The following is a 112143-nucleotide window of genomic DNA, read 5'->3' as shown; positions in this document are numbered from 1 at the left end:
AGCGGTCTGCCCCGTGGTGCTGACGCGCAGCGTCGAGCCCGGCGCCGACGTGAAGCGGCGTTCGAACGAGTCCGGATAGGTCAGGCTGTAGCCCAGTTCAACCCCACGGCCATATGTCCCGCCCGTGGTCTTTACATCCAGCACGCCTCCCGCATCGAGCGTTATGGCGGTGTTGTTGCTGGTCATGACGCCCTTGGGCCAGGGATTGCCGCCGGCCGGCGCGGCCTCGATCTTCAACGTTGCGCCGTTGCCGATCTGAAGCTGGCTCCTGGTGCCGAACGGCGTGTGGCCCAGGTTCACGCCCTGGAAGCCGCGTATCGTCACGCTGGAATCCGGCGCCAGCGAGAACGTCGCCTGCGAATTCGTGGTTGACTGCAGCCCCAGGCCAGTGGCCGTCACCGTCGTGATGGTGACGTTGCTGCCGGTCTGGAAATTGACGTTGGTCGCCGCGCCATTGGTCGCGAAAACGCCCAGGTCGACATTGCCGATGGCGATGTTGCCCGGGCCGAAGTTCAGCGTGGCGTTGCCGACCCGGATGGCTGTGCCTGTACCCGCGCCCGTCACGCTGTCGCCGCCGTTCAGCGTGAACGTGGTTCCTGCGGGAACGATGAAGGGCGCGTAATTGGCGCCCCAGGCCGTGGTAGCGGCCAGCGACATGGCCGCGCCCAGCGAACGGGAGAACAGGGGTATGGGGGAAATCGCGCGGTGTGCCATCTGACTCGTCTCCGTGAAGACGTCCTGGCGACAGGCCCGGACGCACTCAAACCAGACCCCGGGCAACCGGGGAACAACGACGATAGACTTCGATACCTACGCCAAACGCCCTAGTCCGGGCGTGTGCAATGCGTGTAAATATTCGCATCAAAATTACGAATAATCACTTTATTTTGCACAAGCCGAGGGTGATTGTTCCCTTTTGGCAACGAGATTGGGACCGGCTGTCAGCGGCGCCGCCTCACCACACCCGGAACACCCGCCCCGTCTGCACGCCTTCCACGCTGCGGCTATAGGCCGACGCGACCCGGCTGGCGGGCGCGGATTCAAAGCCTGGGAAGTACGGGCCGTAGCTGTCCAGCGATTCCGTCAGGACCGTGGGGCTGACCGAATTGATGCGGATGCCGCGCAGCTCCACGGCGGCGCCACGCACGAAGCCGTCGATCGCCATGTTCACCGCGGAGGCGTTGGCGCCGTAGCGGATGGGCTCATCGCTGACGATGCCACTGGTGAGCGTGATGGAACCGCCCTCGTTGACGTAATGCTGGCCGATCAGCGCCAGGTCCACCTGGCCCAGCAGCTTGTCGTGCAGGCCGATCTTGAACTGCTCCGCCGTCATTTCCGCCAGCGGGCCGAAGTGCAGGCTGCCCGTGGTGGAGACAATGGCGTCGACCTTGCCCACGCGCTCGAACAGGGCGCGGATGCTGTCGCTCCGGGTTACGTCGACTTGATGCTCGCCACGGGATTTGCCCACGGCGATGATGTCGTGGCGTTGGCCCAGCTCTTGGGCGACCGCGCGGCCGACGGTGCCGGTGGCGCCGATCAGGATGATTTTCATGGAGGACTCCGATACATGTTGTGGGGTGCGCCCGCGGTACCGCCAGCGCCTGCATGCATTCTGGCCAAGGGCGCGTCCCGGAAAAATCCTAGAATGGTGGGTTCACTTCACACTCAGGGTGCGTAATTCATGGACCGCTTGCTCAGCATGGAAGTCTTCGTGGCGGTGGTCGAACTGGGCAGCCTGACGGCGGCGGCGGCCCGCCACGAGATGTCGCCCGCCATGGCAGCCAAGCACATCAAGGGCCTGGAAGCGCGGCTGGGCCTGAGGCTGATGAACCGCACCACGCGCCGCCAGAGCCTGACCGAAGCCGGCCAGGCCTACTTCGCGCGCTGCAAGGTGATCCTGTCGGACATCCGCGACGCGGAACAAGGCGCCGAGGCCATGCGCTCGGCGCCACGCGGCCATCTGCGCATCACCTCCACCGTGACCTTCGGCTCGTTCGCGCTGGCGCCCGCCATCGCCGAGTACCTGTCCAACTATCCCGACGTCAGCGTGGACCTGGCGCTGAGCGATGCCGTCGAGGACGTGGTGGCCTCGCGCTACGACCTGGCGGTGCGCATCGGCGAACCCGCCGATTCCGGCCTGGTCGCGCGCAAGATCGGCCGCTATCAGATGATCATCTGCGCGGCGCCAGCCTATCTCGAACGCCATGGCACGCCCGAGACCGCCGGCGACCTGGCGCGCCATCAATGCCTGGATTTTTCCTACTGGAACCGGCGCACCGGCTGGCGCCTGAACGCGGACGAAGGCGGCGGCGCGGCCTACCCCGCCGGCCGCTTCGTGTCGAACAACGGCCAGGCGCTGCGGCAGGCGGCGCTGGCCGGATTCGGCATCGTGCTGCAGCCGGAACTGCTGCTGGCCGAAGACGTGCGCGCGGGCCGGCTGGTGCCGATCCTGCAGTCCGCGTGGCCCGCCGCCAGGCCGATCACGCTGCTGTATCCCAAGGACCGCAAGGCCCTGCCCAAGCTCACCACCTTCGTGGAGTTCATGGTGCGACGGTTCACCCGGTCAGCCAAGTAGGCGCGCAAATCAGCGCTCGGCAAGCTGCCGTCAGGCTTGCGGCGCAGTTTGGCGGCAGGCGCCGGCCTCCTGGAACAACCAGTCGCGGAATGCGGCAAGCCTCGGCAACTCGCGGTCCTGCGGCCGATAGATGACGTAATAGGCAAGCGCCGACGCGACCTTCATCCGCGGAAACAAGCGCACCAGACGGCCCGCGGCCAGATCGTCATGCGTCATCACGCTGCGGGCCAGCGCGACACCGTGACCATCGATCGCGGCTTGCAGCACCGCGGCGGAATTGTTGATCTTCATGCCGCGCGCGGTGGACACCCCTTCCACGCCAGCTTTTTCCAGCCACATGGCCCAGGTCGGAAATCCCAGCTGCCCGTCCATCGACAGATCGTGGATCAGGGTTTCGCCCGCCAGATCCGCCGGCTGCTTCAGCGATTTCCGGCGCCGCAGCAGTTCCGAGGAACATACCGGGTAGACCTCCTCGTCCATCAGCTTCTCGGCCGCCAGGCCGGGCCATGAACCGGCGCCGTAGCGCACGCCGATATCGATCTGCTGGGCCACGAAATCGACGGGCTTGAGGTTGGTGTCCAGGCGCACGTCGGTATCGGGCCAGGCCAGCTGGAAGCGTTCTATCCGGGGCAGCAACCACTTGGCGGCGAACGCCGGACTTACCGCCACGGTCAACATGCCGCTGAGGGAACCTTCCTTCAGGCGCTCCAGGCCCAGGGCCAGTTTGCCCAGCCCCGCCTGTATCTCCGGCAGAGCGCGTTCGGCCGCCGCCGTCGGGACCAGCCGCGCCTTTCCGCTGGCGCCGCGATGGAACAAGGGCGCGCCCAGCCATTGCTCGAGCGTGCGCACCAGCTGGCCCACCGCGGCGGGCGTGACGTGCAGCTCGGCCGCGGCGGCAGAGAAACTCTGGTGGCGTGCGCTGGCCTCGAAGGCGCGCAACGCGTTGAGGTGTGCGATCGACTTCATGCGATAAAGATTTTCTTTTAATAGGAAGTAGTTTATCTGGTTTGCCGGCAAATGCGGACTGACCAAGAATACGCCCTGACGACCACAGTTCTGCCATCGAAAAAAGGTGCTGGAGCAAGCAAGCTTGCACATCACTTCAGAAACAGCTTTTCTACCAGCATCATGCTTATCAATGCCGATTTCTCGCTCAACGTCATCGTGACGCCTGACCAGCAACCCTGGGTGCCATCGCCGCAAAGCGGCGTAGAACGCGTGCTGCTGGACCGCATCGGCGGCGAGCAGGCGCGCGCCACCAGCATCGTGCGCTATGCGCCGGGCAGCCATTTTCCGTGGCACGCGCATCCCGGCGGCGAAGAGATATTGGTGCTGTCGGGCGTCTTCTCCGATGCCGGCGGCGACTTTCCGGAAGGCTGGTATCTGCGCAACCCGCCCGGCTCCGGCCATGAGCCGTCCAGCAGGAACGGCGCCACCCTATTCGTCAAGTTGCGGCAAATGCCGCCGGACGAGCAGTCCGCCGTGCGCGTCGACACGCGCGATCCCGCCGCCTGGACGCGCGAAAACGGCGGCGCGGTTTGCCCGCTCTACTCCTCGTCCGTCGAGCAGGTCCGCCTGCTGCGCCTGCCCGCCAATGCGCCGCTGCTTGAGGCCGCGCCCGCCGGCGCGGAAGCGCTGGTGCTGGCCGGGTCGATTACCGATGCGCAACGCTCGTACCCGCAAGGCAGTTGGCTGCGCCTTGCCCGCGGCGCTCAGACCGTGCTTTCGGCTGGCGCTGCGGGCGCGACCGTCTATCTGAAGACCGGCCATCTGCCGGATCCAAATGGCCGGGGCCTGTCATGACAATACAAGCCGACACCGTCATCATCGGCGCAGGCCTGAGCGGTCTGTACGCCGCCTTTCTGTTGGAACGGCATGGCGCCGACTACCTGCTACTGGAGGGACGAGACATGCCCGGCGGCCGCATACTGGGCGCCGGGTCCTACGATCTGGGCCCCACCTGGTTCTGGCCCGCGATCCAACCCGAACTAGCCGCCATCGTCCGCGATCTCAGCCTGCCCATCATCCCGCAGTACGAGGCGGGCGCCATGACGGTCGAACGTTCGGCACTGCCCGCGCGTATGCCGGGCTACCCCAGCTACCCGGCTTCCATGCGGCTGGCAGCGGGCATGAGCAGTCTGGCCGAGGCCCTGCGCGCGCGCCTCGATCCGGCGCGCATCAAGCTGAGCCATACCGTGACCCGGCTGCATGCCACCGGCCACACCATCGACGTGCATGCGCATGATCGCGAGGGGCGGACCCATGTCATTCGCGCCTCGCGCGTGTTGCTGGCCGTCCCGCCGCGCCTGGCGCACGCCCGTATCGCCTTCGATCCGCCGCTGCCGGCCGCATGGGCGGCGCAATGGCGCGGCACGCCGACCTGGATGGCGCCGCACGCCAAGTACCTGGCCGTCTACGGCGCGGCATTCTGGCGCGAGCAGGGCCTGTCCGGCGCAGCGCGCAGCGCCCGGGGGCCGCTCGCCGAGGTCCACGATGCCAGCACGGATCAAGGACCGGCCCTGTTCGGATTCCTGGGCGTGCCCGCCGCGGCGCGGCGCTCGGCAGGCCAGGACGTGCTGATGGCCCATTGCCGCGCGCAGCTCGCGCGGTTGTTCGGCCCCGAAGCGCTGACGCCGGTCCAGGAGCATTTCAAGGACTGGGCGCAAGATCCTCTTACCGCCACGCCCGCCGATGGCATCGACAACAGCGCGCACGCGGCAGCGCCCGGCATGACGGTGGACGCCGGCCCATGGCAGGACCGTCTGGCCGGCATCGCCAGCGAATGGTCCGGCGCGTTCCCCGGCTATCTGGCTGGCGCGGTTGACGCTGCCGCCAACGGCGTCCGATGGTTGCTGCGCGGATCCGCAAGCGCATCCCCCTCCACTCTCCCCGGAGACTCCGCCTGATGAAAACTCCCGCTGCCACCTATCGCGCGATCCAGAGTCCCGCCCCCGGCCAGCTTGAACTGGTGCGACGACCCACGCCTCAACCTGGGCCCGGAGAAGTCCTGCTGCGCGTCGAAGCTTGCGGCGTCTGCGGCGCCGACGCCGCAGACATCGACAATCCCGCCTTGCAGCGGCCCCGCGTCCCAGGACATGAGGTCGTCGGCCGCATCACCGCCCTCGGTCCTGGCGCCGACATCAATTGGTCGATAGGCCAGCGCGTCGGCGTGGGCCGCCTGGGCGGCCATTGCAATGCCTGCCCATCATGCCGCAAGGGCCTGTTCAATCTGTGCTCGAGTCAACCGGTGATGGGCGCGACCCGGGACGGCGGCTATGCCGAGATGATGCTGGCCCTGGCGACCGGGCTGGTCTCCATCCCCGACGAACTGGACTCCGCGCACGCCGCCCCGATACTCTGCGCCGGCATCGCCACGTTCAACGCGCTGAGGAAATGCGGCGCGCAAGCCGGCGATCTCGTCGCCGTGCTGGGGATCGGCGGCCTGGGCCACATGGCGCTGCAATACGCGCGCCGCATGGGCTTGAAGGTCGTCGCCATCGGGCGAGGCGGCGACATAGCCGCTGACGCCTTGCGCCTGGGCGCGCACGTCTACATCGACACCCACGAAGAAGACGCCGCGCAGCGGCTCCAAGCCATGGGCGGCGCGCAGGCGCTGATCGCCACCGTCACCGACATGCAAGCCATCGCCGAGGCCATGCGCGGGCTGGCGCCGCAAGGCCGGACGATGCTGCTGGGCGTGGGCCGCACTCCGCTCGAGGTCGCGCCGGGCTTTCTGGTGGGCGGCGAACGCGTCATTGCCGGGTCCATGACCGGCACGCCCTGGGAAACTGAAAAGGCGCTGAATTTCAGCGTACTTGCAGAGGCGCTGCCCATGGTCGAGACTCTAGCCCTGGAACGCGCGCCCGATGCCTTGCAGCGCCTGAAGTCCGGCGATGCGAAGTTCCGGGTGGTCCTGACCATGGACGCCGCACAGCAAGTCACTACCGATACCAACTAAAACCGCAACTCTCGAGGAGCCCCACTTGTCCGCATCAACACCGGCGCCATCGGCCGCGCCCAGCGCTGAACTCACGCCAGAGGCGCAGCGCGGCAACATCGCCCGGCTGACCATCGCCCAGGCGCTGGCCGGCGCCAACGCCGTGGTGGTCTACGCCACCGGCGCGATCGTCGGCGACATGCTGGCGCCGGACAAGGCGCTGGCGACCCTGCCGATTTCCATCTTCGTGGTCGGCATGGCCGCCTGCATCCTCCCCATGGGCGCCATCGCCCGCCGCTACGGCCGGCGGGCGGCCTTTCTTACCGGCACGGCCTGCGGCGTGCTGGTGGGCCTGCTGGCCGCCGCGGCCATCGTGCTCAGTTCGTTCTGGCTGTTCTGCCTGGGCACCTTCTTCGGCGGCGCCTACGCCGCGGTGGTGCTGTCGTTCCGCTTCGCCGCGGCCGACGGCGTGACCCCGGCGCGGCGCGCCCGCGCTTTGTCCTTCGTGATGGGCGGCGGCGTGCTGGCCGGCGTGGTCGGCCCGCAACTGGTCACGTACACCATGTACCTGTGGCCCGTCCATATGTTCGCGGCGACCTATCTCATGCAGGCCGCGGTCGCGGCGATCTCGGCCCTGGTCCTGCTGGGCGTAAGCCTGCCCATGCCCAGCGCGGCCGAAGTCGCGGGCGGACGCCCCTTGGCGCTAATCGCGCGCCAGCCGCGCTTCATCACGGCGGTGATCTGCGGCGCGGTCACCTACATGCTGATGAACTTCCTGATGACGGCCGCGCCGCTGGCCATGCACATCTGCGGCCATACGCAGGAAAGCGCCAACCTGGGCCTGCAATGGCACGTCATCGCCATGTACGGCCCCAGCTTCTTCACCGGCCGGCTCATCACGCGCTTTGGCGCCGGACGCATCGTCACGGCCGGCCTGGTGCTTACCGGCCTGTCCGCGGCCATCGGCCTTACCGGGATCGACGTGGCCCATTTCTGGGTGACCTTGATCCTGCTGGGCCTGGGCTGGAATTTCGGTTTCGTGGGCGCGTCGGCGCTGGTGCTGGAATGCCATCGGCCCGAGGAGAAAACCAAGGTGCAATCCCTGAACGACTTCATCGTCTTCGGCACCATGGCGGTCGGCTCCTTCGCGTCGGGCGGCCTGCTGGCGGCCTACGATTGGGCGACCGTGCTGTGGGTGTCGTTCATCCCGCTGGCGATCGCCGCGATCGCGCTGCTGGCCGGCGCCGCGAAGGTTCGACAACAGGCTTGACCCTCACGTAACGTCATGTCCCAGAGTCCGTTACGCGCCATCAACAGGAGGAATGTCGTGCAACTGAAAGTAGGAGAACTGGCCAGGCGGAGCGGACTGACGGTCCGCACGCTGCACCACTATCACGCGATCGGCTTGCTCACGCCTTCGGCGCGCGCCGACAACGGCTATCGGCTGTATGGCCGCGACGACATCGCCCGGCTGCATCAAATCCAGGCGCTGCGCCGCTTCGGATTGCCGCTGGCCGAAATCGGCGCTTATCTGGACCAGCCCGACACTCCCTTGGACGAGATCATCGCCAAGCAGATCGCGATGCTCGATCGCCAGATCCAACAGGCCTCCCGGCTGCGCGAGCGTCTCGCCCAGCTGCAGGGCCAGTTGGCACAAGGCAGGGAACCGGAACTGGCCGATTGGCTAACCACTCTGGAACTCATGACCATGTACGACAAGTATTTCTCCCCCGACGAACTGGCCCGCCTGCCCATGTACCGCAGCAACCAGAATGCCGACCCCGCCTGGCTCGCGCTGATCCAGGAGGTGCAGGCGCAGATGGACGGCGGCGTCCCGCCCGAGCAAGCGCAGCCGCGAGCGCTGGCCTTGCGCTGGATGACCCAGCTGCTGCGCGACACCAATCGCGACCCGCGCCTGCTGGTCAAGCTGAACCGGATGCACGAACGGGAGCCAGCGATGCAGGCGCACATCGGCATCTCGCCGGCCATGCGCGACTACGTGCTGCGCGCCTTCTCGGAAAGCAAGCTGCGGATCTATGAAAAGTATCTTGCGCCGGACGAGGCCCGGTACATGCGGCAGCACTATGACGACCGCATCGGCGAATGGCCCGAACTGATGGCCGACGTGCGCGACGCGCTCGACGCGGGCGCGGCGCCCGACTCCGCTACAGCGCTGGCGCTGGCCCGGCGCTGGCTGGATCTGTTTCGCAGCTACGCCGGCGACGACCCCGCCACCCAGGCGAAGTTCCGCCATGCGCTGATGAGCGAACCCGAGCTCACCGCCGGCACCTGGACCGACGACGCCACCCTGTCGTTCATGCGGCAGGCCATGGGCGCGCTGGCGGCGCGGCGCTAGGCGGCACGGTCTTCCAGGCCATATGGGCAGGCCGTCGTTCCCCGGCGGGCCTGCCCTTTTGCTAGACTGACCGGCCCGAGCCAGGCCTCACCCCCTTTCCCCACCATGTCCCAGGAACCCCGCCCCGACCCCAGCGCCGACGATATCGCCAAGGAAATCTCGGCGGCCATCGTCGCGCACAAGCTGCCGCCGGGCACGCGGCTGCGCGAGGAGGCGCTGGCGGGGGTGTACCAGGTCAGCCGGACCAAGATCCGCGCCGCATTGCTGATGCTGTCCAAGGACAAGCTGATCCATATCGTGCCGGACAAGGGCGCGTTCGTGAGCAAGCCGGACGCGAACGAGGCGCGCGAAGTCTATGCGGTGCGGCGCATCCTGGAAGCGGCCCTGGCGCGCGAATTCGTGGCGCGGGCCACGGCGGCCGACTATCGCCGCATCGACGCGCACCTGGCCGCGGAACGCCAGGCGCTGGCAGGCGGCGACGTGCAGGAGCGCAACCGGCTGCTCGGGCACTTCCACATCCTGCTGGCCGAGACCGTGGGCAATTCCGTACTGACGGGGATGCTGCGCGAGCTGTCCGCGCGCAGCGCCGTCATCACCGTGCTGTACCAGAGTTCGCACGACGCCAGCTGCTCATCGCAAGAGCATCACGCCTTCATCGAGGCCGCCCGCGCCGGCGACGCGGAGCGCGCCTGCGCGCTGATGGACGCCCATCTGGAACACGTGCAGACGGCGCTGAACTTCAAGAACGGCGGCCGGACTGGCGGCGACCTGGTCAGCGCGCTGCTCAGCTGAAGCCAGGGAGACCTGCGCCTGGCGTCCTGTCATGCGGGCGCATCGACGAGACACAGCACTAGCCCTGCCCCTGCGCGCCCGCCCGCAGCAACTGGCCCATGCGTTGCTGCAGCCATAGTTCCGTTTCACTCAGGCTGCCGCCCCGCAGCCACAGCGTGCGCACCGACAGCATGGGCAGGAACAGGTCCGCGCAGCGCACGCTGACGAGCTCGTTGCTGAAACCCTGGTATTCGCCGATGTTCAGCGGCAGGATGGCCCAGCCCACGCCATTGGCCGCCATGGCGGCGATGTTGTAGCTGCTGTCGGCCCGCCAGACCGAAGGGCTCAGCACCACCTGATCGACGCCGTCCATCTGCATCAGCAACTGGCGGTGCCGCGCCAGGTCGTTGCGCCCGACCTCGGGCAGCGCGGCCAGCGGATGGCCCTGGGCCACGAAGATGCCTTGCGCCACATTGCCCAGATGGCGGTGCGCGAAGGCGCTGCCGGGATCGCCGCGGTCGAACTGGAAGGCCAGGCTGGCGCGGCCCTGTTCCACGTAGTCCGCCACCTCCGTCGCGGTGCCGTTGAGCTGGGTCAGCTCCAGCGCCGGATAACGTTCGGCCAGTTCCTTGAGCAACTGGTCGGCCACCAGATAAGGCAGGCCTTCGTCCAGCGCGATGGCCACGCGCGCTTCGCGCCCGCCGGCAAAGGACAAGGCGCGCTGCTCCAGCGCGCCGGCCTGCCGCAGCAGTTCCAGCGCTTCCTGCAGCATGACCTCGCCGGCGGCGGTCAGGGTGGCGTTGCGCCGCGACCGGTCGAACAGCTCCAGGCCCAGGTCAGCTTCCAGCAGGCCCACCGCCGTACTGACCGCCGACTGCGCCCGGCCCAGCCGCCGCGCGGCCGCCGAGAACGATCCGGATTCGGCTGCGGCGACGAAATGGCGGAGCTGGTCTAGTGTCCATTGCACGTTTCGATTCCCCCTTTATCCATCTATTTTATAGATGATTATTAACTTTTTTCCGCCAATTACAAGATGGATAATCCCGTTCTCTGAGACCCGGCCATCCCGGCCCCGCCCGCGCACGCGGCGCGGCAGGCGTTTCAGTTTCAGGAGTAGAACCATGCAGCGGACTGAACCGAACGCTGTCGCCACGGCCGCGCCCGGCCGCTGGCTGGTGCTGGCCATCGTGTCCAGCGCCTTGCTGTTGATCGTGGTCGACATGACCGTCCTCTATACCGCCCTGCCCCGGCTGACGCATGAATTGCACGTCAACGCGTCGGAAAAGCTGTGGATCGTGAACATCTATGCGCTGGTCGTGTCAGGCCTGCTGCTGGGCATGGGCACGCTGGGCGACCGCCTGGGCCACAAGCGTCTGTTCATGGCGGGGCTGGTCGTGTTCGGCATCGCCTCGCTGGCGGCGGCCTATTCGCCTGGCGCCGCCACGCTGATCGCGGCGCGCGCGCTGCTGGCCGTGGGCGCGGCCATGATGATGCCGGCCACTCTGTCCATCCTGCGCCTGACCTTCGCCGATGAACGCGAGCGCGCCATCGCCATCGGCGTGTGGGCCTCGGTGGCCTCCGGCGGCGCCGCGGTCGGCCCGGTCGTGGGCGGCGTGCTGCTGGAGCATTTCTGGTGGGGGTCCGTGTTCCTCATCAACGTGCCCATCGTGCTGCTGGCCCTGCCGCTGGCCTGGCGCTATATCCCCGCCAGCCGCCCGGACGCCTCGCGCCCCTGGGACCTGCTGGGCTCGCTGCAAGTGATGGCCGGCCTGATCCTTTGCGCCTACGCGCTGAAGGAACTGGGCAAGACCGATCCCTCCTGGCTGCACGCCGGCCTGGCGTGCGCGGCGGGCGCGGCCATGCTCGCCGTGTTCGTGCGGCGCCAGCGCGCGCGGCCCTATCCGCTGATCGACTTCGCCATCTTCCGCAACCTGAGCTTCGCTTCGGCGGTGGCGGCCGCGCTGTTCGCCGCCGCGGCGCTGCTGGGCATGGAACTGGTGTTCAGCCAGCGGCTGCAACTGGTCATGGGCATGTCGCCACTGGAAGCCGCGCTCTTCATCCTGCCGCTGTCGCTGGCCGCCTTCATCGCCGGTCCGCTCGCGGGTTGGCTGCTGGGCCGCGTCAACAGCTCCACCATGCTGTTCGTCTCGCTGCTGGTCTCGGGCCTGGGCATGACCGGCTATCTGTTGAGCTACGACGCGGCGCTGCTGCCGCAGATGGTCAGCCTGTGCGTGCTGGGCGCGGGCATAGGCGCCACCATGACGGCGGCATCCAGCACCATCATGCAAAGCGCCACGCCCGAGCGCGCTGGCATGGCGGCCTCGATCGAAGAGGTCTCGTATGAGCTGGGTGGCGCCCTGGGCGTCACCCTGATGGGATCCATCCTGTCCGGCGTGTACGCGCACACGCTCGCGGTGCCGGCAGGCCTGCCGCAGTCCGACCTGGCGCGCGACAGCCTGGATCAGGCGCTGATCGTGGCGGACGGGCTGTCGTCGGACCTGGGCATGGCACTGACCCGCCTGGCCAAGACCGCCTTCGACACCGGCTACGCTGCGGTCATCGCCACCGCGGCGGCGATGCTGCTGGTCACGGCCGGGTTCGTGCTCTTGAACCGCCGGCGCATGGCGGCTTGAGGGCAGGCCCGCGCCGCGGGCCTGCGGCACGCATCAGCAGTTGCGGAAGGCGTGGTCCATGTCGGCGATCAGGTCTTCCTCGTGTTCCAGCCCGATGGACACGCGGACCAGCCCTTCGGACACGCCGGCCGCATCGCGTTCGGCCGCCGGCACGCCGGAATGCGTGGTGGACGCCGGATGGCAGATCAGCGATTCGGTGCCGCCCAGGCTGACCGCCGACTTGAACAGGTGCAAGGCGTTGATAAAGCGGAACGCCTTGGCGCGCCCGCCGTCCAGCACAAAGGCGAAGGTCGAGCCCGGCCCGCTGCACTGGCGCTTGTAGACTTCCTGGTAGGCCCGGTCGGTGATCATCTCGGGATGGAAGATCCCCACCTTTTCATGCGGATTGCCCGACAGCCATTGGGCCACCTTGGTCGCCGTGCGCGCGGCCTGCTTCATGCGCAGCACCACCGTTTCCATCGAGCGCGTGATCATCCAGCAGGAATGCGGGTCCAGTTGCGAGCCGAAGGCGCTGCGGATGGCGCGCACCTTCTTGACCAGCGCCTTGCTGCCGGTGACGGCGCCCGCGACCAGATCGCTATGGCCGCCCACATACTTGGTCAGCGAATACACGCACATGTCCACGCCGTGCTCGGCTGGTTTCTGGAAGATCGGACCCAGCAGCGTGTTGTCGCACACCGACACGGGACGGTAGCCGTGCCGCGTTTCGAAGGCGTCCAGCTCGTTCTTCATGGCCTCGAAATCGACCAGCGCATTGGTCGGATTGGCCGGCGTTTCGACAAAGAAAAGACGCACCGGCCCCTGGGCCGCCGCGGCCTCCAGCGCCGCGCGCATGCCCTGGGCCGACAGGCCGTCCCCGATGGCGTGCGAGCCTATGCCCCACTCCGGAAAGATCTTGGAGATCAAGGTCTCGGTGCCGCCGTACAGCGGCACCGACTGCACCAGCTGGTCGCCGGGCCGCAGGAAAGCCAGGAACACCGCGCTGATCGCCGACATGCCGCTGGAGGTCACGGCCGCATCTTCCGAACCGTCCAGCAGCGCCAGGCGATCTTCGACGATTTCCAGGTTGGGATGGTTGAAGCGGCTGTACACCAGCCCCGCCGACTCGCCCTGCGGCAAGGGCTTGCGGCCCGAGACCAGGTCGAAGAACGCCGCGCCATCCTCGGCCGAGCGGAAGGCGAAGGTGGACGTCAGGAACACCGGCGGCTTGACCGCGCCTTCCGATAGAAAGGGGTCGAAACCGTAGGACATCATCTGGGTTTCCGCGTGCAGCGGGCGGCCGAAGATGTCCTTCTTGTGATAGCTGGAGTAACTCATGGTGTGCCTCTCTGTCTGGTTTCCGGGTGCCCGGACGGGCCGCCGGGCAGGCGCGTCACGCATGCGAAGACGATAGCGCCCCCCGCCTCGGGCTGCATGGAAGTATGGCGGCAGGCGCAGGCAATATTCTTTCCATTTGCATCGCCAGACAGGGATAATGGGAAACGATATTTCTTACTTCGCGGACTTCATGAAAGACACTGCCTTGTTACATCAACTTGACGCGATCGATTGGAAAATCATGAAAATCCTTCAAGAAGATGGCCGGCTCAGCAACGCCGAACTGGCCGAGCGCGTCTCGCTGTCGGCTTCGCCCTGCTGGAAACGCCTGAAGCGCCTGGAGTCATCCGGCGCCATCCGCAGTTACCAGGCCGTGCTGGACCGCCGCGCGCTGGGTATCGGGGTGGTGGCCTTCGTCAGCATCTCGCTGGAGAACCACACGGAGAAGACCTGCCAGGCCTTCGAGGCCAGCGTGCTTGCCATGCCCGAGGTCCTGGCCTGCCACAACACCACCGGCCAGCACGACTATCTGCTGCACATCGTGGCGCGCGACTTCGATGCCTATTCGGAGTTCGTGCGCAGCCGCCTGCGCACCCTGCCCGGGGTCAAGGAGCTGCTGAGCACGCTGTCGATGCACGAGGTGAAGTCCTCGACCAGGCTGCACCTGTAAGGCGGCTGCCGCTTGCCTGGCGAGGGAATGGGGGCCGCCGGCCCCTTCGCTACATCACGCCGGGAACCACGCGATTGCGGCCCTGGCGCTTGGCTTGATAAAGGCCGCGGTCGGCCACCTGGATCAGATCGGTGCAAGGCTGTTCGCCCTGGGGTACCGCCGTGGCCGTGCCGATGCTGACCGTCAGCCAGGGCCCGTCGCCGGTGTCCTTCTGCGGAATCTGCAAGGCTTCCACGGCGCGCCGCAGCTTCTCGGCGGCCAGGCGCGCGCTGCCCGCCGGCGTGCCGGGCAATACCAGCGCAAATTCCTCGCCGCCGAAACGCGCCGCCAGGTCGGTGGACCGGTCGCAGCTGGCGAAGATGGTGTTGGCCACCCGCTTGAGCGCCTCGTCGCCCGCGATGTGGCCGTAGGTGTCGTTGTAGGCCTTGAAGTGGTCCACGTCGATCATGAGCATGCTGATTTCGCGGCCGTCGCGGCGCGCGCGCTGCCATTCGGCGTTGAGGTATTCGTCGAAATAGCGGCGGTTGCCCAGGCCGGTCAGGCCGTCGGAGTTGGTCAGCCGGCGCAATTCCATATTGCTCTCCAGCAACTGCTGCTGGCTCTGGCGCAAGGCCTGGTAGGCCTCGTCGCGCTGCACCAGCGCCAGGTAGGAGCGTGAGTGGTAGCGGATGCGCGCCACCAGTTCGATGGAGTCGGGCAGCTTCACCAGATAATCGTTGGCGCCGGCGGCAAAGGCCGCGCTCTTGATCGCCGGGTCTTCCTTGGTGGACAGCACGATGATGGGGATGTCGCGCGTCACGGGATGGCCCCGATACTCCTGCACCAGGCTCAGTCCGTCCACGCCCGGCAGCACCAGGTCCTGCAGGATGACAGTGGGCCGGGTCTGGATCGCCACGGCCAGCGCCTTTTCGGGATCCGAGCAATAGTGGAAGTCGATATTGCCCTCCGTGGCCAATGCGCGCCTGATGGCCTCGCCGACCATCACCTGGTCGTCGACGAGCAACACCATGGCCGCATGCGAATTCAGGTTCGCCGAAGCCGAGCTGTCAATGGGAGGTTGCATAGTGAGTCCTTGAATTCTTTCGAGATCCGCCCGCTCAGGCAAAGGCCTGGATCAAGCGGGGAGCGATTTGGTCCAATGGGCTGATTTCCACGGCCGCCTGCATGGCGGCCGCGGCCTTGGGCATGCCGTAGACGGCGCTGCTGGCCTGGTCCTGCGCAATCGTCAGATAGCCGCGCTCGCGCAGCGCCTTCAGCCCGCGCGCGCCGTCCTGGCCCATGCCCGTCAGCAGCACGCCGACGGCCATGCCGCGCCAGTGCTGCGCCACGCTATGGAAAAAAACATCGATGGAAGGCCGGTACAGGCTTTCCTTGGGGGTTTCGGTGTAGCGCAGCGTGCCGTCCGCCAGCATGTGCAGATGGTCGCCGGTGCCGGCCAGCAGTATCTGGCCGGGTTCGGGCCACTCGCCCTCGCGCACCAGCCTTACCGGCAGCGGCGCCTGCTCGTTGAGCCAGTCCGCCATACCCGCGGCGAACGAGGCGTCCACGTGCTGCACCAGCACGATGCCGGCTGGGAACCCCGGCGGAATCCCCTTCAGCAACTGCGCCAGGGCGGGCGGCCCGCCGGCCGAGGCGCCGATGACCAGCAGGCGCTTGGCGTCCGCCTGCTGCATCGGCCGGGCCACCGGCGTAAGCGCAGGCCGCTTGCCGTAGCGGCCGATCAGCCAACCCACGTTGCGGATCTTGCGCAGCAGCGGCGCCGCCGCCGTGCGCATGTCGCCGCTGCCGATCACCGGCGTATCCGCCGCGTCCAGCGCGCCATGGCCCATGGCGTCGAACACGCGCGAGGTATGGCGCGCCACGTCGGCCGTGACCACCACGATCGCGCAGGGCGTTTCAGCCATGATGCGGCGCGTGGCTTCGACGCCGTCCATGATGGGCATGATGAGGTCCATCAGCACCACGTCCGGCCGGTCGCGGGCGCACTGGTCCACGGCCTCCTGGCCGTTGGTCGCGACCCAGGCGAGCTCCAGCCCCGGCTCCAGCGCGATCGCGCGCCGCAGCACTTCCACCGCCATCGGCATATCGTTGACGATTCCGACTCTCACGTGCGCGCCTTTCCGATCAGGTCTTCCACGGCGTCGAGCAGCGCATCGTCATGGAAGCTGCCCTTGGCCAGATAATAGTCCGCGCCGGCGTCCAGCCCGCGCCTCCTGTCCTCTTCCCTATCCTTGTACGACACCACCATCACCGGCAGGCCCTGCAGCTTGGGATCCGCCTTGATGCGCGACACCAGTTCGATGCCGTCCATGCGCGGCATGTCCACATCGGTCACCACCAGGTCGAACGCCTCGCTGCGCAACATGTTCCAGCCGTCCATGCCGTCCACCGCGACAGCCACGTCGAAGCCGCGGTTCAGGAGCAGCTTGCGCTCCAGCTCGCGCACGGTGAGGGAATCGTCCACCACCAGCACGCGCTTGCGCCGCCGCGTCTGTTCGGCCGCGCCCGCGCCGTCCACCCGGGTCAGTTGTCCGCCTGCCACCAGCTTCTGCACCGACACCAGCATGTCTTCCACGTCCAGGATCAACAGCGGCGTGCCGTCGTCCATCAGGGCGCCCGCCATTACATCCTGCACCTTGCCCAGGCGCGGATCCAGCGGCTGCACCACCAACGTGCGTTCGCCCACGTAGCGGTCCACGGCGATGCCATAGAGCCGGTCGTGGTCGCCCACCAGCACCACGCACACGGTTTCCCCGGCCGGCGCCGAACCGCTCTTGCGCAGGATCTGCCGTGCGGAGACCAGCCCGATCTGGCGATCCATGAAGCGGAAATGCTGATGTCCTTCGAGCTGTTCGATGTCCTCGGCGCGCACTTGCAGCGCGTGGTTGACGTAGGCCAGCGGGAAGGCGTAGGTCTCATCCTGCACCTCGACCAGCAGGCTGCGCACCACCGACAGCGACAAGGGCATCTCCAGCATGAAGCGGGTGCCCTGCCCGGTCAGCTGCTGGATGCGCACCGCGCCGCGCAACTGGCGCACCATGGTCTGCACCACGTCCAGCCCCACGCCGCGCCCGGATATCTCGGTGACCTCGCCGCGCGTGCTGAAGCCCGACAGGAACAGGAATTCCAGCAACTCGGCTTCGGTCAGCCGGGCCGCGGTTTCCGCGCTGGCCAGCTTGCGCTGCACCACTTCCACGCGCAGCCGGTCCAGCGATATGCCGGCGCCGTCGTCGCTCAACTCGATCAGCAGCATGCCGGCCGCGTGGCGCGCCGACAGCCGGATGCGGCCTTCGGCCGGCTTGCCTGCCGCCAGCCGGTCCTGCGGCATTTCGATGCCGTGGTCGACCGCGTTGCGCAGCAGATGCATCAACGGCGCGTCCAGCTTTTCCAGGATGTCGCGGTCCACCTGGGTGGACTCGCCCTCTAGTTCCAGGCGCACCTGCTTGCCCAGCGCGCGGCCCACGTCGCGCACCATGCGCGCCATGCCGCCCACCCCGTCGCCGAACGGCCGCATGCGGCAGGCCAGCGCAGTGTCGTACAGGCGCTGGGCCAGGTGGCCCATGCGCCAGCCGAATTCATCGACCTCGCTGGTGCGCTGCGACAGCTCCTGCTGGCATTGCTCGACGATACGCAGGGCATCGTCCAGCGCGGCTTGCGCCTGCGCCTCCAGCGCCTGTCCGGCCAGCACCGCGCGCACGCCGTCCAACGCCTGGACCGCGCCCGCCTGCATGCGCTTCAGGCGCAGCATGGACGCGCCGAAAGGCCCGATCCAGTGCGACTCCACCAGCGTCTCGCTGGACAGGCCCAGCAATTTGTTGAGCGTGTCGGCCGTCACGCGCAGCACGCGTTCGCCCTCGCCCAGCCCCATGTCGGAACTGCGCCGCACCGGCGCCGCGGCCGGCGGCTCTTCCACGGCCGGGATCGGTGGCAGAAAATCCGCAGGCTTGGGGGCCGGCGCCGCGGCCGACGCTGCAGGCGGCGCAAGGGGCGCATTGCTCAACCGCGCCACCAGTTCGTCGATCTCGCTGCCCAGCTCCGCTCCCGGCGTGGCCACGCGCTGCAACAGGTCCGCGCCCATCAGCAAGGCATCGATGTCCGCCGCCTGCAGGCGCAGCCGCCCTTCGCGCGCCTCGACCAGGCAATCCTCCATGGCGTGCGCGATGCGCACCGCCGGATGCAGGTCGACGATGCGGGCCGCGCCCTTGAGCGAATGCGCCGCGCGCATGCAGGCTTCCAGCTGCGGCGCCGAGGTCGGGTCGTGCTCCAGCGCCAGCAGGCCGTTATTCAGCACCTGCACCTGGGTGCGGGTCTCGAGCTGGAACAATTCCAGGAGCGAGGCGTCGCGCATCTGTTCCGGATTCACGCCAGGCTCCGTTCCAAAGCTTGCATCAGCAAGGTCTCGTCCAATACGCCGACCGCGCGGCCGCCGCAGCGGGCCATGCCGCCCGAGTATTTCAGGCTCGCGCCCTCCACGGTCGCCGGCAAGGATTCCAGCCGGTCCAGGTCCACCGCATGGATGCCCTCGACCTCGTCCACCGGCGCCACCACTGCCCGCCCCGCGCCGCCCAGCAACAGCATGCGCGCCGTGGCCAGCCGTTCGCGCGGATCCCCCGCCGGAGCCTCCAGGCCCAGCAGGCGCGCCAGCGACACGCATACCGTCAAAGAACCGCGCACGTTGGCCACGCCCAGCATCGCCGGATCGCGGCGGTGCGGCAGGCTCAGGATGCGGCGGATGCCCGCCACTTCATCCAACGCCCGCGTCGGCAGTCCGAGCCATTCGCCCTGCACGCGGAACACCAGCAGCGAGGACAAATGAGCGCTTTCCTCCGCCCTCGCGTCGCCCGCCGCGTCTGCCATCTGCGGCGGCAGGCGGTCGAGGATGCGCTTGGCCGCCGCCGCGTACACCGGACAGTTGCGACAGTGCACGTGGTCCGCCAACTGCCCGCAGCTCTTGTCGCCGCGGATGCCGATGCGATTCCAGCAATCGTCCACGTCGGACAGCGCGCCCAAAGTCTCATCCACGTCGCAGCTCCCCGCGCGCCGCGCGCGCCTGCAGGCGGCGGGCCGCTTCGTGATCGCCCTCCGACGCCACCAGCGCGGCCAGATGCAGCAAGGCTTCGCGATGGGTCGGATCCAGGTAGAGCGCCTTGCGGTAGGCGGCTTGCGCCTGCCGCGCATCGCCCGCCGCGTCCTGCAGCAGGCCTTGCAGATACAGCGCCTCGGCGCTGGCGCCGTGGCTGTCGATGTGCGCCCGGCACTGCGCCATGGCGTCCTGCACCCGGCCCTGATCGGCCAGGGCCGCGATATGGCGCAGGGATGCCTGCGCGCCGCCCTGACCTGCCGGCGGCGCCGCAGGGACTACCGGTATGGGGGCATGCGCCAGGGGCAGGCCGGGCTCAGGCGCCTGCGTCAAAGGCCGTCTGGGCGGCGCCCAGCTATGCACAATGGGGCGCGCCGCCGGCGCTACAGCGGGCGCGGCGGGCGGCGGCAGCGGCTTGGCCAGGAAAGCGAACGAGCGTGCCATCGGCACCGCGGGCAGCCTGCGCCCGGTCAACAGCGTGGTCTCGGCCGGGCCGACGAAGAGCACGCCGTCTTCGCGCGTGAACCCGCGCAACACCTGCACCGCGCGTTCCTGCGTGGCGGAGTCGAAGTAGATGAGCAGGTTGCGGCAGAACACGAAGTCATAGGGCGCCACGCCGGCCAGCAGAGCGGGATCGAACAGATTGCCCGGCTGGAACCGCACCTGCCCCATCACCTGGGCGGCCAGCTGATGGCCGTCGGCCGTCTCGGAAAAATGGCGGTCGCGATAACCCAGATCATCGCCGCGGAAGGAATTGCGGCCATACAGGGCGCGCTGCGCGAACTCAACCATGCGCACGCTGATGTCGAAGGCGTCGATCTGGAAACGTTCGGCGGGCACGCCGGCGTCCAGCAGCGCCATGGCGATGGAATAAGGCTCTTCGCCACTGGAACAGGGCACGCTCAGCACCCGCAGCACGCGGCTCTCCGCGCCCGTGGCATACAGCCGCGCCCGCGCCAGCGCGGCCATGGCCGTCTGCGATTCGGGATAACGGAAAAACCAAGTCTCCGGCACGATGACCGCTTCGATCAGCTGCTGCATCTCGGCGGGCGACGCCTGCACCTGCCACAGATAATCCTGTTCGTCGGCGACCCCGGCCAGGCCCATTCTGCGCCGCACCGCGCGCTCCACGGCGGCCTTGCCGATGGAGCCGCTGTCCAGGCCCATGCGCCGCTTGAGCAAGGCGCTGAAATCGTCGATCAGCATCATGGCCGCGCCTCGCCCGCGGCATCCGCGGGAAACAGCAGCGCCCGCACGGTCGCAGGCAGCAGATCGTCCACCTTGACGGCCTGCACCATGCCGCCGGCATCGCTATGCACCGCGCCCAGATAGCGCGCACCCGGATTGTCCAGGCCGCCGGACTGGAACGCGGCGGGATCGTAGTGCACGGTTTCGGTCGCCTGCTCCAGGATCAGCCCCAGCAGATGCTCCGGCGCGCCGGGGACCGCCCGGTAGCGGACCAGCGCCAGCCGCGTGCTGGTCACGGCGGCCGCCGCGCTCCCGCCCGCCAGCGCGCTCATGTCGATGACGGGTATGGCCGCGCCGCGGCGGTCCATGACGCCGGCCACCCAGGCCGGCGCGCCCGGCACCTGCTTGAACTCGCGCAGGCCCAGTACCTCGGCGATGTCTCTCGCGTCCAGCGCATAGCGGTCGCCGCCGATGCGAAACAGCAGGTACAGCCGGCGTCCGGCCGCAGCAGAGAGAGTGCACTCGGCCATGGCAGCCATCACACCTTGAAGCGCGACACGCCGCTGCGCAGGTCGTTGGCCACCAGCGTCAACTCTTCGATCGCCAGCGTGGACTGGCGCAGCGATTCCACGGTCTGCTGCGCGGCGTCGCTCAACTGCTGCAGGGCCTGGTTGATCTGCTCGGCGCCGGTGGCCTGCGCCTGCATGCCTTCGTTGACCATCTGCACGCGCGGCGCCAGCGTCTGCACCTGCTGGATGATTTGCGACAGCTGGTCGCCCACCTGCTGCATGTCGGCCATGCCGCGCCGCACTTCTTCGGAGAACTTGTCCATGCCCATGACGCCGGCCGACACCGACGACTGGATCTCGCGCACCATCTGCTCGATATCGTAGGTGGCGACGGCGGTCTGGTCCGCCAGCCGGCGGATCTCGGTGGCCACCACCACGAAACCGCGGCCGTACTCGCCCGCCTTCTCGGCCTCGATCGCCGCGTTCAGCGACAGCAGGTTGGTCTGGTCAGCCACTTTCGTGATCGTAGTGACTACTTGCGTGATATTACCGGCCTTCTCGTTCAGGATCGCCAGCTTGGCGTTGACCGAGCCCGCTGCGCCCACCACGTTGCGCATGGTGTCCTCCATGCGCGCCAAGCCCACCTGGCCGCTGCCCGCCAGGGCCGCGGTCTGCTCGGCCGCGCCCGAGACTTCGGCCATGGTGCGCACCAGCTCGCGCGAGGTGGCGGAGATTTCGCGCGAGGTGACGCCGATTTCCGTGGTGGTGGCGGCGACCTCGGAAGCCGTGGCCTGCTGCTGCTTGGAGGTGGCCGCGATCTCGGTCACCGAGGTGGCCACCTGCACTGCCGAGCGCTGCGTCTTGCCGACCAGTCCGGTCAGCTCGTCCACCATGCCGTTGAAGCCGGTTTCAATGGCGTTGAATTCGTCCTTGCGCGCCAGCGTCAGGCGCCGCGTCAGATCGCCCCCGCCCGTGGCTTCCAGGGTCTTGACGATGGCCCGCATCGGGTTGGCGATGGCGCGCATCAGCATGATGCCGCAGATGATGGCAGCGATGATCGCCAGGGCCAACGACACCAGCATGCGCACTTCGGCGCTGTCCACCGACTGCCTGATGGCGGCCGCCGCGTCATCGGCCTGCTTCTTGTTTTCCAGCACCATCCTGGCCAGGATGTCGCGGCCCTTGTAGAACGCGGGCCGCAGTTCCGCCTTGATCAGCGCCTGCGCTCGCGCCGGGTCCGCCAGCATGGCCGGTGCCAGCACATTGGCGCGGATGCGCTTGTATTCCTGCAGTTCCTTCTCGAACTCGCTGAACATTCCGCGATCATCTTCGCGCCCGATGGTGCGGCGGTACTGTTCCGTATGGTCCGCCAGCAATTTATCCGTCTCGGGCAGTCCGGCCAGGATGGTGTTGCGCTCCTGCTCCGTATCCATGTTCAACGCATCCTGCACCACCACGAAACCAGCGAACCAGGAGGCGCGGATCGAGGTGCTGTAGTAGATGCCTGGCACGGCGTCGTTGTTGATCAGTTCGACTTCCGACTCGATGACCAGCAGGCGCCGGTAATCCATCACCACCATCAACGCCATGATGGCCAGGATCGCCAGGAAGCTGGCCAGGATGCGCTGGCGTAGTGTCAGATTCTTCATGCCGGGAAACCTCTATGCAAAATCAACTCGTCGATTGGGCCGAAATATTCTGGAACAGAACGGGGGACACAAGGCTGTCCATTTATTACGGGATGTTGTGAGTTGGATGACAATTATTGCAAAGGCAAAGGCCCCCAGCCACGGAAAACGCTGAATTTGCGGCAAATATGGCGGTTTACGTCGGGAAAAAGCAAAGCCCTCTTACAAGGGCTTGTCTTTTCCCGCAACAATGCGTACCGGACCCGTTTTCAGGCGGTTTCGCCCCACAGGGTGGCGGGTGGCCTGGATTCCACCCAGTCGCGCGCCTGTCCGTAGGCGTGCGCCAGCTGCAGCACGGCCAGGTCGGCCTGGGGCGGTCCGATCAGTTGCATGCCCATGGGCAGGCCGGCAGCGTTGAACCCCACCGGCACGCTGATCACCGGGCAGCCCGCCAGGGTCCAGGGCGTGACGGTCTCCATCCAGCGGTGATACGTGTCCATGGGGCGCCCGGCGATCTCCTTGGGCCAGTCCAGCGCCGCATCGAAAGGAAACACCTGGGCCGACGGCACAGCCAGATAATCCACGTCCTCGAACATGCGCAGCACGGTCTGGTACCAGGCGCTGCGCTCTTCAGTGGCCTGGTAGACCTGCCGCGCCGTCATGCCCTCCAGCCCTTCGACCTCCCAAATCACGGCCGGCTTGACCAGCTTGCGCGTTTCGGGATTGTGGACCAGGGGGTGGAGCTGTCCGCCCACCATCAGATGGCGGTGGGCCAGCCAGATCCGCCACAGGCGTTCGCCGGCAAACGGCACCTGGTAGTCGACCGCCTCGCAGCCTGTCTGCGCCAGATCGGCCAGCGCCTGCTCGCACAGTTCCAGGATGCCTGCCTCCATCGGCAGGTAACCGTTCCAGTCGCCCAGCCAGCCCACGCGCTTGCCGCGCAGGTCGGCGTCCAGTGGCTGGGCGAACTGGGCCGGGTCGCCGGTCAGGGACAGCGGCACGCGCTTGTCCGGCCCCGCCATCACGGACAGCAGCATGGCTACGTCGCGCGGCGAACGGCCCATCGGCCCTTCGTAGGCCAGCTGCTTGAGGAATACCTCGGTCGACGGCCCATAGGGCACCCGGCCGGCCGAGGGCCGCATGCCGTAGACGTTGCAGAACGCCGCGGGATTGCGCAGCGAGCCGCCGAAATCACTGCCGTCCGCCACCGGCAGCATGCGCGCCGCCAGGGCCGCCGCCGCCCCGCCGCTACTGCCGCCCGCGGTCCTGGACGGATCGTAGGGATTGCCGGTGACGCCGTACACCGGGTTATAGGTATGCGAGCCCAGGCCGAACTCCGGCACGTTGCTGCGGCCGATGAAGATGGCGCCGGACGCACGCATGCGCTCGATGATGATGGAGTCGTGCGCCGTGACCTGATCCTTGTAGACCAGCGAGCCCATGGACGTGACCATGCCGCGCACCGCGGTCAGGTCCTTGGGCGCTTGCGGCATGCCATGCAGAAAGCCGAGCCATTGGCCCGCGGCCAGCTGAGCATCGCGCTCATCGGCCTCGCGCAGCAGTTCGTCGCTGTCGCGCCGGGCGACGATGGCGTTCAGCTTCGGGTTGACCCGGTCGATGTGAGCCAAATAGGCGGCCATAACCTCGCGGCAGGACACCTGGCGCTGCCGGATCGCCTCGGACAGCGCGTGGGCGGACATGGCCACGATGTCGTTCAATGGGGCGGCGGCGTGGGTCATGCAGGTCTCCTTGTGGCGCCGCGGCAACCGGGCGCCTTGTCATGGTGAATGGCGCGGGCCGGACGCCGGCCGCGCAGGCAGACAATACTACGCAAACCGCAGGCACTGCGCTCCGCCTGATCACTCCACGCGCCACCAACCTGGCAGCAGGCCGCGCACCTTGGCGCGGCGATAGCGGTCGTCGATCAGGTGCACCGTGCCCACGTCGTGTTCGGTGCGGATGACGCGGCCCGCCGCCTGCACCACTTTCTGCATGCCGGGATACAGGTAGGTGTAGTCGTAGCCGTTCTCCACGCCATAGCGCTGGTCCATGGCGCGCTTCATGTTTTCGTTCACGGCATTCACCTGCGGCAGTCCCAGCGTGGCAATGAAGGCGCCGATCAAACGCTTGCCGGGCAAGTCCACCCCTTCCGAGAAAGCGCCGCCCAGCACCGCGAAGCCCACGCCCTGCCCGGCTTCTGTAAAGCGCGCCAGGAACGCGGCGCGGCCGGCCTCGTCCATGCCTGGGGTCTGCAGCCAGATCGGCACGGCGGGGTGGCGCTCGCGCATCAGGTCCGACACCTGGCGCAGATAGTCGAAGCTGCTGAGAAAGCCCAGGTAGTTGCCTGGCCGCTCCGCGTATTGCCGCGCAATCAGCTCGACGATGGGTTCCAGCGAGCGTTCGCGGTCGCGATAGCGCGTGGACACGTTGCCCACCACGCGCACCGCCAATTGCTCGGCCTGGAATGGCGCGGCCACGTCGAGCCAGGGCGTGGCCGCGGGCAGGCCCAGCGTGTCACGGTAGAACTGCTGCGGGCTCAGCGTGCCGGAAAACAGCACCGTGGCGTGCGCCGCCGCGTAACGTGCCGCCAGATACGGCGCCGGAATCACGTTGCGCACGCACAGCACGGAAGGCGGTGTCTTGGCGCCGGCGGCGCTTGCCTCCGACCGGGTCACGTCGAACAGCGCATGCGAGCCGAACTGTTCCGCCAGCCGCATGAACTGCAAGGCCTCGAAGTAGAACGCCAGCACCGGATCGTCCTGCGGCAACGGCGATTCGGCCATGTATTCCATGATCGCGCCCACCGCCTTCTGCACCGCGGCCAGCACCCCGGCCGCCACCTCGTCATAAGCCTGATAGCGTTCCGCCTGCTTCTTGTTGAGCGCATTCCAGGAGCGTTGCAGTCCGTCCAGGGATTTCTTCAGCGCCTTGGGCGCGGCGTAGCGCGCGGCCGCCAGCGAGGCCTGGTCGAGCTCGCCCGTGTACATGCGGCGCGCCCGGTCGACCAGGTTGTGGGCCTCGTCCACCAGCACCGCCACCTTCCATTGGTAGACCTGCGTCATGGCGTACAGCATTGCCGTGGCGTCGTAGTAGTAGTTGTAGTCGCCCACCACCACGTCGCTCCAGCGGATCAGCTCCTGCGACAGGTAGTACGGGCAGACCTGGTGCTCGCGCGCGGCGGCCGCTACCGTAGCGGCATCCAGGCGCGCGTGCGCCAGCGCGGCCTCGCGCGCCTGCGGCAAGCGGTCGTAGAAGCCCTGGGCCAGCGGGCAGGATTCGCCGTGGCAGGCCAGGTCCGGATGCACGCAGGTCTTGTCGCGCGCCTGCAGGTCCAGCACCCGCAGGCCAGGCGCGGCGGGCTGCGCGTTGACGGTGTCCAGCGCTTCCAGCGCCAGGCCGCGCCCCGGGCTCTTGGCCGCCAGGAAGAAGATCTTGTCCAGGCCCGCACCCGGACTGGCCTTGAGCAGCGGGAAGATCGTGCCCAGTGTCTTGCCTATGCCGGTGGGCGCCTGGGCCATCAGACAGCCGCCGTCGCGTGCCGTGCGGTAGGCAGCCACGGCCAGCTCGCGCTGCCCGGCGCGGAATTCGCCGTGCGGAAACTTCAGCGCCTCCAGCGCCGCATCGCGTGATTGCCGGTGCGCCAGTTCGGTCGTCGCCCAGGCCAGGAAACGTCCGCATTGCTCGCGAAAAAACGCTTCCAGCGCGGCGGCCTCGTGCGTTTCCGCCAGCACCGTCTCTTCCTCGGTGACCACGTTGAAATACACCAGCGCCACGCGCAGGCTACCGAGTCCGCGCGCCTGGCACAGCAGATGTCCGTATACCTTGGCCTGCGCCCAATGCACGGCGCGGTGGTTGTCGCGCACGCTGTCCAGCTGGCCGCGGTAGGTCTTGATCTCTTCGAGCTGGTTGGCCACGGGGTCGTAGCCATCGGCGCGGCCGCGCACCAGCAGGGTTTCATGCTGCCCGGACAGGGCCACTTCGGTCTCGTACGCCGGCCCGCGGCGGCCCGTCACGGTCGCGTGGCCCGCCATGCCCTCCAGGCCCGTGGGCGCGGGCGTGAAGCGCAGGTCCAGGTCCCCTGTCCGCGCCGTGAATTCGCACAGCGCGCGCACCGCCACCGCGTAGCTCATGCCGCGTCCTCGCGCCAGCTGACGTGGCACACCCGCACCGGCATGCCGTGCGACACGCAGTACTGCAGCCAGCGGATCTGGTTGTCCTGCAGCTTGTCGCCCGGACCCTTGACCTCGATCAGCTCGTAGCGGCGCTCGGACGGCCAGAAGCGGATCAGGTCCGGCAGGCCGGAGCGGTTGGTCTTGACGTCGCGCAGCAGGCGTTCAAAGTACAGCTTCAGATGCGCGGCCGGCAGGCATTCCAGCGCCTGCATCAGCAAGTCCTCGGACAGCGAACCCCAGAACACGAAAGGCGATTGCAGGCCCGACTTGTCGGCGTAGCGTTGCAGGATCAAGTCCCGGTAGTCCGGCCTGTCCAGCTGCGCCAGGCATTGCGCGAACAGCGCCGCGCGGCGCTGGTGGAAATCCGGCGCGTCCAGGTCGGCAGGACCACGTTGGAACGGATGGAAGAAGGCGCCCGGCAAGGGCGCGAATACGGCCGGCCAGCACAGCAGCCCGAACAGCGAATTGATCAGCGCGTTTTCCACGTAGTGCACGGGCGCGTCGTCCCGGTGCAAATGGTCGCGCGTGACGAACTCCACCGGGGCGGGCTCGGTCGGCCGAGCCAGCGTCAGGTCGGTGCGCAGCAAGGCGGGAGCCGGCTCACGCGCCGGGACGCCCTGCCCCGCGCCCCGATACAGGCGCGGCCACATGCGCGCCAGGCGCTGGCTTTCCTCTTCGCTTTCGGGCGCGGCCTGCGCCTGCAGCGCCAGGGCCAGCGCATCATCGGGCCGCGCCATGCGCTCATACACGCGGATGCGGCGGTGGCGCGCGCCGGGATAGGCGCAGGCCTCGTATACGCGTTGCGCGGCGTCCCAGTCCCGCGCCCGTTCGCAAGCCTGCCCGATGCGCAGCAGCACCTTGGCGCGGCGCTTTTCCAGCCAGGGATTGCCGCTGGCACAGGCCTGCACGGCCTGCATCAACGCATCGGCGTCGGCCCCTTCGTCCAGCGCCACGCGGCAGGCGTGCAGCGCCAGATAACAATCCACATCTTCCCGCGTCTGGAAGGCGCGGGAAGATGCGTCGAACGGCACCGTCTCGTACTGGAACACGCCCAGGTCGGCCAGCACGAACTCCGACCAATCCTGATGCAGATTGCCGAAGAACATCAGGCGGAAGCGCTCGCAGATATCCGTCACGGTCACGCGCCAGACCGGCTCGTCCGCGCCCGGGTTCCATTCCGCGTAAGGCCGCGCCTCCGCGTTGGCCGCGCGCGCGGCCTCCAACAGATCGCCCTTGCGCGAGGCGGATCTGACCGGCACATCCGCAAACATGCGGTTCAGCTCCGGTTTGGTGTGCAGGCCGAACAACTCGTCCAGCGTCATCGGCGCCCGCGCGTCCAGCCAGCCCAGCGCCAACAACGGCTGGGCTGCCGCCTCGGCCGCGCCGATCTCTTCATAGACCAGCCGGCCGGCTCGGAACCACGGGCCGCGCCGCATCAGCATGCGCACCATCAGCGCCTGCGAGGCCTGCGGCAAGGCCGGGAAATCCGCCATGAAACGGCGCTCAGCGTCATCCAGCAGGTCGGCGTAGCGGTCGCCCACCCACGTCAGCGCGCGCTGGAAGTTGTGCAGATAGTAGTAGCGGTAGGCGGGAAACATCGGCCGGGCCGGATAACTGGATATTTATCCAGCAATCATAGCAGGCGCGGCCGGCTGGCGTGCGCCGCTTCAGTCCTGCCCGTGACGCAGCAGATGGAACCCTTCGCCTTCGTCCGGCTCGACGAAGTACGCAGTGATCGCGTCGTACTGTTCGTCCGTGGTGGTGTAGGGATGCGTGCCCGACGCGTTGCGGGCGCGCAGCCTGGCCTTGCAGACCTCGTCGGGCAGATCCAGGTAATGCAGCCGATGGGCGCAGCCGGCATCTTGCGCCATTTGGCGCAGCCATTCGCGGCTGCGCCGCGTGTTGGCCGGGAAGTCCAGCACCACCGACAAACCCGCCCGCACCAGCGCCGCCACATGGCTGCCCATCGCATTGCGCAGACGGCTGGCGCAGCGGGCGTAGTCGGCCAGGTCCACGATTTCTCCCGGATAGAGCGCCGCCAGCCAGCTGTCCTCGCTGAGCAGGATGGAGCCGGGCTGCGCCGCCAGTTGCTGCGCCAGCGTGGATTTGCCGGAGCCGATCTTGCCGCACAGGAAGTGCAGCATGGGCGTGGCCGAGGGGGAAGGATCAGTGGACATCATGAAGTGCTCTCCTGGGAAAAATGCGGGCAGGAGGCGGGCCAACAAAAAAACCCGCCTCTGGCGGGTTTGTGTAGCGATGTACCGACGCGCGCTAACCCACCATGGACCTGATGGTGGTAATAATCAGCGCGAGGGAAGTTGCGGGACTATGCATGTAGCGTAGCGTGCGCCCGGCATCGGGGCTTGTCAAATCTCCCATGAAAAACGCGGCCCCGGCCATGAGTCCTTCGCCAGCTGCTGACCCGACACGGTACGCCCGTTCATCCACCTTGGCGAAACGCCTGCACGTGCTCAATCAAGGCTCGAAGCTTGGGAGGAATATTTCGCCGGCTGGGATAATAGAGATAGAAACCGGGGAATGTCGGACAGAATTCGTCGAGCAAAGAAATCAGTTCTCCGCGTGCAATGGTTGGGCGAAAGCTCTCTTCCATGCCGAAGGTGATTCCGGCTCCGGCAACCGCAAGCTTGATCATCAGTGCCATGTCGTTGGTAGTGATTTCCGGCTCAACCTGGACGCTGAAATCTTTGCCATCCTCTGCAAACTCCCAGCGATAGGGAACCGCCTTCGGCGCCGGGCGCCACCCGATGCAGCGATATCTCGGGAGATCCCGGGGATGCATGGGCATGCCATACCGATCACGGAAGGCCGGAGCGCACACCACCATTTGCCGTTCGTCGCCAACGATGGGAATCGCAATCATGTCCTGCTCGATCACTTCGCCCAGGCGAACTCCGGCATCGTAGCCTTCGGCCACGATGTCGAACTCCTCGTCAGTCACCGTGACGTCGAGCTGGATTTCCGGATTCGCCTGCGAAAACGTGCTCAACATCGCTCCCGAAAGAAAGCGCTCGGCAATCGAAGATACCGTCAGGCGTAGCTGCCCTCGCGGAGGTCCCTGGAGGTTCACCGTGGCCTCGAAGGCTGTTCGCATATCGGCCAAGGCCGGGGCCACTTCGGCAAACAACCGCTCTCCCGCTTCCGTCAGACTGACGCTGCGCGTCGTGCGCCGAACCAACGCAACGCCCATCATGCTTTCCAAGCGCGCGATCGTTTGACTTACTGCGGAACGCGAGACGCCGATGCGATCCGCCGCTGCCCGGAAATTCTTCTCTTCAGCCACGAACACAAACGTTGCCAGCGCATTGAAATCAGCGTCCATTGGTTAGCAAACCTTCCCAAGCCATAAAGCAGCGGCCAGCTTATCACGCCAATCAAGAGTACCTACAGTGCTGCTCATGGAGCTCATCTCTCCATGGAGTACACAAAAAAACCTCTCGAAAAGGAGATCAGTCATGGCTCGTGGAATGCCAACCATTGCCGGGATGATCCTGGCGACTTCGGCGCTGGCAGGATCCGCTTTGGCAACCGGAACCCCCGCCGTCACCGACACTACCGAGCGCCGCATGCAGCGGGGCTCGGAGGTCCTGCGCAGTCTGAACAAAGGCGCTACGCAGCCAAATCTGGAGCGCATGCGCGCCGAGTTTCCATTCCTGGCTCAGGCGACCGAAGGCTATGCGTTGGGCGATGTCTGGTCCCGGGACGGCCTTGATCCCCGCATCCGCCAGATTGCGGCCGTCGCGGTGTTCGCGGCAATGGGTGAATTCGCTTTCATGAAGATCCATGCCCAATACGCCCTGAACATTGGAGTCGCCGAAGAAGAACTGAAGGAAGCCATATATCTGGTGACCGTGCCTGCCGGCTTTCCTCGCGCGATTACCGCGTCGCAAGCTCTGTCCGAAATCTTCGCCCAGCAGCGCGCGGCTACGGCCCAGGAATTCCGGGGGACGAAGCCATGATCCGCCCCTCCGTGCTTTACGCGGCCATTGCCATCGTCGCCGCAATTTCCGCCCCTCTCCAGAAAAGCGCCGCCCAGATGACTAACAACACCGCTCCCGCCACCCGACAAGTGGCAAACCATCCCTACGCCGGCATGTGGGTGACCAAGGATGGCCGGATACGCCACAACCTCCTGCCGAGCGGCCGCTATGACGAGGCGCGCGGAGAAATCGAAAGCGCCTATCAAGGCCGATACGAGGTAAGCGGCAACCACATTGAATACTGGGATGACACCGGCTTCACCGCCGATGGGGATTTCATCGATGGTGTCTTGCACCACGGCGGAATGATCTTGTATAGGCGCCAGCAAGAATAGGCGTCGCGCTTGGACTTTGGATTTGAAGCGGCGCCGGCAAACCGCGTGGCCTGCCGGCGCCGCCTTCCATCACGCTACGCGATGGAGCGGGGATATCAGCGTGCCGGCTGCGGCGCGGCCCCCACGTCCTTGCGCACCTTGGCCACGTCGGCCGCGGTGACGGCCGCCGCCTGGTTGCCCCAGCTGGACCGCACGAACGTCACCACCTCGGCGACCTCCTTGTCGCTCATGCGCCAGTCGAAGCCCGGCATCGCATAGGCGGTCGGCGCCGCCGTGGTGGCCGGCATCTGCGCGCCCTTGAGCACGATGTGGATCAGGGAGGCAGGATCCGCCGAGTTCACCGTGGAGCTGAGCGCCAGCTGCGGGAAGGTCTCCGTGTAGCCCTTGCCCGTGCTGCGGTGGCAGGCCGCACAGTTGTTGAGGAAGGCCATGGCGCCGTCGCCCTTGTCCTTGCCCGTGCGCAGCGCCTGCGATACGGTCTCGTTGTAGGCCAGCTGCTTGGTCGCATCCTTGTTCACCGGCGGCAGGCTCTTCAGGTAGGCCGCGATGGCGTTCAAGTCGGCGTCGGACAGATGCTGGGTACTGTCGCCTACGACCTGCGCCATGCCGCCGAAGGCGGCGGAATGGCCGTTGCGGCCGGACTTCAGGAATGCCACGATGTCGGCCTGGCTCCAGCCGCCCAGGCCGTCGGTGGTGTCGCCGCGCAGGTTCTTGGCCAGCCAGCCTTCGACCACGCCGCCCGACAGGAAGGCCGAACCGTCCGCCTCGGTCAGCGCCTTTTCCTGCAAGGCGATGCCGCGCGGCGTGTGGCAGGTGCTGCAATGGCCCAGGCCTTCGACCAGGTACTGGCCACGCAGCAGCGCCGCGCGGTCCGCGCCTTGCGTGTCGGCGGTCACGGGTGCCGTGGCCACGTCGGGCGCGAACATCCAGCGCCACACGCCCAGCGGCCAACGCATCGACAAGGGCCAGATGATGTCGGTGTCCTTGTTCTCCTGCTTGACCGGCTCCACGCCGTGCATGAAGTAGGCGTACAGGGCCTTCACATCCTCGGGCGTGACCTTGGCATAGGCGGTGTATGGCATCGCCGGATACAGCGAGTGCCCGTCCTTGGCCACGCCGTGGCGCACGGCCCGGTCGAAGTCCTCGTAGGTATAGCCGCCGATGCCGGTGTCCTTGTCAGGCGTGATGTTGGTGGAATAGATCATGCCCAGCGGCGAATCGATACCCAGGCCGCCCGCGAACGGTTTGCCGTCCTTGGCCGTGTGGCAGGCGATGCAGTCGCCGGCGCGCGACAGGTATTCGCCCTGCTTGATCATCTGCGCGTCGGCGGCGGCAGGCGTGCCGTCGGCGGCGAACGCCGCGCTTGCCGCCAGGGCGGAAAGAGCCGCAACAATGGTCTGCTTAATCATTGTGTCGTCTCCTTAAGCCTGGACCAGCGGGCCGGGGTTCTTCAGGTACTGGTCGCGGATGGCCTGCGCCGACCAGTAGGCCAGCGCTCCGACCAGGCCCGTGGGGTTGTAGCCCATGTTCTGCGGGAACGCGCAGGCGCCCATCACGAACAGGTTGGGCACGTCCCAGCTTTGCAGGTACTTGTTGACCACGCTTTCCTTGGGGTTGGTGCCCATGATGGCGCCGCCCGTATTGTGCGTGCTCTGGTACACCCTGGTGTCGTAGCGCGCGCCCTTCTTGCGCACCCCCACGGCGTACTTTTCGGGCTTCATGGCCTTGGCTACGTCTTCCATGCGCTTGCCCATGTAGCCCAGCATGTCGAACTCGTTGTCATGCCAATCGAAGGTCATGCGCAGCAGAGGCTGGCCAAAGCTGTCCTTGTAGGTCGGGTCCAGCGACAGATAGGCGTCGCGATACGACATCACCGAACCGGAAATGCCTATGGTCATGTGGCGCTGGTACGCGTCCTGCACGCCCGCCTTCCAGCCCGTGCCCCAGCTGGGCGTGCCCGGCATGGTGGGCGTCTGCTTGATCGGACGGCCGCCGTAGCGCACGTGGCGGATGCTGGCGCCGCCCAGAAAGCCCAGCGGGCCGTGGTCGAACTGATCGCCATTCAGGTCGTCCATGCCCACGCCGCCCGCGCCCGTGCCCACGAAGGGGTTGAGCTGAGTGCCCTTGGGCAGCAGCACGCTGACGCCGCCGTTCATCTGGTAGGCGTAGTTCTTGCCGACCACGCCTTCATTGGTCTTGGGATCGTAAGGCTTGCCGATGCCGGACAACAGCAGCAGGCGCACGTTGTGCATCTGGTAGGCCGACAGGATCACCAGGTCGGCCGGCTGCTCGATCTCGCGGCCTTGCGCGTCGATGTAGGTCACGCCCACGGCCTTCTTGCCGCTCGAGTCCAGATTGACCTTGATCACGTGGGATTGCGTGCGCAGCTCGAAATTGGGTTTCTTCAGCAGCACTGGCAGGATGGTGGTCTGCGGCGAGGCCTTCGAATACATGTAGCAGCCGTAGTTCTCGCAGAAACCGCAGAAATTACAGGGCCCCAGGCGCACGCCGTACGGATTGGTGTACGGCCCCGAGGCGTTGGCCGCGGGCGCCGGATACGGATGAAAGCCGACTTCGCGCGCCGCCTTGTCGAACAGCTGCGCGCCGTAGGTGGTGGTCAGGGGCGGCAGCGGAAATTCCTTGCTGCGCTTGCCCTCCAGCGGATTGCCGCCTTCGACGATCTGGCCGTTCAGGTTGCCGGCCTTGCCGGAGGTGCCGCACACGTACTCGAACTTGCTGAAGTACGGCTCCAGCTCATCGTAGGTCACGCCGAAATCCTGGATGGTCATGCCTTCCGGAATGAAGCTCTTGCCGTAGCGCGTTTCGTAGCGGGAGCGCAGCTCCAGTTCTTCGGGCAGCACACGGTAGTGCATGCCGTTCCAGTGGAAGCCCGCCCCGCCCACGCCCGTGCCCAACAGGAACGAACCATTCTGCCGATACGGCACGGCCACGTCGTCGACGCCGTGGCGGATGGTCACGGTTTCCTTCGACAGGTCCTGGAACAGCTTGCCGCGCACGGAGTACGCCAGCTCGTCGGCAACCTTGGGATACTCGGCGTCCTTGGGCGTGTCCTGCATCGCGCCGCGCTCCAGCGCCAGCACGTGCAGCCCTGCCTCGGTCAGCTCCTGGCCGAGGATCGCACCGGTCCAGCCGAATCCGACCAGCACCGCATCGACTTTGTCTTTTTTGATCGCCATGGCTTAACCCTTCTCCCCAGAGATCGACACGGGGCCGTAGGGATACTTCGCGTTGGGCTGGTCGGCCCAGTCCATGAAGTCCGCGCGCGCGCCCGGGAAACCCACCATCTTCCAACCCACCATGTTCTTGTTCCCGCCATACATGGGATCGGCGAAGAACCCTTCCTTGGTGTTGGAAAGCAGGAAACTGAAGAACGTCGTGGCAGGCACGCTTTCGAACTTGATCTTGCCGCCCTGTAGGTCCTTCAGGATCTGTTCCTGCAGCGGCTTGTCCAGTTCGGCGTAAGCCTTGCCGTGCGTCTTCACGCACCAGGCGTCACAGGCCTCGATGCCGTGGCGGTAGACCTCGCGGGGGTTCTGGCTGAGTTGATAGCCCAGTTCCGGCACCTGGTCGGTGTGGAACGGACCTTGCATGTACCAGAGCTTGCCGTGGCCGAACGGCGTTTCCATCTGTCGGTCGATGAACTCCGGCACGCCGGCCTCGATGGCGCCGGGACCGTACTCGTCAGCGGGAATCAGATGATCCACCGCGGCCACGACGAAGGCCCATTCGGCCTTGGTGAAATAGGTGGGTTCATAGGGCTTGGCGGCGCGCGCGGCGGCGCCATCCGGCTCGTTGGTACAGCCCGTGGTCATTGCGCCCACCGCCAACGTCGACGCCGGCACGATGGCCAACGCCTGCAGGAACCGCCTGCGCGGCTTTGCGTCTTCTGTCATAGACATCTCCGTGAATACTCCAAGTTGTCCTAGCTACCGAACATGAACCTGGGAACACGAACCGCCGAGCTAGTGACAACACGCTCTTCGCATACAGAAAATCGACCCGATCCCCACGACATGGAGCTTGGGAAAGGGTGCGCACATTATGCGCTCTTTAGGCCATCTGATACGCTCGATAGACCATATCAGATCGATTTTCTTGACATGAAAATAAGTTTTGCATTAAGGACAAAGTAAGAGGCTTTGCACTAGACCCGCATGACAACGGATTCACCCATGAACGAAAAAACCAAGACTTGGCGCAGCACCACGACGACGCGCAGCTGGAGCACCACGAAGGACCTGACGCCCGAACAGCGCGCCAACATCGAAGAGTTGCTGGACGGCGGAATGGATGGCGCTTCGGTGAGCCAAACCTGGAGCTATGCCGGCATCGAAAACGGTGAGTCCTTCAAGGTCGAGATCAAGGACGGCGCGGTCACGGTCAATGGCCGCAAGTACGACAGCCTGGACGAAGTCCCCCGTGCCGAACGCGAGCGCATCGAAGCGCTGCGCGCCGGCCAGGGAGACGGCGGCCTGTGGGACATGCTGCGCAACGCCGGCGTGGACGTGGAAAACCTGGCGCAGGGAATGAAGCAGCACGAGGCCAAACCGGAGTTCGTGATCGAAACCGATGATCCCGCGCCGGCGCAGGCACGCACATCGGCCGAAGCTGCTCCCTCCCATGTGAACGCGGGCCTCCCTCCGGGCGCCGTGCCGGCCAAGAGCGGCGGCCTGCGCAGGATGCTGCTGATCGGCATCGCGATCGGCCTGGGCTGGTGGGTGGCCCGGGCGCTGAACTTGTTCTGAAACATTCACGTCCGGACGTTGACCCATGAATTGTTTCAAAACTTGGCCTGAGCCCTCCGCAATGCGCTGCGCGACATGCATGGAAACATAAGGACAAAGCCCGGCATGAGCAGCGCGCCTACGATCTGGAATTCCCGATGCGCGCCGTCCGCGCGCCTGGAGTCCGGATGCGCGTACTGCACTCGCTCAGAGCCCGTGTCGCCGCCAGCCTGGCAGGCATAGGCTCTCTGCTTGCCGCCGCCAGCGTCGCGCTGTACGGCGCCTACGGCAAGCTCAACCGCGCGTCCGAACCCGTATATGGCGCCGATGCCTCGATCCAGACCGGCCAGTGGCAGGTGGTGCCGCGCCGCGCCTGGACCGCCTCCACCCCCAAGGTCTACGGCGTGCCGCTCAAGCCCGGCGCCACGGCGCTGGTGGTCGAGGCTGACCTCACCAACCGCACCGCCGAATCGAGCGCCGACTATCTCGGACTGCTGCGTTGGAATGCGCCGCTGGGAGCGGCTGCAGGCAAGCCCATGGCGGTCGGGCTGCGCGATTCGCAGCAAATGCCTTACCTGCAGCCCGGCCTGCCCGAGCGCATGGCCTTTGTCTGGATGCTGCCGCCCGCAGCTGCGGCTCCCGCGCGCACCGCGCTTGCCGTGCATAGCAAGATCTACAAGCCGGTAGACAATCTGTATGGCGCGCCAGGCTGGTTCAATCCCGCGAACGTCGGCAGGATCGAATTGCCGATAACCCGGGACGGCGTGCCGGAGTCGGCGCCATGAGCGCGCGGCTGGGCACGCTGCTGCTGGTGCTGGCCGCCGCGCTGGCCCTGTACGCCATGCAGCGCAGCACGCCCCGCTACATGGCGCTGACTGGCCCCATCACGGCAGGCGGCGCCATGGGACAGACCGTGAGCGCCAGGCAGTTCGACGTCACCGTGGAGCGCGTGCAGTTCGCTCGGCAGCTGAGCTACAAGAGCCTGAGCGCTACGCAGACGCGCACGACGAGCGGCGTCTGGGCCATCGTCTGGCTGCGCCTGGCCGCGCGCGACACGTCGGCCACCGTCGGCGAAGCCGCTTGGCTCGGACCCGACGGCCTGGCCTACCGCCACACGGACCGTCTCGTGCTCGCGCGCAACCAGCCGCCCCACGCCGTGGAACCAGGCCTGCCGCGCACCGTGCGGCTGGTGTTCGAGATCCGGCCCGATCAGGCGCGCGGCGCTACGCTGCTGCTGTCCGCGCGCTATGGCCCGCGCCTGGACTCGCAGGTGCGCATTGCGCTGGACGGCGTGCCGCTGGACGACTCTGGCCGGCCGATTGCCGCCGACCAATACGATCTCGACCAAGAGGCCGCGCCATGAACGACGCGGCCATGAGCGAACGCCGCTGGCGCCGCCGCAGTTTGTGGCTGCTGCCTCCCTTGCTACTGCTGACCCTGTACTGGAGCGGCCACGACAGCGTGGCTCGCTGGCTCGACGGCCGCGAACTGCAGCCGCGCGAGGTCGCGGCCGGCACCCAGGCGCTGCTGGGTGGCGCGCAGTGGCAATTGCAGCAATTCGCCGTGCTGGAACCGCCGGCCGGCCGCGGCTGGCAACCCGGTTCCCGCGCCGCGCTGGCAGCCTTCTCCGTGCAGGTGCAATCCACCGATCTGCCCACGCGCTGGCGCGGCTGCCGCATCGCGCTGCACGATGCGCAGGGGCGTACCTGGCTGCCCGCCATCGCGCCGGCGCTGCGCCTGCCCCGCGGTACGGCGCGCGGCTGCGTGGCCGCCGCCCACAGCGGCGCCGCGTCGGGCGCCAAGGTGGAAATCATGGAAGCCTTCATGGTGCCCGCCGACGCGGCCGCGCCCTGGTCTATCACCGTATCTATCGATGCCGAGAGGCCTGCTTACCTGCGCTTTGCGCCGCCGGACCCGCCCGGCTGAATCAGGCTGCCGGCGCAGGCGCCGGACTGCGCATCTTCCACGGCGCGTAGGCGCATTCCAGCACGGCGGCGAGAAAGCAGATGCGCAAAGGCTCGATCAACAGACCCGTGGACGAATCGCGAAACGGGCTGCCGAACAGCAGCGAAACGCCGTGCGCCAGCACCTGCCAGGTATCCAGGTCATGCGGGCCGATCAGGCGCGTCGCGCCGTACCACAGCCATGCGGCGCCCCAATCGATCAGCCGATAGCCCACGATGAGCGTCACCAGCAGCAGCGCGCTGCTGTGAAAGGCCAGGCGCACGCCGCTGGCCAAAGGCAGATAGCGCTTGCGGTAGCCGGCCACGAAATGCTCGACGAAATCGCGCAGAAAGCGCGGCACCGCGCGGTAGCGATCGCCCAGCCGTTGCAGCCGTTCATAGCGCCGCAGGTCGGCATCATCGCGCACGTCGTAGCCGTAGACCAGCGCGGCCATCACCAGCCATATCACCGGCAGCAAGGCATAGAAGAACAGGCTGACCAGCGCCACGCCCACGCCGCGCCCTTGCGCCTCGACCGGCGTCATGCCCGCCGCCCAGGCATTCGTAATGGGCGTCAGCATATTCATCAAGGACTGCAGCAGCGCCTCCAACCCGCGCCGGTCGGCCAGCCATTGCCAGGCCTGGTCCTTCCAGCGGCTGATGACGTACAGGCCGATCAGGATCCAATTGGTCTCGCACAGCACTACCAGCCATTGCCAGCGGCCCTTGCCCGTGCGGTCGCGCGCCATCACCGCCACCTTGCGCACCAGCCAGGAAATCGCCACCGAGACCAGCAGCCAGCGCGAATCCAGGGCGTCCAGCACATTGCCGTGCTCGCCCAGCGGATCCAGTCCATAGGCCAGGCGCGAGTACTGCCGCACGATGTCGCCCAGGAACCCCCAAGCGGCGTAATAGGCGAAGAACGGCAGCAGGGCCACGGTCAACGCCCGCCCCAGCCGCCCGTCCGTACTGGCGGACGCGGTGTCGCCAGCGCGCGCCGCCGCTTGCGCGTCGCGCAAGGCCGGGAGGCCGGGCAGCAGCACCAGAAACATCGCCACCGTGGTGACCAGCTGTGCCAAGGCAACCAGCGTAAGTACCGCCAGGCCGGCCAGATGATTGGCAAAGCCCGTCTGCGCCGCCACCCACAGCAGCACATCGCGGGCCAGCGTGCCTGCCAGCACCAGCGCCATCAATTGCGGCCAGAACCGCAGCCACAGCCGGCCAGTCAGCGCCCATGGCGCGAGTACGGACTCGAGCATGCCTACACCCTGCAGTGCGCGGATTGAAGCGGTCGATGTTAATGCCGCGCCGGCGCGAGGAATGTTACCGCTCGCCACGATTGCGCACAGGGTGTCAATATACGGGCATGAGCACACTGACCTTCCGCCCCGCCACCGCCGACGACGTCCCGGCCTGCGTGACGATCCGCGGCCAAACCAGAGAGAACGCGTTTTCCGTCGAAGAACTGCGCGCATTGGGCATCACCGTGGACAGCTGGGCCGCCGGCGTCCTTGCGGGAGACCTTCCCGGCTTTGTCGCATGCGCGGACGGCCGAGTGACAGGCTACTGCTACGGCGACCGCGACACCGGCGAAATCGTGGTCCTGGCCCTGCTGCCTGAAAGCGAGAACCAGGGCGCGGGCAAGACGCTGCTGCAGCTGATGGTCCGGCATCTGGCAAGCCTGGGGCACCAACGCCTGTTCCTGGCATGCGCCAGCGATCCCGCCGTGCGTTCCCACGGCTTCTACCGCCACCTGGGCTGGACGCCCACGGGAGAACGGGATGAAGCCGGGGACGACATACTGGAACTGTCGATCAGATAATCTCCAGGCGCCATCCGTCGCTGCCCGCAAGCAGGCGATGCGTCAGGCCCAGGCTGTCCATGAACGCGTCGTCATGAGACACCACGACCAAGGCGCCCCGGTACGCGCGCAGCATTGCCTCCAATGCCTGCATCGACGGCAGATCGAGGTGGTTGCTGGGCTCGTCCAACAACAGCAGTTGCGCGGGCGGGTCCGCATACAGCGCGCAGGCCAGTGCGGCCTTCAGCCGTTCTCCTCCGCTGAGCGCGGCACTGGGTACGGCAATCTTGCGCGCGTCCAGGCCAAGCTGGGCAAGGCGCGTGCGCAAGTCAGCTTCCGACGCGCCGCGATTGGCCGCCTGCAACTGCTCCAGCACCGGGCGCTGCGGCGCCAGCGTGGCCAGTCCCTGATCCAGATACACGGCCTCTACCGCGACCCGGCATATCCCGCCCGATGCCTGAAGCTGCCCAGCCAATACTTTGAGCAAGGTCGACTTGCCGCAACCGTTCGGACCGACCACTCCCACCCGCTGCTGTCCGCCCAGCATCAGGTCGATGCGGCGCGTGGCGGCCAGGACAAAGGGCAGTTCCACCCCATCCAGCTCAGCGATGCGCCTCTGCGCAGGCATGGCAGTTGGCGGCGCATGCAGCACGATGGCGTCCTGGTCCTCGACCTGTTCGGCCGCCTCGCGCACACGCAATGTGAGCTGCTCACTTGCCGCCGCATGCTGGCGGCGCAGCTTGCCCGCGGAGGTTTCGCTGCGCGCCTTCTGCCGGTCCAGCAGAATCTTGGCCTGATTGGCTTCGCGCCCCTGCCGGTTGCCGCGCGCCTGCCGCCGCTCCTGGCGCTCGCGCTGTGCACGCAGCGATTGTTCCTCGCACTGGCGTTCATGCTTGCGCTGCTCCAGCAGCGACAGCGCGTTGCGCCGCTCCTCTTCATTGCGCTCGGCATAGAAGCTGTAGCCGCCCCCGTACCCACGCAGCCCCAACGTCGACAATTCCACGATGCGCTGCATCGCTTCGAGCAGTTGCCGGTCATGGCTGATCACCAGCAAGCCGCGCGGCCAGCGTTGCAGCTGCTCGATCAACGCTAGCCGGTTGGGCCTGTCCAGATGGTTGGTGGGTTCATCCAGGATCAGGAAGTCGGCCTCCGACAGCAAGGCGCCGATCAGGGCGACGCGCATGGCTTCGCCGTCGCTGAGCGTGGCGGCCGGCGTCGCGGCGTCGAGATGGCCCAGGCCGCAACGCTCCAGTTCCTGCTGCAATGCCAGACGCACGTCCCAGCGATCGCCGAGAATGTCGAAGTCCTCGGCGGCGGCGCTGCCCGCTTCGATGCGTCCCAGCGCATCGAGCCTGGCCTGCACGCCCGCCAGCGCCGCGACGGTCCCGGCTACGCGCGGGGCGGCCTGCTGGGCCAGATAATGCACGCTGCCCGAACGCACGCAGCGGCCGGAGGCCGGCGGCAACTGGCCGGCAAGAATGCCGGCCAGCACGCTCTTGCCCACGCCATTGCGGCCCACCAGCCCGGTGGGCCGCAGGTCGAACTGTTCGTTGAGACCGGAGAAAAGCGTCCTGCCGTCCGGCAGAACATAGGACACGCCTTCCAGCGCGAGATAGGGATTCGTCATGTGCGGTTCCAAGGATGCCAAGAACTCCCCCTGCTCTTTGGGGGTGGGTGGAGACTGGCCGTCGTGCAGACGGCGGCATCAATGGCGCATGGCGAATGACTCCTGGTGGGGTGATTGATCCGACATTGTAGTGGCGATTACCGCCTGACCTGGGCGTCCTGCTCGATCGTGGCAAGCAGGACGCGCCTGAGCGCGCTGGTCAGGTGGCTGCGCGCCTCGTTCTCGAACAGTCCGACGGTCCGTTGCGCGGACGGGTCATCGAAATAGGTCACGCGCAGGCGCGGATCTTCCTCCCAGTGCGCCGCCCGCGTGAGCGGAACGATGGTCACGCCGACATCCTGGTGGACCAGTTCGACCATGGTCCGCAGTGAATTGATTTCCAGGAAATCGCCGAACTTGAGATGGTTCCTGCGGATGAAGGCATCGATCAGCGCCCCCGTATGCGTATCGCGCGAAGGCCGCAGGAACAGGCGCCGCGCCATCAGGCTGGCGACGTCCGCCTTGCCCGCCGCCTGGCGGTTGGCGATGAACACGAAGGGTTCCGTGTAGAGCGGGGTCCATTGTGTGCCGGAGGGCAGTTTGTGGGCATTCTTGACCGCCAGCGCCGCATCCAGCTCCCCTGCCCGCACCCGCAGCGACAGGTCACCGGAAAAACTGATCACGGGCTGCACGTTCAGCTTGGGATGCGAGTCCCGCAAGGTCAATACGGCGCGCGCCAGGAACGCCATGGACGTGCCCACCGAACCCACGTCGATGGAACCCACCAGCTCGTCGCCGCCGGGGCCGTCGCGCAGATCGTCGTACACCGCCAGTAGTTGCTCCGCGCGCGGCAGCAGGCGGTGTCCGCCTTCGCTCAGGGACACGATCTTGCCGCTACGGTCGAACAGGCTGACGCCCAGGTCGTCTTCCAGCGCGCGCATCTGCAGGCTGACCGCCGCGGGCGTCAGCGACACCCGTTCCGACGCGGCGGCGAACGAGCCGCTGCGGGCCACGGCAACAAAGGTGCGAAAGAAGCGGATCGAACTCATGTGACGGGCGCCCTATCGGTAAGAAGAACTTTATATATCACAAAGTAATTTTAGTTTTACTTCTTTATGACAGGACGTCAAAGTTACGCCATCCCGCAGCCGAGCCGGCATACGCGGTCCCGTCAACCGTATCGTCACCATCGCGCCGCGCCGCCGGCGCCGGGACGTGAGCTACGAGCCCCCTATGCTTCGCTTCGCACTCTCGCGCATCGGAATGGCCATACCGACACTGCTGATCGTGTCCGTCGCCGTTTTCGTGCTGATCCGCTTGATCCCCGGCGATCCGGCCCAGCTGCTGCTGGGCGACCTTGCCGACCCCGCCAGTCTGGAAGAACTGCGCCAGCGCATGGGCCTGGACCAATCCTGGCCCGCCCAGTTCGCCTTGTGGTTCGGCAATCTGCTGCATGGCGACCTGGGGAAATCCATTACCACCGGCCAGGCAGTGCTGGCCCTGGTGTGGGACCGCTTCCTGGTCAGCGCGCCCATCGTGCTGGCCGCCGTGGCCGCCGCCGCCCTGGTCGCGGTGCCGGCGGGCATCATCGCCGCCTGGCGCCAGAACCGCGCCGCCGACATCGCGCTGGTCGGCATGGCCACGCTGCTGGTGTCCATTCCCACCTTCTGGCTGGGCCTGCTGCTGTTGCTGCTGCTGGGGCTGAAGCTGGAATGGCTGCCGGTCGTGGGCTACGTGTCGGTGTCGGAGGACGCGGCCGCGGGCCTGCTGTACCTGGCCATGCCCATCCTGACCCTGTTCCTGCATGAGATCGGCGTGCTGATGCGCATGGCGCGCGCCAGCGCCCTGGAAGTCTTGCGCCTGGATTACGTGACCCATGCCCGCGCCAAGGGCCTGAGCGAACGCGCGGTGCTGACCCATCACGTATTCAAGAATTCCTTCGGCCCCACCTGGACCTTGATCGGCCTGGTGCTCGGCAATCTGCTGGGCGGCATCGCCGTCGTGGAAACCGTGTTCACGATACCCGGCCTGGGCCGTCTCCTGGTCGATTCCATCTTCGCCCGCGACTACCCGGTGATCCAGGGTTGCCTGCTGTTCGTCGCGGTCATCTACGTGCTGGTCAACCTCTTCGTCGACCTGCTCTATCCCGCCTTCGATCCCCGCGTTGGAGCCGAGTAAACCGCCATGCAACTGACCGCCATCAATCCCATCAAGCCCCGGCGCCGCCGCCTGCCCGCCAATGCGGCCATAGGCGGAGTCATTATCGCGATCGTCGTGGGCGCCGCCCTGCTCGGCGCCGTTTGGACCCCGCGCGACCCGCTGGGCATCAGCTTCGCGTCGCGGCTCAAGCCGCCTGGCGCCCAGTTCTGGCTGGGCACCGACGAATTCGGCCGCGACGTGCTCAGCCGCCTGATGGTGGGCGCCTCGACCAGCGTCTGGATCAGCCTGCTGACCGTCTCGTTCTCCGTCGTGCTCGGTACCGCCATCGGCGTGCTGACCGGTTTCGTGCGGGGCTGGACCGACCGCATCATCATGGCCTTCAACAACGCCCTGCTGGCCTTTCCCGGCCTGCTGCTGGCACTGGGCCTGCTGGCGGTGGTGGGCGCCAACAAGTATGGCATCATCCTGGCGCTGGGACTGGCCTACACGCCGTCCGTGACGCGGATCGTGCGCGGCACGGTGCTGTCGCTGCGCGAAAAGGAATTCATCGAATCCTCGCGCGTGCTGGGCAATTCCGAGCTCTACACCATGTTCCGCCACGTGCTGCCGAATTGCGTGGCGCCGCTGACGGTGCTGGCCACGTCCATGTTCGGCTGGGTGATCCTGGCGGAAAGCGCCCTGTCCTTCCTGGGCCTGGGCGTGCCGCCACCCGCGCCGACCTGGGGCAACATGCTGGCCTCGGCCCGTCCGTTCATGGCGCAGGCCACGTATCTGAGCATCTTCCCCGGCATCTGCATTTCGCTCACGCTGCTGGGCATCAACCTGCTGGGCGACGCCGTGCGCGACCGCCTGGATCCGCGCATGCGCACGGGTGAATGACATGACGAACAAGAACATGGACACCGGCGCAACGCTGGCAGAGGTCAACGGCCTGACGCTGACGGTGGGCGCGGGCGGCAGGGAAATCGTCAAGCGGGTCAGCTTCTCCATCAAGCCCGGGGAACTGGTCGGCATCGTGGGCGAGTCGGGCAGCGGCAAGACCCAGGCGGCGCGCGCCTTGCTGGGCCTGACGCCGCCGCCGCTGGTGCGCGCGGCGGGTTCGATCACGTTCGAAGGCAAGTCGCTGACGGATGCCAGCCCCGCCGCCTTGCGCAAGCTGCGCGGGGCGCGCATCGGCATGGTGTTCCAGGAGCCGATGACCTCGCTCAATCCCTCCATGAAGATCGGCCGCCAGCTCGACGAAGGGCTGGCGCTGCACCGCAAGGACCTGTCCGCCGCCGCGCGCAAACAGCTGATACTGGCCATGCTGGCGCGGGTCGGCCTGCGCGACCCGGCCGCCGCGCTGGACGCCTGGCCCCATGAATTCTCAGGCGGCATGCGCCAGCGCATGATGCTGGCCGCCGTGATGCTGCTGGAACCGGCCCTGCTGGTGGCGGACGAACCCACCACCGCGCTGGATGCCGTGGTGCAGCGCGACGTGCTGGAACTGATGCTGGAACTGACCCGCGCCCGCAACACGGCCGTGCTGATGATCAGCCACGACCTGCCCATGGTGGCCAAGTACACCGAGCGCATGATCGTGATGCGCCACGGCGAAATCGTGGAAACCGGCACCACGCAGCAGATCCTGGACCGCCCCGCGCATCCGTATACGCGGCAATTGCTGGCGGCCATGCCCATGCGCGGCCCTGCACGCCCCATTCCGCCCGAAGCGCCCATCGTCGACGTGCGCCAGCTGCTGGTGGACTACGCAGGCCGTCAGCGGCTGTTCGGCCGCACCCAGACCAAACGCGCCCTGCACGGCATAGACCTGCAGATCCGGCCGCGTGAAGTGGTGGCGGTGGTCGGCGGATCGGGTTCCGGCAAGACCACCCTGGGCCGGGCCATCGCCGGCTTGCTGGCCCCCACGGACGGCGGCATCTACTTCCGCGGCAAGCCCATTGCGCAAACGGGCGCCGCCTGGAACGACTACCGCCTGAACTGCCAGATGGTGTTCCAGGATCCCTACTCCTCCTTGAACCCCCGCATGACGGTCGGTGAACTCACGGCCGAAGGCCTGCGCCAGGTGGACGGCATGACGGCGGCGCAGAAGGCCGAGCGCGTCCAGTCCGTGCTGACCGAGGTCGGACTGGGGCCCGAGTACGCCCGGCGCTACCCGCACGAGCTGTCGGGCGGCCAGCGCCAGCGCGTCGCCATCGCCCGCGCCATCGTGCGCCGCCCCGCCTTCGTGATCGCCGACGAACCCGTCTCGGCCCTGGACGTCACGGTGCGCGCGCAGGTGCTCAAGCTGTTTGCCGAGTTGCAGCAGCGCCACGGCTTTTCCTGTCTGTTCATCAGCCACGACCTGGGCGTGGTCGAGCAGGTGGCGGACCGCGTGGTTGTGATGCAGGACGGCCAGATCGTCGAACAAGGCCTGCGCGACCAGATCTTCGACGCACCCCAGCATCCCTACACGCGTAAGCTGCTGTCGGCCATTCCCGCCCTGGAAGCCAACGACACCGGCGGCGTGCGCCTGAAGTGGCGCTTCGATCAATGATGTCCACGGCTCCGCACGCACAGGAACAGACATGACGGCAGCAGCGTTCTTCCCTCTGGTTGAAGTGTCCGGCGCGCCCTACGAGCGCGGACTCCAGCATGGACGCCTGGCAGGCGGGCGCGTGCGGCGCAGCGCCGACATCTACGCCCGTGCGTTGCAGCAGTTCCGGTACTCCCCCGCCGACCTGCAACGGCTCATCGCGCGCTTCTCGCGCGCCGTCGAGGACTTCGAACCCGACTACCTGGAAGAAATGCGCGGCATCGCCGAAGGCGCCGGCGTTTCGTTCGAAGACGTGCTGATGATCAACGCCCGCACCGAGATCGTCGCCCAGGCCCGCCGCGCGCATCTGGCCGCCGGCGCCGCGCCGCAAAGCGACGAATGCACGGGCGCCGCCATCCTGCCGGAACGCAGCGCCAACGGCAATTTCCTGCAGGGCCAGAACTGGGACAACCGCCAGGATTGCGCCGACACCATCATCATCCTGCGCGTGCTGCGCGACGATGGCCCCGACGTGCTGACGTTCGTCGAAGCCGGCGGCCTGGCGCGCTATGGCATGAACTCCGCTGGACTGACCCTGAACGGCAACGGCATGTCCTCCAGCCGCGACTACCTGCAGGACGGCGTGCCTCTGCCGCTGGTACGCCGCAAGGCGCTGGAACAGGAACATTACGCCCTGGCCCTGCAGGTCGTCACCGGCACACCCAAGGCCTGCTCATGCAACCTGATCCTGGGCACGCAACTGGGCCTGGCGCTGAGCCTGGAATGCGCGCCCGACGAGACCTTCCTGGTCTATCCCGAGGACGGCCTGCTGGTCCACGCCAACCACTGGACCAGTGCCGTCGCGCTCGGCAAGCTGCAGGAGACAGGCATCGCCAGTTCGCCGGAAAGCCTGTACCGCGATCAGCGCGTGCGCCAGAGCCTGTCCGCTGCGGGCCGCAAGCTCGGCGTGCAGGATCTCAAGGCCGCTTTCGCCGACACTCACGCCACCCCGTTTTCCGTCTGCCGGCCGGGGCGCGTCAGCGCCCAGGGCTATGCGTCCTGCACCACCGCCACGCTGATCATGGAACCCGCCGCCGGCGTGCTGGAAGTGGCGCGCCTGCCTTGGCAAGGCGCCGCCTACGCCCGCTACGGGGTGGCACGCGGATCGTCCCCTTCCTATTGAACGTCTTCCAGCTGCAAACCGCTCACAACAAGGATCCATCATGAAACGACCTCTGTATGCGTACACCGCCCTGGCCGCCCTCCTGACGGCCGCCGCGCCTGCCCTGGGCGCCACCGTGCTGCGCGCCCACCAGGACGCGGACATCCGCAGCAGCGATCCGGGCGTCAACCGCGACGCCAATACCGATGGGGTAATCCTGCATGTCGTCGAAGGCCTGGTCGGCTACGACGCCAAGGGTCAGCCCGCTCCCCTGCTGGCGGAGAAAATCGACGTCTCCGAAGACGGCAAGACCTACACGTTCCATCTGCGGCAGGGCGTGACCTTCCACAATGGCGCGCCCCTGACCGCCGACGACGTGGTCTGGAGCTGGAACCGCTACATGGATCCCAAGACCGGCTGGCGCTGCCTGACGGACTTCGATGGCCGCATCGGCCTGAAGGTGGAAGGCGCCGCCGCCACCGATCCCGCCACCGTCGTGTTCAAGCTGGACCGGGCCGCGCCGCTGTTCCTTGATTCGCTGGCGCGCAGCGACTGCGGCATGACCGCCATCACCCACCGCGACTCGGTCAAGCCCGACGGCACCTGGGACAAACCCATAGGCACCGGCCCCTTCCGCTTCGCGGAGTGGCGCCGCCGCGAATACGTCAGCCTGACGCGCTTCGAGAACTACGCCAACCGGCCGGGCAAGCCCGACGGCTACGTGGGCTCCAAGCGTCCCCTGGTCGACGAAGTGCGCTTTGTCGTGATCTCCGACCCGGCGACGGCAAAAACCGCCCTGGCCAGCGGCGCCATCGACGTAATGTCCAAGGTGCCATATTCCGAGGTCGCGGAACTAGCGGAAAACAAGGCCATCAGCACGAACGTGTCGCCCCAGCTGGCGCCTTCCACGCTGACGATCCAGACCCGCGACAAGCTGCTCTCCAATCCCTATCTACGCCAGGCCATCGCCGCGGCACTGAACTACAAGGAACTGGTCGCAGGCGTGACCTACGGCCTGGCCGAACCCAACAACTCGCTCGTGCCCGTGGCGTCGCCCTACTATGGGGAAGCCGAAAAGAAAGGCTATGTCTACGATCTGGCGCGCGCCAAGGCGCTGCTCGCCAAGGCCGGCTACAAGGGCGAGAAGATCGTCATTTCGACCAACAAGCGCAATCTGCCGAACTATGACGCGGCGGTGATCACCCAGGCCATGCTGCAGCAGGCCGGCATCAACGCCGACATTGAAGTGCTGGAATGGGGCGCCCAACAGGACAAGTGGCAGAAGGGCAACTACCAGATGATGTCGTTCTCGTACTCCAGCCGCATGGATCCCGCTCTGAGCTTTGAAGCCGTCACTGGCGACAAGGCCAGCCAGCCGCGCAAGCTGTGGGACGATCCCGGCGCCCGCGCGCTGCTGGAAAAAGCCACCAACGCCACGGCGCCGGCCGAGCGCCAAGCCCTGCTGGACCAGCTGCACCGCCTGATGCTGGAGCAGGTCCCGATCATCCCCTTGTTCAACACGCTGAGCACGGGCGCATACCGCAAGAACGTCCAGGGTTTCGAATCGTCGATCTTCGGCGCGCCGCTGCTCTGGGAAGTCTCGAAGACCGAATAGGAACGCCGCCATGAATCAAACCCTGTACCTGCTGGGCGACATCAACCTCAAGGGCGTACCAGACGCCAGCGGCCTGTTCGATCACGTCCGCCAGCCGCTGCGCGTAGCGGACCTGGTGTTCGCCAACCTGGAATGCTGCCTGTACGACCTGCCCGAACACGCCCAGGAGCGGCGCGGCTTCTATACCTCGCCCCGCCACGCGCAGGCCCTGCGCGAAGGCGGCCTGCAGGCGGTCGGCAATGCCAACAACGTCAACATCGGCCACGAGGCGGTGCTGTCCACGCTGGCCGCCTTGCGGGGCGCGTCGCTGCCCAGCGTCGGCGCGGGCGCCAATGCCGGCGAGGCCCGCGCCCCGCTGATCGAAGTCAGGGACGGCGTGCGCTACGGCTTCCTGCAGCGCACCGCCGTGTACTGGCCGGACAATCATGAGGCCAGTGCGCACCATGCCGGCGTCGCCATCATCCGCGCGCATACCGCCTACCGGCCGCGGTTGGAGATGCAGGCGGCGCGCACGCGCCCCGGCGTGCCGCCCGAAGTGCTGACCTGGGCCGACCCGGAGTCGCTTGCGCAGTTCCGCGCCGACGTGGCGGCGCTGCGGCAACAAGCGGACATCGTCATCGCCTCGCTGCACTGGGGCTACCGGCGCGACGTGCTGCAGTACCAGCGCGAGTACGCGCATGCGGCCGTCGAAGCCGGCGCCGACATCGTGCTGGGACACGGTCCGCACATGATCCTGCCGATCGAACTGCATCGCGGCAAGCCCATCCTCTATGGCTGCGGCAACTTTTCCTTCCAGGTTGCCCACCAGGCTGACGCGCATACCGAATGGACCGGCATGACGGTCCGCGTCGACATCCGCGACAAGCGCCCCGCCGCCATGCAGTTCCGTTTCGTGCAGCGCAACAGCGCCAACCAGACCGTGTTCGTGCCCGCGTCCGAAGTGGCGCAAGAACGCGACCTGCTGATGCGCGCGTCCGCCGCGCTGGGCGCCGACCTGCATATCAGCGCCGACGGCCTGCAACTGGACCTGGCCGGCCCCGCCGCCTCCTGAACCTCCGTTACTCCGAATTGATGCTCCCATGAAATACGCCCCGTTTCCTCTCGTCTCGATCTCCGGCAGCCCCTTTGAACGTGGCGTGCAATACGGCCGCGCCGTGCCCGAACGCATCGCCCACAGCGCCCGGCACTATCGCGGCGAACTCGACAAGATCGGCACTCCCCCCGCCACCCAGGCCGCCCTGATCAAGGAGTTCGCCGACCAGATCCAGAAGTTCGACCCCGCGCACACCGAAGAGATGCGCGGCATCGCGGAAGGCGCCGGCTGCGCCTTCGACGACGTGGCGCTGATCAACGCCCGCACCGAGGTCATCGCCAAGGCGCGCCTGCAGGCCAAGATGGGCAACCTGGATCCCGCCGAAGGCGAATGCACCGCCGCCCTGGTCATGCCCGGGCGCAGCGCCACGGGCAATCTGATCCATGCCCACAACTGGGATTGGGAGCCAGACGCCTGCGACAGCACCATCGTGCTGCGCGCCACCCTGGAAACCGGCATCACCTTCCTGACGCTGGTGGAGGCTGGCGGCCTGGCGCGGCACGGCTTCAACTCGGCCGGCATCGGCCTGACCGGCAACTATCTCAGCAGCGACCGCGACTACACCCAGTCCGGCGTGCCCTTGAGCAGCGTGCGGCGGGCGGTCCTTAGCCAGCAGCACGTCGCCATCGCCATGCAACTGATCGCCGCCACGCCCAAGGCCTGCTCCAGCAACATGATCGTCAGCCAGGCAGGCTGGGTGATCGACTTCGAATGCGCGCCCGACGAGAGCTTTACGCTGCTGCCGCAGGACGGCCTCTTGACCCATTCCAACCACTTCATGAGCGAAGTGGCGCTGGGCAAGCTGCGTGAAGCTGGCCTGAAGAATGCCGTGGACACCTACTACCGGGCCTGGCGCGTGCGCCAGTTGCTGGACGCCTGCGGCCCCCGGATCACGGTGGCTGACGTGCGGCGCGCCCTGGCCGACGATTGGGCCACGCCCTATTCCGTCTGCCGTCCGCCGCGCGGCACCTTGACGGGCGGGCGCTCGGCCACGGTGGCGACCCTGGTGATGGACACTGCCGGCCACACCATGGATATCGCCGCCATGCCCTCTTTCGGGCAGTTCTTCACCCGCTATGGCCTGACGGGCGAGGCCCGCTCCATCGACTGACCGGATTGACCCGCAGGCCCCCGCGTTACGGGGGCCTCGCGGGCGCCAGCCGCTCCCGATAGAAGCATGGTGCGCTCGTAGTCTTCCGCCAGCAGGCGCATGACATCGATCACGCCCTGCGCGCCCCCGCAAGCCAAGCCGTACAGCGCTGGCCGGCCGATGAATACGGCGCGCGCGCCCAAGCCCTGGGCGCGGACGATGTCGGCGCCGCTACGCACGCCGCTGTCCAGGAACACCGGTATGCGGTCCCGGACTGCGTCGACGATCCCGGGCAGGACACTGATCGACGAAGGCGCGGCGTCCAGTTGGCGGCCGCCGTGGTTGGACACGATGATGCCGTCCACTCCATGCCTTGCTGCCAGGACCGCATCGTCGACATGCAGCACGCCTTTCAGCAGCAAGGGGCCGTCCCAGAGGCTGCGCAGCCAGCGCAGGCTGTCCCAGGTCAATGAACGGTCCATGCTGCGGGCAAGCAGGGATGCCTGCACTTCCATCGGCAGGGACTCGGAGGCATGCTCGGCCAGGTTCACAAAGCGCGGAGTTCCGCCGCGCAGCATGCGCAGCGCCCATCCTGGCCGCCGCGCCACGTCCCAGGCGATCCGGGGCGTGATCCGGAACGGCATGGAAAAGCCATTGCGCACGTCGCGCCAACGCCTGCCACCCACCGGGACGTCGGCCGTCAGCACCAGCGCGCGGTAGCCCGCCGCCCGCGCCCGGCGCACCAACTGCTCGGCCAGCCGGCGGTCCTGCATCACGTACAGCTGCAGCCATTGCTCGCCGCCGCCGGCAATGGCGCGCACATCCTCGGCCCGCTGGTTCGAGGCGGTCGACAGGACGAACGGCACGCCCAGTTCCGCCGCCGCCCGCGCCAGCATGCCGTCACCGCCGGGGCGGATCACGCCATTCAGGCCGGTGGGCGCCAGCGCGAACGGCAGGCGCCAGGACGACCCGTACACCTCAATCGAGCTATCCATGTCGCTGGTATCCCTGAGTACCCGCGGCGTCAGCCGGATCCGCTCGAAGTCAGCCCGGTTGGCTTGCAGGCAGGTTTCATGCTCCGCGCCCCCGTCCACGAACTCGAACACGAAGCGCGGCAGAACCTTCCTGGCCCGGGTCCGGTAATCCTCCATCGTCAACAGCACGCGGCGCCTACTGCAAGGAAATGCCGCGTTCGCGGATGATCTTGCCCCAGCGGCTGTTTTCACCCGCCACGAAGCTTGCCATCTCTTCGGGCGAACTGAACCAGGGTTCGACCGCGATGTTGGCGTAGAACTCGATGACCGCCTGCGTCTTCAGCGCGGCCGCCAGCCCTTGGTTTAGTGCATCCACGGTTGCGCGCGGCGTGCCCGCGGGAACCAGCATGCCCTGCCAGGCAAAGGCCTCGAAATCCTTCAGGCCCTGTTCGTGCAGCGTGGGGATGTCGGGGAAATTCTTCATGCGCTTGGGACTGGCCACGCCCAGCACCTTGAGCCTGCCCGTCTTCATCTGCGGCACCACGGTGGAGGCGTCCATCAAGGCGAAAGACACCGAGCCCGCCATCAGGTCGGTCACCGCCGGCGCGCCGCCCCGGTAGGCGACGTGCGTCATTTTCAGGCCAGTACGCTCGCGGAACAGTTCCGCGGCCAGATGCTGCGGGGAACCCACGCCCGAACTGGCGAAATTGGCGCTGTCCGGATGATCGCGCGCCCATTGTAAAAACTCGTCCAGATTGCTGGCTGGCACCTTGCTGGAGACCACCAGCAATATCGGATACCGGGCATACAGGCCGGCCGGAACAAAATCCTTGGCGCTGTCATAAGGCAGATTGGCGAACAGATGCGGATTGGCGGCCAGGGTGGCGAAGTCGCCCGTGAAGACGATGTTGCCATTGGCCTTGGAATTGGCCACATAGGCAGCGGCGATGTTCGTGGCCCCGCCCGGCTTGTTGCTGACGAAGAAGCTGCGCCCCATTTGCGCGCCGACGCTTTCCGCCAGCTTGCGCGCGATGGCGTCCGAACCCCCGCCCACCGGGTAGGGATGAACCCACTCGATGGACCGGTCGCCGGCCTGGGCCCAACAGCCCGCCGCGCCCGAACCGGCCGCCAACGCAAACAGCGCTTTCAGGAACAGACGTTTTCGCATTTCGCTACCCTCCATGTGTGTATGGCCGCGCGCATCGCTGGACTTTGCAAGACAGCATGGCAAGCCGTGTCGGATGGCGAGAGTGTGAGGCCCCACCTCATTCCTGAAAATTGTTATTTAGCGACAAAGTCATTACAGTTCGGCATGACCTACAACCTCAACGAACTGCGCGCCTTTCTTGCCGTGCTCGACACAGGCTCGCTGGGCAAGGCGGCCGACAAGATGAGCCTGACGCAGCCCGCCCTGAGCCGCATCGTCAAGCGTCTTGAAGCCGCTGTCGGCGAACGGCTGTTTGAGCGCCACTCCGGCGGCATGCGGCTGACGGCCTACGGCAAGGCCCTGGCCCCGCATGCGCAGCTGTTGTGCCGCGAGGAAAAGGTTGCCCGCGATGAGATGAACCGCATGCGCGGCCTGGCGGCCGGCGTCCTGCGCCTGGGCGTCACGGCGGGCGCGTCTGCTCTCTTCATTCCCAAGGCGTTAGGGACATTCCTGGACAAGTGGCCTGGCATCGCCATCGATGTCGTCGAAGGCATCTGGGATGAACTGGCCACCGCCCTGGACAGCTATCAGGTCGACCTGGTGATCGCCCCGGAAGCGCCCGAAACCGCCAGCATCGTGTCCGCCCGGAACTGCACATGGCAAGAAAGCATGAACGTTGTCGTCGGCGCCTGCCACCCACAGCAAGGCGACGCGGCGGTGAGCATGGAGGCGTTGCTGGAAGAGCGCTGGTGTTTCGTACCGCAACGCACCGAACCGCACAACCGGCTAATGTCGCTGTTCAAGGCCCGGGGCCTGCCCGCGCCGGCCATCGCGGTTTCCAGTACGTCGATTCCCTTGATCAAGAGCCTGGTCGCGCATTCGGGCTTTGTCAGCTGGCTGACCCGGCCCATGTATGGCGCCGAACTCAAGGCTGGCCTGATCCGCGAACTGCGGGTGGACGGGCTGGACCATGACCGCAGGTTTTCGGCTTACCACCGGCGCGAAGGCATACTGCCGGGACCGGCCTTGCGGTTCCTGGACGAAATCAGGAAGCTGGCGCGGGCAAGCGCGCCGGAATAGGCGGGACGGTCATCCCACCAGGGCCTCCAGTTCCTTGGACGTGGAACGCGAGAGGCGCTGCCCTTCTTTCGCCGCGTTGACCTGCAAGGCCACGCGCGCCACGTCCATGACACTTTCTGCTTGCGGATAGTCGCCCTTGGCCTGTAGCCAGGCCAGCACATCCGCCAGGTGCCAGATCGAGGTGCTGCCCTCATGGACCGGCAGCGGAAAGCTGTCTGGATAAGCCAGCATGAGCTTGCGCATGTTCTGACGCGAGACGCCCACGATTTCGGCCACGTCGGTCAAACCCACCAGATCGGGCGCGGCCTCGATCAGCTTCGCGGATGGCTCCGCGCGCCTGACGTCCGCAAGCGCCGAGCGCACCGCGGCTTCCGCGCTTTTGGCTTCTCGGGTGAACTCGAGCGCCAGGCGTCCCGGCAGCCCGGTGCCGACCAGGGCATCATCGCAACCGGCCGCGCCCAGGCGTTCGACCAGCGCATCCATATCGTGATCGGCGTCGGCAAGCTGGTACTTCAAGGTAAAGGTGTATTCCATCGCGCTACTCCCAGATGCTGCCGCCTGCCTCGGGCAGGTCACGGCGTGCAGTACAGTTGTTCACGACGCGCCGCAAGGCGCGCGCATGATTGCCAGGATTCTTTGGCGTGCTCCAGACGCTGGTGATGCAGAATTCGCCGCAGCGGCATTCCGCAACATTGCTGGGGCAATAGATCCGGCCCCAGGCGTGGCTGCCGCCAACCTCCACGCGCCAACCATTTCCTTCGGCGTGGCGGAGTGCTGCCTCTACCTCTTTCTTGGGATGGGACGGACGAGCCATCATTGGTATCCAGTATGAAGACGTTCAATTCGGTTGTCAATAGACAACCATAAACAGCTTCAGGGATGCCAGTGGCGCGAATAGCGTCCTTTGCGGCCACGACCGCTGGCCCTGAAAGCCGACGTTGCAGCTTATCGAGGGCACTCGCGGTAACCAAGGCGGAATCCGTCTGAAAAACGGACGAAAGGACTGGAATGGCTTGCGGGTTCTACCGCTGCGGCCCCTCGCGAGGCCGCGCGTTCACCAGAGAATGATCTGCGAACAGCGGAATAGCGACAGCTTGCGGCCGCTTGCGTCGACCACGGTCGCGGACCAAATCTGGGTCGTGCGCCCCATGTGTTCCGCCACCGCTTCAACGGTCAGCACGCCTTCCTTGGCGGTGCCCAGGAAGTTCGATTTCAGCTCCAGCGTGGTGAAGCCCTTTGCGCCTTCCGGCAGGTGCGCCAAGGTGGCGTAGCCGGCGCAAGTGTCGGCCAGCATCACCTGGCTGGCGGCATGCAGGTATCCGTTGGGCGCCATCATCCACGGGGCCACGGTCATTTCCATGGACATGCGCCCCTCTTCGATCGACAAGGGCCGTACGCCGAAGGTGTCGGGCAGCGTGCCTTGCTGGCGTTGGAAGAGGCGATCTATGGTTTCACTGGAGCGCAGCATGGCATGTTCCTATGCAGAGGGTTGTCGCGAAGAAGGAAAATACTATCCCAGACGTCGGCGCGCCATCAGCGCCGCCAACGCCAGCATCGAGGCCACGGCCAGTACCAGGCCCAGGGTCGTCGCCGGACTGCCGCCCGCCAGGCTGGCCAGCGCCGTCATGCCGCCCGCGCAAGCCATCTGCAGGCCGCCCAGCAAGGAGGACGCCAGTCCTGCCTGGCGGCTGAACGGTCCCAGCGCCATGGCGGTACCCAATGGATTGACCAGCCCCATGCCGAACAGGTACAGCGCCACGGCGGCCGTAAACTGCGGCAGGCCGCTATCCTCGCCGCCCGCCAGCAAGGTCAGCGCGCCGGCCAGCGCCACCGCGCAGCCGGCCCGGGCCACACCGGCCGCGCCAAAGCGGTGGGCCAGGCGCGGCGCCAGCATGCCGGCGGCGAACACCACGAACACCGTGCAGGCGAAGAACAACCCCAGCTGCAGCGCGCTCAGGCCGATGCGCCCCATGAGCATGGCTGGCGTGGCCGCGAAAATGGCGTACAGGCCGCCAATGACCACGCTCACGGCCAACGCCGGGCGAATAAACCGCCGGTCCCGCGCCAGGTCCGCATAACCGCGCAGCACGGCAGCCGGCGTCGCCGCCGCCCGCCGGTCGGCCGGGTGCGTTTCCCCCACCGCCGCCACATAGGCCAGCGCCAGGGCCAGCCCCAGGGCCGCGACCAGCGCGAAGCTGGCGCGCCAGCCCGGCCCATACTCCATCGCGCTGCCCAAGAGCGGCGAGAAGCCCGGCGCGGCGGCCATGGCCACCATGGTCAGCGCCAAGGTGCGCGACAGCGCTTCGCCTTCGAACAGGTCCCGCGCAATCGCCCGCGACAGCACCGCGGCCGCGCATACACCCAGGGCTTGTATCACCCTGCCCGCCACCAGCAGCGGCAGAGTCGGCGCCCAGGCACAGACCAGGCAGCCGACAATGAACAAGGCCAATCCGCCCAGCACCGGCGCACGCCGCCCCCAGCGGTCCGATACCGGCCCGGCGAGCAACTGCCCGATGGCGAAGGCCAGGAAAAAGCTCGACAGCACCAGGCCCATGTCGCGCGTGTCCACGCCGAGTTCTGACGCCATGCGCGGAAAGGCCGGCAGGATGATGTTGGTGGACAGCGGCCCCAGAGCGGCCAGCCCGGCGAGCACGGCCAACAGGCGGCCGGTCAGCCTGACGGGAGCGGCAGCGTCTCGGCCCAGGGCAAGGGAGGTCGGGTTGTTCATGGTTCGATGAAGTCAGGTTGTCGATCGAGATTCAGGGCCGTTCCAGCACCGTGGCAATGCCCTGCCCGCCGCCTATGCATTGCGTGGCCAGCGCATAGCGCCCCTGGCTGCGAGCCAGCAGCGCCGCAGCCTTGCCGGTGATGCGCGCGCCCGTGGCGCCCAGGGGATGGCCGATGGCCAGCCCGCCGCCGTCGATGTTCACACTGGCCATGTCCAGGCCCAACTCACGGATGCAGGCCAGCGCTTGCGACGAGAAGGCTTCGTTGATCTCCACCACGTCCAGGTCGGCCACCGCAAGTCCCGCACGCGCCAGCGCCTTGCGCGTGGCAGGTATCGGGCCTATGCCCATGACAGCCGGGTCCACGCCCACGGTCGCGAAGCTGCGGATGCGCGCCAGCGCCTCCAGGCCATGGCGCGCCGCAAAGTTGTCGCTGACGACCAGCACCGCCGCCGCGCCGTCGGTCAGCGGCGACGAAGTGCCCGCCGTGACCGCGCCATCGGCGCGGAACGCCGGCTTGAGTCCCGCCAAAGCCTCCAGCGAAGTACCCGGGCGGATGCAACCGTCGGCATCGACCAGCTCGCCGTCCGGCAAGCGGATAGGCACGATCTCGGCGGCCAACAGTCCCTGCTCGCGCGCCGCGGCGGCCTTGCGGTGGGATTGCAGCGCCAGCAGTTCCTGGTCGGCGCGGCTGACGTTCCAACGCTGCGCCACGTTCTCCGCCGTCTCGCCCATGGAGAGATAGGCATCGGTCGTCGCCTGCAGCTCGGGATTGGGCGAAAAATTGAAGCCGCCCTGCGGCACCATCGTCATCGACTCCACGCCCACGCAGAGAAAAGCCTCGCCCATGCCCGCCTCGATCTGCGCCGCCGCGATGTGCACCGCCTGCATCGACGAACCGCAGAAGCGGTTCACGGTCATGCCGCCCACCTCCTGCGGCAGGCCGGCAAGCAGGCCGACGATGCGCGCCAGGTTGTTGCCTTGGGCGGCCTCCGGATAGGCGCAGCCGAGGATCACGTCCTCCAGCAGCGCGGGATCCAGATCCGTGCGCAGCAGCAGGCCCTGCACCACCTGCGCGGCCAATGTATCGGGCCGCACGTCGGCCAGCCGGCCCTTGCGGGCAAAGTGGAAAGGCGAGCGCGCATAGGCGGCAATCACTGCTTTCATGGTTTCAGCCCCAAGGAATGGTCAGACCGCGGCCGCGTAGCGCTGCGCAACGGTATTGCTGGACAGGTGTCCCGCCATGGTCAGGCGCGCGGCTTCGAAGGCGTCCCATTCCTCGCTAGCATGCAGCGAGGGGATAGTGACCTTCTCGCCGCGCGCGAAGCCCAGCAAGGCGGCATCGACCAGATCTTCGGCGCGCATCACGATGCGCTGGTCCAGCGTTTCCACCGGCAGGCCGCCGATGGCCCAGAAGTCCGTGGCCGTGGCGCCGGGCAGCACCGCCTGAACCTGCACGCCGGTCCCGGCCAGCTCGTGCTGCAGCGACTGGCTGAACGCCAGCACGAAAGCCTTGCTGCCGCCATAGACGCCGTTCAGGACCTCGGGCGCAAGGGCCACGATGGAAGCGATATTGATGATGGCGCCCCGGCCGCGCGCCACGAAGCCCGGGACGGCCGCGTAGGTCAGCCGCATCGGCGCGGTGACGTTCAGTTCCACCATGCGCGTCATCTGCTCCACATCGCTTTGCAGCAGCGGCGTATGCGTGCCGATGCCCGCGTTGTTCACCAGCAGGGTGATGCTGGCGTCCTGGCGCAGCTGTGCTTCCACCCGCGCCAGCGAAGCGCGGTCGCCCAGGTCCGCGGGCAGCACCTCCACGGCGCGGCCGGTGCGCGTGCTGATGTCGCTGGCCAGGGCGTTCAGGCGCTCCCGGTTGCGGGCGACCAGTATCAGGTCATAGCCCTGCTGCGCGAGTTTGTGCGCGTATAGCGCGCCGATGCCGCTGGAAGCGCCCGTGACGAGAGCGGTGCCGGGTTGGGTTTGTGTCATGGTGAGACTCCTGGGAAGGTCATTGCGATGGGATCCATGTTGGGGCTTGCCGGGAATGGCGTAAATGACGTATATAGTCATTAATAAGGACATTCGCAGGACATAAATCCGCAAGGACGCCCCATGCACCGCATCGGTTACATACTTCCCGAAGGCTTCCAGATCATTGGCCTGGGCACGCAGGCCGTGTTCGAGCTCGCCAATGTGATGGCGCGCGAACCCTTCTATGCCCTGGACAGCTATGCCCTGGACGGCGCGGTGCGCGCTTCGGCGGGCCTGACGGTGCAGGCCCGTCCGCTCACCGCCCGTAGCCAGGCCGACACCTGGCTGGTGACCGGCGTGCTGTCTCCCCTTTCCAGGCCCGTGGCGCCCGAACTCCCCCGGCTGCTCGAAAAACTCGCGCCCCGCTCGCGCCGCGTCGCCGGCCTGTGCACTGGCGCATTCCTGCTGGCCGACGCCGGCCTGCTGGACGGGCGGCGCGCCACCACGCACTGGCATTGGGCCGACGCCTTGCAGCAGCGCCACCCGCGCGTGCAGGTCGAGGCCGACCGCATCTATATCGCCGACGGGCCGGCTTGGACCTCCGCCGGCATGACGGCGGAAATGGACCTGGCGCTGGCGCTGGTGGAAAAGGACCTGGGCGCCGATGTCGCACGCTCGGTGGCGCACCGCCTGGTCATGCACCAGCGCCGTTCGGGCGGCCAATCGCAGCACTCGGAAATGCTCAGGCTTGCGCCCAAATCCGACCGCATCCAGCAAGCGCTGGAGCATGCCCGCCGCAACCTCGCCCAACCCCTGAGCGTGGAGGATCTGGCCCAGGCCGCCAGCCTGAGCCCGCGCCAGTTCAGCCGCGTGTTCACGGCCGAAACCGGCCAGTCGCCCGCCAAGGCCATCGAGGGACTGCGGCTGGAGGCCGCGCGCCTCATGATAGAAAGCAGCCGCCACCCGCTGGAAGTGGTGGCCAGGGAGACCGGTTTCCGCGACCGGCGCCACCTGCGCGAGGCTTTCCTGCGCGGCTTCGGCATGCCGCCCCAGGCCCTGCGGCGCGACGCGCGTACCAGCCCGCCCGCCTCCTGAGCCGGCGCCAAGCAGCCGGCCGCCGCCTGCCTGCGGTCCAGTACAATCCGCGTTTGGCGACGTTGTGCTCGCCCGTTTTGTCTGGATCCCTGCATGTTGCGACTGTCTGAAATCAAGCTGCCGTTGAATCACACGCCCGAGGAATTGCCTGCCGCGATTCTCAAGAAACTAGGCGTTCCGGCCAGCGACCTGCGCGCCCACACCGTGGCCTCCCGCAGCTACGACGCGCGCAAGAAGCACAACATCCTGCTGATCTACACGCTGGATATCGACGTTGCAAACGAGGCAGCGCTGCTCCAGCGTTTTCACGACGACCGCAACGTCAAGCCCACGCCCGATACCGAATACAAGTTCGTCGCCCAGGCGCCCGCCAGCCTGGACAAGCGCCCCATCGTCATCGGCACCGGACCCTGTGGCCTGTTCGCGGGACTGGTCCTGGCGCAGATGGGTTTCAAGCCCATCATCCTGGAACGCGGCAAGGCCGTGCGCGAACGCACCAAGGACACCTGGGGCCTGTGGCGCAAGCGGGTACTGAACCCGGAGTCGAACGTGCAGTTCGGCGAAGGCGGCGCCGGCACTTTCTCCGACGGCAAGCTGTACAGCCAGATCAAGGATCCCAAGCATTACGGCGAAAAAGTACTCAAGGAATTCGTGCTGGCCGGCGCGCCGGAAGAAATCCTCTACGTGAGCAAGCCGCACATCGGCACGTTCCGCCTGGTCGGCATGGTCGAAGTCATGCGCGACACCATCACCAAGCTGGGCGGCGAGGTCCGCTTCTCCAGCAAGGTCGAAACCGTGCAGCGGGAAAACGGCCGGATCACCGGCGTAACCCTGGCCGGCGGCGAACATATCGAGGCCGACCACGTCGTGCTGGCCATCGGCCACAGCGCGCGCGACACCTTCCAGATGCTGCATGATCAGGGCGTGTTCATGGAAGCCAAGCCGTTCTCCATCGGCTTCCGCATCGAGCATCCGCAATCGCTGATCGACCGCGCCCGCTTCGGGCCCAACGCCGGCCATCCGATCCTGGGCGCGGCGGATTACAAACTGGTGCATCACGCCAACAACGGACGCTCGGTGTACAGCTTCTGTATGTGCCCGGGCGGCACCGTGGTGGCCGCCACCTCCGAACCCAACCGCGTGGTCACCAACGGCATGAGCCAGTACTCGCGCAACGAACGCAACGCCAACGCGGGCATCGTGGTCGGCATCTCGCCCGAAGTCGATTATCCCGAGCATGTGCTGGCGGGCGTGGACTTCCAGCGCCAGTGGGAATCCCAGGCGTTCGAGCTGGGCGGCCGCGACTACAGCGCGCCGGGCCAATTGGTCGGCGATTTCATTGCCGGCAAGGCCTCGACCGAATTCGGTTCCGTGCAGCCGTCTTACACGCCGGGCGTGCATCTCACCGACCTGGCGACCGCCCTGCCCGAATACGCCATCACCGCCATCCGCGAGGCGCTGCCGGTGTTCGACAAGACCATCAAGGGTTTCGGCATGCACGACGCCGTGCTCACGGGCGTCGAAACCCGCACTTCATCGCCGATCCGCATCAAGCGCGACAACGAAACCCTGCAGAGCATCAACACCGAGGGCCTGTTCCCGGCAGGCGAAGGCGCGGGCTATGCCGGCGGCATCCTGTCGGCGGGCGTGGACGGCATCAAGATCGCCGAGGCGGTGGCCATGAGCATCATGAGCCGGCAAGGGTAATCAGACGCGCTTGCGGCGCCCGGGTTCCTGCATGGCAGAGCCTTGCAGCCCGGGCCGGCATTCCTAGCCCCTGCCTTGCGGTTTGACGCCCGGCGTCGGCGCCCTGCCCGCCCGCATCTCGGTGGTCGTCACTCCCCCGAAGCCCCAGTTGTCCGTATCGATTTCCTCGATCACGACATGCGTCCACTCCGGGGGCTTGTGCAGCACGCGTTCTAGCGTCTCGGTTACTTCGCGGATGACCTGCGCCTTTTGCTCGGCGGTAACGCCATCGCGGGTAATGCGGATACTGACGAACGGCATGACTTTCTCCTGGTTGAAGTGCATGTGCCCGTCGCCACGCCGGAGGTCGTTCTCAATCCAGCTTGGGATCAGGAAACGGCAGCTTATCCTGGGAAACGCTGGGCTGCGCTTTCCACTTGCCATCCTGTTTGTAGAAGTCCATCTGGTTCCCGCTGACCGCGGCCCCCAAGGTCACCGCGACCGTGCAGGCGACCTGGCCCGGATACGTGGCGTCCACCGCCGGAATACAGGTGCCTAGCTTGACCTTGGACGGCCGGGGCATGCCCGTGTCCGCCAGCATGTCGACGATCGCATCCGTCGCTTCGGGAATGGAAGGCAGGACCAGGTCCTGGGCCTGGACCATGCCGCCCACCCCCAGCAATGCAACCATCGACGCCACGGAAATCAAGGGCTTGAACATGCGCCAGCTCCATCAGAATTGAGACCGGCGCAGCTTAAAGGAAGCGGCCTCGCACCACCGTAACAGAGCGATACGCAACTATTCCTAAGGCAGCATCTGAGGGTTGTAGACCACTTCCCACAAATGTCCGTCCGGATCCATGAAGTAGCCCGCGTAGCCTCCGTAAATAGCCTGTGCGAAGCAATCCACGCCCGCCGGCCGCGGCGCGGGGCGGGAAGCAAAGCCTCAGTAGTCCCTCGCCTCGTCGAACCAGCGCTGCGTCTGCGCATCGCTTACGCCCAGCCGTTCGACCTGAGCAAGCTGGCTGAACTGCCACACCGCCTCGCCTATGTCTTCGCGCTCCGCGGTCTCGATCCCCTTCATGCCGTTGAAGTGGCGGGTAAAGGCGGAGATTGCGGCTTGCACCTCGGCGGCATTGCTTGCGCTTTCCAGCGCCGACCGGGCCGTGTCGTAGGCCGAATTCGCCGACTTCGCCATGCGGCTGTTCCAGCCCGAGAATGGCCGGCCGTACTCGCTTTGCCACCACTCCCGCTTGCGCAGTTGGGAGACGGAGTTGTAACCGCCCCATGCGCGGACCTTCTCCCGCGCCTTCATCTGCGCCTTCAAGCGCTTGCCCGCGGCTTCGTCGACGTTGTAGGCGATGAACCTATCCAGCGCGGGCCAACTGGCCAGTTCCGGCAAGCCGTCCAGATCGGGCGTGAACCGGATCTCCAGACTTGTCAGGCGCGGCAGGCGGGCAAGCGCCTCCCAGCCGCTGAAGCCGCCCCAGAGCGACAGACTCTCCAACGCCGGAAAGCGATCGATTCCCTGCAGCGAAATGGGCTGCCCCAGCGGCGCGCCGTGCAGCGCCAGCGCGCGCACTTCCTGCAGCGGGCCGAGGTCGGGCAAGGCGTAAGGCGTCGCGCCAGTCCGGCGCCCCAGCGCCGGCCGCAGCAACAACATGTCGGGCAGTTCGCCTGCCACGGCAATGCGCGTCAGGTCGCCAAACAGCTCCAGGTCACGGACTTGAGGCAACCTGGCTTCAAGATGCCCCGACACCTGGTTCAGCCGGATGCGCAGCGTCTCGATTCTTGCTGCGCCTGCGTCGATGGCGCGCCTGCCTGAGTATGCCGGCGCCCAGCTGAACTGCTCGATTTCACGATCCTGCGACCAGCCGAAGAAACCGCTGTCGTTGCCGTAATAATCGATATGCCGCGGCCACGGCGAGCCGGCAGGCGTGGAGAACGGTTCAAATGCAGCCCAGTTGATGGCCTCGTCGCCAGCCACGTGCAGATCAGCCTTCTTGCCCATGCCGGCCGGGCCGATGATCAGATTGCCGCGCCCTGCTTCGCGTGCGAAGACATGGCTGCCCGCCGCGGTCAGGCTCACCAGATAATGCCCTGCCTCGCTCACCGAGCCTGCGGGCTCGCCGGACACGTCTATGGGTACGGACACACTACTCTCCTTTTGCTTGGCGGAATCCACTGATGACAATCCCGCCGATTCATTGACGCCTACGCAGGCTCGCCGTCCACGCGGAAGAACAGTGCGGTCTGCCCCTTCAGGCCGCCATCCAGGAATTCGAACTCGACGCACCTGCCCGGTTCGACCACGTCGCCCAGGTATTCGACCCGATACATCACGCCGCCGATACGGTAGTTGTGGACCAACGAGACGATCGAGGAGTTGGGGCTGCGCAACCGATAGACCACGGCCTCTTCGACCACTCCCCGCACACCATGTTTGTATAGCCCCCGCTGCAGTTTGCGACTGCGCATGCCGAACAGCATCCCCAGCATCGCAAAGATCGCCGCGACGAACAGCAGTGGGGGCAAAAACAGCCCTCCCACCAGCGGCACAAGGGCAAAGATCAGCATGAACTTGCGCGCGTCCAACTCTTCCCTGCGCACGGCCGCACGGTCGGCATCGCTGATTTCCTCGACAGCGACCAGGGACTCCGCGCTCATGGGGTATTCCGCCCGCAACAGCACGGCAGGCGCGTCTGGCTGCAGGGTCAGCAGGTGCAGGCGCACGGGCAGATCCGTCAAGCCCACGGCCGTCACCGGCCCGTGCCCGCTACGGGTGTCGCTGGCGATCTCGTTCCAGAACGGCAAGGCTGCCTCCACGCGCTGCACGCCGAATCCGTAGCACACGCCCGGCGTCGAGCCGCCCGGACCGAATGAGGTCAGCCGGCCTGAAACGATCTGCTTGGCCAGCCGTCCCTTGAGCGCCCGGTCGAGGCTGCGCCAGCCTCGCGGCATGCGCAGCAGCTTGCGCCCGAAAAACACCGCCAGCGCTCCCATCACGGTGATGGCCGCCAGCAATATCGCGCCCACGCCGAAGTCCAGCGTGCGCCACTCGGACAGGCCAAGCGCGATAAAGGTCAACACGGCAAGCGCCAGCAGCAGCACCACGAAGACGCCGAACCCGGCCATCAGCAGTCTCCCGCGGCTGCATTTGCGCAGCAGCAGGATGTCGTCGTCAGTAAGCGGGGCGTCCTCGACTTGCAGGGTCAGGTTCATGCGCTGATCGCTGCCTCCCTTGCTCAATAGGTTCCGATGGGAACCTCGATCTTCAGCGGCGCGCCGCCATGGGTTGGGCGCAGGCTATACGTATAAACGCCGCCATCATCGTCGGCGAGCGCCGTATCCTTGCGCTCCACGGCATAGCGCTGGCCATCGATCTCCAGCGTACGTGCTGCGGCCGCATCGGCATGGTCGGGCACCAGCAGCCCGCCGACCCCGTCGCCGACATCGGCGAACTCGTAGTCGCGCAACTCCCCGTCGACCCGCAGCAACTGCACGCGCGGCCGGTAAGGCGCCGCGTCCAGGTTCCAGCCATTGGTCAGATCGGTGATCCAGGGGCCCGGAATGTCGTAGACGCTACCCAACTGCTCTTCGGAAACTTCGGGCCCTGCCACGACCAGGCAGCACACCACCTTCCCCGCGCGGGAGTCGTAGACCGCCCAGTTGCTGCCGATGGCCGCCACGCTGGGCAGCATCGAGAAATGGAATTGGCGGTTGAACTGGCTATCCGACACTTGGCGCCAGCCGCCGATATTGGCGGGTTGCGCCGGCGATTGCGCCTGGCTGGCCATCGTCATCAGGACGCCTGCGGCCAGGGCGCCTGCTCGGAACAGTAAACGGATCATCTCGGTGCCTGTCTTGGGCTCATGGGGATCATGGGACTCGGGCCTAGCGCCGGCATAGTACCAGCGTCAGCTTCGCAGCCGTGGCCTGCGGGAACGAACAGTTCGCCGCTACAGCCATCGGTCTGCCGGCTGCGCGAAATCTTGGCTACTATCGACGCATGGCCCTACTGATCCCTCCTCCCATCGTCCCCCAGATCGCGCAAGCCAAAAGCCTCATCGAACGGCATCTCGGCACTGGCCTTGCCGCCATCCACCTGTTCGGCTCCGCCGTGGACGGCGGGCTGCAACCCCACAGCGATATCGACCTGCTCGTCAGCGTCGCCCAGCCGCCCGGCGAGGCCGCGCTCCGTGCGCTGGCCATGGCTTTGCTGGCTGCATCCGCTCCACCGGGTTCATCGCCCAGCTTGCGCGCACTGGAAGTCACAGTGCTGGCGCGTGCACACATCGTGCCCTGGCGCCACCCGGCCAGGCGCGAGCTCCAGTTCGGAGAGTGGCTGCGCGCCGAACTGGAGGCGGGCGTCGTGGAGCCGCCCATGCTGGACCACGACCTGGCCATCCTGCTCACCAAGGCCCGTGGCCACAGCATCCCCATCATGGGCCCGCAGGCCGACCAGATTTTCGAGGCCGTGCCCCGCGACGATCTGAGGCGGGCGCTGCTCGACACCGTTGCGCAGTGGAACGCGCCCGAAGACTGGGCCGGCGATGAAAAACACATCATCCTCGCGCTGGCCCGCATCTGGTACACGGCCGTATCCGGCGGCATCGCCTCGAAGGAACTGGCGGCGACGTGGCTGCTGGAAAGGTTGGAACCGCCCTATCGCGCCGTCCTCGGCAAGGCACGAGCGATCTATCTGGGGCAAGAGGAAGACGATCTGGCGCAGCGGCATCAGGCCGAAACAGCGGCGTTCATCGTCCACGCGCGCGGCGCCATTGAAGGACTGGCCGACGTCCGATAATCCCGGGACGCGTGCACGACAGGCTTGCCCACGCAAACGCGACGGGCAGCCTTTCCGCCATCAGGGCTTCAGATCGATTTCCATGCGCACGAAATCGCCGCGATAGGTCACCTCACCCAGGTAGATGACGCGTCGCTCCGGCCCGGTGAACACGCGCCGGACTTCCGCCACGGGCGCATTCACATTGATGCCCAAATGCTGCGCCACCTCGACATCGGCTGTCGATATAGTCAGCACCTGGCGGGCGGAGACGATATCCACCGAGGACATGCCCATCAGAATAGGAATGACGGTTTCCTTGCGAAAGCGCGTGGGGTGCTTTGCAAAGATGGCGGCGTCCAGGTAGATATTGATGACGCAATACGGCTGCCCGTTGCGCGTATGGATACGCCGCATGAAGACGTACTTCTCCGCGGCAACGCCGTCGGACTCGTTCAGCAATGGCGTGCGCGTCGACTCGTCGATATTGAGTATGGTCGGGTGCGTATCCCGATAGACGCTGGACAGGTTCTCGAGCGTGGTCTCGACCCGGAACCAACGGTTGTCCTGGGGCTCCCCCGTCACGAAGGTACCGCGCCCCCGTTGCGGTGAAAGCAGCCCGTCGCGGGTGAGCCTTTCGATCGCCTGGCGCACCGTGACCTTGGCCACGTGGAACTCTTCGGCCAGCGCGTCGAGCGAGGGCAATTTGTCACCGTTCTTCCACACGCCCTTCAGGATCCGCTGTCGGAACAGATCCGAAAGTTGAACGTAAAGAGGGGCTTGGGCGGTGTCGAGAATCATGGCGTCAAAGTGTCCGCGACTATATCACGCGTGGGTGGCCGGACTCCGCCGCGCGCGTCCTCCAGGATCAGCGCGGCGCCCTTCTCGCCGATCATGATCGCGGCGGCGTTCGTGTTCGTCGACACCATGCGGGGCATGACCGAAGCGTCGATGACCCGCAAGCGCTCGATCCCGCGGACGCGCAAGCGCGCATCGACCACCGATCCGGCATCGCCGCCCATGCGGCAGGTGCCGGCGGGATGGAATACCGTTCCGCCCTTGTTGCGGGCGAATTGCTCCAATGCAGCGGCAGTCGTCACGTCGTTCCCCGGCAGGTACTCTACGCCGGTCACCAAGTCGCGGAACGACGGCTGGGCATAGATATCGCGCAACATGCGCAACCCCGCGACCAGGACCTTCGCATCGCGCGGCTCGGTCAGGTAGTTCGAAACGATACGCGGCGATGCAAAGGGATCCGTGCCCACGATCTCCACATTTCCGCGCGAATCGGGCCGGCATTGCGTGGCCGACGCGGAGAATCCGGAAAACCGATGCAGCGGGTCGCCGGGTTTGTCGACCGACAACGGCATGACATTGAAGAGTATGTCTGCCCGGCCGCCCACCGCGTGCTCGGTCGCCGCCAGTCCGCCGACCTGGCCCGCGCCCACCGTAAGCGGTCCCCTGCCCTGGAACAGCCACTGCGCCCCCATCCCAGCGAGGCTGAACGGATTGCGCACCGCGTCGTTGAGCGACATGCGCTGCTTCAATTTGACGATCACGCGCGCCTGGTAATGGTCCTGCAGGTTGCGGCCGACTTCCGGCGAATGCGCCGCGACGGCGATGCCATGCCTGGCAAGCAGCGCCGCGTCGCCCACACCGGAGAGCTGCAGCACCTGGGGCGATTGCAGCGCGCCGGCGGCAAGCACCACCTCGGCGTCCGCCATCGCGCGTTTCAGTTGGCCATCCTGCATCCACTCTGCGCCTAGCGCCCGGCCGTCTTCGATCAGGATGCGCGTGACGTGGGCCCCGGTCTCGATCACCAGATTCGGGCGTGACCGGGCCGGATTCAGGAAGGCGGTCGCGGCGTCGCAACGCCAACGGCTGCCGAGCGTCAGTTGATAGGACCCCACACCCTCCGATTCGGCGCCGTTGAAGTCGTCATTTCGCCGGCAGCCGGACTCGACCGCTGCTTCCACCCACGCAGCCGTGTAGGGATGATCATTGCGCAGGTTGGAGACACGGAGTTCGCCCGACGCCCCGTGGTACTCGGACTCGCCTGCGTCGTAGCGTTCGGATTTCTTGAAATACGGCAGCACGTCCCGATAGCCCCAGCCCGCAGCGCCAAGATCGGCCCAATCATCGTAGTCCTCATGCTGCCCGCGGATATACAACAGACCGTTGATGACGCTAGAACCGCCCAGCGCTTTCCCGCGCGGCCAGAGGATGGTGCGATTGCCGGTCTCGGCCTGGGCCTCGACCGGAAACAGCCGGGAAAACCGTGGATCGTAGATGGTCTTGAAATAGCCCACCGGAAGCTTGAGCCAGAAGTTACGCGCCGCCGCACCGGCCTCCAGCAGCAGCACGCGCACCGCGGGATCGCGGCTGAGCCGATTGGCCAGCACGCATCCAGCGGAGCCGCTGCCGATGACGATGTAATCAAAGCCCGTGCCAGCCGCAATGCTCATGCCTTGATCGCCTCCAGATAGGCCGAAGGATCGAAGTAGCGCGAGGCGGGTACCGGATTCGGGATATTCCCCGCCTGCGCGAAGAAGTCGGTCACCTGCTGCAGCCAGCGGGTCACTGAGCCGTCCTCGTACTTGGTGCGCCATTCGGCCGTGGAGAAATACTTAGCCTGTTTGAACTGCGCCTTGAACTCGGCCAGCGGCACATCCTTGTACTGCGTCTTCTGCAGCGTTTCCACCGCGGCGTCCGGAGTTTTCACGATGGCGTCGTTGGCCTCGCCCCAGGCGGCGATGAGGCTGCGGATGGCCGGCTTCTGGGCCTCGTAGAAATCATTCCTGGCAGCCCATCCGCCCATGATCGCCGCCTCCGGATAGAACGCGGAAGCGTCGATCAGCATGCGTGCCTGGGGGACCTTGGACCTGACGATCGTGTCGAACGGCACCCACAGCGCGACCGCGCTGACCGCCCCGGATACAAACGAGGTCACGGCATCGGCCATGCGCTGATTGACGATCTGCACGTCCTTGCCCGGGTCGAGCTTGGCCGCGCGCAAGGCCCGGTCCAGGAACACATGGGCGGTCGTGCCCGTGGTGGTCGAGATCTGCTTGCCCTTCAGGTCGGCCACGGTCTTGATCGACTCGTCGCGCACCCATAGCTGGGCGGTGCCGTACTCGATGTCGTTCACAAGAAAGACCTTGCCCTGCCCGCGGGCGGGGAAGTTCGAAACGACGGCGCCGGTGGCCAGCACGTCGAGACTGCCGCCTATCATGGCCTGGAAGATCTCGAGGCCCGTGGTAAAGACGATGGGCTCCAGTTCCAGGCCGTGCTTGGCGTAGCTGCCCATCTGCAGGCCCAGCCACAAATGTCCGTCGACGGCGGGCGTGTGCAGGTAGCCCACGCGCAGCTTCTTGCGCGCCTGGCCGATGGCGGGCGCCGCGATTGCTGCGATGGACGCGGCCATGCCGGCCTTGAGTAGGGTTCTGCGGTCGAGCTTCATGGAGTCTCCTTGCTGTGGGGCTGCTGACGCCGGCTCAATCGGTCGGCCGGACGGATTGGCGGGCCTGGGCTTGATACTCGAACATGACCAGTTCCCGGATCTCGCGGCTCAATTCGACAAAGCGCGGGGCCTCGTGGACCCGCTCCGAACGGGGGTAGCCGAAAGGCACCTCTATCACCTTCCGGACTTTTGAAGGCCGGGCAGTGACCACGACGATCTTTGACGACAGGTAGATGGCTTCCTCTACCGAATGGGTGATCAGCATCACCGTCTTGCCTTCGGTCTGCAGCACTTCGAGCAGGAGGTCCTGCATGGCGGTCCGGGTCTGCGCATCCAGCGCGCCAAAGGGCTCGTCCATCAGCAGGAACTGCGGCTTGACGGCGTAGGCGCGCGCAATCGCGAGGCGCTGCCGCATGCCGCCGGACAGGTGCTTGGGAAAGTGATCGGCGAAGTCGGTCAGGCCCATCAGCTTCATATAGCGCTGGCAGATCTCGGCGCGTTCCCGCGCACTGACCTTGTTGGCCGCGAGCTTCATGCCAAATTCGATGTTGCCGCGGACCGTGAGCCACGGGAACACGCCGTATTCCTGGAAGATCACGCCCCGGTCCGGCCCGGGGGCCGTGACGGGCTGCCCATCCAGCGTCACGGCGCCAGCGCTAGGCTGTACGAATCCGCCCACGATATTCATCAAGGTCGTCTTGCCGCAGCCCGACGGGCCGATGATGGACACGAACTCGCCCTCCCGGATGTCCAGGGTCACGCCGTCCACCACCCTCATCGGCCCCGTGGCGGTAGGAAAATCCACGCTGACGTTATCGAATCGGATCCTGACTTTCGGTTCCTGGGACGGCTTCGGCGTGGCGGTATCCACGCTGCGCAGTTGGGTGCTCATGGTCATGGTCATGGATGTCCGGGATGGTCTCAGGCGATGCGGTCTTGCCACGCGACCAGGTGCCGGCTTGCGGCCCTCAGGGCCAGGTCCATCAGCATGGCGATGAGGCCGATGCAGATGATCCCGACATAGATCACGTCCAGCTGGAAAAACGACGACGCGTTCTGGATGAGCGCGCCGAGCCCCTGCTGGGCGGCGATAAGTTCAGACGCCACCAGCGTGGCCCAGGCCACGCCCAGCGCCACCCGGATGGCCGTCAGGATGTGCGGCACGGTCAACGGGACTATGACCTTGGCGAAGATTTCCAGGTCATTGGCGCCCAGCGTGCGGGCAACGCGCACGAAGATCGGGCTGATCTGCGCAATTCCTTCATACATCACGATGACGCCGGCAAAGAACGAGGCGTAGAACAGGATCACGGTCTTGGCCGATTCGCCGATCCCGAAGTAGACGATCACCAGCGGAATCAGCGCGATCGGCGGAAGCGCGCGGAAGAAGTTGATGACGGGATCGATAAAGACCCGCAGCCCGCGATACCAGCCCAGGCAAAAACCTACCGGCACCGCGGCGAGGATGCCCAGCGCGACTCCGGTGAAGACGCGGCGCGCCGACATCCAGATGTCCAGCCACAGGCGATCCTTGGAGAGCTCGATGAACTTTTCGATGACAGCCGCGGGCGAAGGCACCAGGGCGGGGCTGACAAGCCCGCTGGCGCGTACCGCCAGCCACAGCGCGAGGATGCATAGCCAGGGCGCCGCGATGAGCAGCGGGCGCGAGATGAAGGACGGAAGGCGCATGGTGTGTATAGAGGGTTAGACCTGAGTTGCAATCCGTAAGTGCTAAACATACTATAGACCAGCACTTAATATCTTAAAGCCATGACAAACCCTAATGTCAAACAGTCCCCGGCCGTCGGGCCTTTCACGCTGGCGCGCGTCGAGGCCTACGTCCTGCGCTGGCCCGTCAAACGTCCGGTACAGACCTCGTTCGGCACCATGTATGACCGCCCCGCCCTGCTCGTGCGGGTAGAAGACGCGGACGGCGCGGTGGGCTGGGGGGAGGTCTGGTGCAACTTTCCCGCCTGCGGCGCGGAACACCGCGCCCGCCTGCTTGAAACCGTAGTGGCGCCGCTGGTCGTCGGCCAGCCCTACGCCTCGGCTGAAGCGGCGTTTGCCCACATGAGCGCGCGCACCGCGGTGCTTGCCATCCAGTCCGGCGAGCCGGGCCCCATCTCGCAGGTGATTGCCGGGGTCGACCTCGCGCTGTGGGACATGCTGTCCCGCCGGGCGGGCGTTCCGCTTTGGCAGTTCCTGGGTGGCGCTTCAGGTGTGATCCGTGTCTACGCAAGCGGCATCAACCCGGATCGTCCCGAGGACACGGTGCTCGCCAAACATGCGGAGGGCTATCGCGCGTTCAAGCTCAAGGTGGGCTTCGGCGAAGAGCGGGACCTCTCAAACCTGAGGACGGTTCATGCCCGGCTGCCCCAAGGCAATGAACTCATGCTGGACGCCAACCAGGCCTGGGATCTGGCAGGCGCGCTGCGCATGGCCAGCCGCTTGAGCGAGTTCACGCCTGGATGGCTGGAGGAGCCGCTGCGCGCCGACCGCCCCCTATCGGAATGGGCGCAGCTGGCTGAGAATGCGGGCATCCCGCTCGCGGCGGGAGAGAACCTCATCGGTCCTGATGCCTTCGACGCGATGATCAACAGCAAGACGCTGCATGTCGTACAGCCGGATCTGGCCAAATGGGGCGGCATTTCCGGTTGCCTGCCCGTCATCGACCGGATCCACCAGGCAGGACTGCGCTACTGCCCGCATTTCCTCGGCGCAGGCGTCGGCCAGCTCGCCTCGGCGCACATCCTGGCGGCACGGGGACAAGCCGGCGGCATGCTCGAAATCGATGCCAACGAGAATCCCCTGCGCGCAGCACTCAGCCCGGCATTGGGCAGGATCGTCGAAGGAAAGGCCAACCTCGGAAACGAGGCGGGCCTGGGAGTGGAACCAGACATCGCGCAGTTGCGCGATATCTGCGGCTTGCGTCCGTAACTGCCCTCCCTCTGCCTGGGCCGTCTGCCGCGCATGACGACTGGCCCTGGCGGGGGTGGAAGTTCAGAGCGACGAACCGATCTGCAGGACCGTGAATTCGCGCCGCATGTAGCGATTCATGACCTGCGCCAGTATCGGATTGCCGGCATTCTCCGCTTTCGGCGCCGTCACGCTGACGACTGCGGCGCACAGCTTGCCGGCCGGGACGGTACGCACCGAAACCTCGGCCTGCACCGCGTTGGCCATGCTTTGCTTCCAGGCGGCAGCCACGCCGTCCACGGCCTGCTTGGCGGTCGCGCAATCGGCATAGGACAGCGAAATCACGACCGCAGGCGCATTCTTGATCTGCACGTCCGCAATCACACCCGCAAAGTAAGGCGGGATGCCGCGTCCGCTCGATTCGGCCAAGGCTTTGAGCTTCTGCTTCGCGGTCTCCATATCGTCCGGCGAGGAAGATATGACCTTGCTCGGGTCGGCAGCCTGCAATCCCAGCACAGGCGATATGATCGCCGCCTGCACGATCTGGCCGTTGGCCGCGGGCACCGCCTCCTTCAGACCGGTCAGAGAGGCAGCAACGATTTCACTGTCCGCCACGGACGGCTTGGGCTGACCCAGCATTTTCATTCCCGTTGGCGCGGACGCTTGCACCAACGCCGCATCCAGCGGCAGAACGAAGCTTGCGCTGCCCATCGTCCCTCTCCACGGATCGCGTCCGTTGGCCTTGGTCATGTCGGGCTTGTTGGCCTCGCCATTGGCGATCACGCTCGCGACATCGCCATTCACCGTAGCGAAACCGGCCTGTTTCAGGCGATCCACCAAGTTGTCCGCGGCCTGCCTGTCCTTCAGCCCCCAATACGCAACGTTGCCGGGCGCCTGGCCAAATCCGGCGAAATAGGACAGCTCATCAAAGCGGATTCTTGCGTTATCGGACCACGGGTCCAGGCCATAGCCGATGGATTGAAGCGGACTGATCGATTGCGCGATGCCCAATCTGCGCATGCCATCGGCCGACGGCCCAGCCTGCTCCAATCCCCGCCAGGCTTGCACGTCCATGAAGAACACCTGCATCGCTTCAGGGGAGGCAAGCACTACCTGCGGTATCTGCCTCAAGGCTTGCTGCAGGGTTTGCGTGCTGTCTTGTGCCGCGGCGGCAGTACCCCATCCAGCCATCAAGCACAGAGCAAGAGCCTTTAAGCGCATCCAATATCTCCCATTACGTAATTCACTCGTTTCTCGTGCGGCGCCTGCTTTGCAAGCAGGTTCAACAAGCCATCTCGCCTGATGCTCCGGAGGTTGCTCGATCATTTCAGGCGAATTGCCGCAAACCTTCAGAGGCATGGCCGGATCGCAACCGGGCGAGTATATCAACGCTCAATGAGCAGCAAAAAAGCCCGAAATAGCGCGCCCTAAGCGGCACTTCCATGCCGCTGGACGTCGGCTCGCGCTGTCGCTACAGGCTTTGACATATATACGTACGGTCGTATATATTAAAGAAAACCTGAACTCAACTACGGGTCGATATGAACACGCTGGCAAGAGGCGGAAACGAGGCGACCAGCGCCTCCCCGCTTTCAGGCCGGCGGCTTTGTGTGGCCCACCCCAAAAATCGCCAACTTGGCGCGGCGCCCGCGTCGCAGCGCCAAAAGGACCAGTCATGCTCAATTCCACATTGCCATCCTCACGCGAGGCTCCCCGTCCAGCGGCAAAGAGCCAGTGGCTCGCAGTTTCCATGCTCGCCTTCGGCGTGTTCGTCGTCGGAACTGGTGAATTCGTGCTGGCGGGTCTGCTACCGCTGCTCAGTCGCTCGCTTGAAATTTCCCCCTCCGTCGCGGGCCAGGTGATCACGATATTCGCGCTGACCTGCGCGATTGCAGGCCCGATCCTGACGACCGCGACGGTGCGCTGGCAACGCAGGACAGTGCTGGTCGCCGCATCGGCCGTGTACCTCCTGGGCAGCGCCTGGACCGCGCTCGCGCCCTCTTACCTGCAAGTCCTGCTTGGGCAGGTCGTGGCCGCGCTGGGCGTGGGCATGTTCGTTCCGACAGCCACCGTGACCGCCGCTGCCATGGTCGCGCCGGAGCATCGGGGCAAAGCCATCGCGCTGGTGGTCAGCGGCTTTACCGCGGCGACCGCGTTGGGCGCGCCCTTGGGTACTGCCTTCGGCGGGGTGTTCGGCTGGCGATCGACCATGTGGCTGGCAACGGGCCTCGCCGCGATCGGCGTCATCGGCGTCTTCCGCGCCATTCCCGCGACACTGGCCGTTGACGCTGCCCATGGACTGCGCCAGCAATTCCGCCTGTTGTTGGAGCCCCGGATTCTTGCCGTGCTCGGCGTAACGCTCTTGGCCTTCACGGCGGTCTATATGCCGTACACCTATATCGGCATCATCTTTGAATCGGCCACCCAGGCGAATAGCTTCTATCTGGCGGGGCTGATGACGACCCTAGGCATCGTGGGGACCATCGGAAACCTGGGCGCCGGGATGCTTGCGGACCGTATTGGCGGGCCGAGAGTTGTGATTCTTGCCCTGCTTTGGTTGATTGCCGCCATGCTGGTCTTGCCGCTGGCGACGCAAAGCCTGCTGGCGGCGTTCGTGATGATCGCGTTCTATGGAGTCGCAGCCTTTGCCATCACGACACCTCAACAACACCGCCTGATCTCGCTCAAACCTGATGCCGCAGCCGTCCTCATCTCGCTCAACCAGGCCATCCTCTATCTCGCCATCGCACTGTCCGGATCGATCGGCGGGCTTGGAATCGAATGGGTCGGAGCGATCAATCTGGGCTTTATTGCCGCGGCCCTGGCAGCGGCTGCGTTGTTGCTATCGGTTTTGACGAGGTCGACGCCTCATGAATCGAAGTGACGCAAGCATTTTCCCGGCCCAACCCTCGGGCGGGGCTGGAGCCAGTAGGAATGCAGCGCGGACCCTAGCGAAGCGCAGCCTGCTGAAGCGCCTGATGATCCGCATAGACCGCAGGCGCATCAAGCGCCCTCGCGCACATGACCACTACCGCCCGATCGCGGGAAAGGTCGCTGAGCCATGAGGTGCCGAGTCCTCCTGACCAGCCCGCGGTTCCTTGCAAGCCGTCCGTGAGGGACCGCCCTGCGTCGACCGAAACGCCGTAACCCCAGCCGCGGCCATCGAGAAACCCGGCTGCGCCGGCGCGCTGTCCGGCAGTAAGCTGGTCGGTCAGCATACGCCTGACCCAAGTCTTGCCCAGCAGCCGGCCTTTGGGCGTTTCCCCCTCGGCATGCAGCATGCGTACAAAGGCCAGGTAGTCGGCCGCCGTTGACACCAAACCGCCTTCGCCGCCTTCAAATGCGGGGGGCTGCGCCCAAGCGCTCCCCTCTCTCGGTCCGTCGGCAAGCCGGAGGTCGCTGGAATAGGCGGGCGTGAGGCGGGGCAACTGCCCGGGTTGGACGTAAAAGCCGGTGTCCTTCATATCCAAGGGCTCGAACACCCGCGCCCTCAGGAACTCAGACAATGCCATGCCCGAGAGCCGGGCGATCAGCACTCCCTGCACATTGGACGCGACCGAGTAAAACCACTGGTCGCCGGGATGGGCCAATAGCGGCAAGGCGCCGAGCCTGCGAAGCCACTCATCCGGCCCCATGGCCGAGGCAGGCCGAGGGGCATCAAAGCCCACCAGTTGTTGGCGCGCGATTTCCCGCTGGATCGGCGTGCTGCCCGGAGCGGCGGGCACGATGCCGGTACCGAGCCGGGACGTCAGGATGTCCTCGATGGTGATCTCGCGCTTCGCCGGGACCGTTCGATCCAGGTCGCCATGCAAATCGACCAGTACCTTGGGCTTGCCGAGCTCGGGCAACCACTTGGCCACGGGCTCGGTCAGCTCGATATCGAGTCTTTCGATCAACATCATGAGCGCGACCGCCGTGATCGGCTTGGTCATGGACGAAATACGGAAAATGGCATCAGGCGCCAGCGCAGCTGAATGCTCCATATCGACGTACCTAGCCGCAGTGATGCGGCTGGATGATGTCCCGCTGAAGCGCGCCACAACGGCGCCAGGATAAAGCGTGCTCGCGTCTGCCAAAGCCGCGTCAATATCGCCCATAGTTTCTCCATTGTTGTACTAGTCCATCGGACAGGATCGCGCGACGCCCGCGCAACCGTTTCAAGAGCGGGTCCAGTCCGGGCGCTCCAGCATCAAGCTTGTGACGACGCCGAAGACGATCCCCCAAAACGGCGCGCCAATACCAAACAGTGCGGGGCTGCCCAGCGTCACCAGAAATGCGACCAACGCCCCCAGCGAGAATTTCTGGCTAAAGGATGTTTGGAAGGCTCCCTGCAAGATGCGCAACAGCGCAAGACCGGCAAGCGAAGCAAGAAACGTCGTGGGCGTAGCCAGCATGGCCTGCGTCACGATCGGAGAAAACGCCCCGAACAAAATCGCCAGGATCCCCAGGAAGATGCCTGCGAGCCAGTGACGGCTTCTGCATTCGCCCGATGCGAGGATGGCGCTTGAGGGGCCGGTCAGGCATGTCGACACGCAACCGAAAAACGCGGTAATGGCCGAGAAAATACCGCAGGCATTGGTAATCGCATTGACGGGCGGGCTATGACCCGCATTTCTCAGCAGGGACACGCCTTGTGGTGTGTAGACCGCCACCACGGTGACCGTAAGCGGCACGACCAATTCGAGAATCGCGGGCCACGAGAAGACGGGCACATAGAGATTGGGCTGCGCCAGCGCATTGGCCACCGTCACGCCTTCAATGCGCGGAGCCTCGCCCGCAATCACCAGCGACACAATGCCAACAATCAGCACGCCGACCATGGGCGGGAGCCATTTCTGAACGGCAGGAAAGGCCGAAAGCACGAAGAAGGTCACCGTCATGGCCGCGGCAAGCCACGGGTCCGAAGCAAACGATCGTATCCAGTCCAGACCGAAGTTCAGAAACACGCCGGCGACCATGCCCATGATGATAGGCAATGGCAGACGATCCATCACAAGCTTGACCCATCCGGTCAGCCCCAGGGCAAGGATCAGGATGGCCGTGACGAGATAAGCGCCTATGACCTCGGCGAAAGTCAGGTGCTGCAGCGCGCTGGCGACCAGCACGGTGCCTGGAATCGTCCAGAAAAACGCCAGGGGCTGCCGGTAGATCGCAGACATGGCCACGGTCAGGATGCCGTTGATGGAGAAGGCCGCGAAGATCCATGACGCGATGTCGGATTGGCTGAGCCCCCCTTTCGCGCCCGCGCTCATGATGATCGTCACCGGCGCCGATGCCGCAAACAGGAACGCCACCAAGGCGTTCGTCAGCTCGGCAACCGGGAGGTGAAAGAATGGCAATCGGGCAGTTCGGGAACGGTTGGAGTGGGCCATTTCAGATGGATGTCCTTGCCACTGGTGGAGACGCTTTTTACCGAGTGCCGCACGGCTCCGTCTTGAACGAAATTGCAGGCGCCAGGAGATGGCCAAGGACTTGCGGTGCTGCTGCTCGCCGCGAGGGCATCCAAAATAGTTGTTTACCAGTCAGTAAAATAATACCTATAATCCGACGCGTGAACAGCGGCGAAGGACAGTGATCATGAGTGGAAGGCCCAAGGAGTACGACGACACTGCCGTCATAGACGCCGCCATGGACGTTTTCTGGACCAATGGATACGAAGCCAGCTCAACGCAGGAGTTATGTGAGCGCACAGGCTTGGGGCGCGGCAGCCTCTACCATGCCTTCGGCAGCAAACAGAACCTCTATGAGCAAGCCCTGCGCCGCTATCAGGAGCTGGGACTCCAGGCGCAAACGGAGATCCTCAACGGCCCTGGCAGCGCCAAGGACAGATTGCGGGCGCTGCTGCAATGGGGCGTTGACGGCGACCTGGATCCAAGCCGGCGCCGTAGTTGCATGGCGCTTTTTTCGGTCATGGAGCGCAGCAGCAAAGATCCGGTCATCGACCGGATCAACCGAAGCTATGTCAACAAGCTGGAAGCGACAATCTGCCACGTTATCGCCGTCGGCCAACGCAATGGCGAACTGTCTGGTGAACGGCTCGCATTGGAAATGACGCGCGCGTTCCTCGCCAGCTACTACGGGCTGCGCATCCTGGGGCAATCCATGCCGGATCGGGCGTTTCTGCAGGATGTGCTGGAAGGTACCTTGGCAGGCCTGTGAGCAACAGCGCCATAGCGCGATAGATCCCCTCCTTTGAATCACCACGAACCACAGGCCCAGGCCTATTTTTTTCCCTTATTGTTTACCAATTAGTACACTATAAACCTGGAAGCGCTATATGAACCACCCTGCAAGCATCGACGTCCGGCTCGTAGCAACCAAAACGGGGGCTGTCGCAATTCCCTCCTCACTGGAATCGGATGTTGCGCAGTTTCACTATGCCCCCGCGCGCCGAGCAGGCGACTTTGTGTACCTCTCCGGCATAGTTGCCAGCAACAGATCCAACGAGCCGATGAGCGTCGCGGCGTTCTGCGATGAACTGCGCGACGTGTTCAGACAGATCGAGCGCCTGCTCTTGGCTTGCGACGCGCAGCTGGAAGATGTGATCGAGCTGCAGATGTTCCATGTATTCGGCAGCGACCACCTGGAACTGGACAAGGCTGGCCAGTTGGCCGCCATCGGACGGGTCCGCGATGAGTTTTTTTTCGCTCCGTATCCTGCCGCTGTGGAACTGGAAGTTGCTGATTTGAACCCCGATGGCGGGCTGGTAGAGATCAAGGCGGTGGCCTTTGCACCGCTCAACCGCACAGTTGACGCCGAGTCCCCTACCCCATGACAGCGCACGCGCGCGAGGTCGTGTTCCCATCGTCCCGCTGCTGAACCCAACGAGTCGTCGACTACCCCAAAAATAGCCACCGGCCCCTGGCCGGTTCTTTTGGGGCAATTCTGTACTGACCAATAAACTTTAGGAGTTTCCCCATGCCACTAGCGGTCTACATCCTGGGATTGACGATCTTCTCGCTGACCACGTCCGAGTTCATGGTGGCGGGCATGATGGCGTCGCTGACGCAGGCCTTCGGCGTTTCAGTGACGCAGATCGGCTACCTCATCTCGCTGTATGCCATCGGCATGGTCGTCGGCGGCCCCTTGCTCACGGTAGGCCTGATCAAGCTGCGCATACCCAACAAGAAGGCCCTGCTCTGGCTGCTGGGCTTCTACGCAATCGCGCAGTCGGTCGCCGCATCCGCGACCAGCTACGAAGTCATGGCGTTCGCCCGGGTCGCCACGGGGGTGGCAGGCTCCGCGTGCTTTGGCGTGTCGCTGGCGATCTGCGCCGAGATCGTGGCCATGCAGTCGCGCGGCCGGGCGGCGTCCATCGTGATCGGAGGCTTGATGCTGGCAACGGTGCTGGGTGTTCCCATCGCCACGGTCATCGACCAGCACCTGGGCTGGCGCGCCAGCTTTTGGCTGGTGGTTGCGCTGGCCGTGCTGTGTGCAGGGGTGATCACGATCCTGGTGCCGTCTGCCAAGGCATCGGCCGCGGCCAGCCTGGCCGCGGAACTGGCCGAGTTCAAAAACCGGCACCTGTGGGCGGCTTTCGCCACCAGCGGCTTGATCATCGGCGCGACGTTTGCAGCCTTCAGCTACTTCGCCCCGATCCTGACCGAAGTGACGGGCTTCGCCGCATCCTCAATTCCCTGGCTGCTGGGCGTCTACGGCGCGGCCAACGTGCTGGGAAATATGGTCGTCGGGCGCTATGCGGACAAACACGCCATGCCCATCATGGCTGGCGGCTTGATCGTGCTGGGCGCAACCTTGGCGTTGTTCGCGGTATTTGCTGGTAACCAGATTCTCAGCCTGGGTGCGTTGATCGTGATCGGCCTGGTCGGCGTACCCATGAATCCCGCGATGATTGCGCGCGTCATGCAGGCTGCGCATCCGGGCGCGTTGGTCAATACCGTCCATACTTCGGTGATCAATATCGGGTTGGGGGCTGGCGCGTGGATCGGCGGCCTGGGCATCGCGGCGGGCTATGGCGTGCGTTCGCCGCTGTGGGTTGGAGCCGCATTGGCCATGCTGGGATTGCTCAGTTTGTTGCCTTATCTAGGGCGAAAGACGCGCGTGGAGCGTACGTTGGTGGCAGGCCGGTAACGCTTCTTGAGCGCAACCGTTGCGGCAAGGCGGCGCACGCGGGCCAGAGGTGCACAGCGGCTCACCGGATTCCCCGGTGCCGCTTTCCGCCCCATACCATCAACCGGCGGGATACGGCGGCCTGAACTTCTCAAGCTTGGCTTCCGCGGCATTCTGCGTGACGACGGGCATCAGGTTGCTGAACGTCCTGAATCCAGCGACCCCACGATATCGGCCCATACCGCTGGCGCCGACCCCGCCGAACGGAATCTGCTCGTGAAAAAGCTGGGACACGACGTCGTTGAGGGTGAGCGACCCGGCCTGGAAATTCTCCCGCAGCCAGCGTATTTCCTCCGGGTCATCGCCAAAATAGTAGGATGCGAGAGGACGCGTCAGCGACCGGGCATAGCGGGCCGCCTCCTCGAAGGAGTCGCAGCCGATGACAGGCAGAATGGGGCCGAAGATTTCCTCGCGCATGACCGCCATCGAGGCGCTCGTCTCCAATAGCAGCGTCAACGGGAACTGGCGCGTCCCCGCCGGGCGCGCTTGCGCGCCGTGCAGTTGCCTCGCGCTTGCGCCTTTCGCCACGGCATCGTCCACCAGGGTCTGCAAGCGGGCGCAATGCCTGTCGCTGATTATGGCGGAGTAGTCGTCATTGCCGGCAATCGAGGGATATAGCTGTTGTGCGTGCGCAAGTATCCCTTCGGCCAGGCGCTCCGCCACCTGCCGCGGCGCCAGCACATAGTCCGGCGTTACGCATACCTGCCCCGCAAACAGCAATTTCCCGTGCGCCAGACGCGCGGCAGTCACGTCGATGTCCGCGCTCCTGCCGATGAAGACCGGACATTTTCCTCCCAGCTCCAAGGTGACCGGCACCAGGTTCCTCGCCGCTTCCATCATGACTTTCCTGCCGGTTTCAGTCGACCCCGTGAAAAGCAGATGGTCGAACTGCAAACGGCTGAAGGCCGCTGCGACGTCGGCTCCGCCCTGTACGGCCAGGACTTCAGCCGCGTCGAACTCCCTGCCCAGTTCCCTGGCGAGCAGACTAGAGGTCGCGGGAGTCAATTCCGGCAGTTTGATCATTGCGCGGTTGCCCGCTGCCAATATCCCCACCAGGGCGAGATAGCTGATGAGGACCGGTCCATTCCAAGGGGTCATGGCTCCCACCACCCCAAGCGGTGCGAAGCTGAGTTGCACGTCGACATCCGGATCGCCGACGTCCAGTGGCTGCGCCTTCATCCAATCGCCGAGTTGGCTGGACGTGTGGCGGATGACCTCAAGCCCCCCCAGGATGTCCGCGGAATGGCTCAAAAACCGGCTGCGTCCGCCAAAATCGGCGGCCTCCGCTTCCACGATCTCCTTCCGGTTCCGATCCAGCACGTTGGCCAGCCGCCTGAGACGGTCGAGCCGGACCTCGAGAGCCGGATAGCCCGCGTTCATGAACGACCTCTTCTGCCTGCCCAACGCCTCGGACAGTTCGTGTTCCATGGTTGTGGTCATGGTCGGGGCCCTTGATCAGAAAAGTCCGGACGGCGACAAGGCGTCGTTCCCCAGCCATCCGGCCAAGGCGTCCACGTAGGGGGGAGCGTCCATGTAGCTGGCTTTCTGGTCGGTGATGACCTGCACCAACGCGGGCTTTCCGGCGGAGAAGGCGCGCTGGACGGCCGGAACGATCTCCTGCGCTTCCTGGACGTACTCGCCATGCCCTCCCATGGCGCGCGCGATCTGATCGTATCTGACAGGGCTGAACGTGGCCTCGATGGCATGGCCGACATGCTGCATGTGCGACGACATTTCCGCGCCCAGCGCGCGATCGTCGTTGACGATGACCACCACGGGAAGCTGGTGTCGGACCAGCGTTTCGAACTCCGCCAAATGAAAGCCCAGTGCTCCGTCGCCCGTCAGCAGGCAGACGCGCCGCGAGCCGGCGGCAAGCTGCGCGCCGATCGCATAACCCAGGCCGGAGCCGAGGTGCGAAAAAGTGGAAGTGTAGAGAAATTCGCTGCTGCGCTGCTCGAAGAACGCCATCTTGTGCAGGATGGTAAGGCCGCCGTCCAACACGATGACGGCGTCTTCGGGAACAGCCTTGCGAGCCTCCAGCATGAGCCGGGACGGATGGATCTGCTCGGATTCGGGAATGGCCGCGGTCAGGCGCTCGCGCTCCGCTACGTACTCGGCCCGCAAGCGCGATAGTTCTGCCCATGCCGGCGTCGGCCTTGCCCGTTCCAGTCCGGCGATAAGCTGCCCCAGAGTCAGCGACAGGTCTCCCACCACCGCATGATCTGCGCAGCGGTTCACGCCCACCATTCCGGGATCGGTCTCCAGCACCAGAATCTTGCGGTCCGCCCCTGCACCTGCGGCGAATGGCCCGTGACGCCCGTAGCCGTCCATTTCAGGGAAATTGGTTCCAATCCCGATCAAGAGGTCGGACTTCTCTATCGCCTCTCTGCCCGCCTGGCTGAACTGGAACAAGTACCTGTCATCGCTCTCGGGAACCGCTCCGGTGCCCCCCAGCGAAGTCAGCACCGGCGCGGCGACCAGATCGGCCAGTTTGCGGAATTTGGCATGCAAGCGGTTCCTGACAACTGCGGGTCCGGCCATCAGGATGGGTTTGCGAGCGCTCCGTATCAGGTCGCAAGCCTTATCCATGCTGGCGGCGTCGGCGGCGCGAGGCTGCGCGCGATAACGCGCCGGACTTTCCGGGGGCGGAAAATCCCATTCCATGTCCTGGATGGAATAGTCGAATTCCAGATACACGGGCCCCGGAGTGCCTGCCCACGCCTGCCGGAATGCTTCCCTGACAATGTCGTCCAGATGGCCGGGCGTATCGATGGACGCCACGAATTTGCACGGCACGCGGAACATTTCGAGCATCGGGGCATACAGCCACCTGTTGCGGCGCACCGCAAGATTGGTTGCGGATTGCCTGCGTGAACCGATCAGCAGAAGAGGAATGTTCTCCTGCGCCGCACAGACAGCGGACGAGAGCATGTTGGAAACGCCCGGCCCCATGGCGCCCATGGCCACCTGCATGCGACCTGTCATGCAGTAATAGCCCGACGCCATGAAGGCCGCCACCTGCTCATGACGCGGGCCAACGAGCCGGATACCCTTCTGCTGCGCGCATTTCTGGATCTCCACCATACTCAGATCCCCTTGGGAAAAAATCATCTCGACTTTTTCCTCGAGTAGAAGGTCGACCAGCCGATCGCCAAATGTCATCCTCACCCTGCTCTCCTGTTTCGGTATCAGCCCGCGCCTTCGCCGCCGCGGGGTGCTGCATCAATGGAACGCCGCCAAGGATTTCTTCTTCAGCTGATCCAGGGCAAGGGCAAGGGTTTCCCGTCGGGATGAAACACCTCCACCGGCGAGGCCGCGAGTATGCCTCTGATCACCAGCGTGTCCTGGCCATCGTTGAATATCTGGTGAACCACACAGCCAGGAATGGCGACGCTCATCCCCGCCGAGAAGCGCAGCGTGCCCTCATCCGACTCGACCCGGCCCCTGCCCTGCTCGCACACGATCACTTCCGAGCATTCATGCCAGTGGTCCGGCGTCGCCATGCCCACCGCAATCTTCTGATGCCAGACCGAAAGGCCGGTCAAGCCGTCTCGATGCGACGCGATCGTCCGATGGGCGATGCCTTGCATCGATGTTTCGACATCGTCGATGTGCTGTATCAATTTCATGTCCGTTTCCTCCCTGGTTCGCGGCCGCGCGCCGGCATCAAGCCGGCTCATGCGCCCATCAGGACAAGGTAGCAAAGCCGGGATGGAACAAAGTTGGAGAAAGTGCATGATCTCGCGGACTTTCGTGCACTCGCCGTCGCGACTGGACACGTGGAGCCGAATTTCGCGCTGCCGAACCAATACGTACGCACAAGGTCGGATAGGGGCACGTGCTTGCACGCGCTGGACCGCAAGATGTGGAAACGCTAATCTGGCTCGTGCCCATTGCCGCTGCTGCAACTGACGCGCCCGCGCTGCGGCGACACCCGAGCGGGACTTGCTGCCTGCGGCCCCATGGATCGAACAAGATGCAGACCATACTCGACACCGAACTTCTCACGCCGGGCAGGCGCTTCGAAGTGTTCCAACGCGCCGTATGCCGCGTCGCGGAAATTTCGGTGCGCCGGGCCGCCACAGACGGTTTCAATGCAAAGATCAAACAGGGAAAGGCCGGGTTCCTCGAGTACTCGCTCGTCGACTACGACTCCGCGAGCATCGAGCGCGGCCCGGCAGACATCGCACGCGACCGGCAGACTGATTTCCTGCTTGCCGTTCATCTCGGCGGCCGGGTACACATGAAGCACCTGGACCGCGAAATGCCGCTGCAGCAGGGCGATTTCACGATAGTGGACAGCACCCTGCCATACCGGATAGAAGCCAACAGTGCGGCCAGGCGCCTGGTCATGCGAGTTCCCCGGCATGAGTTCATGCTGCGCGGCCTCGGCATCGATGCAATGTGCGGGCGCGTATTCAGCGGCGCGCGCGGCACCAGCGGGCTGGCCTCCCGCCTGCTGCAGGCCCTGGCAGCGGAGACGCCCGACCAGATCCCGCCTATCGGCCATTCGCTCACCTCCGCGCTGCTCGACCTGGTCGCCGAATCGGAAACCCAGGATGGATCCGCGGTCCCGTTGGGCCGATCACACGACCACCTGATCAGGCGCATCAGGACCATGGCCCTCGCCCATCTCTCCGATCCGGATCTATCGGCGGGCCGCATCGCCGAGTTGGTGGGCATCTCCATCCGCTACCTGCATCGCGTATTCGCCGCCACGGGGACGACGCTGCACAAATGGATAGAAGACGAACGCCTGGAACGCGCCCGATGCCAGTTGCTGAACCTTAACCAGCGTCACCGCTCGATCCAGGAGATCGCGTTCAGCTGCGGCTTCAAGGACGCCAGCTACTTCGGCCGCCGCTTCCTGCGTAAGTACGGCGCCACGCCCAGCCAATTGCGCCGCCGGCAGCCATGACTTCCCTGCCGCGAATGACTTGCTGGTCCCGGTGCCGCCGGACTGGCAATTCGCGGCCCGGCCCATGCACATCGTCTATCCGCACAGCAGACACTTGTCAGCCTGGGCAGGCCGGAGGGCGGCTGGCCCGCGCCCTTGCCATCCGCCGCAACCACAGTCACACTTTTTTATTTGACACTTAAATATTTGACGTAAGAAACTTGCGCCATCGATGCCTACAGGAATGGAGACGCCCGTGAGCAAGATGGCCCATGCAATCTGTGCAAAGAAAGTCGCGGGAGCAGCCATTCTGGCCGCATCGGTTGCCGGCTGCGCAAGCTCCCCGCACACTCCTGCGGCAACCGCCGACTCGGTCTTCATCAACGGCAAGGTGGTCACGGTCGACGCGCGCTCTTCCGTGGTCCAGGCCCTGGCCGTCAAGGACGGCAAGTTTATCGCCGTAGGCACGACAGACAGCGTCATGTCCCACGCGGGCCCCACCACCCGTGTCGTCGACCTCAAAGGACGCACGGTGGTTCCTGGCCTGGCCGATTCGCATCTGCATGCGGTCGGCGGGGGCCCGGGAATCGACCTGTCTGCAACGCGGTCCGTGGCGCAGTTGCTCGGCAAGGTCTCCGAAGCCGCCAAGGCCGCGACGCCGGGCGAGGTGCTGGTCTCCAACAGCGATTGGCACGAAGCCCAACTCAAGGAACAGCGGCTGCCCACCGCCGACGAGCTGGAAACCGCGGCCCCCGGCGTTCCGATCATTCTCGTGCGCGGGGGCCACAGCTATTTCCTCAACAACACCGCCCTGGCCAAATATGGCATTACGACGGCGACGCCGGTGCCTGCGGGGGGATCGATCCCCCGCGCCACATCCGGCCGCCTGACCGGCGAACTCACCGGCAACGCCAAGCGGCTGGCCCCGCTGCCGCCGGCGCCACCCATTAGCCTCGCCACTCTGGAAGCACAGCAACGAAAGCTCAATGAGTACGGCCTCACCAGTATCCGCATCCCCGGCACGACTGTCGCTGCCTACCGGCAGTTCCAGCAGTTACGCGACAGCGGCAAGGCGACAGTGCGCTACAGCATCCTGTTCCGCCCCGCCGGCCTTGCCGACTTCCGCTCCAGCATTGTCGAAGCGGGCATCAAACAAGGAGAAGGTGACGAATGGGTCAAGGTATGGGGCATCAAGATCAGCGTGGACGGGGGGTTCGAGGGCGGACGCATGACGCGCCCGTATGAAGGCGCCATGGGCAAAGGCGGCACCTACTACGGCCTGCAGACCATGCCGCAAGCGGTCTTCGACGAGTACGTCGCGGCAATCAACAGCGCCGGCTGGCGTACCGCCGTCCATGCGGTGGGCGATGCCGGCGTCGACCAGACGCTCCAGGGGTTCGAGAAAGCCAACGCGGAGCATGATCTCACCCACGCCGGCTGGACCATCGAACATGCGTTCATCACCCGCCCGGACCAGTACCCGCGCATCCGCGCCATGAATCTGCGCTTGTCCGTTCAGGATCACCTCTATCTTGCCGCGCCCGTGCTCAAGCGCTACTGGGGCGCCGAACGCGCCGCGCGCGTGACACCGCTCAAGACCTACCTGGAGCAAGGTTTCATGCTGGCGGGCGGCACCGATTCCCCGGTCATTCCGGTCAATCCGTTTTGGGCCATGTACCATTTCCTGACGCGCGACACGATCTCGGACGGCGTCTATGGCGCGGATGAGGCGGTATCGTCACGCGACGCCGTGCTCAGGCTGATGACGATCAACAACGCCACGCTGACCGACGAAGCAGCCATCAAGGGATCCATCGAGGCTGGCAAGCTAGCTGATTTCGTGGTGCTTTCCGCCGACTACCTGAACATCCCGGCCGCCGAAGTAAAAGACCTGACGGCGCTAGCGACCTATGTGGGCGGCCAGGAGGTTTATCGGGCGGCTGCCTTCTGAATGCGGGCTGCATTTGGCAACCCCGCAAGACAGCTCTGGCTGACCGGGAATCCTGTTGGTGGCAGACTACATTTCCCCAACCCGCTCCCGACCAAAAAAGAAAAAGGCGCCGAAGCGCCTTTTTCATTCACCGCAAGACTACTGCAGGTTCACTCCCACTCAATCGTCGCAGGCGGCTTGCTCGACACGTCGTAAACAACACGATTGATCCCGCGCACTTCATTGATGATGCGCGACGACACCCGTGCCAGCAACGGATGCGGCAGCGGCGCCCAATCGGCGGTCATGAAGTCGAAGGTCTGCACCGCACGCAAAGCGACAACGTACTCATAAGTACGCCCATCGCCCATCACGCCCACCGACTTCACCGGCAGGAACACGGCAAACGCTTGCGAGGTCAGCTCGTACCAGGTCAGGCCGCTGGCCTCGTCCTTGGTGTTGCGCAGTTCTTCGATGAAGATCGCGTCGGCGCGGCGCAGCAGTTCGGCATATTCATGCTTCACTTCGCCCAGGATGCGCACGCCCAGGCCGGGGCCGGGGAACGGGTGGCGGTAGACCATCTGCGGCGGCAGGCCCAGAGCCACGCCGAGTTCGCGGACTTCGTCCTTGAACAGTTCGCGCAGCGGCTCCAGCAGTTGCAGGTTCAGCGTGTCCGGCAGGCCGCCCACGTTGTGGTGCGACTTGATGGAGGTGGCCTTGCCGGTCTTGGCGCCTGCGGATTCGATGACGTCGGGGTAGATCGTGCCCTGGGCCAACCACTTGGCGCTTTGCTGCTTGCCGGCTTGTTCCTGGAACACTTCGACGAATTCGCGGCCGATGATCTTGCGCTTGGCTTCCGGATCCGCCACGCCGGCCAGCTTGCCCATGAACTGGGCGGTGGCGTCGACGTGGATGATCTTCACGCCCATGTTTTCGGCGAAGGTCTGCATGACCTGCTTGCCTTCGTCCAGGCGCAAGAGGCCGTGGTCGACGAACACGCAGGTGAGCTGGTCGCCGATGGCCTTGTGGATCAGCGCTGCGGCTACCGAGGAGTCCACGCCGCCGGACAGGCCCAGGATGACTTCGTCCGTGCCGACCTGCTCGCGGATGCGGGCGACGGCTTCGGCCACGTAGTCGGGCATGTTCCAGTCGCCTTCGCAGCCGCAGATCTCGTTCACGAAGCGGGCCAGCATGGCCTTGCCTTGAACAGTGTGCGTGACTTCGGGGTGGAACTGGACGGCGTAGAACTTGCGGTCTTCGTCGGCCATGCCGGCGATCGGGCAGGACGGAGTCGACGCCATCAGCTTGAAGCCCGGGGGCAGTTCGGTGACCTTGTCGCCATGGCTCATCCAGACCTTGAGCATGCCGTGGCCTTCCGCCGTGGCAAAGTCTTCCAGGCCTTCCAGCAGCTTGGTGTGGCCGTGGGCGCGGACTTCGGCGTAGCCGAATTCGCGATGGTCGGAAAAGCTGACCACGCCGCCCAGTTGCTGCGCCATGGACTGCATGCCGTAGCAGATGCCGAGGACGGGCACGCCCAGCTCGAACACCGCATGCGGCACGCGCATGGAGCCTTCTTCGTAGGCGGAAGCGTGGCTGCCGGACAGGATGACGCCCTTGAGACCTTGCGCCATCTGGTCGCGGACGAAGGCGTCGTCGACGTCGCCGGGGTGCACTTCGGAGTAGACGCCGGCTTCGCGGACGCGGCGGGCGATCAGCTGGGTGACTTGCGAACCGTAGTCGAGAATGAGGATGCGCTGGTGCATGGAGACTCTACCGGTAAAGAATAAAACCGCAGTAAATAAAACCGCACCGGCAGAACCGCTGATTCATTTGCGGTTCTGCCGGTGCGCGATGCATGACATTGTAGTTGACTGTACGGATCAGTCGGCGCGGTAGTTGGGCGCTTCCTTGGTGATCTGTACGTCGTGCACGTGGGACTCGCGCACGCCCGCGGAGGTGATCTCCACGAATTCGGTCTTGGTGCGCATGTCGTCGATGGTGGCGCAGCCGCAGTAGCCCATCGAGGCGCGGATGCCGCCGACCAGTTGGTAAATGATGGCCAGCACGCTGCCCTTGTAGGGGACGCGGCCTTCGATGCCTTCGGGAACCAGCTTGTCGGCGTTGTTGGACGGATCCTGGAAGTAGCGGTCGGCGGAGCCGTCCGTCATGGCGCCCAGGCTGCCCATGCCGCGGTAGGACTTGTACGAACGGCCCTGGAACAGCACGACTTCGCCAGGAGCTTCTTCGGTGCCGGCGAACATGCCGCCCATCATGCAGGCGAAAGCGCCTGCCGCCAGGGCCTTGGCGACGTCGCCCGAGTAGCGGATGCCGCCGTCGGCGATCAGGGGCACGCCCGTGCCTTCCAGCGCCTTGGCGACTTCGGAGATGGCGTGAATTTGCGGCACGCCCACGCCGGCGACGATGCGGGTGGTGCAGATGGAGCCAGGGCCGATGCCGACCTTGACGCCGTCGGCGCCGTACTCGACCAGCGCACGCGCGGCGGCGGCGGTGGCGATGTTGCCGCCGATGACTTCAACCTTGGGGTAGTTCTGCTTGACCCAGCGCACGCCTTCCAGCACGCCCTTGGAATGGCCGTGGGCGGTGTCGACGATCAGGACGTCGACGCCGGCCGCAACCAGCTTTTCCACGCGCTCTTCGGTGCCGGCGCCCACGCCGACCGCAGCGCCCACGCGCAGCTGGCCTTGGGCGTCCTTGCTGGCCATGGGGTGTTCGGTGTTCTTGACGATGTCCTTGACGGTGGCCAGGCCACGCAGTTCAAAGCCGTCGTTCACGATCAGCACGCGCTCCAGGCGGTGCTTGTGCATCAGGGACTGCGCCTCTTCCAGCGTGGCGCCTTCCTTCATGGTGACCAGGCGTTCCTGCGGCGTCATGATGTTGCGCAGGGGCTGGTCCAGGTTCTCTTCGAAGCGCAGGTCGCGGTTGGTGACGATGCCGACCAGCTTGCGCCCTTCGACCACCGGCAGGCCCGAGATGCCATGCTGGCGCTGCAACGCGATGGCGTCGCGCACTTTCATCTGGGGGGTGACGGTGACCGGATCGATCACGATGCCGAATTCGTGGCGCTTGACGCGGGCGACTTCACGCGCCTGGGCGTCGGCGGACAGATTCTTGTGGATGATCCCGATGCCGCCCTCTTGCGCCATGGCGATGGCCAGACGCGATTCGGTGACGGTGTCCATGGCGGCGGACACTAGCGGGATGTTCAGGCTGATATTGCGAGTGAGGCGCGTAGCCAGGGAAGTGTCGCGAGGCAGGACCTCGGAATACGCAGGCACCAGCAACACATCGTCGAAGGTGAGCGCTTTTTGTACGAGACGCATGGGTAACTCCGGGCGCAAAGCAAGATTATACGCCGCCTGTATGTTTTGCCTAGGTGTTCACCCTAGGTTCGCGGGGATATTTCTGCACTCCTCAGTGGCGGATTGCCATCTCACAATATTTTTACCCGGATATATTGACTTGTATTTTTACCCGGATCATAATTTGCCTGCAATTTTTATCCGGACAAAATAATGAATGAACTATCCGTACCCCACCACACCGATGTCCACACCGCCTTCGCCGGCCACCGCATGCTTGCCACTGGCCCCCTGGCCGAGGTGGCGCTCGCCGTCAAACGGGCCATGGACTCGGGCAGCGACGCCAGCATCCTGGTGTTCGACGACCGGTCCGGCAAGCAGGTCGACCTGGATCTGAGAGGCGACGACGCCGCCATCGCGGAACGTCACCGCGCCCGCATCGAGCCGGCGCCCCTGGCCGCCGGAATGCCCGCCGACGTGGCAGCCGACGAGACGCAACCGCGCGGCCGGGGCCGCCCCAAGTTGGGCGTAGTACCGCGTGAAGTCACGCTGCTGCCGCGCCATTGGGACTGGCTGGGCGCGCAGCCCGGCGGCGCGTCCGTCGCCTTGCGCAAACTGGTGGAACAGGCCCGCCGCGACAACGAGGCGCAGGACCGCCAGCGCGAACGCCAAGAGGCTGCGTACCGGTTCATGTCCAGCATGGCCGGCAACCTGGCCGGTTTCGAGGAAGCCACGCGGGCGCTGTACGCCAGCGACCGCGAGCGTTTTACGCAGCAGGTCGCCGGATGGCCAGAAGATGTGCGCGGCTACGCCATGGGTCTGGCATGGGGCGCGCCCGACGAAACCACCGCGGACTGAGCCGTGTCGGGGTGCGGCCTGCGCAGGCCTCACCCTCCCCCAAAGCGGCCACGGGTTTCCTCTCCGCACTCGCCCCAATGCTGCCACCGGCTTTCCTCACCGCAGCATCGGCCACAACGTCAGCGCCAGCAACGCTCCCATGCCGATGTTGAACCATTTCAGGCGTCCGGGCTGCGCGAGGAATCCGCGCAGCGCCACGCCGAAGCCGGCCCATAGCGAAACACTGGGCAGGTTCACCAGCGCGAACACCAGACACATCCAGGCCAGCGACGCCCACGGCGCCGCAGCGTCAACATAGACTGCCACCGAGGCCAGCGCCACGATCCACGCCTTGGGGTTGATCCACTGGAACAAGGCCGATTCCATGAAGGTTAGCGGCCTGGCCGATGCCTGGCCCGTGCTGATCGAACGCGATAGCGCGATGCGCCACGCCAGGTACAGCAGGTAGGCCGCCCCGCCTATCTTCAGTGCCGCGGACAACGGCGGCCAGGCCTGGAACAGCGCCCCCAGGCCCAGCCCTACCCCCAACAACAGCGACGTAAAGCCGACGGTGATCCCCAGCACCTGGGGCAAGGTTCGGCCGAAGCCGAAGTTGGCGCCCGAGGTCATCAGCATGACGTTGCTGGGGCCCGGCGAAACAGAGGTCACGAATGCGAACACCGTCAGGGCAAGCAGATTTTCAAAGGACAAGACAAGGCTCCGGTGGCACGCGGCGCAGGTTTGCGCGCCGACGATCAGACAGCGGCATTGTGGGTCCGGCCCAGCCTTATTAATATTGGCGGTTTTGACATCTTTGATAGCGTTCTTGCCATGAAGATCCAGATCCTGGCCCTGGAGGGCGTGTTCGATACCGGCCTGTCCGCCATCCTGGACGTGTTCGCGACAGCCAACGAGCTGTCGCCACTGCTGCCCGCCCCCGTGCTGCCGTTCGACACACGGGTGGTCGGCCTGCGCCGCAAGGTGCGCACCTCGCAGGGATTTGGCGTGCCCGTTTCAGGCAGTCCGGACCCGTCGGACCCGGGCTGGCTTGTCATCCCGGCCATCGGCTGCAAGATGCCCGAAACGCTGGTGCCCGCGCTGGGCCGCGCCGACGTGCGCGACGCTGGCCGGATGCTGCGCGAGCGCGGCCCTGGCGCGAACACCGCCGCGGCCTGCATCGGCACCTTCGTGCTGGCGGAATCGGGCCTGCTGGACGGCCACAAGGCCACCACCACCTGGTGGCTGGCGCCGCTGTTCCGGCAGCGCTATCCGGCGGTCGACCTGGAGGACAAGCACATGCTGGTGCGCTCGTCGTCGTTGCTGACGGCGGGCGCGGCCTTGAGCCACATGGACATGGCGCTGTGGCTGGTGCGCCAGGCCAGTCCCGAACTGGCGGCATTGGTGGCGCGCTATCTGATCGTGGACCAGCGGCCCGCGCAATCCGCCTATGCCATCACTGACCACCTGACGCATGCCGAGCCGCTGGTGCAGGCTTTCGAACGCTGGGCGCGCGCGCATCTTGCGCAAGGGTTCTCGCTGGATGCCGCGGCGCAGGCGCTGGGCGCCAGCAAGCGCACGCTGGCGCGCCGCACGCAGGACGTGCTGGGCAAGAGCCCGCTGTCGTTCTTCCAGGATTTGCGCGTGGAACGCGCCGCCCATTTGCTGAAGACCACCAGCCTGTCGCTGGAGCAGATCGCGGCCCAGGTCGGCTATGCCGACGGCGTCACGCTGCGCAACCTGCTGCGCCGGCGCCTGGGCCACGGCGTGCGTCAGATGCGCTGATGTCCCGCACCCGGCCCGCGTGCGCAATGCAGGCGGTGGGCGCGTTCAGCGATATGGGTTTTAATCGGAGATAAGCGGCGGGCGCGCTTTTCGCGCCTGCGCATTTCCACACGGTGCGTCATGGCCATCGCAAAGAACTTCCTGCTCTACGACGGAGACTGCCCTTTCTGCTCGAACTACGTGCGGATGCTGCAATTGCAGAAGGCCGTCGGCCCCATCGATCTGCTGAACATGCGCGACCATCCCGATCTGGCGGTGGCCTACAAGGCGCAAGGCTACGACCTGAACCAGGGCATGCTGTTGCACTTGGATGGCCAGGACTATTGGGGCGCCGACTGCATCAACCGGCTGGCGCTGATCAGCACCGGCAACGATCTGTTCAACAGCGTCAACGCGGCCGTGTTCCGCAATCCCTGCCTGTCGACGGCGCTCTACCCGTTCATGCGCACCGGCCGTAGCCTGGCGCTGACGCTGCTGGGCAAGAAGAAAATGCAGATGTAGGCGCGCTGGTCTGCCGCCAAGCTGGCGCGCAGGCATGGAGTCCGACTGACGACAACACGCGCTAGACCGCGCCCACCGCTCTTGCCAGAGGCTCTTCGGCCATTTGCGCATCCGCATTGGCGTCGCAGCGACGCCACCCCGATGCCGGGTCGCGCTTGTCGTGGAGATAGTCCCAATCCGTGCCGCACACCGCGCAGGTGAACGCTAGTTGCCGCACGCCCCGCTGCGTCTCCCCAGCCGAGCGCACTACGCCCAGGCTAATCAGGTCCTCATGTCCGGGCGCATCGCGCCGGTCCGCTACGATAGCCTCGCATTTTTTGCACGCCCCCATGCCCCTTCCCCTTTCAATATCCTTTCAGCGGATGTTACGAAGGGAAAAACGTTTAAAGCTCAGCAATTCTCACCGTTCCGGGGCCGGCCGGCGCTGTAGTTCAGCCAACCCCGTCGGCTACGTCAGACCAGCGTCACTTTGCCTGTGGCCAGGCTATACACGCCGCCGACCACTCCCAGCTTTTTCTGCTGCACCATCTCCTGCAAGAGCGGCTGCGCGTTCTTCAGGCGATCGACCGCCATGCGCACATTCTCCTGCACGGCCGCGGCCATCAGATCCTTGGCGCCCGACTTGCTCGCGAGTTCGACGGCGGGCTTGATTGCGTTCACCAGCGCCGGCAGATGGCCCGGGAACTCGGTCTTGTCCTTCCACGCCTTGATGGTCGCGTCCACCGCGCCGCAATTGTCGTGGCCCAGCACCAGGATCAGCGGCGCGCGCAGCACCAGCGTGCCGTACTCCAGGCTGGCGAGGCCGTCTTCGTTCACGAAGTTGCCAGCCACGCGCACGATGAACAGGTCGCCCGGGCCTTGGTCGAAAGCCAGTTCGGGCGCCACGCGCGAGTCCGAACAGCCCAGGATGGCGGCGATGGGCTTCTGCTTTACGGCGCGGGCGGCACGTCCGGCGGAGAAATCCCGCATGTTCGGCTTGTTGGCGGCGTAGCGGGCGTTGCCGGCCATCAGGCGTTTCAATGCCGCGTCAGGACCGATATCGTTTGAGGGCACGGCGGCCTGGGCAGCGCCCAGCCAGCCCGAGGCGCCGGCCGCTGCCATTGCAGCAGCTCCAAACAGCAGGCGACGGCGATTGAAATGCAGGGGATTTGCGCAAGAGGAACAGTCGCACATGAGGCTCTCCTGAAAGACGAACGTCTAGGAAACCAGCGCATGACTATTTTGCCGCTAGCGCGGCGCCCGCGGCTCAAAAATAAGGATGGAGGGCCCTGAAAGAGTCTGTCGCAATTGGCGCTTGAGATACAGGCACCCCAGGCGTAACGTGGAATAGCGGCATAAGCCGCGTCACCTGCATAGGTACGCACCATGACGCCCAACACCCCCCACCCCAAACCGGCCCAGGCCACGCCTGATTCCGGCTCGCCCGACGCGCACTCGCCGCCGCATGCGGAAAAGGACCGGGCCCGCGCCGACCATCAGCATGAGGAAGCCCGGCGCAAGGCCCTGGTCGGATCCCAGCACAAGGAAAACACGCGCAGCGTCGCAGCTCCGCGCTATCACGGGCACCGCGGCGGATGACGCTCGTGCTGGCCAGATTCCGTAACTTCTTGGAAAAACATCAAACTGCAATAAGCGCCTGAAAGTCGGACCATCACATGTTGGACTTTGGATGGGACCAAAAGTATGAGTCCCGGTCCGGATGCCCTGCCCTGAATGGTTTTCAACGACAGAGGATGCTTATCGTGATTCCTATCAGAAAGACCGCCGCCGCCTGTGCGCTGGGCGCCTTCGTGACCCTGGCGGCGGCTGGCCAAGCCGCCTTTGCCCAGGCCCAGGCGAACGCCCCCGCGCCCCTGGCTACCGGCCTGACCGATTCCGGCGTCGCCGAAGGCCAGGTGGTCGAAGCGGTGCGCAGCGGCGACATCCTGTCGATCAAGGTGCGGTTCAAGCCCATCGTCATGGGCAAGACGGAGATGCTCTATCCGCAGATCAGCAAGAGCGACTATGAAAACAGCTTCTACGTCGTGGCTGGCAACAAGAAGCACCTGCTGCTGAGAGACAGCAACGACAAGCCGCTGACCAATCCCAAACTGATGATCAGGACCGAGAAGGACGCCCCGATCGCCGGCTCCTGGCAGGGGAAATTCCCCGCCCCGCCCAAGGAGATCAAAGAGGTCTCGCTGACGATACCGAGCGTCGAGACCTTCGACGCCATCAAGATCACCGACCGCTAGCCATGGCCGGCTACCCGGGCTCGTCAACTCTGCTGGCCGCGGCGTTGCTCGCCGCCGCCGGCGGCTCCATGGCGCAGGAGCCTCCCTACAAGGCCGAGATCCTGGATCTGCAGGCCACCATCCTGGACTTGAAGGGTCTGCCCTCCGACGCCAGCGGCGGCATCTCGGACCTGAACGCGCAGATAGACGGACTGGCCGCGCGCCACGACGGCCTGTCGGTGCGGCAGGACAAGAATGCCGTGACCGTCGCCATGCTGGGCGACGTGCTGTTCGACTTCGACAAGACCGCCATCCGTCCCGCCGCCGAGCCTACGCTGCGGGACATCGCCAGCCTGATCAAGGCCAGCTCGGCGGGCACTGTAGCCATCGAAGGCCATACCGATTCCAAGGGATCGGCGTCCTACAACAAGGACCTGTCCCTGCGCCGCGCGCAGGCGGTGGCGCAATGGCTGGCAAGCCACGGCGTGGACAAGGCTCGTCTGACTGTCAAGGGACTGGGCGATACCCAGCCGATCCAGTCGAACCGGCTGGCCAATGGCGCGGACAATCCGCAAGGACGGGCGCAGAACCGGCGGGTAGAGTTCGTGCTGCCCAAGCACTGAACAGCGCGGCGCGGGACCGGGTCCTTTTCAGCGGGCCGGGCCTCGCGACTCGTCCGCAACCGCCAGGGCCACATCCATACTGACCAGCACCGGCGCGTTGCGCGGCAACTCGCGCACGCCGATGACCGAACGCGGATGCTCGCCCTGGCGCCCGAAAATCGCCACCAGCAGTTCCGATCCGGTATCGGCGATGGCGGACAGCTTGGTGCTGGCGCGCTCCCCCACCTGGAAGAAATAGTTGACGCGCAGTATCTGATCCACCGCATCCAGACTGCCCTGCGCGTGATGGGCAACCCATGACAGCGCATGCAATACACACAGGCGCACCGCCTCGCGCGCCTGCGCTTCGCCGACTTGCTCACCAACAACGCCTTGAACCAGCAACTGGTCCGCGCTGAGCTTGGGAATCTGCCCGGCGACATACACCGTGCCGCCATGCCGCAACGCCGGCAAATAGGCATAGTGCGTGGGCGTGGGCTCTGGCAGGGCCAACCCCAAGGCCTGCAAACGCGCATCGGCTCCGCTCATGACGTTCCTCAGAGGCTGCCGGGCAGGAAATTGACCTGCTTGGCCAGCGTCGCCCAACGCTTGTTCTCGGCCGCGACGAAATCGGTGAAGGCCTGGGCCGAACCGCCCTTGGTGCTGACGCCCTGCTCTTTCAGGCGCGAGGCCACTTCGGGCGACTGCAATGCGCGATTGAAGTCCTGGTTGAGCTTCTTCACCACCGCCTCGGGCGTGCCGGCCGGAGCGACGATGCCCTGCCAGGACGTGATGTCCATGTCCGCCAGGCCGACTTCCTTGTAGCTGGGTATGTCCGGCGCGGAATCTATCCGCTCGGAAGACGTGACAGCCAGGGCGCGCAGCTTGCCGGCCTGGACGTGCGGCAGCAAGGTAATCACCGGATCCAGGATCAGGCTGATATGTCCGCCCAGCAAATCGTTGATGGCGGGCGCGCTGCCCTTGTAGGGAATGTGGGCCATGCGGATGCCGGCGCGCTGCTTGAACAGTTCGCCTGCCAAAAAGGTGGAACTGGACGCCGAACCGAAGGTCAGTGTGTCCGGCTTGCTCTTGGCATAGGCGATGAACTCTTTCATCGTCTTGGCCGGCACGGCATTGCCGGTGGCGATGATGTAGGGCTGGTCGGCCAACAGGATCACTGGCGCGAAGTCCCGCGCGGCGGAATACGGCAGGCTGCTGTACTGCAATTCGTTGATCGACATGATGGGCAGGTTGGCCAACAGCAGCGTGTAGCCGTCCGCTGGTGCGCGGGCCACGAACTCGGCCCCGATGATGCCGCTGGCGCCGGGCTTGTTCACCACCAGCACGGGCTGCTTGACGTCCTGGCCCAGCTTTTGTGCGACGGTGCGCACGACCAGGTCGGCCACGCCGCCCGGTGGAAACGGCACGACGATCTGTATGCTTTTATTGGGAAAGTCCTGCGCGCTGGCGTTGCAGACGGCGCCCAGCGCCAGCGTGGCGCACGCAAGGATGCGAATGGCGTTCTTCATGTAAGTGCTCCGAGGTTGCGTCTGGTCAGGGATTGCGGGTAGTAGTGGCTTGCGGGCCGAAGCTTGCGTCGAAAAAGCGCATCCAGTTGCCGCCCATCAATAGCGCCACGTCGTCCGCTGAAAACCCCGTGGCGCGCAAGCCCTGCTCGATGTTCTTGAAGTCCCTGCTGTCCTGGAACCAGCCGGGCTGCGGCGGAAACCCCGGCTGCGCGGCCGAGCCTTCGCCATAGTCGATGTTCTTGGTATAGCGGCCCGTGCGCATCCACTGGACCACAGAATCCGGCTGGTCCTGGCACAGGTCCGAACCCAGGCCCAGATGCTCCACCCCCACCAGATCCGCGGTGCGCGCCACCATGGCGCAGAAGTCGTCCAAGGTACAGGCCGACTTGTTCTTGAGGTGATGCGGATACAGCGAAAAGCCGAACATGCCGCCCGCGCCAGCCAGCGCCTTGAGCACCGTGTCCGACTTGTTGCGCAGCGCCTGCGCCCACGTATGCGGATTGGCGTGGCTGATGGTGATGGGCCGCTCGGACAGTTCTATCGCTTCCAGCGTGGAGCGTTCGCCCGAGTGGCTCATGTCGATGACCAGCCCGACCCGGTTCATTTCCTTGATCACTTCGCGGCCCATGCGCGTGACGCCGCTGTCGACCGCTTCATAGCAGCCTGAAGCCAGCAGGGACTGGTTGTTATAGGTCAGCTGCATGAAGCGCACGCCCAGCGTGTGCACCACTTCGACCAGGCCGATGTCGTCTTCGATGGGCGACGGGTTCTGCAGTCCGAAAATGATCGCGGTGCGACCGGACTCGCGGGCGCGCCTGACGTCGTCGCCGCTGCGCGCCTGCACGATCAGTTCCGGAAAGCGCTCGAACCACCGGTTCCAGCGTTCGATGTTGTGGATCATCTCGCGCAGGTTCTCGTGATAGGCGATGGTGACGTGGACCGCGTCCACGCCGCCTTCACGCAGTTGGCGGAATATTTTTTCGGACCAGTTGCTGTATTGCAACCCGTCGACGCGTAAGGCGCTTGCGCTCATTGCTTGCTTCCTTGATTGGCAGTGAGCGGTACTGTAGATTTCCGGCAATAATTCAGTCAAACTAAAATAACTTAGTTTTATTTCATTTTTTCTTAAATATGAAACTAGAGCATTTGCGCATGTTCATGGCCGTGGTCGACGCCGGCGAACTGGCCCAGGCTGGCGACCGGGTCGGCCGCACGCCGGCGGCGCTATCCATGACCTTGAAGCAGCTGGAATCGGAGCTGGGCGGCCCGTTGTTCGAAGGCGAACGCAAGATCCGCCTGTCTCCGCTGGGGCTTTATGTCCGCGCGCAAGCGCAGCGGGCCATTGCCGAATTCGACTCGGCCGTGGCCCATATGGTCCGCTATGCCAGCGGCGCGCTCGGAACAGCCAAGGTGGCCGCCGTGCCGAGCGCAGCCATCCAACTGCTGCCGCAAGTCATCGGCTCGATGCGCCGCCAGTATCCGCAGGTGCGGGTGGATTTGCGAGACATAGACTCGGCTGCGGTGGGCAAGGCGGTGGCCGACGGAGAGGTCGATTTCGGCATTGCCACGCTCCCGGCGCCCTTGCCCGGCATCGCGACCGAGCCCCTGTTCGAAGACCGTTTCGTGCTGGTGTGTCCAGCGGGACATGGCCTGACCAAACTGCGCCGCAACGTGCGCTGGAGCGATATCGATGCCGCGGAGTTCATTGCGAACGGCTTGTGCGCCCGGTTCAACTCCCCGGAAGTCGCCGCATTGGTGGAGGCCTCGCTGCTGACGGTGCGCAACACCACCTCCTTGCTGACCTTTGTCGAACAGGGTTTTGGCGTCACCATCCTGCCCGCCCTGGCGGTCACCGCAAGCGCAAAATTGGCGATCGTGCCTTTGGCCGACCAAAGCGCCGTCCGCAGCCTGGAAGTGCTGACCCGAGGTGGCGAAACGCTCAGCCCGGCCGCTCAAGCACTGCTGAGTCTTACGCGCAGCGTGGCCGCCGAGTTGGCCTTGACCTGGTCATGATTTTTTCGCGCATCGGGTAGCGCGAGCGCCCTATTCCTCTTCGCCGTAGCCGAAAGGCCAACGGCGCTTGTTCGGCTCGGGCGCGGGTTGCTGACTATGCATGACGGGCTCCTGAGGTTCGATGGGCGAATACTACCGGCATCCGCCAAATCGAACTGCAAAGGTTCGCAAAGATCGCGGCAATCATGCCGCAAGAGCCCCATCCACGTTTCTAACACAAGGCAGGCGCGGCCCGCATCGGGGCTAGAACGTATGCCATTTCCCGGACCGGCGCGTAGGATTGAAGCCGTACGGGAGAGCGCCATGCCAGATTCCAGCTGGATTTGCGGCAGCGAGCCGCCGGGTCGCCAGGGATTCTTCGAGACTGAATTCAATACTGGCCAGACCGAAGTCACGATGTACTCCGTATTGGGCTGGATGCCGCCTGCGCATCGCGGATACGTGGTCAGATGGCGCTCGTTGGAACCGGCGGTGGAACAGGCGGAGATAGAGCGCTATCTGTATTACCGGCGCGAGGGGCGCGGGTATTCTTGAGTTCAGGAATTCCGATGATCGATAGCCGCCGCAGGGGGCTGGTGCTAGCCTAGGAGTTGCCTGCCGCTGTCATTGGAGACCTCTCATGCCCGAATTCATTGAAGCGAACCTTGACACTCTGTTCACCCTTGCCCAGAGCCGCACCGAAAGCTATCTGCGAACAGCCGAAACCCAGATCGACGCGGTTTTCGGCGCTGGCTACGCCCGCGCGCATCCGGAATTGATCGCAGCCTTCATGAAGACCGCGTCCGACGAGTTCACGCGTACCACCACGGCGAAAGTCCTGCAGAACCTCGGATACTCCTTGGATTCGGTTGCGGACGCATTGCGCACCCGGGCCTGACGATTTCCCTGAGGGACGTCCGCATTCGCGACTGTCCCTGCCCCGCAGGCGTTCAGCCGGCCTTAGACCGACGGCTGGACCCTGCCCGCCATAAGCCATTGAAATAACTGGAAGTTATGAAATTCCCTGAGGAAAACCCCATCAGGGAATTTACTTATGCTCTTTAATTATTTGCAAAGCGCATACTTGCCGGGCAAGAATTCGTCCTTGGCATAGATCAATACAGATGGAACTTCGTCAACTCGAGGCCTTCGCGGCCGTCATGTCCACGGGCAGCGTCACTGCTGCCGGCCGGCTGTTGGGACGCTCCCAGCCGGCGATCAGCCGGTTGTTGCAGGAACTGGAAGCCGAGATCGGCTATCCCTTGTTTGCGCGCAGCGGCCCGCGCGTGACGCCCACCGAACAGGGCTTCCTGCTGTATGACGACGTCGAGCGCGCGTTGGCGGGTATGCAGCAGATCCGCAGCCGCGCCGATGAAATCGCCCGCGGCCAGGCCCAGCCGCTGCTGATGGCCGCCACGTCCGCCCTGGCGGCAGGCCTGGTGCCCGACGCACTCAAGCGCATCGAAGACCGCATCGGCGCCGCGCGCATCCAACTGCGTAGCGCCTCGCCCGAACGCGTGGTGCACGCCGTGCTGTCAGGCGCCGCGCAACTGGGCGCGACCAGCCTGCCGCTGGAGCATCGCGGCCTGACGGTGCACTGGATCGGGCAAGCCCCCTGTGTGGTCGCGTTGCCGGAAAACGATCCGCTGGCCCAGCAAGCCGTGGTGCCGGTAGCCGCGCTGGCTGGACGCCGCTTGATCACGATGGCCAATCCCTATCGCCTGCGCCGCCGCCTCGACGCCGCTCTGGCGCAGAACGCCCAGGCGCTGGGCACCATGGAAACCAATTCGTCCGTCAACGCCCTGGCCGCCGTGCGCGCCGGACTGGGCGTGTCGGTGCTGGAACCGATCACCGCCTACGGCGCCCCCATGCCGGGCGTGGCGATCCGTCCCATCGACCTGGACATCCCCTTTTTCTTCGGGGTCATCACCCCGCAGTCGCAAACGCCGACGCCAGCCTGCCAGGCCATGGTCGACGCGCTCGCCCAAGCCGCCGCGGCCCTGCTGCCCGGCTTCGCCCTGCACGACGCCGCCGAACATTCGGCGCTGCTGCAGTCGATCTATGGCGACGACGCCCCTCTTACGGAATCACCCTCAATATGAATCAGCCCCTAGCCACCCCGCCGCAAGGCCTGGCCGCGCTGGAAGCGCGCTTGCGGCAAGACCTGTCCTGGCTGGAAATCCCCGCCAAGAACTGGGTGACGCCCCGCCTCGTCGACGGCCAGCCGGTGCTGGACGTGGCCGTGATCGGCGGCGGCATGGCCGGCCTGGCCGCGGCCGCCTCGCTCAAGCATCTGGGCATCAACGCCCCGATCTTCGACCAGGCGCCCGAAGGCTATGAAGGCCCCTGGGCCACCACCGCCCGCATGGAAACCTTGCGTTCGCCCAAGCAGCTGACCGGCCCCGCACTGGGCCTGCCGGCGCTGACCTTCCGCGCCTGGTTCGAAGCGCAGTTCGGCTCCGAAGAATGGGAAGCACTGGACAAGATCCCGCGCCTGCAATGGATGGATTACCTGCGCTGGTACCGCCGCGCGCTGGACCTGGACCTGCGCAACGAGCACCGCATCCTGGCCGTGCTGCCGCGCGCCGACCAGCTGGTGCAGCTGGACATCGAATCTCCCGCCGGACGCAGCACGGTGCTGGCGCGCCGCGTGGTGCTGGCCACCGGCCGCGACGGTCTGGGCGGTGCCTATGTGCCTGAATTTTCGAAGAAGCTGCCGCGCAACCGCTGGGCGCATTCGTCCGACGTGATGGACTACGGCACCTTGGCCGGCAAGCGCGTCGGCGTGGTGGGCGCGGGCGCATCGGCCATGGACAGCGCGGGCACCGCGCTGGAAGCCGGCGCCGCCAGCGTCGACCTGCTGATCCGCCGCAACGACATCCCCCGCATCAACAAGGGCAAAGGCGCGGGCAACCCCGGCCTGACTCACGGCCACCTGACCCTGCCCGACGAATGGAAGTGGAAGATCCGCCACTACATCAACGCCGCCCAGGTGCCGCCGCCGCGCGGCAGCACGCTGCGCGTCTCGCGCCACCCCAACGCCCGCTTCAACCTGGGCGCGGGCGTGCAGGATCTGGCGCTGGTGGGCGACGAGATCCACGTGACCACGCCCAAGGGCGTGTTCGTGCTGGACTTCCTGATCTTCTCCACCGGTTTCCGCATCGACTGGACCGTGCGTCCGGAGTTCGCCGCGCTGGCGCCGCACGTGCGCGCCTGGGGCGACCGCTACGTGCCGCCGGCCGGCGAGGAAGACCAGGAGCTGCATGATTCGCCCGACCTGGGGGCCGTGTTTGAACTACAGGAAAAGACCCCGGGCGCCTGTCCCGGCCTGGACCGCGTGCATTGCTTCTCCTATCCCGCGGCGCTGACGCAGGGCACGATCTCGGGCGACATCCCGGCCATCAGCGAAGGCGCCAAACGCCTGGCGCAAGGCATCGCCGGCCTGTTCTACCGCGAGGACGTGGAGACGCACTACGCCAATATGGAAGCGTTCTCCGAGCCCGAAGTGTTCGGCGACGAATGGACGCCGGCCCCGGCTCCGCAAGCGGAGACCGCGCAATGACGGGTTGGTTGCTGCGCCGCATCGCGCAAGCCGCGGTGGTGGTCTTCCTGATGACGCTGATCGTCTTCGTGGGCCTGCACGCCATCGGCAATCCGGTGGACATCCTGATCGGCCAGGACGTGGACCAGGTGGACCGCGCCCGCATCATTGCCGAACTCGGCCTGGACAAGCCGCTGTGGGAGCAATACCTGGCGTTCCTGAACGGCGCCCTGCACGGCAATCTGGGCAATAGCTTCGTCTACAACATTCCCGCCGTGGAACTGGTGATCCAGCGCCTGCCGGCGACTTTCGAGCTGGCCATCGCCGCAATGATGCTGGCCGTGGTGGTCGGCCTGCCGCTGGGCCTGTACGCGGGCCTGTATCCGGACAGCCGTTTCGCCAAGATGATCATGGCGGGCAGCATCGTCGGCTTCTCGCTGCCGACGTTCTGGATCGCGCTGATGCTGATCATGACCTTCAGCGTGTCGCTGGGCTGGCTGCCGGCCAGCGGCCGCGGCGAGACGGTGGAATTTCTGGGCTTCCAATGGTCCTGGCTGACGGCCGACGGCTGGCGCCACCTGATCCTGCCGGCGTTCAACCTGTCGCTCTTCAAGATATCCCTGGTGATCCGCCTGACCCGCGCCGGCGTGCGCGACGTGCTGCCGCTGGACTTCGTGAAGTTCGCGCGCGCCAAGGGCCTGTCGCCCATGCGGGTGGTCTGTGTGCACGTGCTGCGCAACACCATGATTCCGCTGGTGACGGTGCTGGGCCTGGAGCTTGGCTCCACCATCGCCTTCGCCGTGGTCACGGAAAGCATCTTCGCCTGGCCCGGCGCCGGCAAGCTGATCCTGGACAGCCTGAACGCGCTGGACCGCCCCGTCATCGTGGCCTACCTGATCGTGGTGGTGTGCCTGTTCGTCACCCTGAACCTGATCGTGGACATTCTTTATAAAGTGCTGGACCCGCGGGTGCGGCTGGAGGCCTCGGCATGAGCGCCGTATCGACAAACCCCACTCCCGCGCTGCGCCGCGAATCGCCGTGGCGGCGCAACCTGGCCGAGTTCATGTCGTCGAAGACGGCCGTGCTGGGCCTGACCGTTGCCACGCTGCTGATCCTGGCCGCCATCCTGGCGCCCTGGATCGCGCCGCAGAACCCCTATGACCTGCTGCAGATCGACGTGCTGGACGCGCGCCTGCCGCCGGGCAGCATGAACGGCCTGGACACCTTCCACTACTGGCTGGGCACCGACGGCCAGGGCCGCGACCTGCTCTCGGGCATCCTGTATGGCCTGCGCATCAGCCTGATGGTGGGCGTGGGCTCGGCCGTCATCGCCGGCATCATCGGCACGCTGCTGGGGCTCTTGGCCGCCTACGCCGGCGGCAAGACCGACGCGATCATCATGCGCCTGGTCGACCTGATCCTGTCGTTCCCGTCCATCCTGGTGGCCATGATGATCCTGGCCTACCTGGGCAAGGGCGTGGGCAACGTGGTGCTGACCCTGGTGATCCTGGAATGGGCCTACTACGCCCGCACCGCGCGCGGCCAGGCCCTGGTCGAGCGCCGCCGCGAATACGTGGAAGCCGCCCGCTGCCTGGACATCCCCAACTGGCGCATCATGTTGAAGCACATCCTGCCCAACTGCCTGCCGCCGCTGATCGTCATCGGCACCTTGCAGATCGCGCGCGCCATCACGCTGGAAGCCACCTTGAGCTTCCTGGGCCTGGGCGTGCCCGTGACCGAACCGTCGCTGGGGCTGCTGATCTCCAACGGCTTCCAGACCATGCTGTCCGGCGAATACTGGATCAGCTTCTATCCCGGCATCGCGCTCTTGGTCACCATCGTGGCCATCAACCTGGTGGGCGACCGCCTGCGCGACGTGCTGAACCCGAGGACCCACAAATGAGCGCCGACCGCCACAACGCCGGCGCGCCGACGCTGGAGGTGCGCAATCTGCGCACCCACTTCCATACCCGCGCGGGCGTGCTGCCTGCCGTGGACGACGTGTCCTTCACGCTGGAACGCGGCAAGATCCTGGGCCTGGTCGGCGAGTCCGGCTCGGGCAAGTCCGTCACGGGCTTCTCCATCATGGGCCTGGTCGACGCCCCGGGCCGCATCGTCGGCGGCGAGGTGCTGTTCCAGGGCCGCGACCTGACCAAGCTGGCGCCGCGCGAGCTGCGCAAGCTGCAGGGCAACCGCATCGCCATGATCTTCCAGGATCCGATGATGACGCTGAACCCCGTGCTGCGGGTGGACGCGCAAATGATCGAGACCGTGCGCGCCCACAACAAGATGAGCGCGGCCCAGGCCCGCGCCCTGTCGCGCGACACGCTGGGCATGATGGGCATCCCCAGCCCCGAAGAGCGGCTGCTGGCCTACCCGCATCAGCTGTCCGGCGGCATGCGCCAGCGCGTGGCCATCGCGATCGCGATGCTGCACCGGCCCGACCTGATCATCGCCGACGAACCCACCACCGCGCTGGACGTCACCATCCAGGCGCAGATCCTGTCCGAAGTGCAGAAGCTTGCGCAGCAGCACGGCACCAGCCTGATCTGGATCACCCATGACCTGTCGGTGGTGGCCGGCCTGGCCGATGACGTGGCGGTGATGTACGCCGGCCGCATCGTCGAACACGGCACCGTCGACGACGTGCTGGACCGTCCGCAGCACCCCTACACCGTGGGCCTGATCGACAGCCTGCCCAGCAACAACCGGCGCGGCCAACGCCTGCGCCAGATTCCCGGCATGACGCCCAACCTGCTCAACCTGCCCGCGGGCTGTGCCTTCGCGGCGCGCTGCTCGCGCGCCACCGCCGCCTGCGGCCAGCAGCCCGGCATCACCCAGGCCTTGCCCGAACACAAAGTGCGCTGCTTCCATCCCACGATTCAGACCAGCGAGGCGATGGCATGAACGCGCCCGCCCCCGTTTCCAAACAAACGCCGCTCATCGACCTGAGCCAGGTCAGCAAGCGCTTTGGCGAACGCCCCACCGGTCCCGCAGTGCGCGCCATGCAACGCCTGGGCCTGTCCAAGCCGCCCGCCATCACCCGCGCCGTCGACAGCGTCGACCTGATCGTCAACCCCGGCGAAGTGGTCGGCCTGGTCGGCGAATCCGGCTGCGGCAAGTCCACGCTGGGCCGCATCGCCGCGGGCCTGCTCACGCCCTCCGGCGGCGAGATCCGCATCAACGGCGTGCGCCCGGCCGACATGAACTCGGCCCAGGCCCACGCCGCGCGCCTGCAAGTGCAGATGATCTTCCAGGACCCCTACGCCAGCCTCAACCCGCGCCTGCGCGTGGACGAGATCGTGGGCGAAGCGGCCCGCATCCACGGCCTGGTCGGCAACGGCGACTTCGACGACTACGTCAGCGCCCAGCTGGAACGCGCCGGCCTGGACCCGGCCCTGCGCCAGCGCTATCCGCACCAGTTCAGCGGCGGCCAGCGCCAGCGCATCGGCATCGCCCGCGCCCTGGCCGTGCAGCCCACCATGCTGGTGTGCGACGAAGCCGTGGCCGCGCTGGACGTGTCGATCCAGGCGCAGATCCTGAACCTGTTCATGGACCTGCGCGAAGACCTGGGCTTGACCTATCTCTTTATCAGCCATGACCTGGGCGTGGTCGAACACCTGTCCGACCGCGTCGTGATCATGTACCTGGGCCGCGTCGTCGAAACGGCCACGGTGGAAGAAGTCTTCCGCCACCCCAACCACCCGTACACGCAAGCCCTGCTGGCCGAGATTCCCAGCCTGAAGTCGCGCCACAAGACCTTTACCGCGATCAAGGGCGAGATCCCCAGCCCGCTGAATCCGCCCGGCGGCTGCCATTTCCATCCGCGCTGCCCGCATGCGATGCCGCGCTGCAAGACCGAGGTTCCCACCTTGAAGGGAATCGCCATCAACCACCTGAGCGCCTGTCACTTGAACGACATGGCGTGACCACGGCCGCCGCGCCGCGGCTCCCGGATTAACCGCTAGTTCCCCCTATACCAAGGACTCCGAACATGAAACGCCTGATTCTCACCACCCTGACCGCCGCCATCCTCGGCGCTTCTGCCGCCGCAACCGCCGACGACCTGTCCATCGGCTTCGCCGACCCGCTGTCGTCCCTGGACCCGCAGCTGAACAACCACGCCGGCGACCGCTCGGTGGCCCTGCACTTCTGGGACCTGCTGATCGAGAACAAGTGGAACAAGCTGCAGCCCGGCCTGGCCGTCAGCTGGAAGCCGCTGGACGACAAGACCTGGGAATTCAAGCTGCGCGAAGGCGTCAAGTGGCAGGACGGTACGCCCTTCACCGCCGACGACCTGATCTACTCCTACACCCGCGCGCGCGCCGTGCCGGGCAGCGTGGCCACCTATGCCGGCTACCTGCGCACCATCGACACGATGACCGCCAAGGACCCGCTGACGCTCATCGTCACGACCAAGGCCCCCAACCCCGACCTGCCGCTGAACCTGGCCTCGGTGCACGTGGTCAGCAAGCACGTCGGTGAAAAGTCCACCACCGAGGACTACAACTCGGGCAAGGCCATGGTCGGCACCGGCCCCTACAAGTTCGTGTCCTACACCCCCGGCGACCGCGTAATCATGGAACGCAACGACGGCTACTGGGGTGACAAGCAGATCTGGGACAAGGTCAACTACCGCTACATCAACAACGCCGCCGCCCGCACCGCCGCGCTCTTGGCAGGCGACGTGGACGTGATCGACAAGGTCTCGGTGTCGGACCTGGCCAAGCTGCAAAAGGCCGCCAACGTGTCGGTCTACCCCTACGACGGCCTGCGCGTCATGCTGCTGCAGCCCAGCTTCAACCCCGCGCCCAACCAGTACATCACCGACAACAACGGCAAGCCGCTGGACAAGAACCCGCTCTTGGACGTGCGCGTGCGCCAGGCGCTGAACCTGGCCATCAACCGCAAGGCCATCGCCGACCGCATCCTGCAAGGCGCCGCCACCGAAGCCAACCAATGGATGCCCAAGGGCACCATCGGCTACAACCCCGACGTCAAAGACATCCCCAACGACGTCGCCCAGGCCAAGAAGCTGCTGGCCGAAGCCGGCTACCCGGACGGCTTCAAGCTGACCATGCACGTGCCCAACGACCGCTACCCGCAAGGCCCGGAAACCGCCCAGGCCGTGGCGCAGTTCTGGACCCGCGCCGGCGTCAAGACCCAGGTGGAAGTCGTGCCATGGGCCGTGTACTCGGGCCGCGCCAACAAGAACGAATTCGCGGTCAGCATGCTGGCCTGGGGCAACGGCACCGGCGAAGGCAGCTACGCGCTGGTCAACATCCTGGCCACCGCCGACGCCAAGAAGGGCCTGGGCGCGTCCAACTGGGGCCGCTACAGCAACCCCAAGGTCGACGCCGCGCTGGAGCAATCCACCTCGGAATTCGACGTGGCCAAGCGTGAAGCCATCCTGCGCGACTCCGTCAAGATCGTGTACGACGACGTCGGCATCATCCCGCTGTTCCACTACAAGAACATCTGGGCCACCAAGAAAGGCCTGAAGGTCACCCCCATGACCAGCGACCGCACGGCCGCCATGATGGTGACGAAAGAATCGGGCAAGTAAGCCATGACGCCCACCCTAACCATCACCCCGGCCGTCGACCTGATCGACGTGCCGCGCCAGATCCGGGTCGAACACGTCGCCCCCGGCCAGACGGTGGAGATCACCGCCCTGACCCGCCGCAACGGCGTGCTCTGGCAAAGCCAGGCCGCCTTTGTGGCGGGCGCGGACGGCACGGTCGACCTGGGTCGCGACGCGCCCGTGTCCGGCGACTACGAAGGCGTTGCGCCCATGGGCCTGATCTGGTCGCAGTCCCCCGTGGACTCGCCCAGCCGCGAACACTTCAACCACCCGGTGACCGATGCCCTGGTCACCGACGTGGTGGCGCGCGTCGCCGGCGCGCAGGCCCAGGCCAGCTTCACCCAGCGCCTGGCGGCCGACGGCGTCACCCGCCAGGACGTGCGCGAAGAAAGCCTGGTCGGCACCCTGTACCTGCCGCCTGGCCCCGGCCCGTTCCCCGCCGTCATGATCCTAAACGGCTCCGGCGGCGGCATCAACGAACCGCGCGCGGCGCTGTATGCGTCCCGCGGCTACGCCGCCTTCGCGCTGGCTTACTTCAAGGCGCCGGGCCTGTCGGACTACATCTCCAACACCCCGCTGGAATACTTCCAGACCGGCCTGCGCTGGCTGCGCAAGAAGGTAAGCCCCAAGCACGACTTCGTCGCCATCAGCGGCCAGTCGCGCGGCGGCGAACTGGTGTTGCTGCTGGGCGCCACCTTCCCCGAGGAAGTCTCGGCAGTGGTCGCCTACGTGCCCGGCGCCGTGGTCCACAGCGGCCAGAACGCCTGCGATCCCAAGATCGGCCGCGAAGGCCCCACGTGGCTGCTGGGCGGCAAGCCCATCCCCCACGTCTGGGAAAACAACCGCACCGCGACCTGGGCGCCCTTCGACGAAGGCCCCTCGCCGCACCGCCACGAGAAAGCCATCCTCACCGCCCTGCAAGACCCCGACGCCGTGGCCCGCGCCCGCATCAAGGTCGAAGACATCCAGGGCCCCGTCATGCTGCTGTCCGGCACCGACGACGGCTCCTGGCCGTCCAGCATCTATTCCAAGATGGTGCAGGACAAGCTGGCCGAGGTGAATCACCCCTACCCGGTCGAGTGGCTGGACTACGAGAACGGCGGACACTCCATCCTGTTCCCCTACGTGCCCACCACCCAGCTTGTCTACGCCCATCCCGTGTCCGGCAAGATCAGCACCAGCGGCGGCAACCCCAAGGACAACGCCCGCGCCGACCAGGAATCCTGGGAAGGCGTGAAGCAGTTCCTGGACGCCGCTGTCGCAGCGCGCGCCGCCAAGTAAAGCATCAAGGAGATCCGCATGGCTGAACCCATCGTCTACAACGTCACGGACGACCTCGTCGACCGCCTGATCGGCCTGGCCCCGGGCGCCAAGACCTACGAAGTGCGCCACTTCCGCGAGAAGGTCGCCGCCGCCACCCAAGGCAGCTACGACGCCCTGTTCGACCCCGCGCTGCCCGGCCTGTCCCTGGCCGAGCGCCTGCTGGTCGCGCTGTACGCCACCCGCATCACCCCGTCGCCGCTGCTGGCCGCGCACTACCGCGCCCGCCTCACCGACGCCGGCGCCACCCCGGCCGACATCGCCGCCGCCGAATCCGGTAAGCCGTCCGACGCCGCCACCCCGCGCCTGGCCGCCATCCTGGAATTCACGCGCAAGCTGATCGAGAAGCCCGTCGAGGGCGACGAAGCCGCGCTCAAGACCCTACCCGCCGCCGGCGTCTCCACGCCCGCCGTGGTCACGCTGTCCCAGCTTGTCGCCTTCCTGTCCTACCAGGTCCGCCTCGTCGCCGGCCTGGAAGCCATGAAGGCCCTGGAAGCCGGCCCTGCGCGCGCCGCCAGCGAGCCGCCCGCGCCCTTCCCCGCCAACACCGCCGCCACCGCGCCCGGCGCGGTGATCAAGGCCCACGGCTTCACCAACGAATCGCTGGAATGGAAGGCCTGGCTCGACGTCGTCAACGTCGAAACCGCCACGCCCGAGCAAGTCGCCGTCCTGGAAGAAAGCCACCCAAAGGCCAAGGTCTCGGACTACTACCTGTTCCTGGTGCATCAGCCGGAAATCCTGCGCCAGCGCTCCACGGCGTTCAACGCCATCATGTATGCGCCGGGTGGACTGTCGCGTGCGGAGCGCGAACTGGGTTCGACCTACGTATCGCGCATCAACGGCTGCGTGTACTGCGCGTCCGTGCATGCCCAGCGCTTTGAGCAGCTGGCCAAGCGCAATGAGGTCATTGCACAGGTGTTCGAGGATCCCGCCACCGCCGGCACCACGGCGCGGGAACTGGCTATCGGCAAGTTCTCGATCCAGATCACCGAGGCGCCTGCCGCGGTGAACGCCGACAGCATCCATGCCCTGAAGGATGCGGGCTTGAATGAAGGCGAGATCCTGGATCTGCTGCATTCGGATGCGATCTTTGCTTGGGCGAATCGCTTGATGCTGAACTTGGGCGAGCCGGTTTTCCCGAATGCCTGACCCTGTGGCGTCCGGCCGCTTGCGTGCCGGACGCTTTGCTTGCGGCTTGGCCTGAGGCTTGGCCTGAGGCTTATAG

The 112143-nt window shown here is 65.9% G+C and carries 106 protein-coding genes and 1 pseudogene (1 of these 107 only partly in view); 52 read left to right on the top strand and 55 right to left on the bottom strand.

The window, feature by feature from the left end; translation table 11 throughout:
* Positions 1-714, bottom strand: partial view of an autotransporter family protein gene (locus AC6LKD_RS04115; protein ID WP_498115201.1) — the 5' end (the start) only. It extends 2364 nt beyond the left edge of the window; the window shows 714 of its 3078 coding nt (coding positions 1-714); it begins with the start codon at positions 712-714; its stop codon lies off the left edge, out of view.
* Positions 715-955: 241 nt separating this feature from the next.
* Positions 956-1552, bottom strand: coding sequence for a short chain dehydrogenase (locus AC6LKD_RS04110; protein ID WP_013394293.1), 597 nt, complete (start codon positions 1550-1552; stop codon positions 956-958).
* A gap of 129 nt (positions 1553-1681) precedes the next feature.
* On the opposite strand from AC6LKD_RS04110, the gene AC6LKD_RS04105 reads away from it, so the two are divergent.
* Positions 1682-2575, top strand: a complete 894-nt coding sequence (locus AC6LKD_RS04105; RefSeq protein ID WP_498115199.1) for a LysR family transcriptional regulator — start codon at positions 1682-1684, stop codon at positions 2573-2575.
* A gap of 30 nt (positions 2576-2605) precedes the next feature.
* Here the strand turns inward: AC6LKD_RS04105 and gcvA are convergent, their stop codons facing one another.
* Positions 2606-3541, bottom strand: a complete 936-nt coding sequence (gene gcvA, locus AC6LKD_RS04100) for a transcriptional regulator GcvA (RefSeq protein ID WP_498115197.1) — start codon at positions 3539-3541, stop codon at positions 2606-2608.
* A 162-nt stretch (positions 3542-3703) separates the two neighbouring features.
* Between gcvA and AC6LKD_RS04095 the strand changes: the two genes are divergently transcribed.
* The 6 genes from AC6LKD_RS04095 to AC6LKD_RS04070 all read left to right on the top strand — a co-directional run bounded on the left by AC6LKD_RS04095 (position 3704) and on the right by AC6LKD_RS04070 (position 9660).
* Positions 3704-4378: a cupin domain-containing protein gene (locus tag AC6LKD_RS04095; protein ID WP_498115196.1), complete on the top strand. Its 675-nt coding sequence runs from the start codon at positions 3704-3706 to the stop codon at positions 4376-4378.
* Complete coding sequence (locus tag AC6LKD_RS04090) at positions 4375-5481, top strand: flavin monoamine oxidase family protein (RefSeq protein WP_498115195.1); 1107 nt, start codon at positions 4375-4377, stop codon at positions 5479-5481. Before AC6LKD_RS04095 ends, AC6LKD_RS04090 begins: the two co-directional genes overlap by 4 nt.
* Complete coding sequence (locus AC6LKD_RS04085; RefSeq protein WP_498115194.1) at positions 5481-6533, top strand: alcohol dehydrogenase catalytic domain-containing protein; 1053 nt, start codon at positions 5481-5483, stop codon at positions 6531-6533. The genes AC6LKD_RS04090 and AC6LKD_RS04085 overlap by 1 nt, the downstream gene beginning before the upstream one ends.
* 25 nt (positions 6534-6558) lie before the next feature.
* Entirely contained in the window at positions 6559-7782 is a 1224-nt protein-coding gene (locus AC6LKD_RS04080) for an MFS transporter (RefSeq protein WP_498115193.1), read from the top strand.
* A gap of 57 nt (positions 7783-7839) precedes the next feature.
* The gene (locus AC6LKD_RS04075) at positions 7840-8868 is read left to right on the top strand and encodes a MerR family transcriptional regulator (protein WP_013394300.1); all 1029 of its coding nucleotides are present in this window, start codon (positions 7840-7842) and stop codon (positions 8866-8868) included.
* 105 nt (positions 8869-8973) lie between these two features.
* Positions 8974-9660, top strand: coding sequence for a GntR family transcriptional regulator (locus AC6LKD_RS04070; protein WP_013394301.1), 687 nt, complete (start codon positions 8974-8976; stop codon positions 9658-9660).
* Between the two features lie 58 nt (positions 9661-9718).
* Here the strand turns inward: AC6LKD_RS04070 and AC6LKD_RS04065 are convergent, their stop codons facing one another.
* On the bottom strand, positions 9719-10606 hold the full coding sequence (locus AC6LKD_RS04065) for a LysR family transcriptional regulator (protein WP_498115192.1): 888 nt from the start codon (positions 10604-10606) through the stop codon (positions 9719-9721).
* A gap of 154 nt (positions 10607-10760) precedes the next feature.
* On the opposite strand from AC6LKD_RS04065, the gene AC6LKD_RS04060 reads away from it, so the two are divergent.
* On the top strand, positions 10761-12272 hold the full coding sequence (locus AC6LKD_RS04060) for an MFS transporter (protein WP_498115191.1): 1512 nt from the start codon (positions 10761-10763) through the stop codon (positions 12270-12272).
* A 33-nt stretch (positions 12273-12305) separates the two neighbouring features.
* Here the strand turns inward: AC6LKD_RS04060 and AC6LKD_RS04055 are convergent, their stop codons facing one another.
* The gene (locus AC6LKD_RS04055) at positions 12306-13589 is read right to left on the bottom strand and encodes a cystathionine gamma-synthase family protein (protein ID WP_498115190.1); all 1284 of its coding nucleotides are present in this window, start codon (positions 13587-13589) and stop codon (positions 12306-12308) included.
* Positions 13590-13779: 190 nt separating this feature from the next.
* Here AC6LKD_RS04055 and AC6LKD_RS04050 point away from each other — a divergent pair, with 190 nt between their 5' ends.
* Complete coding sequence (locus AC6LKD_RS04050) at positions 13780-14259, top strand: Lrp/AsnC family transcriptional regulator (RefSeq protein ID WP_498115189.1); 480 nt, start codon at positions 13780-13782, stop codon at positions 14257-14259.
* 49 nt (positions 14260-14308) lie between these two features.
* Here AC6LKD_RS04050 and AC6LKD_RS04045 read toward each other — a convergent pair whose 3' ends face one another.
* The 12 genes from AC6LKD_RS04045 to AC6LKD_RS03990 all read right to left on the bottom strand — a co-directional run bounded on the left by AC6LKD_RS04045 (position 14309) and on the right by AC6LKD_RS03990 (position 30176).
* Positions 14309-15322 carry a response regulator gene (locus tag AC6LKD_RS04045; RefSeq protein ID WP_013394306.1) on the bottom strand — a complete coding sequence of 338 codons (1014 nt, stop codon included), beginning with the start codon at positions 15320-15322 and terminating at the stop codon, positions 14309-14311.
* Positions 15323-15356: 34 nt separating this feature from the next.
* Positions 15357-16367, bottom strand: a complete 1011-nt coding sequence (locus AC6LKD_RS04040; RefSeq protein ID WP_041653914.1) for a chemotaxis response regulator protein-glutamate methylesterase — start codon at positions 16365-16367, stop codon at positions 15357-15359.
* The gene (locus tag AC6LKD_RS04035; RefSeq protein ID WP_498115188.1) at positions 16364-18622 is read right to left on the bottom strand and encodes a hybrid sensor histidine kinase/response regulator; all 2259 of its coding nucleotides are present in this window, start codon (positions 18620-18622) and stop codon (positions 16364-16366) included. Before AC6LKD_RS04035 ends, AC6LKD_RS04040 begins: the two co-directional genes overlap by 4 nt.
* On the bottom strand, positions 18619-19281 hold the full coding sequence (locus AC6LKD_RS04030) for a chemotaxis protein CheW (protein ID WP_498115187.1): 663 nt from the start codon (positions 19279-19281) through the stop codon (positions 18619-18621). The genes AC6LKD_RS04035 and AC6LKD_RS04030 overlap by 4 nt, the downstream gene beginning before the upstream one ends.
* Complete coding sequence (locus AC6LKD_RS04025) at positions 19274-20548, bottom strand: CheR family methyltransferase (RefSeq protein ID WP_498115186.1); 1275 nt, start codon at positions 20546-20548, stop codon at positions 19274-19276. The genes AC6LKD_RS04030 and AC6LKD_RS04025 overlap by 8 nt, the downstream gene beginning before the upstream one ends.
* Positions 20545-21066, bottom strand: coding sequence for a chemotaxis protein CheW (locus tag AC6LKD_RS04020; protein WP_498115185.1), 522 nt, complete (start codon positions 21064-21066; stop codon positions 20545-20547). The genes AC6LKD_RS04025 and AC6LKD_RS04020 overlap by 4 nt, the downstream gene beginning before the upstream one ends.
* On the bottom strand, positions 21066-22685 hold the full coding sequence (locus AC6LKD_RS04015; protein ID WP_013394312.1) for a methyl-accepting chemotaxis protein: 1620 nt from the start codon (positions 22683-22685) through the stop codon (positions 21066-21068). Before AC6LKD_RS04015 ends, AC6LKD_RS04020 begins: the two co-directional genes overlap by 1 nt.
* 248 nt (positions 22686-22933) lie before the next feature.
* Complete coding sequence (locus tag AC6LKD_RS04010) at positions 22934-24403, bottom strand: amidase (RefSeq protein WP_498115183.1); 1470 nt, start codon at positions 24401-24403, stop codon at positions 22934-22936.
* A 120-nt stretch (positions 24404-24523) separates the two neighbouring features.
* Positions 24524-26794 carry an ATP-dependent DNA helicase gene (locus AC6LKD_RS04005; protein ID WP_498115182.1) on the bottom strand — a complete coding sequence of 757 codons (2271 nt, stop codon included), beginning with the start codon at positions 26792-26794 and terminating at the stop codon, positions 24524-24526.
* Complete coding sequence (locus AC6LKD_RS04000; protein WP_498115181.1) at positions 26791-28434, bottom strand: VRR-NUC domain-containing protein; 1644 nt, start codon at positions 28432-28434, stop codon at positions 26791-26793. The genes AC6LKD_RS04005 and AC6LKD_RS04000 overlap by 4 nt, the downstream gene beginning before the upstream one ends.
* Positions 28435-28503: 69 nt before the next feature.
* Complete coding sequence (locus AC6LKD_RS03995; protein WP_498115180.1) at positions 28504-29016, bottom strand: P-loop nucleotide/nucleoside kinase family protein; 513 nt, start codon at positions 29014-29016, stop codon at positions 28504-28506.
* A gap of 260 nt (positions 29017-29276) precedes the next feature.
* The gene (locus AC6LKD_RS03990) at positions 29277-30176 is read right to left on the bottom strand and encodes a LysR family transcriptional regulator (protein WP_013394318.1); all 900 of its coding nucleotides are present in this window, start codon (positions 30174-30176) and stop codon (positions 29277-29279) included.
* 133 nt (positions 30177-30309) lie between these two features.
* Between AC6LKD_RS03990 and AC6LKD_RS03985 the strand changes: the two genes are divergently transcribed.
* Positions 30310-30813: a carboxymuconolactone decarboxylase family protein gene (locus AC6LKD_RS03985; RefSeq protein WP_013394319.1), complete on the top strand. Its 504-nt coding sequence runs from the start codon at positions 30310-30312 to the stop codon at positions 30811-30813.
* Positions 30810-31169, top strand: coding sequence for an Atu4866 domain-containing protein (locus tag AC6LKD_RS03980; protein WP_013394320.1), 360 nt, complete (start codon positions 30810-30812; stop codon positions 31167-31169). The genes AC6LKD_RS03985 and AC6LKD_RS03980 overlap by 4 nt, the downstream gene beginning before the upstream one ends.
* Before the next feature lie 95 nt (positions 31170-31264).
* On the opposite strand, the gene AC6LKD_RS03975 is transcribed toward AC6LKD_RS03980, so the two are convergent.
* The 3 genes from AC6LKD_RS03975 to AC6LKD_RS03965 are packed head-to-tail and all read right to left on the bottom strand — an operon-like array spanning position 31265 to position 35083.
* On the bottom strand, positions 31265-32578 hold the full coding sequence (locus tag AC6LKD_RS03975; protein WP_498115179.1) for a c-type cytochrome: 1314 nt from the start codon (positions 32576-32578) through the stop codon (positions 31265-31267).
* 12 nt (positions 32579-32590) lie between these two features.
* A complete protein-coding gene (locus tag AC6LKD_RS03970) occupies positions 32591-34366 on the bottom strand; it encodes a GMC family oxidoreductase (RefSeq protein ID WP_498115178.1) in 1776 nt (591 codons plus the stop codon).
* 3 nt (positions 34367-34369) lie between these two features.
* The gene (locus AC6LKD_RS03965) at positions 34370-35083 is read right to left on the bottom strand and encodes a gluconate 2-dehydrogenase subunit 3 family protein (protein ID WP_498115177.1); all 714 of its coding nucleotides are present in this window, start codon (positions 35081-35083) and stop codon (positions 34370-34372) included.
* A gap of 279 nt (positions 35084-35362) precedes the next feature.
* On the opposite strand from AC6LKD_RS03965, the gene AC6LKD_RS03960 reads away from it, so the two are divergent.
* From AC6LKD_RS03960 to AC6LKD_RS03945, 4 genes are all read left to right on the top strand, one after another.
* Positions 35363-35935 (top strand): hypothetical protein, encoded by a 573-nt coding sequence (locus AC6LKD_RS03960; RefSeq protein WP_492277009.1) that lies wholly within the window; start codon positions 35363-35365, stop codon positions 35933-35935.
* Between the two features lie 167 nt (positions 35936-36102).
* Complete coding sequence (locus AC6LKD_RS03955; protein WP_492277010.1) at positions 36103-36699, top strand: hypothetical protein; 597 nt, start codon at positions 36103-36105, stop codon at positions 36697-36699.
* Entirely contained in the window at positions 36696-37277 is a 582-nt protein-coding gene (locus tag AC6LKD_RS03950) for a hypothetical protein (RefSeq protein WP_498115175.1), read from the top strand. The genes AC6LKD_RS03955 and AC6LKD_RS03950 overlap by 4 nt, the downstream gene beginning before the upstream one ends.
* Complete coding sequence (locus tag AC6LKD_RS03945; RefSeq protein ID WP_498115174.1) at positions 37274-37840, top strand: hypothetical protein; 567 nt, start codon at positions 37274-37276, stop codon at positions 37838-37840. Before AC6LKD_RS03950 ends, AC6LKD_RS03945 begins: the two co-directional genes overlap by 4 nt.
* Before the next feature lies 1 nt (position 37841).
* Here the strand turns inward: AC6LKD_RS03945 and AC6LKD_RS03940 are convergent, their stop codons facing one another.
* Positions 37842-39116 carry a hypothetical protein gene (locus tag AC6LKD_RS03940; RefSeq protein ID WP_498115172.1) on the bottom strand — a complete coding sequence of 425 codons (1275 nt, stop codon included), beginning with the start codon at positions 39114-39116 and terminating at the stop codon, positions 37842-37844.
* 107 nt (positions 39117-39223) lie between these two features.
* Here AC6LKD_RS03940 and AC6LKD_RS03935 point away from each other — a divergent pair, with 107 nt between their 5' ends.
* Complete coding sequence (locus AC6LKD_RS03935) at positions 39224-39679, top strand: GNAT family N-acetyltransferase (RefSeq protein WP_013394329.1); 456 nt, start codon at positions 39224-39226, stop codon at positions 39677-39679.
* Here the strand turns inward: AC6LKD_RS03935 and AC6LKD_RS03930 are convergent.
* Together AC6LKD_RS03930 and AC6LKD_RS03925 are read right to left on the bottom strand one after the other, a co-directional pair.
* Positions 39672-41285, bottom strand: coding sequence for an ATP-binding cassette domain-containing protein (locus AC6LKD_RS03930; RefSeq protein WP_498115171.1), 1614 nt, complete (start codon positions 41283-41285; stop codon positions 39672-39674). The two genes, AC6LKD_RS03935 and AC6LKD_RS03930, sit on opposite strands and share 8 nt — an antisense overlap.
* A gap of 137 nt (positions 41286-41422) precedes the next feature.
* Entirely contained in the window at positions 41423-42313 is an 891-nt protein-coding gene (locus tag AC6LKD_RS03925) for a LysR substrate-binding domain-containing protein (protein ID WP_498115170.1), read from the bottom strand.
* Positions 42314-42497: 184 nt separating this feature from the next.
* Here AC6LKD_RS03925 and AC6LKD_RS03920 point away from each other — a divergent pair, with 184 nt between their 5' ends.
* From AC6LKD_RS03920 to AC6LKD_RS03890, 7 genes are read left to right on the top strand one after another with little or no spacing between them, the layout of a single operon-like run.
* Positions 42498-43442, top strand: coding sequence for an ABC transporter permease (locus AC6LKD_RS03920; protein ID WP_498115169.1), 945 nt, complete (start codon positions 42498-42500; stop codon positions 43440-43442).
* 6 nt (positions 43443-43448) lie between these two features.
* Positions 43449-44303, top strand: coding sequence for an ABC transporter permease (locus tag AC6LKD_RS03915; protein ID WP_013394333.1), 855 nt, complete (start codon positions 43449-43451; stop codon positions 44301-44303).
* A gap of 1 nt (position 44304) precedes the next feature.
* Positions 44305-45960 (top strand): ABC transporter ATP-binding protein, encoded by a 1656-nt coding sequence (locus AC6LKD_RS03910; RefSeq protein ID WP_498115168.1) that lies wholly within the window; start codon positions 44305-44307, stop codon positions 45958-45960.
* A gap of 31 nt (positions 45961-45991) precedes the next feature.
* Positions 45992-47122 carry a C45 family autoproteolytic acyltransferase/hydrolase gene (locus tag AC6LKD_RS03905; protein WP_498115167.1) on the top strand — a complete coding sequence of 377 codons (1131 nt, stop codon included), beginning with the start codon at positions 45992-45994 and terminating at the stop codon, positions 47120-47122.
* A gap of 40 nt (positions 47123-47162) precedes the next feature.
* Positions 47163-48716 (top strand): ABC transporter substrate-binding protein, encoded by a 1554-nt coding sequence (locus AC6LKD_RS03900; RefSeq protein WP_207464134.1) that lies wholly within the window; start codon positions 47163-47165, stop codon positions 48714-48716.
* 10 nt (positions 48717-48726) lie between these two features.
* Positions 48727-49767 (top strand): CapA family protein, encoded by a 1041-nt coding sequence (locus AC6LKD_RS03895; RefSeq protein WP_498115165.1) that lies wholly within the window; start codon positions 48727-48729, stop codon positions 49765-49767.
* 28 nt (positions 49768-49795) lie between these two features.
* The gene (locus AC6LKD_RS03890) at positions 49796-50920 is read left to right on the top strand and encodes a C45 family autoproteolytic acyltransferase/hydrolase (RefSeq protein ID WP_498115163.1); all 1125 of its coding nucleotides are present in this window, start codon (positions 49796-49798) and stop codon (positions 50918-50920) included.
* Here the strand turns inward: AC6LKD_RS03890 and AC6LKD_RS03885 are convergent.
* On the bottom strand, positions 50884-52062 hold the full coding sequence (locus AC6LKD_RS03885; protein WP_498115162.1) for an alpha-hydroxy acid oxidase: 1179 nt from the start codon (positions 52060-52062) through the stop codon (positions 50884-50886). The two genes, AC6LKD_RS03890 and AC6LKD_RS03885, sit on opposite strands and share 37 nt — an antisense overlap.
* A gap of 7 nt (positions 52063-52069) precedes the next feature.
* Complete coding sequence (locus tag AC6LKD_RS03880) at positions 52070-53041, bottom strand: Bug family tripartite tricarboxylate transporter substrate binding protein (protein WP_498115161.1); 972 nt, start codon at positions 53039-53041, stop codon at positions 52070-52072.
* A 144-nt stretch (positions 53042-53185) separates the two neighbouring features.
* Between AC6LKD_RS03880 and AC6LKD_RS03875 the strand changes: the two genes are divergently transcribed.
* The gene (locus AC6LKD_RS03875; protein ID WP_498115160.1) at positions 53186-54100 is read left to right on the top strand and encodes a LysR family transcriptional regulator; all 915 of its coding nucleotides are present in this window, start codon (positions 53186-53188) and stop codon (positions 54098-54100) included.
* Positions 54101-54109: 9 nt separating this feature from the next.
* Here the strand turns inward: AC6LKD_RS03875 and AC6LKD_RS03870 are convergent, their stop codons facing one another.
* From AC6LKD_RS03870 to AC6LKD_RS03845, 6 genes are all read right to left on the bottom strand, one after another.
* Positions 54110-54634 carry a helix-turn-helix transcriptional regulator gene (locus AC6LKD_RS03870; RefSeq protein ID WP_498115159.1) on the bottom strand — a complete coding sequence of 175 codons (525 nt, stop codon included), beginning with the start codon at positions 54632-54634 and terminating at the stop codon, positions 54110-54112.
* 4 nt (positions 54635-54638) lie between these two features.
* The gene (locus AC6LKD_RS03865; protein ID WP_498115158.1) at positions 54639-54914 is read right to left on the bottom strand and encodes a hypothetical protein; all 276 of its coding nucleotides are present in this window, start codon (positions 54912-54914) and stop codon (positions 54639-54641) included.
* 240 nt (positions 54915-55154) lie between these two features.
* Positions 55155-55568 carry a PaaI family thioesterase gene (locus tag AC6LKD_RS03860; protein WP_013394344.1) on the bottom strand — a complete coding sequence of 138 codons (414 nt, stop codon included), beginning with the start codon at positions 55566-55568 and terminating at the stop codon, positions 55155-55157.
* Positions 55569-55610: 42 nt separating this feature from the next.
* Positions 55611-56828 (bottom strand): multidrug effflux MFS transporter, encoded by a 1218-nt coding sequence (locus AC6LKD_RS03855; RefSeq protein ID WP_498115157.1) that lies wholly within the window; start codon positions 56826-56828, stop codon positions 55611-55613.
* A 31-nt stretch (positions 56829-56859) separates the two neighbouring features.
* Positions 56860-57993, bottom strand: a complete 1134-nt coding sequence (locus tag AC6LKD_RS03850) for a thiolase family protein (protein ID WP_454668035.1) — start codon at positions 57991-57993, stop codon at positions 56860-56862.
* Between the two features lie 21 nt (positions 57994-58014).
* A complete protein-coding gene (locus AC6LKD_RS03845; protein ID WP_498115155.1) occupies positions 58015-58815 on the bottom strand; it encodes an SDR family NAD(P)-dependent oxidoreductase in 801 nt (266 codons plus the stop codon).
* Positions 58816-58938: 123 nt separating this feature from the next.
* Between AC6LKD_RS03845 and AC6LKD_RS03840 the strand changes: the two genes are divergently transcribed.
* Together AC6LKD_RS03840 and AC6LKD_RS03835 are read left to right on the top strand one after the other, a co-directional pair.
* Positions 58939-59892, top strand: coding sequence for a GlxA family transcriptional regulator (locus tag AC6LKD_RS03840; RefSeq protein ID WP_207464145.1), 954 nt, complete (start codon positions 58939-58941; stop codon positions 59890-59892).
* 93 nt (positions 59893-59985) lie between these two features.
* A complete protein-coding gene (locus tag AC6LKD_RS03835) occupies positions 59986-61599 on the top strand; it encodes an NAD(P)/FAD-dependent oxidoreductase (protein ID WP_013394349.1) in 1614 nt (537 codons plus the stop codon).
* A 63-nt stretch (positions 61600-61662) separates the two neighbouring features.
* Here the strand turns inward: AC6LKD_RS03835 and AC6LKD_RS03830 are convergent, their stop codons facing one another.
* The 6 genes and pseudogenes from AC6LKD_RS03830 to AC6LKD_RS03805 all read right to left on the bottom strand — a co-directional run bounded on the left by AC6LKD_RS03830 (position 61663) and on the right by AC6LKD_RS03805 (position 65429).
* On the bottom strand, positions 61663-61899 hold the full coding sequence (locus tag AC6LKD_RS03830; RefSeq protein WP_207464147.1) for a tautomerase family protein: 237 nt from the start codon (positions 61897-61899) through the stop codon (positions 61663-61665).
* 52 nt (positions 61900-61951) lie between these two features.
* The gene (locus AC6LKD_RS03825; protein WP_498115154.1) at positions 61952-62299 is read right to left on the bottom strand and encodes a hypothetical protein; all 348 of its coding nucleotides are present in this window, start codon (positions 62297-62299) and stop codon (positions 61952-61954) included.
* 84 nt (positions 62300-62383) lie between these two features.
* Positions 62384-62464, bottom strand: a pseudogene (locus tag AC6LKD_RS03820) (VOC family protein); the annotation flags it as partial.
* A gap of 60 nt (positions 62465-62524) precedes the next feature.
* A complete protein-coding gene (locus AC6LKD_RS03815; protein WP_498115152.1) occupies positions 62525-63733 on the bottom strand; it encodes a hypothetical protein in 1209 nt (402 codons plus the stop codon).
* Positions 63734-63792: 59 nt separating this feature from the next.
* Positions 63793-64800, bottom strand: a complete 1008-nt coding sequence (locus AC6LKD_RS03810) for a hypothetical protein (RefSeq protein WP_498115151.1) — start codon at positions 64798-64800, stop codon at positions 63793-63795.
* A 23-nt stretch (positions 64801-64823) separates the two neighbouring features.
* Positions 64824-65429 (bottom strand): hypothetical protein, encoded by a 606-nt coding sequence (locus tag AC6LKD_RS03805; protein WP_498115150.1) that lies wholly within the window; start codon positions 65427-65429, stop codon positions 64824-64826.
* Positions 65430-65587: 158 nt separating this feature from the next.
* Between AC6LKD_RS03805 and AC6LKD_RS03800 the strand changes: the two genes are divergently transcribed.
* The gene (locus tag AC6LKD_RS03800; protein WP_498115149.1) at positions 65588-66385 is read left to right on the top strand and encodes an aminoglycoside adenylyltransferase family protein; all 798 of its coding nucleotides are present in this window, start codon (positions 65588-65590) and stop codon (positions 66383-66385) included.
* A 60-nt stretch (positions 66386-66445) separates the two neighbouring features.
* Here the strand turns inward: AC6LKD_RS03800 and AC6LKD_RS03795 are convergent, their stop codons facing one another.
* Genes AC6LKD_RS03795 through AC6LKD_RS03775 form a run of 5 tightly spaced genes read right to left on the bottom strand, consistent with a single transcriptional unit; the run spans position 66446 to position 71513 of the window.
* Positions 66446-67165, bottom strand: a complete 720-nt coding sequence (locus AC6LKD_RS03795; RefSeq protein WP_498115147.1) for a GntR family transcriptional regulator — start codon at positions 67163-67165, stop codon at positions 66446-66448.
* A complete protein-coding gene (locus AC6LKD_RS03790; protein WP_498115146.1) occupies positions 67162-68829 on the bottom strand; it encodes a GMC family oxidoreductase in 1668 nt (555 codons plus the stop codon). The genes AC6LKD_RS03795 and AC6LKD_RS03790 overlap by 4 nt, the downstream gene beginning before the upstream one ends.
* Entirely contained in the window at positions 68826-69824 is a 999-nt protein-coding gene (locus AC6LKD_RS03785; RefSeq protein WP_498115144.1) for an ABC transporter substrate-binding protein, read from the bottom strand. Before AC6LKD_RS03785 ends, AC6LKD_RS03790 begins: the two co-directional genes overlap by 4 nt.
* A gap of 34 nt (positions 69825-69858) precedes the next feature.
* Positions 69859-70716 carry an ABC transporter ATP-binding protein gene (locus tag AC6LKD_RS03780; protein ID WP_498115143.1) on the bottom strand — a complete coding sequence of 286 codons (858 nt, stop codon included), beginning with the start codon at positions 70714-70716 and terminating at the stop codon, positions 69859-69861.
* Positions 70717-70745: 29 nt separating this feature from the next.
* The gene (locus AC6LKD_RS03775) at positions 70746-71513 is read right to left on the bottom strand and encodes an ABC transporter permease (RefSeq protein ID WP_498115142.1); all 768 of its coding nucleotides are present in this window, start codon (positions 71511-71513) and stop codon (positions 70746-70748) included.
* An 81-nt stretch (positions 71514-71594) separates the two neighbouring features.
* On the opposite strand from AC6LKD_RS03775, the gene AC6LKD_RS03770 reads away from it, so the two are divergent.
* On the top strand, positions 71595-72761 hold the full coding sequence (locus tag AC6LKD_RS03770; protein WP_498115141.1) for a mandelate racemase/muconate lactonizing enzyme family protein: 1167 nt from the start codon (positions 71595-71597) through the stop codon (positions 72759-72761).
* Between the two features lie 63 nt (positions 72762-72824).
* On the opposite strand, the gene AC6LKD_RS03765 is transcribed toward AC6LKD_RS03770, so the two are convergent.
* The gene (locus AC6LKD_RS03765) at positions 72825-73814 is read right to left on the bottom strand and encodes a hypothetical protein (RefSeq protein ID WP_498115139.1); all 990 of its coding nucleotides are present in this window, start codon (positions 73812-73814) and stop codon (positions 72825-72827) included.
* A 601-nt stretch (positions 73815-74415) separates the two neighbouring features.
* On the opposite strand from AC6LKD_RS03765, the gene AC6LKD_RS03760 reads away from it, so the two are divergent.
* A complete protein-coding gene (locus AC6LKD_RS03760; protein ID WP_498115138.1) occupies positions 74416-75624 on the top strand; it encodes an MFS transporter in 1209 nt (402 codons plus the stop codon).
* 64 nt (positions 75625-75688) lie between these two features.
* On the opposite strand, the gene AC6LKD_RS03755 is transcribed toward AC6LKD_RS03760, so the two are convergent.
* Together AC6LKD_RS03755 and AC6LKD_RS03750 are read right to left on the bottom strand one after the other, a co-directional pair.
* Positions 75689-76837, bottom strand: coding sequence for a serine hydrolase domain-containing protein (locus AC6LKD_RS03755; RefSeq protein WP_498115137.1), 1149 nt, complete (start codon positions 76835-76837; stop codon positions 75689-75691).
* A 60-nt stretch (positions 76838-76897) separates the two neighbouring features.
* Complete coding sequence (locus AC6LKD_RS03750; RefSeq protein WP_498115136.1) at positions 76898-78112, bottom strand: benzoate/H(+) symporter BenE family transporter; 1215 nt, start codon at positions 78110-78112, stop codon at positions 76898-76900.
* Positions 78113-78317: 205 nt separating this feature from the next.
* On the opposite strand from AC6LKD_RS03750, the gene AC6LKD_RS03745 reads away from it, so the two are divergent.
* The 3 genes from AC6LKD_RS03745 (at position 78318) to AC6LKD_RS03735 (ending at position 80831) form a co-directional block, all read left to right on the top strand.
* The gene (locus AC6LKD_RS03745) at positions 78318-78899 is read left to right on the top strand and encodes a TetR/AcrR family transcriptional regulator (protein ID WP_498115135.1); all 582 of its coding nucleotides are present in this window, start codon (positions 78318-78320) and stop codon (positions 78897-78899) included.
* A gap of 118 nt (positions 78900-79017) precedes the next feature.
* Complete coding sequence (locus AC6LKD_RS03740) at positions 79018-79515, top strand: Rid family hydrolase (RefSeq protein WP_498115134.1); 498 nt, start codon at positions 79018-79020, stop codon at positions 79513-79515.
* A 143-nt stretch (positions 79516-79658) separates the two neighbouring features.
* Entirely contained in the window at positions 79659-80831 is a 1173-nt protein-coding gene (locus tag AC6LKD_RS03735) for an MFS transporter (RefSeq protein ID WP_498115132.1), read from the top strand.
* A 99-nt stretch (positions 80832-80930) separates the two neighbouring features.
* Here AC6LKD_RS03735 and AC6LKD_RS03730 read toward each other — a convergent pair whose 3' ends face one another.
* From AC6LKD_RS03730 to AC6LKD_RS03720, 3 genes are all read right to left on the bottom strand, one after another.
* A complete protein-coding gene (locus AC6LKD_RS03730) occupies positions 80931-82298 on the bottom strand; it encodes an aldehyde dehydrogenase family protein (RefSeq protein WP_498115130.1) in 1368 nt (455 codons plus the stop codon).
* A 27-nt stretch (positions 82299-82325) separates the two neighbouring features.
* Entirely contained in the window at positions 82326-84032 is a 1707-nt protein-coding gene (locus tag AC6LKD_RS03725) for a thiamine pyrophosphate-binding protein (RefSeq protein WP_498115129.1), read from the bottom strand.
* An 89-nt stretch (positions 84033-84121) separates the two neighbouring features.
* Positions 84122-84499, bottom strand: a complete 378-nt coding sequence (locus AC6LKD_RS03720; protein WP_492277049.1) for a cupin domain-containing protein — start codon at positions 84497-84499, stop codon at positions 84122-84124.
* Positions 84500-84846: 347 nt separating this feature from the next.
* Here AC6LKD_RS03720 and AC6LKD_RS03715 point away from each other — a divergent pair, with 347 nt between their 5' ends.
* Entirely contained in the window at positions 84847-85788 is a 942-nt protein-coding gene (locus tag AC6LKD_RS03715) for a helix-turn-helix domain-containing protein (RefSeq protein ID WP_498115128.1), read from the top strand.
* Positions 85789-86032: 244 nt separating this feature from the next.
* A complete protein-coding gene (locus AC6LKD_RS03710; protein WP_498115210.1) occupies positions 86033-87718 on the top strand; it encodes an amidohydrolase in 1686 nt (561 codons plus the stop codon).
* A gap of 149 nt (positions 87719-87867) precedes the next feature.
* Here the strand turns inward: AC6LKD_RS03710 and guaA are convergent, their stop codons facing one another.
* Together guaA and guaB are read right to left on the bottom strand one after the other, a co-directional pair.
* Complete coding sequence (gene guaA, locus AC6LKD_RS03705) at positions 87868-89460, bottom strand: glutamine-hydrolyzing GMP synthase (protein ID WP_013394368.1); 1593 nt, start codon at positions 89458-89460, stop codon at positions 87868-87870.
* Between the two features lie 117 nt (positions 89461-89577).
* A complete protein-coding gene (guaB, locus tag AC6LKD_RS03700; RefSeq protein ID WP_013394369.1) occupies positions 89578-91038 on the bottom strand; it encodes an IMP dehydrogenase in 1461 nt (486 codons plus the stop codon).
* Positions 91039-91230: 192 nt separating this feature from the next.
* On the opposite strand from guaB, the gene AC6LKD_RS03695 reads away from it, so the two are divergent.
* On the top strand, positions 91231-91875 hold the full coding sequence (locus AC6LKD_RS03695) for a DUF2239 family protein (protein ID WP_498115126.1): 645 nt from the start codon (positions 91231-91233) through the stop codon (positions 91873-91875).
* A gap of 96 nt (positions 91876-91971) precedes the next feature.
* Here AC6LKD_RS03695 and AC6LKD_RS03690 read toward each other — a convergent pair whose 3' ends face one another.
* A complete protein-coding gene (locus tag AC6LKD_RS03690) occupies positions 91972-92565 on the bottom strand; it encodes a LysE family translocator (protein WP_498115125.1) in 594 nt (197 codons plus the stop codon).
* Positions 92566-92685: 120 nt separating this feature from the next.
* Here AC6LKD_RS03690 and AC6LKD_RS03685 point away from each other — a divergent pair, with 120 nt between their 5' ends.
* Positions 92686-93636: a GlxA family transcriptional regulator gene (locus tag AC6LKD_RS03685; protein WP_498115124.1), complete on the top strand. Its 951-nt coding sequence runs from the start codon at positions 92686-92688 to the stop codon at positions 93634-93636.
* A gap of 120 nt (positions 93637-93756) precedes the next feature.
* Entirely contained in the window at positions 93757-94137 is a 381-nt protein-coding gene (locus AC6LKD_RS03680; RefSeq protein WP_013394373.1) for a DCC1-like thiol-disulfide oxidoreductase family protein, read from the top strand.
* Positions 94138-94590: 453 nt separating this feature from the next.
* Here the strand turns inward: AC6LKD_RS03680 and AC6LKD_RS03675 are convergent, their stop codons facing one another.
* Positions 94591-95310: a carbonic anhydrase gene (locus tag AC6LKD_RS03675; RefSeq protein WP_013394375.1), complete on the bottom strand. Its 720-nt coding sequence runs from the start codon at positions 95308-95310 to the stop codon at positions 94591-94593.
* 192 nt (positions 95311-95502) lie between these two features.
* Here AC6LKD_RS03675 and AC6LKD_RS03670 point away from each other — a divergent pair, with 192 nt between their 5' ends.
* The 3 genes from AC6LKD_RS03670 to AC6LKD_RS03660 all read left to right on the top strand — a co-directional run bounded on the left by AC6LKD_RS03670 (position 95503) and on the right by AC6LKD_RS03660 (position 96973).
* Positions 95503-95715, top strand: a complete 213-nt coding sequence (locus AC6LKD_RS03670; protein WP_013394376.1) for a hypothetical protein — start codon at positions 95503-95505, stop codon at positions 95713-95715.
* Positions 95716-95879: 164 nt separating this feature from the next.
* The gene (locus AC6LKD_RS03665) at positions 95880-96371 is read left to right on the top strand and encodes a hypothetical protein (RefSeq protein ID WP_498115123.1); all 492 of its coding nucleotides are present in this window, start codon (positions 95880-95882) and stop codon (positions 96369-96371) included.
* A 2-nt stretch (positions 96372-96373) separates the two neighbouring features.
* The gene (locus AC6LKD_RS03660) at positions 96374-96973 is read left to right on the top strand and encodes an OmpA family protein (protein ID WP_498115122.1); all 600 of its coding nucleotides are present in this window, start codon (positions 96374-96376) and stop codon (positions 96971-96973) included.
* 27 nt (positions 96974-97000) lie between these two features.
* On the opposite strand, the gene AC6LKD_RS03655 is transcribed toward AC6LKD_RS03660, so the two are convergent.
* The 3 genes from AC6LKD_RS03655 to AC6LKD_RS03645 are packed head-to-tail and all read right to left on the bottom strand — an operon-like array spanning position 97001 to position 99514.
* A complete protein-coding gene (locus AC6LKD_RS03655; protein WP_498115121.1) occupies positions 97001-97501 on the bottom strand; it encodes a RidA family protein in 501 nt (166 codons plus the stop codon).
* 8 nt (positions 97502-97509) lie between these two features.
* Positions 97510-98481 carry a Bug family tripartite tricarboxylate transporter substrate binding protein gene (locus tag AC6LKD_RS03650; protein WP_498115120.1) on the bottom strand — a complete coding sequence of 324 codons (972 nt, stop codon included), beginning with the start codon at positions 98479-98481 and terminating at the stop codon, positions 97510-97512.
* 25 nt (positions 98482-98506) lie between these two features.
* A complete protein-coding gene (locus AC6LKD_RS03645; protein WP_498115119.1) occupies positions 98507-99514 on the bottom strand; it encodes a membrane dipeptidase in 1008 nt (335 codons plus the stop codon).
* A gap of 98 nt (positions 99515-99612) precedes the next feature.
* On the opposite strand from AC6LKD_RS03645, the gene AC6LKD_RS03640 reads away from it, so the two are divergent.
* The 12 genes from AC6LKD_RS03640 to AC6LKD_RS03585 all read left to right on the top strand — a co-directional run bounded on the left by AC6LKD_RS03640 (position 99613) and on the right by AC6LKD_RS03585 (position 112067).
* Positions 99613-100494: a LysR family transcriptional regulator gene (locus tag AC6LKD_RS03640; RefSeq protein ID WP_498115118.1), complete on the top strand. Its 882-nt coding sequence runs from the start codon at positions 99613-99615 to the stop codon at positions 100492-100494.
* Positions 100495-100797: 303 nt separating this feature from the next.
* A complete protein-coding gene (locus AC6LKD_RS03635; protein ID WP_013394384.1) occupies positions 100798-101028 on the top strand; it encodes a hypothetical protein in 231 nt (76 codons plus the stop codon).
* 85 nt (positions 101029-101113) lie between these two features.
* Entirely contained in the window at positions 101114-101371 is a 258-nt protein-coding gene (locus AC6LKD_RS03630) for a hypothetical protein (protein WP_498115117.1), read from the top strand.
* Between the two features lie 226 nt (positions 101372-101597).
* Positions 101598-102575: a LysR family transcriptional regulator gene (locus AC6LKD_RS03625; RefSeq protein WP_498115116.1), complete on the top strand. Its 978-nt coding sequence runs from the start codon at positions 101598-101600 to the stop codon at positions 102573-102575.
* On the top strand, positions 102572-104035 hold the full coding sequence (locus AC6LKD_RS03620) for a SidA/IucD/PvdA family monooxygenase (protein WP_498115115.1): 1464 nt from the start codon (positions 102572-102574) through the stop codon (positions 104033-104035). Before AC6LKD_RS03625 ends, AC6LKD_RS03620 begins: the two co-directional genes overlap by 4 nt.
* Positions 104032-105006, top strand: a complete 975-nt coding sequence (locus tag AC6LKD_RS03615; protein ID WP_054456315.1) for an ABC transporter permease — start codon at positions 104032-104034, stop codon at positions 105004-105006. The genes AC6LKD_RS03620 and AC6LKD_RS03615 overlap by 4 nt, the downstream gene beginning before the upstream one ends.
* Positions 105003-105917 carry an ABC transporter permease gene (locus AC6LKD_RS03610; protein ID WP_088141062.1) on the top strand — a complete coding sequence of 305 codons (915 nt, stop codon included), beginning with the start codon at positions 105003-105005 and terminating at the stop codon, positions 105915-105917. The genes AC6LKD_RS03615 and AC6LKD_RS03610 overlap by 4 nt, the downstream gene beginning before the upstream one ends.
* The gene (locus tag AC6LKD_RS03605; protein WP_498115114.1) at positions 105914-106921 is read left to right on the top strand and encodes an ABC transporter ATP-binding protein; all 1008 of its coding nucleotides are present in this window, start codon (positions 105914-105916) and stop codon (positions 106919-106921) included. The genes AC6LKD_RS03610 and AC6LKD_RS03605 overlap by 4 nt, the downstream gene beginning before the upstream one ends.
* Entirely contained in the window at positions 106918-107943 is a 1026-nt protein-coding gene (locus AC6LKD_RS03600) for an ABC transporter ATP-binding protein (RefSeq protein ID WP_498115113.1), read from the top strand. The genes AC6LKD_RS03605 and AC6LKD_RS03600 overlap by 4 nt, the downstream gene beginning before the upstream one ends.
* A 65-nt stretch (positions 107944-108008) precedes the next feature.
* Complete coding sequence (locus tag AC6LKD_RS03595; RefSeq protein WP_498115112.1) at positions 108009-109580, top strand: ABC transporter substrate-binding protein; 1572 nt, start codon at positions 108009-108011, stop codon at positions 109578-109580.
* Between the two features lie 3 nt (positions 109581-109583).
* Complete coding sequence (locus AC6LKD_RS03590; RefSeq protein ID WP_498115111.1) at positions 109584-110879, top strand: acyl-CoA thioesterase/bile acid-CoA:amino acid N-acyltransferase family protein; 1296 nt, start codon at positions 109584-109586, stop codon at positions 110877-110879.
* Positions 110880-110897: 18 nt separating this feature from the next.
* Positions 110898-112067, top strand: coding sequence for a CMD domain protein (locus tag AC6LKD_RS03585; protein WP_498115110.1), 1170 nt, complete (start codon positions 110898-110900; stop codon positions 112065-112067).
* The last annotated feature ends 76 nt before the right edge of the window (positions 112068-112143 follow it).

The organism is Achromobacter sp. D7-1, from assembly GCF_059760445.1.
Note: the sequence above shows the minus strand (reverse complement) of the source record. Positions and strands in the feature narration are given on the sequence as shown.

What these genes read in the sequence shown, in the direction of transcription:
- AC6LKD_RS03945 (WP_498115174.1), top strand. Translation starts at nt 37,274, where the DNA reads ATGAACGACGCGGCCATGAGCGAACGCCGCTGGCGCCGCCGCAGTTTG.
- AC6LKD_RS03880 (WP_498115161.1), bottom strand. Translation starts at nt 53,041, where the DNA reads ATGCGAAAACGTCTGTTCCTGAAAGCGCTGTTTGCGTTGGCGGCCGGT.
- AC6LKD_RS03825 (WP_498115154.1), bottom strand. Translation starts at nt 62,299, where the DNA reads ATGTTCAAGCCCTTGATTTCCGTGGCGTCGATGGTTGCATTGCTGGGG.
- AC6LKD_RS04105 (WP_498115199.1), top strand. Translation starts at nt 1,682, where the DNA reads ATGGACCGCTTGCTCAGCATGGAAGTCTTCGTGGCGGTGGTCGAACTG.
- AC6LKD_RS04090 (WP_498115195.1), top strand. Translation starts at nt 4,375, where the DNA reads ATGACAATACAAGCCGACACCGTCATCATCGGCGCAGGCCTGAGCGGT.
- AC6LKD_RS03715 (WP_498115128.1), top strand. Translation starts at nt 84,847, where the DNA reads ATGCAGACCATACTCGACACCGAACTTCTCACGCCGGGCAGGCGCTTC.
- AC6LKD_RS04055 (WP_498115190.1), bottom strand. Translation starts at nt 13,589, where the DNA reads ATGAGTTACTCCAGCTATCACAAGAAGGACATCTTCGGCCGCCCGCTG.
- AC6LKD_RS03745 (WP_498115135.1), top strand. Translation starts at nt 78,318, where the DNA reads ATGAGTGGAAGGCCCAAGGAGTACGACGACACTGCCGTCATAGACGCC.
- AC6LKD_RS03595 (WP_498115112.1), top strand. Translation starts at nt 108,009, where the DNA reads ATGAAACGCCTGATTCTCACCACCCTGACCGCCGCCATCCTCGGCGCT.
- AC6LKD_RS03955 (WP_492277010.1), top strand. Translation starts at nt 36,103, where the DNA reads ATGCGCGTACTGCACTCGCTCAGAGCCCGTGTCGCCGCCAGCCTGGCA.
- AC6LKD_RS03870 (WP_498115159.1), bottom strand. Translation starts at nt 54,634, where the DNA reads ATGGAATACACCTTTACCTTGAAGTACCAGCTTGCCGACGCCGATCAC.
- AC6LKD_RS03895 (WP_498115165.1), top strand. Translation starts at nt 48,727, where the DNA reads ATGAATCAAACCCTGTACCTGCTGGGCGACATCAACCTCAAGGGCGTA.
- AC6LKD_RS03750 (WP_498115136.1), bottom strand. Translation starts at nt 78,112, where the DNA reads ATGGCCCACTCCAACCGTTCCCGAACTGCCCGATTGCCATTCTTTCAC.
- AC6LKD_RS03670 (WP_013394376.1), top strand. Translation starts at nt 95,503, where the DNA reads ATGACGCCCAACACCCCCCACCCCAAACCGGCCCAGGCCACGCCTGAT.
- AC6LKD_RS03780 (WP_498115143.1), bottom strand. Translation starts at nt 70,716, where the DNA reads ATGAGCACCCAACTGCGCAGCGTGGATACCGCCACGCCGAAGCCGTCC.
- AC6LKD_RS03975 (WP_498115179.1), bottom strand. Translation starts at nt 32,578, where the DNA reads ATGATTAAGCAGACCATTGTTGCGGCTCTTTCCGCCCTGGCGGCAAGC.
- AC6LKD_RS03920 (WP_498115169.1), top strand. Translation starts at nt 42,498, where the DNA reads ATGCTTCGCTTCGCACTCTCGCGCATCGGAATGGCCATACCGACACTG.
- AC6LKD_RS03875 (WP_498115160.1), top strand. Translation starts at nt 53,186, where the DNA reads ATGACCTACAACCTCAACGAACTGCGCGCCTTTCTTGCCGTGCTCGAC.
- AC6LKD_RS04005 (WP_498115182.1), bottom strand. Translation starts at nt 26,794, where the DNA reads ATGAGCTACGCGGTGGCGGTGCGCGCGCTGTGCGAATTCACGGCGCGG.
- AC6LKD_RS03630 (WP_498115117.1), top strand. Translation starts at nt 101,114, where the DNA reads ATGCCCGAATTCATTGAAGCGAACCTTGACACTCTGTTCACCCTTGCC.
- AC6LKD_RS03840 (WP_207464145.1), top strand. Translation starts at nt 58,939, where the DNA reads ATGCACCGCATCGGTTACATACTTCCCGAAGGCTTCCAGATCATTGGC.
- AC6LKD_RS03620 (WP_498115115.1), top strand. Translation starts at nt 102,572, where the DNA reads ATGAATCAGCCCCTAGCCACCCCGCCGCAAGGCCTGGCCGCGCTGGAA.
- AC6LKD_RS04060 (WP_498115191.1), top strand. Translation starts at nt 10,761, where the DNA reads ATGCAGCGGACTGAACCGAACGCTGTCGCCACGGCCGCGCCCGGCCGC.
- AC6LKD_RS03605 (WP_498115114.1), top strand. Translation starts at nt 105,914, where the DNA reads ATGAGCGCCGACCGCCACAACGCCGGCGCGCCGACGCTGGAGGTGCGC.
- AC6LKD_RS03810 (WP_498115151.1), bottom strand. Translation starts at nt 64,800, where the DNA reads ATGAACCTGACCCTGCAAGTCGAGGACGCCCCGCTTACTGACGACGAC.
- AC6LKD_RS03960 (WP_492277009.1), top strand. Translation starts at nt 35,363, where the DNA reads ATGAACGAAAAAACCAAGACTTGGCGCAGCACCACGACGACGCGCAGC.
- AC6LKD_RS03980 (WP_013394320.1), top strand. Translation starts at nt 30,810, where the DNA reads ATGATCCGCCCCTCCGTGCTTTACGCGGCCATTGCCATCGTCGCCGCA.
- AC6LKD_RS04015 (WP_013394312.1), bottom strand. Translation starts at nt 22,685, where the DNA reads ATGAAGAATCTGACACTACGCCAGCGCATCCTGGCCAGCTTCCTGGCG.
- AC6LKD_RS03695 (WP_498115126.1), top strand. Translation starts at nt 91,231, where the DNA reads ATGAATGAACTATCCGTACCCCACCACACCGATGTCCACACCGCCTTC.
- AC6LKD_RS03720 (WP_492277049.1), bottom strand. Translation starts at nt 84,499, where the DNA reads ATGAAATTGATACAGCACATCGACGATGTCGAAACATCGATGCAAGGC.
- AC6LKD_RS03770 (WP_498115141.1), top strand. Translation starts at nt 71,595, where the DNA reads ATGACAAACCCTAATGTCAAACAGTCCCCGGCCGTCGGGCCTTTCACG.
- AC6LKD_RS04050 (WP_498115189.1), top strand. Translation starts at nt 13,780, where the DNA reads ATGAAAGACACTGCCTTGTTACATCAACTTGACGCGATCGATTGGAAA.
- AC6LKD_RS03785 (WP_498115144.1), bottom strand. Translation starts at nt 69,824, where the DNA reads ATGAAGCTCGACCGCAGAACCCTACTCAAGGCCGGCATGGCCGCGTCC.
- AC6LKD_RS03740 (WP_498115134.1), top strand. Translation starts at nt 79,018, where the DNA reads ATGAACCACCCTGCAAGCATCGACGTCCGGCTCGTAGCAACCAAAACG.
- AC6LKD_RS03950 (WP_498115175.1), top strand. Translation starts at nt 36,696, where the DNA reads ATGAGCGCGCGGCTGGGCACGCTGCTGCTGGTGCTGGCCGCCGCGCTG.
- AC6LKD_RS03970 (WP_498115178.1), bottom strand. Translation starts at nt 34,366, where the DNA reads ATGGCGATCAAAAAAGACAAAGTCGATGCGGTGCTGGTCGGATTCGGC.
- AC6LKD_RS03855 (WP_498115157.1), bottom strand. Translation starts at nt 56,828, where the DNA reads ATGAACAACCCGACCTCCCTTGCCCTGGGCCGAGACGCTGCCGCTCCC.
- AC6LKD_RS03760 (WP_498115138.1), top strand. Translation starts at nt 74,416, where the DNA reads ATGCTCAATTCCACATTGCCATCCTCACGCGAGGCTCCCCGTCCAGCG.
- AC6LKD_RS04045 (WP_013394306.1), bottom strand. Translation starts at nt 15,322, where the DNA reads ATGCAACCTCCCATTGACAGCTCGGCTTCGGCGAACCTGAATTCGCAT.
- AC6LKD_RS03650 (WP_498115120.1), bottom strand. Translation starts at nt 98,481, where the DNA reads ATGAAGAACGCCATTCGCATCCTTGCGTGCGCCACGCTGGCGCTGGGC.
- AC6LKD_RS03795 (WP_498115147.1), bottom strand. Translation starts at nt 67,165, where the DNA reads ATGATTCTCGACACCGCCCAAGCCCCTCTTTACGTTCAACTTTCGGAT.
- AC6LKD_RS03635 (WP_013394384.1), top strand. Translation starts at nt 100,798, where the DNA reads ATGCCAGATTCCAGCTGGATTTGCGGCAGCGAGCCGCCGGGTCGCCAG.
- AC6LKD_RS04000 (WP_498115181.1), bottom strand. Translation starts at nt 28,434, where the DNA reads ATGTTTCCCGCCTACCGCTACTACTATCTGCACAACTTCCAGCGCGCG.
- AC6LKD_RS03735 (WP_498115132.1), top strand. Translation starts at nt 79,659, where the DNA reads ATGCCACTAGCGGTCTACATCCTGGGATTGACGATCTTCTCGCTGACC.
- AC6LKD_RS03905 (WP_498115167.1), top strand. Translation starts at nt 45,992, where the DNA reads ATGACGGCAGCAGCGTTCTTCCCTCTGGTTGAAGTGTCCGGCGCGCCC.
- AC6LKD_RS03625 (WP_498115116.1), top strand. Translation starts at nt 101,598, where the DNA reads ATGGAACTTCGTCAACTCGAGGCCTTCGCGGCCGTCATGTCCACGGGC.
- AC6LKD_RS03830 (WP_207464147.1), bottom strand. Translation starts at nt 61,899, where the DNA reads ATGCCGTTCGTCAGTATCCGCATTACCCGCGATGGCGTTACCGCCGAG.
- AC6LKD_RS03835 (WP_013394349.1), top strand. Translation starts at nt 59,986, where the DNA reads ATGTTGCGACTGTCTGAAATCAAGCTGCCGTTGAATCACACGCCCGAG.
- AC6LKD_RS03585 (WP_498115110.1), top strand. Translation starts at nt 110,898, where the DNA reads ATGGCTGAACCCATCGTCTACAACGTCACGGACGACCTCGTCGACCGC.
- AC6LKD_RS04070 (WP_013394301.1), top strand. Translation starts at nt 8,974, where the DNA reads ATGTCCCAGGAACCCCGCCCCGACCCCAGCGCCGACGATATCGCCAAG.
- AC6LKD_RS03965 (WP_498115177.1), bottom strand. Translation starts at nt 35,083, where the DNA reads ATGACAGAAGACGCAAAGCCGCGCAGGCGGTTCCTGCAGGCGTTGGCC.
- AC6LKD_RS04095 (WP_498115196.1), top strand. Translation starts at nt 3,704, where the DNA reads ATGCTTATCAATGCCGATTTCTCGCTCAACGTCATCGTGACGCCTGAC.
- AC6LKD_RS03615 (WP_054456315.1), top strand. Translation starts at nt 104,032, where the DNA reads ATGACGGGTTGGTTGCTGCGCCGCATCGCGCAAGCCGCGGTGGTGGTC.
- AC6LKD_RS03765 (WP_498115139.1), bottom strand. Translation starts at nt 73,814, where the DNA reads ATGGACGTGCAAGCCTGGCGGGGATTGGAGCAGGCTGGGCCGTCGGCC.
- AC6LKD_RS04085 (WP_498115194.1), top strand. Translation starts at nt 5,481, where the DNA reads ATGAAAACTCCCGCTGCCACCTATCGCGCGATCCAGAGTCCCGCCCCC.
- AC6LKD_RS03710 (WP_498115210.1), top strand. Translation starts at nt 86,033, where the DNA reads ATGGCCCATGCAATCTGTGCAAAGAAAGTCGCGGGAGCAGCCATTCTG.
- AC6LKD_RS03790 (WP_498115146.1), bottom strand. Translation starts at nt 68,829, where the DNA reads ATGAGCATTGCGGCTGGCACGGGCTTTGATTACATCGTCATCGGCAGC.
- AC6LKD_RS03640 (WP_498115118.1), top strand. Translation starts at nt 99,613, where the DNA reads ATGAAACTAGAGCATTTGCGCATGTTCATGGCCGTGGTCGACGCCGGC.
- AC6LKD_RS03930 (WP_498115171.1), bottom strand. Translation starts at nt 41,285, where the DNA reads ATGACGAATCCCTATCTCGCGCTGGAAGGCGTGTCCTATGTTCTGCCG.
- guaB (WP_013394369.1), bottom strand. Translation starts at nt 91,038, where the DNA reads ATGCGTCTCGTACAAAAAGCGCTCACCTTCGACGATGTGTTGCTGGTG.
- AC6LKD_RS03675 (WP_013394375.1), bottom strand. Translation starts at nt 95,310, where the DNA reads ATGTGCGACTGTTCCTCTTGCGCAAATCCCCTGCATTTCAATCGCCGT.
- AC6LKD_RS03800 (WP_498115149.1), top strand. Translation starts at nt 65,588, where the DNA reads ATGGCCCTACTGATCCCTCCTCCCATCGTCCCCCAGATCGCGCAAGCC.
- AC6LKD_RS03900 (WP_207464134.1), top strand. Translation starts at nt 47,163, where the DNA reads ATGAAACGACCTCTGTATGCGTACACCGCCCTGGCCGCCCTCCTGACG.
- AC6LKD_RS03915 (WP_013394333.1), top strand. Translation starts at nt 43,449, where the DNA reads ATGCAACTGACCGCCATCAATCCCATCAAGCCCCGGCGCCGCCGCCTG.
- AC6LKD_RS03590 (WP_498115111.1), top strand. Translation starts at nt 109,584, where the DNA reads ATGACGCCCACCCTAACCATCACCCCGGCCGTCGACCTGATCGACGTG.
- AC6LKD_RS03655 (WP_498115121.1), bottom strand. Translation starts at nt 97,501, where the DNA reads ATGAGCGGAGCCGATGCGCGTTTGCAGGCCTTGGGGTTGGCCCTGCCA.
- AC6LKD_RS04010 (WP_498115183.1), bottom strand. Translation starts at nt 24,403, where the DNA reads ATGACCCACGCCGCCGCCCCATTGAACGACATCGTGGCCATGTCCGCC.
- AC6LKD_RS03600 (WP_498115113.1), top strand. Translation starts at nt 106,918, where the DNA reads ATGAACGCGCCCGCCCCCGTTTCCAAACAAACGCCGCTCATCGACCTG.
- AC6LKD_RS03935 (WP_013394329.1), top strand. Translation starts at nt 39,224, where the DNA reads ATGAGCACACTGACCTTCCGCCCCGCCACCGCCGACGACGTCCCGGCC.
- AC6LKD_RS03860 (WP_013394344.1), bottom strand. Translation starts at nt 55,568, where the DNA reads ATGCTGCGCTCCAGTGAAACCATAGATCGCCTCTTCCAACGCCAGCAA.
- AC6LKD_RS03730 (WP_498115130.1), bottom strand. Translation starts at nt 82,298, where the DNA reads ATGGAACACGAACTGTCCGAGGCGTTGGGCAGGCAGAAGAGGTCGTTC.
- AC6LKD_RS03755 (WP_498115137.1), bottom strand. Translation starts at nt 76,837, where the DNA reads ATGGGCGATATTGACGCGGCTTTGGCAGACGCGAGCACGCTTTATCCT.
- AC6LKD_RS03910 (WP_498115168.1), top strand. Translation starts at nt 44,305, where the DNA reads ATGACGAACAAGAACATGGACACCGGCGCAACGCTGGCAGAGGTCAAC.
- AC6LKD_RS03850 (WP_454668035.1), bottom strand. Translation starts at nt 57,993, where the DNA reads ATGAAAGCAGTGATTGCCGCCTATGCGCGCTCGCCTTTCCACTTTGCC.
- AC6LKD_RS03685 (WP_498115124.1), top strand. Translation starts at nt 92,686, where the DNA reads ATGAAGATCCAGATCCTGGCCCTGGAGGGCGTGTTCGATACCGGCCTG.
- AC6LKD_RS03890 (WP_498115163.1), top strand. Translation starts at nt 49,796, where the DNA reads ATGAAATACGCCCCGTTTCCTCTCGTCTCGATCTCCGGCAGCCCCTTT.
- AC6LKD_RS03680 (WP_013394373.1), top strand. Translation starts at nt 93,757, where the DNA reads ATGGCCATCGCAAAGAACTTCCTGCTCTACGACGGAGACTGCCCTTTC.
- AC6LKD_RS03805 (WP_498115150.1), bottom strand. Translation starts at nt 65,429, where the DNA reads ATGATCCGTTTACTGTTCCGAGCAGGCGCCCTGGCCGCAGGCGTCCTG.
- AC6LKD_RS03610 (WP_088141062.1), top strand. Translation starts at nt 105,003, where the DNA reads ATGAGCGCCGTATCGACAAACCCCACTCCCGCGCTGCGCCGCGAATCG.
- guaA (WP_013394368.1), bottom strand. Translation starts at nt 89,460, where the DNA reads ATGCACCAGCGCATCCTCATTCTCGACTACGGTTCGCAAGTCACCCAG.
- AC6LKD_RS03660 (WP_498115122.1), top strand. Translation starts at nt 96,374, where the DNA reads ATGGCCGGCTACCCGGGCTCGTCAACTCTGCTGGCCGCGGCGTTGCTC.
- AC6LKD_RS03845 (WP_498115155.1), bottom strand. Translation starts at nt 58,815, where the DNA reads ATGACACAAACCCAACCCGGCACCGCTCTCGTCACGGGCGCTTCCAGC.
- gcvA (WP_498115197.1), bottom strand. Translation starts at nt 3,541, where the DNA reads ATGAAGTCGATCGCACACCTCAACGCGTTGCGCGCCTTCGAGGCCAGC.
- AC6LKD_RS04025 (WP_498115186.1), bottom strand. Translation starts at nt 20,548, where the DNA reads ATGATGCTGATCGACGATTTCAGCGCCTTGCTCAAGCGGCGCATGGGC.
- AC6LKD_RS03985 (WP_013394319.1), top strand. Translation starts at nt 30,310, where the DNA reads ATGGCTCGTGGAATGCCAACCATTGCCGGGATGATCCTGGCGACTTCG.
- AC6LKD_RS03725 (WP_498115129.1), bottom strand. Translation starts at nt 84,032, where the DNA reads ATGACATTTGGCGATCGGCTGGTCGACCTTCTACTCGAGGAAAAAGTC.
- AC6LKD_RS03775 (WP_498115142.1), bottom strand. Translation starts at nt 71,513, where the DNA reads ATGCGCCTTCCGTCCTTCATCTCGCGCCCGCTGCTCATCGCGGCGCCC.
- AC6LKD_RS04110 (WP_013394293.1), bottom strand. Translation starts at nt 1,552, where the DNA reads ATGAAAATCATCCTGATCGGCGCCACCGGCACCGTCGGCCGCGCGGTC.
- AC6LKD_RS03940 (WP_498115172.1), bottom strand. Translation starts at nt 39,116, where the DNA reads ATGCTCGAGTCCGTACTCGCGCCATGGGCGCTGACTGGCCGGCTGTGG.
- AC6LKD_RS04020 (WP_498115185.1), bottom strand. Translation starts at nt 21,066, where the DNA reads ATGGCTGCCATGGCCGAGTGCACTCTCTCTGCTGCGGCCGGACGCCGG.
- AC6LKD_RS03990 (WP_013394318.1), bottom strand. Translation starts at nt 30,176, where the DNA reads ATGGACGCTGATTTCAATGCGCTGGCAACGTTTGTGTTCGTGGCTGAA.
- AC6LKD_RS03995 (WP_498115180.1), bottom strand. Translation starts at nt 29,016, where the DNA reads ATGATGTCCACTGATCCTTCCCCCTCGGCCACGCCCATGCTGCACTTC.
- AC6LKD_RS03645 (WP_498115119.1), bottom strand. Translation starts at nt 99,514, where the DNA reads ATGAGCGCAAGCGCCTTACGCGTCGACGGGTTGCAATACAGCAACTGG.
- AC6LKD_RS03925 (WP_498115170.1), bottom strand. Translation starts at nt 42,313, where the DNA reads ATGAGTTCGATCCGCTTCTTTCGCACCTTTGTTGCCGTGGCCCGCAGC.
- AC6LKD_RS03865 (WP_498115158.1), bottom strand. Translation starts at nt 54,914, where the DNA reads ATGGCTCGTCCGTCCCATCCCAAGAAAGAGGTAGAGGCAGCACTCCGC.